We start from the raw sequence: 115343 nt of genomic DNA, 5'->3' as shown, positions 1-115343 counted from the left end.
CAAAAGAAGACTTTACGCTCAGGGGATAAATGTCGTTGCTGTAACTCTTTATTCAGCGCCACCGTATGTGAATCCACCACTGCGCGTGTCAAACTGACCGAAGAGATCACTTTTTTAGGATCAATCGGTGTCACTGGTTGCCAAGTTTGGAACACTGGGGTTTTACCCACCAAGCTCGGCTCAATGGAGTTCAGCCACACGGTAAATTGCTGACGGGTAAATTTACGATCCATCATATAACTTAGTACAGACCAATCTTTGCGCTTCGGCGGCATCACGGTTTGATCGGTGTGAATCACCAACTGACCTTGCTCAAATTTAAATTTCTTTAAGAGCTCAATATCATCAGCAAACTGGGTTGGATCTAAAAATTCTTCCGTTTTGGTGGTTGGTGTCGCAACAACCACGCGATCGAATAGATGATGTGCTCCGGCCTCAGTTTCCACCAAGACTTTATCGTCTTGCTCGTGCACTTTGGTAATTGCCGTACCACTTTGAATATTTAAACCTTCAATCAGTTTATCAACCAACGCAGGTGTACCGCCTTGGATACGCAGCAAGGCATCACCATTGGTCAATTGACGCAAGAAAATCAACAGCGGTTTCGCAGGCCATTCGCCAATCGTTTTCGGATTACAGGTGCAAATGGTATACAACACAGGCATGACCGCACCATGCCAAAATACTTCTTCAATTTCATTTTTATTAATGAATTCAGCAAGCGTAATGTCCTGATTTTTTGATTTAAAAAATCGAGTGATCGCGGCTTTAAGTTGCAACATTCCTTTGACTAAACGCCAGCCATATTGTTGTAAGCCTTTACGGTTATTAATAATTGGGAAATTACCAATACGGCTACGACTAGTGGTCAACCACGTTTCTGTACGATCTTCAAAGAGCCAACTGCATGCCATATAGGTACGGACTGGGAAAGTTTTAATCCCTAAATGGGTCGCCAAACTTAAGGTATTTTTCCAGAGGTGTGGATTCATCACACGCAAAGGGGCATCGATTAAGCCGCCTTCAAACTCAGTGCTGTGGCTATCCATACCACGACCAGGCAGAGCTTCGAAAATTGTAATGTTATGCCCTGCGTCTTTAAGAATTCTTGCGGTAGCCAGCCCAGCCATGCCACTACCGATGACTGCAATTTCCAATTTTCTTTTCCATCTATAAAACACAGTTTAAAAGTATGACTGATCAGAAGTTAAAAATAGCTATTAAAAAATACCAGATTCGCATTTTTTGTATGGATTTCAGTACAGCGGTTTTTAAGTTAAATTTACAAATATTTACAGTCAAAAAGCACACAATTTAAGCTTTGTTTTTTAAACATATTTTTCTTTAAAATTTTAATTACCCCATAAAACCAAACAATTAAATTAACCATTTTTATAACTTTCGGTTTACTTTAAAGCCAAGTCTCGCTAAGATGCGCCACATAAGAAAGTGATAAATTCATCACAATTTATAAAAAGTAAAATGATATTTAAATCATGACAACTATAAATACTACAGCGCTTAATAAAAAAGCCTCTGACTATTCAGAGGCTTTTTTTTCGGCTATTTCAACGACATGATTTTCGCTTAAGCTTCATGCGCCAGCGCAATTTCACCAAATTTTCCGTTATTGAAATCATCAAAGGCTTGAATGATTTCAGCTTTGCTATTCATCACAAATGGGCCATAACCTTGAATCGGCTCATTTAGTGGCTCACCGCTAAGTAACAGAAATTGTGTGTCCTGCAACGCTTGTAGCTGAATGGCGATATCGTCTTTGGCAAACATGACCATCGAACTGTCTTGAACTTTATGGCTTTCATTCACCACAACCTCACCCTTCAAGACCACCAAAATGGTGTTATGCCCTTCAGGTACATGTAAGGTGGTTTCATATTGAGCTTTTAACTCACCATCCCAGACATTCACTGGACTAAAGGTCTGTGCTGGCCCAAGGTGACCACCCATTTCACCGGCAATCACCCGAATATGGCCTGCACCTTCATCCATGTCTATGCGTGGAATATCTTGGCGCGTGATCGCTTGATAACGAGGCTGAGTCATTTTGTCTTTTGCCGGTAAATTCACCCACAATTGAACCATCTCAAAAAGACCACCTGCTTGAGCAAATTCAGGCGAATGAAATTCTTCATGTACCAAACCCGAACCTGCGGTCATCCATTGCACATCACCCGTTTGAATTGTGCCGCCACCACCACTTGAGTCTTTATGAGTCACTTCACCGCTGTAGGCGATAGTCACAGTTTCAAAACCACGATGTGGATGTGAACCCACGCCATGCTGTGCAGTGGTGGGATCGAACTGATAAGGTGCCGCATAATCCAAAAGCAAAAATGGGCTAATGGCCTGACCTAGACGATCATAGGAGAATAAGCTTTTGACTGGAAAACCATCACCCACCCAATGCATTTGCTGATTACGATAAACACCAATTACTTTTTTCATTTCTTAGCTCCTATATTCATACGATAGGATGAACATAGCGCTTATTTTAAGCTTTGAAATACTTGCTGACCATCATCCAAATAGCATTATATATCTCAAATATAGAACAATAATCAGTAATACAATCTAAAATTTACTCAAAAACAAGCATTGATTTGAAAAATATAGGGGTTTGAGTCATATTCAACAATGAATTATCCCAATATTATGATTGTTTTTCTCATTTAAACCCATTCCATTATCCCATTTTTATAGCTATGCTAAATCGAGTTAACACGCAGACTTCATCTGATCCTGCGTACTTGCAAACAGGAAAGAGGACAATAAAATGGGCAAACCTTACGTTCGTTTAGACAAAGACAATGCCGCGGTACTTTTAGTTGACCATCAAACAGGTCTACTTTCATTGGTTCGCGATATTGATCCAGATAAATTTAAAAATAATGTGCTCGCACTTGCTGCAGCTGCTAAATATTTTAATCTTCCAACAATTCTCACCACCAGTTTTGAACAAGGTCCAAACGGGCCATTGGTTCCAGAACTCAAAGAAATGTTCCCTGACGCACCTTATATTGCACGACCAGGCCAAATTAATGCTTGGGATAATGAAGATTTTGTGAAAGCAGTCAAAGCAACCGGCAAAAAACAATTGATTATTGCCGGTGTAGTGACTGAGGTTTGTGTGGCATTCCCAACCTTGTCTGCTTTAGAAGAAGACTTTGACGTCTTTGTGGTGACCGATGCTTCAGGTACTTTCAACCATTTAACCCGCGACTCAGCGTGGGAACGTATGACGCAAGCGGGTGCACAGCTCATGACGTGGTTTGGTACCGCGTGTGAATTACACCGTGACTGGCGTAATGATATTGAAGGTTTAGGTGCGCTTTTCGGCAACCATATTCCAGACTACCGTAACCTCATCAACAGCTATACGCAAAATACTGAAAAGAAATAATCCTCCAGTAGTAAAAAGCGGCTTCGAGCCGCTTTTTTTATACCTGATGTATAAATTGACGTATGATAATTGGAATTGAAATAATTTTTCACTGCATAAGGTGATCCATGCATTCATTTGATGACTATTACTACTTTTATTTGGTGGTGAAACATGGCGGTTTTAGCGCTGCAAGTGAAGCATCGAATATTACAAAATCAAAATTAAGCCGACGCATTTTAGATCTCGAAGCCAAATATAATGTCACCCTTATTCAGCGTTCTACCCGACACTTTAAGGTCACGACATTAGGCCAAGAATTGTATGAAGAATGCATAAAAGTGATCGAACAAGTCGAATGTGCGCATCAGGTACTCCTGAAGCAAAAAAGTGAACTTGAAGGCTTGGTTAAAATTAGCTGTCCACCGGTCATGATGAAACATCAAATTCGCCCCTTGTTAAATCAGTTTTTAAAAGATCATCCCAAAGTTCAGGTCGAACTCGAGCTGTCTAGCCGCCGTGTGGATGTCTTACATGACGACATTGATTTGGCGATTCGCACCAATTTTAGTAAGAATGAAGACTCGAGCATTATTGTACGTGACGTGATTAAAACCGTGCATTGCTTAGTGATTAGTCCTGAACTTTTACAAGGACGCGAGTTAAAGCATATTACCGAATTGACAGAATTTCCGAGTATCGTTTTGGGCACACAGAAAAACCGCTATCAATGGCATTTGCATCATACGGGACAGCAAGAACAGATTGAAATTGCCTTACAGCCTCGGATTAAAAGCAATGACTTAGCCGGTGCTTATTATGCAGCACTCGATGGTTTAGGCATTGCAGACTTACCCTATTTAACCGTGCAAGCAGATATTGAGGCAGGTCGTTTAATTCACCTCTTCCCCGAATGGTGCTCAAATGTCGGTACGGTGCAATTGGTATATGCTTCGCGCAAAGGTCAACGCCTAGTCATGGAAAGATTAATTGACTATTTAGTCGATGGAGTTCGTGGCTATGCTCCAGAACATGATGGCTATTTAGTCTAATGATCTAAACCACAAAAAAGCCAGAACTGAGTTCTGGCTTTTTTAAATCTACGGTTGGATCACCAAATTAGATTTTACCCACTAGGTCGATCGATGGTGCAAGCGTCGCTTCACCTTCTTTCCATTTTGCAGGACATACTTCACCTGGGTGTGCATGTACATATTGAGCAGCTTTTACTTTACGCATCAATTCAGAAGCATCACGACCAATACCACCTGCATTGATTTCAACGATTTGGATTTTACCTTCAGGGTCAATTACGAAAGTACCACGGTCAGCAAGACCATCCGCTTCAATTAAAACATCAAAGTTTTTCGCAAGTGTCCAAGTTGGATCGCCAACCATTGGGTATTCGATTTTCTTAATTTCTTCAGAAGAATCGTGCCAAGCTTTATGCGTGAAGTGTGTATCAGTAGATACTGAATAAATTTCTACGCCCATTTTTTTGAATTCAGCATAGTGATCAGCAAGATCGCCTAATTCTGTTGGACATACAAAAGTAAAGTCAGCAGGATAGAAAAACACCACAGACCATTTACCGTAGAAGTCTTTTTCTGAAACTTCAATAAATTGACCGTCTTGGTAAGCGGTAGCGTTAAATGGTTTTACTTCAGTATTAATTAAACTCATTTGATATTCCTCTAACTCATTTCAGGGATTGCTTATCTGTTGAAGCTAGAATACGACTTATCAAATCATAGGTAAAACCGAACTTTTTTATAAAAACTATCGGATTTTTAGATTTATTATTTAAATCAATCTTTACCTTTCCATCGTACAAAGCAATCAATTTCAATGAGAGCAAGGCTTTATATCCATACAGAGGGCCTGCCAAGCAGCCTGTATAAACTGTTGTTTATAGTGTGATGGTGGCGTTTTGACTTTATGCGATAACCATGCCCGACAATAATTTTCCGTTGCCCCTAAGACCAAAGACATCATTAATTCTTTGGGTAAATGCTCGATCAAATGCCAATCGGATTGTGCGGTCAACCAATCCAGCAGCGCGGTATTGCGTTGTAGATTATGTTGTTTTAACTCGGCTTGTAGCGTTTCCTTACGCATACTAAACCCTGCAGCATATAAGAATTCTGCAAAATCAGGATAGGCTTCGACCCAGTCTATATACGAGCACAAAATGGCTTGAATGCCTTCCTGCAGCGATTGGGCCTGTGTCAAGGCGTCTGCCCTTTTCGCAAATTGATCTTGCAACGCCGCAAAATACAATGCTGCTACTAAACCATCTTTATTTTTAAAATGATGGTAAATCGCACCAACACTGGTCTCTGCACGGTCTCGTACATGTTCAATGGTCGTCGTTTCAATCCCTTGCTCTAAAAAACACGCGAGGGCTTCTCCTAAGATCTGCCTTTTAAGTTCCGCTCTGCGACCGCTGTAAATTCGTTGCAATAATGCTTGATTTGACGACATTGATACTTTCCTTTGCTCGGGTCATTTTAAAACAATGTTGGCTTTTTTTAATAGCTGTGACGTCATTTACGCCATTAACAGAATATTATTCCGTATTAGAATTATATTCTGAATAATGAAGAATAATTAAGCATGAGCCAAGCATTAAAATTATGGAAGACCTTCCAAAACAAACCCGCAGGGAAATGGACTTTTTCTAAATTGCTGTGTTTGAATGCACCGTATTTCAGCAGTATTTCGCCTGTTTTTGATGAATTAAAGCCCCAATACTGTGAACTACATATGAAAAAACAGCGCAGTGTGCTGAATCATATTGGCACTGTCCACGCGATTGCCATGTGTAATATGGCTGAATTGGCTGGCGGTACCATGACCGATGTGACCGTTCCGAGCAGCCATCGTTGGATTCCCAAAGGCATGACTGTGGAATATTTGAAAAAAGCCGATACAGATTTAACGGCCATTGCCACGCCTGTCGATGCTAATTTTACGTGGAATGCAGGGAGTGATTATTTGGTGAATGTCGTGGTGAACAACACGCGTAATGAAGCCGTTTTTAAAGCCGTAATTACCATGTGGGTTTCTGAAAAAAAATAAGTCGTCGACTCAATTGCAAAATGAAACTGATCTTTCAAGATGAGACCTACGAAAAAAACCCTCAAGATTGAGGGCTTTTTTTGATGATGATCTACCGTTTTAAACGCTGTGTTTAAGGTTCATTAAAACGGTAAGTCGTCATCTAAATCTGCTGCTGCAGGAGCCGGTGTCGGTGCAGGCTGTTGTTTTGGCGCAAAACCACCTGGGTTGTTATTGCCATAGCTATTGCCTTGAGCCGGTTGGTTATTGCCATAACCGCCTTGGTTTGAGCTATTACCGTAGCCACCTTGGTTTTGGTTATTGTTATAACCACCTTGTTGATTATTAAAACGAGGCTGACCAAAATCACCGCCTTGACCTTGTTCGCCTTGTTGGCGATTATTGTCAAGCATTTGCATTTGTTCACCACGAATTTCAGTCGTGTAACGCTCTTGACCGCCTTGATCTGTCCACTGACGAGTACGTAATGAACCTTCAATATAAACTTTAGAACCTTTGCGCAAATATTGCTGTGCAATTTCACCTAAGCGGTTATGTAACACAATACGGTGCCATTCTGTTTGCTCTTTACGTTCACCTGTATTTTTATCTGTCCATGAATCACTCGTTGCAATTGAGAACTGAGTGAGAGAACCACCATTTGGGAAAGTTTTTGTTTCAGGGTCACGACCCAAAGTACCAACTAAAATGACCTTATTTACACCACGCATCAGACGTATTCTTCCTATTTGTTTCTATTATTTACTTTATAAGAGTTATGGTTAAATGGCTACCTCTTTCCCTAACAAGTGCGTTAAATGTTGTCGCGCAGATTCATCCATCTGCTGCTTATCCACTTTTACATAAGCCACTTGCTGGTCAGACATCACCACAACTTCTTCAATACCACGAATTGCTAAAAGCTGAGAAGTCCATTCATCCGTTTCTTTATCTTCAGGCAAACTGAAAACCATAGACGATAAATAACGCGGCTGAGCCAACCCAAAACTAATGATCAACCATAAAATGGCTAGCCCTGTCAGGATGCCCCATCCCATTGCCGTATCATTTAGCAACAGAAGTTGCCCACCAATCATACCACCAAAAAATGCCCCCAGAAACTGACTGCTGGCGTTCACCCCCATGGCAGTCGCTTTGGATTGAATTGGAGCTGCTTTCGATAACCATGACGGTAATAATGCCTCCATCACATTAAATGCGATAAAGAATAAACCTAAGCCTGTCAGCAAAATATATTTTGATTCGAAACCAAAAATTAAGATGCCCAATCCTAAAATAATGCCACCAATGGCGGTCAAGAAAATGCCGCGCATTTTGCGATATTTTTCCGCCAAAATAATACTTGGAAAGGCAAAAAACAGGCTCACGACCAAAAGCGGCAAATACACCAGACCATGCGAATGCAAGGGAATATTGGCAAAGTCAATCAACTGAGACGGCACATAGATAAACATCGCTGTGAGCAGTAAATGCAATGAAAAGACTGAAACGTGCAACCGATTTAGATCAGGCATTTTCAGTACTTGCTTTAACTGCGTCAGATAACCTTGTTGAAAATTTTTATGATGACGCGTTACTTTCGGTACCAATAACAACATCGCAATCGCGGCAAGTCCCATGATGGTGGTCACCCAAAATAAACCCGAGATGCCGACTAAACCTGTGAGCCAAGGCCCAAGGCTGAACGCGACCACAAAGGACAAACCGATACTCATCCCCATCATGGCCATGGCTTTAGTACGCTGTTCTTCACGTGTGACATCGGCTAACAAAGCCATCACTACGGCAGATACAGCACCACCACCGGCAATCGCACGCCCGATAATTACGCCATAGATGCTATCGGACATCGCCGCAATTGCACCGCCTAAAGCAAACAACAGCAGCCCGATCACCACCAACGGTTTACGGCTATAACGGTCTGCAATCAAACTAAACGGAATCTGTAAAATCGCTTGGGTCAACCCATAGACACCCACCGCTAAACCAATGAGTGCCGGTGTTGCCCCTGCATATTGCTGACCTGCCACAGAGAAAACAGGAATAATCATGAACAGCCCCAGCATACGTAAGGCGAAAATACTACTCAAAGCAAAAGTTGAGCGTCGTTCAAGAGCATTCATCATAGCTGGTTAAAAATTCATTAATCTTGGAATGGGATTATAGGACATTCAGCTTAAAGCGAAGCAGGATTTTTATTGATTTTAAATATCCTGATGATTGGACAAATAAAAAGCGCAGCTGACGCTGCGCTTTTTGGGAGATTTTAGGCAAATTTAAATTAGCCTAGATTTTCTTGACGCTTTTTATATTGAATTGAGGCAATCACAGCCCAAACAATAAATGCCACACCAATTAGACCCGTTACCACTTCAGGGACATGAAGACCTGTGCCACTCGCCAACATAATGAAGGCCAAAGCACCAATCGCATAATGCGCACCATGTTCAAGGAAGATATAAGCATCTAAGGTGCCTTTATCCACTAAGTAAATGGTCATTGAACGCACGAACATAGCACCAATAGCAAGACCGAGCATAATGATTACGACATCAGAGGTAATCGCAAATGCACCAATCACACCATCAAAACTGAATGAGGCATCGAGTACTTCAAGGTAAAGGAAACCACCAAAACCTGCTTTGATCACGCCTGTCGGTACGCCATTTGCGTCATGTCCAACCGCATTACCGTTTTCATCAACTTCAGGTTCACCACCCAATAAATGACTCAGTACTTGGACACCGATATACACCACGATCCCCCAGATACCCGCCATCACTACCGCTAGACGAGAGGCTTCGGCCACGTTTGCTGCCATTACCAATAACGCAATTAGGGCAATAAACACGGACATCGCAGGAACGTTTGCAAGATTGGCCAAACGGCGCTCTAGCCAACGGAACCAATGGGTATCTTTCCCTTCATCTAAGAAGAAGTTCAGGAATACCAACAATAAGAAAGCACCACCAAAGGCCGCAATTTCTGCATGATGTGCCATCAATTTTGCAGAGTATTCAATTGGATTATTCAATGCCAATTGCACCACTTCCATAGCGCCCATGTCAGCCGTTACAGCAACAATGACGATTGGGAAAATCAAACGCATACCGAATACAGCAATCACGATCCCGACGGTTAAGAAAATCATTTTCCAGAAATGATCCCAACCACGGAGTACCGATGCATTCACTACAGCGTTATCAAATGACAATGATACTTCCATCACTGCCAAAATTGCAGTGATGGTCAGTGCTGTCAGCATGGCTTGCACACCTGCATTTGGGCCATGATTCAGACCCCAATATGCAGAAATGGCAAGACACACGATCGTAAAGACGATTGAGAAACCAAAATGTTTCATCATGATAGATCGACCTATTCATTCAATAAGATTTCAAAATGAGGGAATACCCAGTTTGAAGCTAAGTTTATGGCGCAATTATGCAGCTTTTCAGGATTGAAACCAAAAATTATTCGTTACATTTTGAATAAACACTCTAAGATGGAGGCTCTCAATTACATCGCATCATGGTGTAGACCCGTCTTTCATTTTTAACGACAGGAATGTTCAATGCGTTTTTCTGAAGAAGTTTGGCAACGTAATACCGCGTTATATCAGCAGATTCTCCATCTACCGTTTAATCAGGAATTGGCTCAGGGCAGCTTAAGCCGCGATGCCTTTTGCCACTATGTCATTCAGGATGCCCATTATTTATTGGCCTATGGTCGTGCGCTTGCAGTGTGTGCAGCCAAGGCGTTTGATGCCGACGATGTGATTCAGTTTTCTGAAGCGGCAAAAATTGCCATCGTGGTGGAACGAAGTCTGCACAATGACTTTATGCAAGGTTTCAACATCAGCAAAGAACAGTTTGAAAATACTCCACTGACCCTTGCCTGCCATCATTACACTTCATTTCTAACAGCGACAGCATGGTCAGAAAGTTACCCTGTGGTCCTTGCCTCACTCCTGCCTTGCTTTTGGATCTATGCTGAAGTCGGCAAAGCCATTGTCAGCCAATCTGTACCGAATAACCCTTACCAAGCATGGATCGACACCTACTCAGGTGAAGACTTCAATACTGCTGTGCAAAACGTGATTCAAACTATTGATCGAGTGGCGGCTCGCTGCGATGCAGATACACGTGAAAAAATGCATGCGGCTTATACGAACGGTGCAAAATTAGAATGGATGTTCTGGGACAGCGCGTATCAACAGCGCACATGGCCTGTAGAATAAACCTTTGATTTAAACTGTATAAAAAATTAAGGATCTAAAATTGCTTTTAGATCCTTTTTTAATACGGTTGGATTCGTTTTTTAAAATGATCCTGCACGATCATTTCAGGCATTAGCGTTTAAAACGATACCATCCGAGGAAAATCCCCATCGCGATAATCACCAAAAAAATCGCCAAACGTGCTTCACGCAATTCACTGCGCGCTGCTTTGCGTTCCTGCATTTCTTCTGAATGAAATTGTGATTTGATCATCGGATCAAGTTGAGCAATGGCCAATAAATCTTTGGGCTTTTCACCTTTGCCTAAAATGAAATACAGCCCTTTCACCTGCATTTCATTGAGTTTTCCCAGTTCAATATTCAGTTGAGTAGCTTGTGCATTATAGTCAGGCACCCAATCTTCTACGCGGGCATATACATGGGCACGACTAATATCAAAGATTGATACATCCTGCACTTTCTTGCCAGTTTGATCTTCCAGTTGTTCACTCAAATCGGAGAATTGGGACAGTACATAGTCTTTTTTCTGTGCCAACTGTACACCATCAAAAGCATACTCTTGTGTTTTTTGTGCAGGATTATTTTTCAACAATAAACCTTGCGGAACGACTTTAAAGTCCAGAACAGTATTGTCAGGGACTTGGTTGGTTTGCAGTACCATATAGACCACAGACCATAGCTGTTCATTTTGCCCGACCGCAGGCACGCTCACGCTATAACGCTGCTCGGCTACCGGGTCAATAAACTGTTCAAACGCGAGGATTTGACTGTCTTCAGCCCACAGGATTTGGCTTAAAAACATGAGGCAGATGATCACCCAAAATTGTTTTAACATTATTTGCTCTTATCATGATTATTTTCTATTCTGGCAGAATTATAATTATTTATTCAAATACTTACATTCAAAATCACATATTTAATGATTGGAAATTCATCATAATTTTAGCCAAATCTATAGTTTTATAAATGATCTAGAACCCATAAAAAATTGATCTAAATCAGCATCGATATGGGCTTTTGATGCTTACTGAAAACTATGCCATGCATAAATCAAAACAGCCGCAGCAAGCACCCAACTCAACGTTGCTACACTCAAACATGCCGTTAAACTCACACGTGTTGCGAGCAGGTACACCATCAATAAATAAATGAAATATGGGATGAGAGACCAGAGTCCAAACAGTGCAGTTTTTTGTAATGCGGCTGCACCCTGATCATTTGCCACAATGACATGAGCAATCAACGCAAAAGTCGGAAACAATGGAACCAAACCTGCAATATAAAACGCCTTACTTTTAGACAGCAAAGCAATTAATACCACAACAAAGGCACCCATTAAGCTTTTGAGAAATAAGGACAACATGGCATTCTATAGTTTCGAGAAAACTGCATTTTACGCCTTTTCTGCGATAGTCCTGAGATTTTCCAATGGATTGTTATGCGCATGACACAGGAGATTTAAACGATGAACTCAAAACAGTCACAGCGCTTTTATATTTATGCACCTTTACACCACAGGCTAGATGTAAAGCGCGCCTTTTGTTGCTCAGCCATTTGCTTAAACTGCGCTTGAACTTTTAAATCTTCAGCACTCATCAGATGTTGATTGTTTTCAACAATTGCCAAAACCAAATCAAACTGTTGAGGAATTTTTTCGCAAGCCAGCTGCTTTTTTTCAGCTTCTGTTTTGGCTTGACCTAATTTCGCAATATACAGATCAATTTTTTCACTTTCGGTATTCAGCGCCAAAGTTGCTTGTTCTAAGCTGTCATATTTTTGCGCTTTCGGTGTGTGGTTCGGGGTACATGCACTCAAAAACACACTACACATCAATAAACCCATCACACCTAATGTTGGATTGAGATGAAGTTGCCATTTCATGTTAAAAGTCCTAGATTGCTGATTTGCGGATGTTTTAGGGCATCGGCACAGACAGCTATATTTTGATTCGGCCATTTTTCTCACAAAGTCACGCATAAATCTAGGTTTAAATTACACTTGAACATTTTTCATGCGCTATCATATATAGGTTTTTCGATGAATATTTTAGGACCCCTTGCATGAGCCAAAGCCATATCCGTATTCGAGGCGCACGTACCCATAACTTAAAAAATGTGTCACTCGATATTCCACGCGACAAGTTTGTGGTCATTACGGGTCTTTCTGGTTCAGGGAAGTCCTCTTTGGCTTTTGATACCTTGTATGCTGAAGGTCAACGTCGCTATGTTGAGTCCTTATCTGCCTATGCACGCCAATTCCTTTCGCAAATGGAAAAGCCCGAAGTTGACTCGATTGAAGGCTTGAGTCCTGCGATTGCCATCGAACAAAAATCAACGAGCCACAACCCACGCTCAACAGTGGGAACAATCACCGAAATTTACGACTATTTACGTCTACTCTATGCCCGTGTCGGCACGCCGTATTGTCCTGAACATGATCTCCCGATGGTGGCTCAGACTGTGTCTGAAATGGTTGATACCGTCAAAGGTCTAGAAGAAGGTACGGCGCTTATGTTGCTTGCCCCTGTGGTCCGTGACCGTAAGGGTGAATACACCAACTTATTTGAACAATTACAAGGTCAGGGTTTTGTCCGTGCCCGTGTCGATGGTGAAGTCATTGATATCGACACACCACCCGAATTAGACAAAAAGAAAAAGCACACCATTGAAGTGGTCGTTGACCGTTTTAAAGTACGTGATGATCTTGGTAACCGGATTGCAGAAAGTTTTGAAACGGCTTTACGCATGGGCGGCGACATTGCCATTTTGTCGTGGATGAAAGGCGAACAAGAAGACCGCGTATTTTCAGCCAAACACTCCTGCCCTGAATGTGAGCGTGCCGTAGGTGAACTCGAACCGCGACTATTTTCCTTCAATAATCCATTCGGTGCATGCCCTGTTTGTGATGGTTTAGGCACACGCAGCCATTTTAGTGCTGACAAATTGATTCCTAATAATGAAGTTTCGATTAGCCAAGGGGCGATTCGCGGTTGGGACCGTCAACGTCCGTATTACTACAGCATGATCCAAAAAGTTGCCGATCATTTTGGCTATTCTTTGGAAACCCCATGGAATGAACTGGATGCCGAGACCAAAAAGAAATTCCTTTATGGTACAGGCAAGGAAAAAGTTGACCTCAGTTATATTGATGAACGTGGTCGTTCGCACAAACGTGTGCAAGCCTTTGAAGGGATTCTACCTCACCTAGAGCGTCGCTACCGTGAAACGGAGTCGAACTATGTGCGTGAGGATTTAGCACAGTATTTATCCAATGCTGCATGTGATGCTTGCGGTGGCTCACGTCTCAATGAAATTTCACGTCATGTCCGAGTTAAAGATAAAACCATCGCGCAAATCACCAAGATGTCGATCGGCGATGCTGAAAGCTATTATCAAGATCTCAACTTAAGCGGTGCTAAAGGCGAAATTGCCGACAAGATTTTCAAAGAAATCCGTGAACGTTTGCACTTCCTCGTCTCTGTGGGTTTGAATTATTTAAGTTTATCGCGCTCGGCAGAAACACTGTCGGGTGGTGAAGCACAGCGTATCCGTCTGGCTTCACAAATTGGTGCGGGCCTCATGGGCGTGATGTACGTGCTGGATGAACCCTCTATTGGTTTGCATCAGCGTGATAATGACCGCCTATTGGAAACCCTAGTACGTTTGCGTGACTTAGGTAATACCGTATTAGTTGTAGAACATGATGAAGATGCGATCCGTGCCGCCGACCATATTATTGATATTGGCCCCGGTGCAGGTGTGCATGGCGGTCATGTGATTGCCGAAGGGACGTATGATGAAATTTTGGCAAATCCAGATTCATTAACTGGTCAATATCTATCAGGAAAGCTCAGTATTGATGTGCCGAAAACACGCACACAACCGCCAAAACCTGAAGAGCAAATTAAGTTAATGGGCGCTGCGGGTCATAACCTAAAAAATGTCGACCTGACCATTCCTTTAGGTGTGATGACCTGTGTAACGGGTGTGTCGGGTTCAGGCAAATCGACCCTGATTAACCGGACATTATTGCCGCTTGCAGCAACTCAATTGAACGGGGCAACCACACTGACTGCGGAAAAATTTGACTCGATTGATGGCTTACAGTTCCTCGATAAAGTCGTTGATATTGACCAAAGCCCAATTGGTCGTACACCACGTTCAAACCCTGCAACTTACACTGGTTTGTTTACCCCTATTCGTGAACTTTTTGCGCAAACCCCTGAAGCTAAAGCACGTGGTTATGCTGCAGGTCGTTTCTCGTTTAATGTGAAAGGCGGTCGCTGTGAAGCCTGCGAAGGCGACGGTATGATTAAGGTCGCAATGCACTTCTTACCTGATATGTATGTGCCTTGTGATGCCTGCCACGGCAAGCGCTATAACCGCGAAACGTTAGAAGTTGGTTATAAAGGTCGTAACATTTCAGATGTCTTAGAAATGACGGTTGAAGATGCAATGCATTTCTTTGACGCTATTCCTGTGATCCACCGTCGTTTGGAAACCTTGAACCAAGTTGGCTTGGGTTATATCCGTTTAGGTCAATCTGCAACCACACTTTCTGGTGGTGAAGCGCAGCGTGTGAAATTGGCACGTGAGTTGGCGAAGCGCGATACAGGCAAAACCTTGTATGTGCTTGATGAACCAACAACTGGTCTACACTTCCATGATATTGCCAAATTGCTCGACATCCTGCATGAACTACGTAATAAGGGCAATACCATCGTGGTGATTGAGCATAATTTGGATGTGATTAAAACTGCCGATTGGATTGTGGACTTAGGCCCTGAAGGTGGTGCAGGTGGCGGTATGATTATTGCCGAAGGTACACCTGAGCAGGTAGCTAAGAATAAAGTATCGCATACAGCGAAATTTTTAAAGCCGATGTTGAAATAATTTAGAAAGGGCTTATAAGAGCCCTTTTTTTATTTGTCTACTCGTGAAATTAAAAATTTTAAATAATTGTCGCTAAAGACAGATGATCCTTTTTTATCTTCTAAAATTTCTTTAAAAAGAACCTTTAGGTTTAAATGGAATTTTTCAACCAAAGCCATTATAGGTATATTTGAAAATCTATCATCTTTAAAATAATCTATTTCAATAAATTGCTTCAAGTCTTCTTTATTTAAGTGCTTTATCACACTTTCATGCTCTTCAGAATACTGTTGCAAAACAAACAAAGCGAATATCGAATCCTTGGTAGACGGTAATCCAACAAATGGATTTTTTTCAAAAAAATCTTCTATATAATTCCTAAACCGATGCTCACCTTGTCCAAGAGCATTTATCCCTCTAAATGCTTTTCTATCCTGTTTTAGCTGTTGAGCAATCCATTCTTTTATCAGTATCTCCAATTCTTTAGACTTATCAATAGCCCCTAGATTTTCTAAAATAGTTATAGCAAAATCTAAATTTCCCAAACCCTGTAATCCAATATTCTGTTTACTTGAGTCAAAAAATCTTTGTATAAAGGTTTCATCAGCCGTGCAATTCCATAGCTCCTGATAAAGCTCCATAAATTGATTCTGCATAATTAATTTATTTTCTGCAATTAGATCAGAAGAAACTAACTCCCTCACAGAGTTACTATTAAATCTTTCAGTCTGTTGAAACTCATTAATAAACTTTTCCAACCAAAGATCAGATTTTGTAAATAAATAAGATACTCTTTTTAATGCTTCATAAGTTGTTTTTCTTACCTCACTCCAATCATCCCTACTCTTTTCACTAATATATTTTGAGTCACCCCATTCAAATTCAAACTTTGGAAAATCATCGATCAAATACCCCTGTAAAATTCGAACTAAAATTATCTCTTTCGTTGTAGTTGCAACTTCTTCATGTAGTTGTTCTAGAAAATGCTTATACAGTTTTATTACTTTTTGAAAAAATCTAAAATTATGAATTTCCAACTCATCTGCAAATTTCACCATCAATTCAACCAAAGGGGCATCTATATCTTTTGTATTAGCACGAATCAAAGACTCAACAGACGTAATTTTTATAGTTTCATCTATCAATTTTTCTTTATATTCAGCATATTTTTCTTTGTTCTTCTCTTCAGTTTTTGACTCATCTAAAATTAAAATGACCTGACAATTCTTTTCCAATTTAAGTTGATTCGCTAAGCCCATAACATCTTTTATATCAAGCTTATTCGACATACGCTCAAAATCATCGAAGCAAATAACAGCATCTTTAACTTGATTGAACATCAAACTATCAAAAACTTTGGCCGAGGCACTAATACCAAATTGTGAAATTTTCGTATCTTTCAAAATTGATGGTAAGCCTCTAATCCATCTAGGTATTTCAATTGCTGAATGATTATTTTCTATATTGCTATAAATATGGGTTTTTAAATCACTTAATGACTCTAAACCAAATAATGAAACATATATGTATTTATTTTTAAATTTATAATTCTCTCGAAACTTATTCCAAAAGAAAGTTTTACCTACTCCCCAACAACCTGTAATCGCAATTGCGATCCCATTATTATTATTTGTTCTAAAAATTTCTTCTAAACGTTGTTCTTGAGACTGGTTCATTTTCTTGAAATATTAATAACTTGTATCCTTTATATCTACAAAAAACCATAAATTCAATCACATGATGGCGAAATGAATGTCGCCTGTTTGACTGGGGCAGCACGGATGTGCCCTCAGTCAAACAAAAGCATTTTGCTTACTTTTGTGCTTTCAAAAGTAAGATAAATCCTACGCAATGGAAGCTAAAACCTAATGCAAAGCGAGGACGTGCCAATTCAAAATTCAAAATTCAAAATTCAAAATTCAAAATTCAAAATTCAAAATTCAAAATTCAAAAAATTAACGTAAATAATGAAACACACCCAACTTATCCAACACATCCAACGTCAACTGCTTACGCTCCGCCACATCATCCCCTGCAGCCATCTGCAAATTCAAACTAAACGCCGTGATCTTGCCATGACCATCATCTACCCAACCGGTATACCACCCAACTTGCGGCTCTACATCCATACCCCAACCACTCTTGGCATATAACTTCGCATCCCCACGGCTTTCAATATAAAGCATATCTTTGACTTGCTTTTGTACCGCGACATCAAACGGTAATTTCTCTGTCGCAAGCTGATACGCAAATTTGACTTCTTGTTCAGGCGTAATCTTTAACGGCCCAACCAACCAAAAATTATCCACCTGTTTGCCAATATTGGCATTGCCAAAACCGACCCGTTTGACTTCTTGTTGCATTAACGCCAAACCTATTCGCCTTGCCAGTTCCTGATATACAGGAACTGCAGATGCTTGCATGGCTTCACCCAAAGTCAGGTCTTTTTCCCATGAGGGGAAAGCACGTTTTTCACCTTTCCATTTAAAAACTTCATTGGCTGTCGCCTTCTGATGCTGCAAACCAATTAATGCATTTAACATTTTAAAAGTAGATGCGGGAATGTATTCGGTGTGGGCGCGCTGTAAGTCATTGCCATAATGGCTCAAACGCTGACCATCAAATGTGACAAATACCGCCTGTGTCTGTGCTTGATTAAATAAAGACGTAATCTCTCTCACCCGTGAATTTACTAAATTGGCTTGAGCCGTTTGTTTTAAGTGTTGAGATGAATCCAACATGCCTTCATTTGTTGTACATGCTGACAAACTCAGGACAGTCATCAACGATAGATATATTTTTTTCATTGCACTATTTTTATGGCGTTTAAAGTCCACAGTATAAGATGAAGTTCAAACCTGAATTGTGTACTTTTCAACAGTCTTGTATCTGTTGCAAACTTAGCATATCGACTATTTATTTTTAAACAAAACATCCTTATGATGACGCCTATCGTGGACTCAACAACGAATAATTTTTTAAATATAAAAGCATACTAACAATGAATAAATTTATCTTAAGTTTCAGCCTCTTATTATGTCCAATATATAGCTTTGCCAATGGCTATCTAAACGAATACATGGTGCTGTTTGTCTCACAAGAAGACCCCGATCTTAGCCCATGGAAAGATAAGCCGCAATGTAAAGCCCTCAGTACCCCGACTCAACACAAAGGAATCTTTGAAAATCAATATGTCTATGCCAATGGCAATGCCCTGACCACCATCTTTCTGAGCAACAGCAAAATTAAAAATGGTGAATGTGAACATCTCATTCACTTTCCAGATGGTATTCAAGGCTCAGGCGTATTTGAAAGTTTCTTCCCCAACGGCAAATCCCGTAGCCGCATTGCCTATAAAAATGGGGAGTACGAAGGCAAACTCGAGTTTTGGTTTGCTAATGGGATAAAAGAGCAAGAAAGTAGCATCATCAATGGTGAATCTCAGGGGGATTACAAAATTTGGCATCCGAATGGGCAACTGGCTTTTTCTCAAAATTATAAAAATGGTATCGAGCATGGTCTGCGCCAACGCTGGTATAGCGATGGTAAACCGTGGACCTATGCCAATTTTCAAAACAATAAATTGATTGGCGAGCTGAAAATGTGGTTTGAAAACGGCAAACTAGAACGCCAAGGTTATTATCGTAATGGCGTTCGTCATAACAGTTATAAAATTTGGTATGACAATGGGCAACCTGAAGCGGTGCTTCAGTACGATTTAGGCAAAATTACCCAAGCCCAGTGTTGGAATGTAGATGGTAGTCAAATGAACCAACAAGCCTGCAATAAATTATATAAAGATGAAGATTAATTCATTTGTCTGGCTAACTTTATGAATCTGCCAAGCTGCGTTTAGACTGAAACACGATCACGCCCCGCAGCTTTGGCTTTAAATAATGCTTGGTCTGCTCGCTCTAATAAATCGATCCAGTTTTCGGCCCCCACTGCCACACCAATACTCACCGTCACAATGAGATCGGCTTCGTCCTCTGCCAAATTAAAATTCACATTCTGAATATCGTGCCGTATAGTTTCGGCAATGTTTTGGGCTTTGAGCATATTAATCCCCTCGATCAGGACTAAAAACTCATCTCCACCATATCGCACCACCAAGTCGGATGAACGAATATGTTTTCGTAATTGATTGGCAACATGTTGAATCACCAAATCGCCGACAATATGCCCATAGCGATCATTCACCTGTTTAAAGTGATCAATATCAATCACGATCAGCGCTGTATGTAAAAAGCCTGAATTTTGGCTGTCGCGAAATTTAATATATTCATCTAAGGCAAAACGATTGGCGACATTGGTGAGTGAGTCAGTATTGGCAATATGTTTAAGCTGAAATTCAAAGGCATCACGCTGTTCCAACATGTTTTCAATATGCTGAATGGCATCAAATAAACTGAGATAACCTACTTTGGCAGGTTCAATCACGCCTTGATCCATTTGTCGGTGCCGAGCCAGTTTAAATAACTGATTACGAGCACGAATTAAAGGTTCAAACACCCATTTCTTGGCATAGAACATCGTTAATAATGCAGTCAGTAATGACACGAGCGAGACAAAAAGCGTGAAAATCAATTTATTTCGCGCTTCACGTTGTTCATCCGCAGCTACTTTGAGACTGTAATCTAAAATATAACTTTGCAATTCCACTACTGTGACAAATTTATTGACCATTGCATCAGTGAGCTGGGTGCCATCCATGTGATAACGCTGATGTTGAAGACTTTTTTGAGTCAAACCATCAATAATTGGCAAACCTTTATCTAAAAATTCCGTCCGTACCGCATGATGTAACTGTTTAAACTCGGGAGTTTTGTCATGTTCAGACTGCACGACATTGATCAATTCCCATAGATAGCGTGTTTGACGCTGGGTTTGTAAACTCCGCGCTAAATTTTGCTCTGGAATTTCCTGTTGAAATGATACCGCAGCCATAATATTTGATGCGACTCTTCCCGCCTGATCACGTAATTCTGCCAGTAATAAAATCAGCGTGTAATAATTCGATACACGAGTATCTTTACCATGAGAATGATTGACCAATTTCTGCATGGCAATATAGCTTTGATCCCAAGCTTGGAACATCGCCAAAATGGCATGATCCAATTTTTTAGCTTCACGTTGTTGTGTCGGCAGCGCAATATATTGATCGACCGTTTTGCGACCCTGCAACAAATATGGATATAAATTGGACTCTAACTGCTGGGCGATCGGTGCAAAGCCCGTTTCTTTTAAAACTTTCAGTGTATCTTGATATTGCCGATCAACGCCTTGACGATATTCAGCCAACTCAATAATTTTTTGCTCGCGCTGTTCACCTTGACTCGACATTGCACTGTTAGCTGGCGCACGTTCACGGGAAATTTGGTTGGTTAAATCTGCCACCATTTTCAGCATCTGAATTTCTTTCAGCGCTTCGGCACTTTTGAGGTAATGTTGATTGCTGCTCACAATCAATGGAACACTGATAAATACGATGGACAAGACGATTACTAGCATCGCAAGTTGCAAGCGCTTACTAATATGCTCTGTTCGTAATGTTTCCATCTATTTTATGCCCCACACTTGTTGCATACCCCAACCCACTTCTCAACTAAACGCGGGAATATTTAAATTAATGACCAATAATTTATTAATTTGTAAAGTGAACATTTATAGCTCTAAATTCTATATAAATGTGCTTAGTCTGTCACATTTTTATCACTTTAGAACGAGATAATTTGCTAAAAAACAGCAGCATATTTTAAAGCGAAATATTTTTTATTAACTTGTTTAAATAAATATTTACAATTGCAATAAATTGGTGCAGAATGCACCGTATTAGGGCACACTAGATTTCTTCCTCAGCAGAATATTTTAGTTTCCCGAAAATTTTGGCTAAAAAATCCTGATTTTCCTTGAAAATCAGGATTTTTTTTGTCTATATCACTTTAATTGAAAGATAAATAGAATTATTAACGCACCATAAAAGTGCATTTATTTCTACGAGATATTTGCTCTATATTTTATCTTTAATATAAATTTGCATTTTTGAATAAAAAAAAGCCCAACCTTGGGGAAAGCTGGGCGAATAAAAAACAATAATGGAGAATCAGGGTCAAAGTCACACTTTTAAACCGTGTGACGACTCGATTGGCAAATTATGAATCAAATAAAACCTGATGTAAAGCCAAGTATTTCACTAGGATATTAAAAATATCACAAAGACACATATTTAAGTGACATATCCCTCAAACTTAAAACAAAAATGTCTATTTAATATACAAATAAGTGGTTTTAGCCCAACAATTCAACAGTCAAAGTCCCGATTTATTACCTCAAATGCGTGAAAAGCGTTAGAATTTACCCACTACAATAAATGTTATTTTGAATTAAAATAACAATAATAATTGTTATTTTAGATTGAAAAGTTGTGTATTTTTTCAAGTGTATTTTTTTAATTAAGAATTTAATCAAACTTACTTAATTGTTCTCAATGATTTTTTTTCAGTGACTTATTAGTTAGAGTAAAAACTGAATTTCTTATTATGAAATAAAGATCTGAGTCAGAGACTGAATAATAACCTTTAGGATCATTGACTTAATATATTGTTACAATACAATGCTCAATGTTTAATCCATTTGTAACAACTGGTAGAAAATCATGAAAAAACTCGGTTTAGCCACTGCTTTATTATTAGCCATGACCGGTGCTCAAGCTTACCAATTTGAAGTTCAAGGCCAAGCAGAATATATCGACACAACTGCAAATGACAAAGATTTCATTGGTGGTGTTCAAGGTACTTACTACTTCAAAAATGTTGACTCTACAAAAGGTCCTTTAGCAGAAGCTGCATTCTTAAACCAAGCTTCTAACGTATCTGTTGCTTACAACTACGGTGAAGTTGGTTCACAAGGTGTTGACGTAGTTGCTCATAACTTTGGTGCTAAAGCTGAAGCTTATGTTCCAACTAAAGTTGTTCCTGTATATGCAAGCGCGTCTTACAGCCACACTATCCTTGACAGCAAAAATGCAAACAACACTGATGACAACGGCGACCGTTATGCATTAGAAGTTGGTGCGCTTCCAACTCAAAACTTCTTAGTTGCTGTTGGTTACACTAGCGTTGCTGACCAAGCTGCTGTTGACGCGTTCAACGTTATGGGTAATGGTGTTGCTAAAGCTGTTGCTGAAGCTGCGACTATCGATCAAGACCAAGACGCAATCACTGCACGTGCTAAATATGTTGGCGCAATCGACGACACTAACATGGCAATTGGTTTCGAATCAGGCATCATCTACGGTGATGACACTGCTTACCAATTCAAAACTGATCTTTTCGTAACCCCTAAATTAAGCGTTGGTGCTTCTTACGCTGAATCTAGCTTTGCTGGTACTCCAGACTCAGCTTGGGGCGCGAACGTAAACTACTTCATCACTCCTGCTGTTGCAGTTGGTGCTAGCTATGTAAATGCTAATGCTGAAGAAGTTGCGCTTGACACTCAAACTGTTGGCGTAAACGCTAAATTCCGTTTCTAATTCATATTAGATACTGAATACCAAAAAGGACGCATTTGCGTCCTTTTTTTATTCTGCCATTATTTGTCTTTGGGTTCATGGCGTTCCGGTAAATGGGCAATATATTGCAAAGCAATTAAGCGTGAAACGATGAGAGCCAAATACATCACTCCACAAAACATTTGAAGCATAGCCAACACCCGTGCAGGCGCGCTCACTGGCATGAGATCTGACAAACCCGTGGCAGACTGCAAACTAAAACTTAAAAATAATAAATCTAACCACGACTGCATACCCGGCTCTGCAGGATTTACAAAACTATCCGGATAAATCAGCTGACAAATACTATAGAGAAAAGCAAAACCCCATGCGATGAGGGTAAATACTGCCCCTGCTGCAAAAAGTTCATCTTTGGTTAAATAACGATCGGCAAACATATAGCGTAATAAGCCATAGGCTGCACTAAAATATGCGCATGCTTCAAAACCATGCGCAATAATTTGAATATTGGGATGATTTACACCGAGCATAATCAAAGTAGAAAACAATACGGCGCAGCCAACAAAACTCAGTCCTAGAATCGTAAACATTGGAGTTTGGCGAATCACTTTGGCAATGATCAATAGTACCGACACCCCAAGTACCCAAATTAGCGCACGAAAAGACAGACTTTCTCGGGTAATCGCGGTTAAAACCAAGATCAGAAACTGCACCAGTAACAGCCATGCTGAGGGTAAAAGTCTAAAGCTTTTCCAAAAATCTACAAAACCTTGCATTATTTTCAATCTCTATATTTTTTTCATGCGCTGAAATGATCGATCTGAAGCATCATCAACTGATTGATTTTAAATTAGCACGAAGTGAGTTTTTTTTAATGCAAAAATTTGTTGATCTTAATCTGAAAAAGCATCCATATGAGCACTGTTCTAGCTGGGTTTCTTATTACCAAAGAGGTTCAAAAAAACTACTGTAAGTTTCAGTTTTCAGGCACATATTCAAAGGAATCTCCTGCGTGGTAGATTTCATTATGAAAAAACATCTCGTATTTGCACCCCTCTGTCTGCTCATGCTCTCTGCCTGTACACAAAACAGTCCGCTCCTCAAAGGCCATGAAAATTATGTGGGGACTTGGCAAAACAACCACAGTGATTTAGTGATCAAATCGTCGGGCGAAGTGACGTATTACCATCAAGAACATACTGAAAAAAGTATTGCCAACCAAACCTTCAGTGGTGCTGAACAGTCGCGAATAAAAGCCCATTTGAGCAGTTTTGGTGATCAGAGCTTTAGCATCGGTCAGGATGATTTCTCTCAACAATTCACCATTCAGCGCTCGCCTTATCAAGATGATCAAGGCCATTGGAAAATGTCGATCAATGGAGAAAATTATACACGCAAATAGGACAGAGATTTGTCTACAAACCTCTGTTTCATATCATTCGCTCAAATATAAAAAAAGCCCCTTATTAGGGGCTTTTTAGGCGATTCAGATTAGTGATCTGAAGCACCAGAGATACCAATACCAGTTTGTGAACGTACATACTGTGCATCGAATGCTTTACGCTCAGCTTGTGCTTGTGCTGAATTATCAGTTACAGAGAACAACCAGCAGCAGATGAATGCCAATGGCATTGCAAAGATAGCAGGACCATTGAATGGGTTAATTGGTGTTTCAGAGATTGCGAATGTATCTACCCAAACTGCTTTAGACAATACAATTAGAATCACGGCAGTTGCTAGACCAACCACACCACCAATCACCGCACCACGCGTCGTTAAACCTTTCCAGAACATCGACAATACAAGCACTGGGAAGTTTGCACACGCTGCTACAGAGAATGCAAGACCTACCATGAATGCAACGTTTTGTTTCTCGAACAAGATACCTAAAATCATTGCGAAGATCGCAAGACCTAAAGTCGCGATTTTAGACATACGAAGTTCAGATTCAGGTGTAGTTTGACCTTTCTTGAATACGTTTGCATACAAGTCATGTGAAATTGCTGAAGCACCAGACAATGTTAGACCTGCAACTACTGCAAGAATCGTTGCGAATGCTACCGCTGAAATAAAGCCCATGAACAAGTCACCGCCCAATGCATCAGACAAGTGAACCGCTGCCATGTTGTTACCACCAACAAGTTCTAACTTGCCAGTTACCGCCATTTTCGCTACATCAAGAAATTGTGGGTTGTTCGATACATAAAGGATCGCACCAAAACCGATGATGAAAGTTAAAAGGTAGAAGTAACCAATAAAACCTGTAGCAACAACTACTGATTTACGTGCTTCTTTTGCATCTTTTACAGTAAAGAAACGCATCAAAATGTGTGGAAGACCTGCTGTACCGAACATCAATGCAAGACCTAGAGAGATCGCATCAATTGGGTTGGCTGCAAGTTTACCTGGACCCATAATGTTTGCAGCTTCAGCTAAAGATACGTCATGTACTTTAGAGAAAACTTGGATCGATTGAGTGAACATTTCAGAGAAGCTGAAGCCCACGCCTTTCATGACCATGAATGCCATGAAGCTTGCGCCAGAAAGTAGCATCACTGCTTTAATGATCTGTACCCAAGTTGTTGCCAACATACCACCGAAGATTACATAAGCCATCATCAGTAGACCAACGATCACAACCGCAATGTTGTAGTTCAAACCGAATAGTAGTTTAATCAATTGACCTGCACCCACCATCTGTGCAATCAGGTAGAACGCTACAACCACAAGTGAGCTTACTGCTGCAAGGGTACGGACAGGTTTTTCAGCTAGACGGAATGACACCACGTCAGATAAGTTAAACTTACCTAAGTTACGCAGACGCTCAGCCACTAAGAACAATACGATTGGCCAACCCACCATAAAGCCCAATGAATACAGCAAGCCGTCAAAGCCTGAACTGAATACCATTGCGGAAATACCGAGAAACGATGCTGCTGACATGTAGTCACCGGCAATCGCTAAACCATTTTGGAAACCCGAAATACCACCACCGGCAGTATAGAAGTCTGCAGTGTTAGTGGTTTGCTTCGCTGCCCATTTGGTAATAAACAAAGTCAAGCCAACAAAAATTGCGAACATGATAATCGCATGCCAGTTGGTCGCTTGTTGCTGTGCTTCACCTAAATCTGGTCCAGCCATTGCCATGCTTGACATGAGCAGAGCAGGAGCCGCTAATACTATTGCTTTCAATGAATTCCATTTCATCTTAGTGCGGTCCTTTTTCTTGAGTAATTGCTTCTACTTCACGCATTGCTTCTGCGTTTAATGCATCCAACTTGTTGTTTGCAATATACGAATAAACACCACACAGTAAGAATGACAATACGATAATGCTTAGACCTAATGGCATACCAATCGTGGTCACACCACCACTCACGGATTGCATCAAGAACTCTTTGTTATAGCCCACAAGGAGCATAAAGCCGACATAGACCACCAACATGATGATCGTCAAAGTCCAGCTCAACTTACTTTTACGGCTGACCATTTCCTTAAATTTTGGATTCTGTAGAATTTGTTCTACCTGTCTCTCATCCATAATATTCTCCTTACGCCGAACCTTGGCGCGCAATTTTCTAATTCGAATTATTTCGAAGCTAAACTTACCAATGTTCCTTATCTCTTGTAATTTAGACTTTGGTCGTTAAATTTTGAGCAATAACCTCCCTAAGCCTATGGATGCGTTATCATTAAGCGAGAATTAATATGCTGCAGGCTTTATGAATAGTTGGCTTATCGTCGGGGTATTAGCCCTTTACATCGCATTACTCTTTGTATGTGCATTCTTTGGTGAAAAGCATGCCAGCAGGCTCAGTACTCGCGGCAGAATGCTTCTCTTTAGCCTAACTTTAGGGGTTTACTGTTCATCTTGGACATTTTATGGCGCAACAGGTGCCGCCGTTCGTGAGGGCATTATTTTCCTGCCAATCTATCTGGGGCCACTGCTATTTGTTGCGCTCGGCTATGATATTTGGCGACGTTTAGGGCGTGTCCGTCAGCATCATGCCATTTCATCGATTGCCGACTTTGTAGCAGCACGATATGGTAAAAGTGGCCCCTTAGCATCACTGGTCACGATCCTTGCCGTAATTGCCATTATTCCCTATTTAGCCTTGCAGCTACGTGCGATTGCCTTAAGTGCAACAGTCATTTTAGAACCGACCGCTGGTCTGACAGGTACCACCAATAGTGTGCTGTTTTTGACCGGTGTATTGGCGATTTTGGCGATGATGTTTGGGACACGACAGATTGCCAATACTGAACAGCACGGCGGCTTAATGTTGGCTGTGGCATTTGAGTCTTTCGTCAAGCTGTTTGCACTACTTGCAGTCGCATTTTTCTTTGTTTTTGAATCACCTGAAAACATGGCGCAAATCAGCCATGATATTAGCAGTACATTTAAAGATGTCCAGCTCAAAGGTGTGCCAGAAAGCTTTTGGATTCAAACATTATTGGCTGCTTTAGCGATTATTTGTCTACCACGTCAGTTCCATGTCGCGGTGGTTGAACTGCGAGATGAAAAGCATATTCGTGGTGCTCGTCGTTGGTTTGCCATTTATCTGATTTTAACCATTATCGCGATCATCCCGATTGCCAGTTGGGCGCTGCATGCAGCACCTGCCTACTTGGCAATCCCCGATGTTGCTGTGCTCTCACTGCCTTTAAGTTATAACCAAGACTGGTTGACTTTACTTGCCTTTCTCGGTGGTTTTTCTGCTTCGACAGGCATGCTGTTGGTATCGTCAGTGGCCTTGTCGATTATGCTCAGTAATGACTTGATCATGCCTGCACTGTGGCGTACACGCTTATTGTCACGTCATGACAAACGCCTACCACTCGTACTGAAATTCACTCGTCGTGTGTGTATTTTAGCGGTCATGTTATTGGGCTTCTTGTTCTTCCATTTCTTCAATGACATTGACCAATTATCGGTATTTGGCCTATTGGCCTTCAGTGCTGTGGCTCAGTTTGCACCGGCGCTAATTGGTGGTTTGTATTGGCGTGGCGGAAGTAAACAAGGCGTATATGCGGGTCTGTTGGTCGGTTTTGGCATGTGGGCTTATACCCTGTTATTACCAACCGTATTGCGTAGCTTACCTGAACAATTTAAAACATTTACCGAAAATCTTTTAAGTCAGGGTCCGCTAGGCTTGAGTTGGTTACGTCCTGAAGCACTTTTAGGGTTTGAATCTTTCGATCCACTTACCCATGGCGTAGTTTGGGCACTCGGTTTAAATATCACCCTCTATATTTGGATTTCCCGCGTCTTCCGTCCAAGTGTTGCCGAGCAAATTCAGGCCGAAAGTTTCTTTTATTATGAAACCAAGCCGCTCCCTGCTCAAAGTACATCAAACGACATCAGCTATATTCACCATGATGTGGCGCGTCTAAAAGTAGGTGATTTGATTACCTTGGCAAAACGTATTACCGGTGAAGGTCCAACCATGCGTGCCTTCAACCAGTTCTGCGCACAAAACAATGTCGTTTTAAATGAAAATAGCAGCGCCAACGGCATGTGGTGGCGTTTTACCGAACAGTATCTTGCAGGCACCATCGGTGCGGCATCTGCCCGTACCTTACTCACCACAGCCATGGTTAATAATGGTTTAGCACTCGGTCAGGTCGCCAATATTCTTGACCAAGCCTCACAGTGGCAGCGCTTTAACCAAAACCTGATCATGACCATGATCGACCATATGACTCAAGGTGTGTCCGTGGTTGATGAAAATATGTGTTTGGTGGCATGGAACAATCAATACCTCAAACTGTTTGATTATCCAAAAGACATTGTCTATGTCGGTTGCCCAATTTCAGACTTGATTCGTTATAACGCTGAACGCGGCGAATGTGGTCCCGGTTCAGTCGAAGAACATGTGCGTAAACGCATGCATTGGATGCAAGTCGGCAGCGCACACGAATTTGAACGAATTCGTAAAGATGGTCGTGTAATTCAGATGCGCGGCAACCCAATCGAAGGCGGTGGTTTCGTCACGACCTTTGCCGATATTACCGCATTCCGTGAAAATGAAGCCTTGCTTGAAGGGCGTGTGCAAGATCGTACCCAACAGTTGGCAGATGCCCTGTCTGAACAACAATTGGCACGTGAGCAAGCCGATAAAGCCAATATGTCGAAAAGCCGCTTTATTGCTGCTGCAAGCCATGACTTATTGCAACCGATGCATGCTGCGCGTCTGTTTAGTACCGCCCTCGAGCAAAGCGTACAAAATGACGATGATCGTAAAACGCTTCAGCAACTTGATCGTGCGCTGCATGGTGCGGAAAGTATGCTCTCTGCCCTCTTGGACATTGCTCGACTCGAAGGCGGAACGATCCAACCGAAACGTCAGCCTTATCCACTACATGACTTACTCAGCGATCTTGAACTGCAATTTAAATCGATTGCAGCACAGCGTAATATCAAACTGACCGTACATGATGCTCAGTTCTGGATTGACACCGACCCACAGTGGATTCGTCGTATTATTCAAAACTTCGTCAGCAATGCCCTACGCTATACAGCGCGTGGTCGTGTTGTGGTGGGTGTGCTACGTTCAGCACGTCCGGGGCATATTCGTATTGGCGTTTGGGATACAGGTCCTGGGATCGCGGAAGAACAGCGCATTAAGTTGTTCCAAGAGTTCGAACGCTGTGGACACACCTCTCCTTGGGGCGAACAGGGTCTAGGTTTAGGTTTAGCCATCGTGCAAAGGATGACCAGCCTACTCGACTATCCTGTGCATGTGTTCTCAGAACTTGGTCATGGTTCATGCTTTATGATTGAAGTCCCTGTAGTCGCTGCGCCAAAAGTGGTCGCTGCACCGACTCAAGCCGTTCCGCTGAAAACCAAAGCCTATAAGATTCTGTGCTTAGACAATGATGACACGATTTTAGAAGGTATGTCGACCTTACTGACCAAATGGGGCTATCAAGTCTTTAAGGCCACTGAACCTGAACAGGCCATGGAGTTAATTCAACAAGAAAATATTCAAGTTTGGTTGGTTGACCAACACTTAAATAATAATAAGATCGGTCTCGACTTTATTTTAGATAACCGTCAGGAAAATGTCCCTGTGGCGCTGATTACCGCAGATTCTGATCCTGAACTACCGCAACGTCTAAAAGAGTTAAACATCGTCTTACTGAAAAAACCGTTGAAACCGGCTTCACTCCGTTCATGGTTATCTGGTTTGAAGATTTCAAATCAGTAGCGCTGTTACAGGACATCTCTCTGTGAAAAATAGCCCATTTCATTCACATGAAATGGGCTTTTGTTTACCTTACTTTTACTTAAACTTACCTAACTGGCAAAAAAATTTGTCTCAGCGGCAAGATCATTCAAAATAGCCCCGATATTTCGTCTATTTATTAGCCATAAATATCAAATTTTGATTGCCTATGGCAAAAGATATCGAATACATGAGTGAACACTTGTACACTTAGTTACAATTAAAAATATATTTGATTTAAATCAGATTTTTACAAGCAAAAATAAAAACTAAAACTTTAGTCTTATATTTAGCTGCCGCCGTTCGTTTTAAAAATATTTATAAGAAGTTGATCAGTTTCAAGCCAATTCAAGAAGCGTCATAACTCAACACTTGAGAAGCTGATCTCCCCCGCATATTAGGAGTGATCTTGTGAATATTTCAGAAACAATGCCGCATGGTTTTGATCAAAATCTACAGTTTCATCGTCAGTATGGTGCCAATGCCATTTTGCCAGAGATCGACTGGCGTCAATTATTTAAGTTCAGCAAATTAAGTGATGTGCAAGTCGAAGCGTTGGAAACACTCTATCGCAGTGCCGTTCCTCTTGCGTTACAGGTATTTGACGAACTGAATTTTGATGTCTTTGCACCGAATGCTTACAAACCCCAAGGCCTTGGCTTATTCGATCGACTGGCAGAACAAGAAGATCTACTGCTGCAAAATTTAGAAGCAGAATCCAATAGCTTAGGTTTGGACACCCGTCATCAGATTTGGAGCATGCTACTGCGTGGTGGTGCGGTTTTGGTATTTAAAGCGTGGCTTGGTAAAGTCAAAACCGACCAAAACCAGCTGGATAAAACACAGTTTGATGAATTATCCGATTTACTGTTTATTAAAACAGCACCATTTGAATTGGCTCAACGTTTAAATGTCGATGCCAACTCCAAGCAAGACCATATCTTCCTGATGTATGACAATGATGTCTATCTGGACCGTTTTAACAGTTTAGAGACTGCAGCCCTATTTGTGGATTTGGGCGTTTATGATGCGGCTTTCCTGAGTTTACGTGATGACCGTGTCGCGGATTATCTCAAAGCGCGCGGCTATGTGACCGATGAACAAATTGATGAATTGCAATGTGCGCTCAACCCTTTGTACTGTACCGATCTGACGCCTAAGCAAGACTATATTGCTTAAGTTGAAGTGGTTTGTTTAAGTCATTGTTAAGTTGCATTGCTCTATTGCTTTTAAACCGCATGTAAAGACCTAACAGCATTTACACCGAAATGATCCAGCGCCAGCATTAGCGCTTAAACAGCATAAAAAAGACCTCCAGCGTGGAGGTCTTTTTTTTTTTTGAAAAAATCCTTAAATTTTCTTTTCTTCAATATTCAGTGCATTAATAGCCAATACAGCTTGAGTTCGGTTTTGTACGCCCAACTTACGGAAAATCGCCGTTACATGCGCTTTGATGGTTGCTTCAGACACATCCAACTCATAGGCAATTTGTTTATTCAACAAACCTTCCGCCACCATCATTAACACGCGAAATTGTTGCGGTGTTAATGACTGGATACGCTCCGCCAATGCAGTTTCATCAGCAGCACGTGGGTCAAAGTTCATGTTGGCAGGTAAATTTGGTGGCAACCAAATCTCGCCTTCTAAGACTTGACGAATCGCTTCACCAATGTGACTTGGATGCGCAGATTTTGGAATATAACCCATCGCACCATGTGCAATCGCACGTTGGATAATAGACGCTTCTTCATGCGCAGAGACCACAATGATTGGAATCGATGGATATTGTGCGCGTATATGCACCAAGGCAGAAAAGCCTGAAGCACCTGGCAAGTTTAAATCCAATAACACAAGATCAGGCTCAGGGCCATTTTCAAGACGTTCATAGCATTCATTGACTGCTGCAGTCTCATGAATTTGCGCCTGAGGCAAACTATAACGAACCGCCTGAATTAAAGCATGACGAAACAGCGGGTGATCATCAACGATTAAAATATTCATAAGCAACGTGAGAGATCTTGTGCACAATGACCCTATTCTAACCACACATGCTATGTGAAGGATATGCAAGAACTTATTTTTTTGCATTTAAAATGTAGATTTTCACCTAAAATGCGTCTTTTTTTCGCATTTTCTATAAATCTTTAAATCTAATCATATTTTCATATAAATTTTATCAACACAGTAAAAATGCTTATATCTAAGCATTATATGTTGAAATATCAACAGTTTAAAATTTGAAATTTCACGAATCTTGTGGTTTTTCCAACATATCTAAAAATCAGATAACTTTTCTGATTTTCGTTATTTTACAGTGATCCACCCATCGGGATTAATAAAAGGCATTCCGAGAAACCACACTTTTAGGTTTAAAAAATGTCTCAAGTTAATCTACAAAAACCCCTGAATATTGTTGCTGTATCAGGTGGCCTAAACAATCCATCTAAAACCGAAGCTTTGGTACAAGCTATTGTTGATGAGCTCGGTGATGCGACTCCAATCAATGTGCATTTTATTAAGTTTAGCGAAATTGGCAATTTATTAGGTGGTGCGATTTACCGTAACCAATTGCCACAACGTGTACAAGATGACCTTGCTGCCGTTGAAGCTGCTGATGCACTGATTGTTGGAACGCCAGTTTACCGTGCTTCATTTACAGGTCTGTTTAAACACTTCTTTGACTTTGTCGAACAAACTGCATTAGTCGATGTTCCTGTCTTGCTTGCAGCTTCGGGTGGTTCTGAACGCCATGCTTTAGTGCTTGAACATCAATTGCGTCCATTGTTCAGTTTCTTCCAAGCGCAAACATTACCAATCGGAGTCTATGCAACAGACCGTGATTTCACCCCTGAATACACCATTCATAGTGAATTACTCCGTGACCGCATTACTTTAGCTGTAGCACGTGCGCTGCCGATTTTGGAATGGGCTCCAGCCAAAGGTCAGCGTGCTGAAGTGGTGAAAGCCAAGTCTCAACAAGCCAACCAAAACTTGGGCATTAATAAACAAATCGAGCAAGAAGAAGTCCTTCCTTCTGCAGCTGTTCCAAGTTTGGATGCCGCTGAAGCTCGACTGCATAGTAAAAAGCCAAAAACGCAAGTGGCCTAAACACCACAGCATAACAATTCGATCCCGAGGGTTTGCAAAATGTCAGTACAAGAAAAAAACATTACATTTGCGTACTGGGTACCAAACGTGAGTGGTGGTTTGGTGGTCAGTAATATTGAACAGCGTACCGATTGGAGCTATGACTATAACGTGCGTTTGGCACAAGCTGCAGAAAAAAGTGGCTTTGATTATGCGCTGACTCAAATTCGTTTTACCGCAGGCTATAACGCGGAAAATCAACACGAATCGGTGAGTTTCAGCCATGGAATTTTGGCCAAAACTGAAAAACTCAAAGTCATTGCAGCGATTTTACCCGGCCCTTGGAAACCGGCTCTGGCTGCAAAACAATTGGCGACCATCGATCATCTTACCAATGGCCGTATTGCAATCAATGTTGTAAGTGGTTGGTTCCGTGGAGAGTTTGATGCGATTGGTGAAGAATGGCCCGAGCATGATCAACGCTATGCGCGCTCTGAAGAGTTCATTCGTAGCCTAAAAGGCGTTTGGACGCAGGATAACTTTAGTTTTGATGGTAAATACTATCAATTTAAAGACTACACTCTATCTCCAAAACCGGTGCAAAAACCGCATATCGAGATCTTCCAAGGTGGCAGTTCACGTGCAGCACGTGACATGGCATCACGTGTTTCCGATTGGTACTTCACCAACGGCAATACTCCTGCTGAGTTGAAAAAGCAGATCGATGATATTCGTGAAAAAGCCAAAGCCAATAACCATCAGGTCAAAATCGGGGTGAATGCCTTCATCATTGCCCGAGATACTGAGGAAGAAGCCCAAGCGGTGCTTCAAGCTATTATCGACAATGCCAATACCGAAGCGGTCAATGCCTTTGGCGATGCAACTCGTGAAGCAGGTGCATCCACCAAAGAAGGCGAAGGTAACTGGGCAAAATCTACTTTTAAAGATTTGGTTCAATACAACGACGGTTTTAAAACCAATCTGATTGGCACGCCACAACAAATTGCCGAACGCATTGTGGAACTCAAAAGTGTAGGTGTCGATTTGGTTCTCTCAGGTTTTCTCCACTTCATTGAAGAAGTGGAATACTTTGGCGAAAAAGTGTTGCCACTGGTTCGTGAACTGGAAGCTCAACAGCAGCAAGTTGTGCAGGCTAAATCAGCATAATTGTTGATGCAGTCACAGCTCATGTAATCAGCATAATAATCACAACCGGCTCACTTCACTTTCCTCCCCTAAGGCTCGGCTTAGGGGATTTTTTATCTCGAGTCCAATTTAAAGACATGCTCTGATTCTATAAAATGAGCGGATCTGTAAACAAAGAAAAAGCCCGACATCCTGTCGGGCTTTTTCTATATGGATACTTAAGCATGACTCCTGTCTTGCTTCACAGTCCTGATGGTGAACACTTTGTTATTGTTTTATGTTCCGGAACGTCCTGTTCCTGTATAAGTTCATCTTAGGTAAAATTTAAAAGTGCGCCTAGCGTCAAAAACTTCGTTGCTTGTACGCTTAAGCTGACAGCATTGTGCGCAATCGGTTAACTTAAACCATAGATATTATATGGTTTTTTATAGAAATCGATTTTTTAGATAATTTCATTACCACTAGATACCCCCGTAATTCCAGTGATATTTCCAACACAAACGAGGCAATAAACATGCAACTGGTTTGGTTTCGACAAGATTTAAGACGACATGACCATAGCGCACTGTGGCAGGCGACACAGTCTGGTCCAACGATTGCCTTTATTGCGCTTTCTCCTGAACAATGGGCAAGGCATGACGATGCCCCCATTAAAATCCATCGCTATCTTGCCCAACTGGAACTTTTGCGACAGCAATTGGCTGAGCTAAATATTCCACTGATTATTCAGCATATTCCCCATTGGTCAGACATCGCCACTGAGCTATTAACCCTATGTACTCAGCTCAATATACACACTGTTCATGCACATATTGAACATGGTGTGAATGAGCTTAAACGAGATTGCGAAGTACAACAGTTATTAGAACAGCAACACATCTCTGTTGAGCTGTACCATGACCGCACCCTGTTTCCTGTTGGCAGTATTCGCAATCAATCTGGACATCCTTATCAAGTTTTCGGTGCATTTAAGAAAAATTGCTACGAAAAATTGAGCATCAGTTTGCCTACTTGTTATCCCGCTATTGAAGCCCAAGCGGCTCTCGCCTCGCATCCGCTGTGGCAAAATCAATTTGATTTACGTCCTTTTTATCCCACATCGCTGTTAGCTGCTCAAATCGAGCTTTGGCCGATTGGAGAAGATCACGCACTACAGTGCTTAGATGAATTTATTGAACAACATCTGCATCGTTATGCTGATGATCGGGACTTTCCTGCGCTCAATGGAACCAGTCGAATTGGCATGTATTTAAACTTGGGCATCTTGTCTATTCGCCAATGTCTGCAAGCCCTGTTTCGTGAACAAGGCGGCTATTTCCAGATCGACCACAGAGGACAACAAACTTGGCTCGATGAGCTGCTTTGGCGTGAATTTTACCAGCACATTTTATTTGACTACCCGCAAGTTTCTCAGCACCAGCCGTTTCAAACCAAAACCTTAAAAATAAAATGGCGCCATGCACCACAAGACTTTGCTGCGTGGCAATACGGCCAGACGGGCATTCCGATCATCGATGCAGGGATGCGTCAACTACTGGCTACGGGTTGGATGCATAATCGGGTGCGGATGATTTGTGCCATGTTCCTCAGTAAGAATCTACTGATCGATTGGCGGTTGGGGGAACAATGGTTTATGCAGCACCTTGTCGATGGCGACTTAGCGGCCAATAATGGCGGTTGGCAATGGTGCGCCTCGACGGGTACAGATGCTGTACCTTATTTTCGGATTTTTAACCCGATCAGCCAATCTCAGAAATTTGATCCGAACGGGGATTATTTACGTCAATGGCTACCTGAACTGGCAGATTTGGATGCCAAACAAATTCACCAACCCTTTGCCAAAAATCCTCAACTGGAATTGAATTACCCTCAACCGATCGTCGATATAAAGCAGTCTCGCTTAACTGCAATTGAAACATTCCGAGCATTGTAGATATTGCCAAGATCGAACTGCGACAGATCAAAACGCCGTACTGAAATGATCACTGTAAAGCATAGCCGAGCGTTCGTTTTGTCCCTACAATATAGAAAACGCAAATCATTTTAGAGACGCTCCTATGTATACAGGCATCGTGCAAGGTTTAGAAAAAGTCTTAGACATTCGTCAAGGCAATGGCTTCACAACCTTAGTGATTTCAAATCATCAAAATTTTTTTCATGATGTCTTTATCGGGGCAAGTGTAGCGATTAATGGCGTGTGTTTAACGGCCACACATATTGATTTGGCAGCCAACCAAGTGCATTTTGATGTCTCTGATTTGACCAATCAACTCACCACGTTAAAAGCACTCAAGGCCGGTGATGAGGTCAATGTCGAACGCTCAGCCAAAGTTGGGGCAGAAAATGGTGGTCATAATCTGTATGGTCATATCGAAGGCACAGCCACGATCAAAAACTTAGAGCATCGCGGGGAAACCTTTCATCTCGATATTCACATTCCGGCAGGCAATATTAAATATTTCTTTCTCAAAGGTTTTATTGGGCTCAATGGTTGTAGTTTGACTGTGAACCGTGTTGATCGTACCAGCAGTGAAATTTCAATCGATCTTATTCCTGAAACACTGCGCCTCACTACATGGAAAGATGTCCAAGTCGGTGATGCCGTGAATTATGAGATTGATCAAACAACGCGAACCTTAGTCGATACCTTAGAAAATATTCATCAGCGTTAAATCGACTGACAGCACATTGCAAAAAAGCCTCCAAAACGGAGGCTTTTTATTGGCTCATGTGCAATATACGTTTAAGAATAAAAACTTGGATCTGGCACTTTCGCTGTGAGCACCCATTCACCGACCTCCTGATATTTATAATCAATCGGATCGTGTAAGGTTTGGGTACGTACATTGCGCCAGAAGCGATCTAAATTTAGTTTGGCCGTTGTGGCACGTGCGCCCATCACTTGGAAAATATTTTGCGTAATGTATAGCGAGCTATTGGTGGCTGCGATTTTGGCAGTTGCAATCGCAATAGAGACTTCTCCACGTTGTTCCGCCGTCAAAGCTTCACCAATCTCCCAAGCCCATTGCAAACGCTGAACCGCTTTATCTGCCAATAAACGTACACTTTCTAATTGCACATAAAACTCAGCAAAATGCTTTTGAATAAATGGGTCATTCACTGCATTTTCAACCAATGATTTTGACCATGCTTTTTGGTTTTGAACCGTCTGTTTTGCTGTTTCAAAAGCCCCTTCTGCCACCCCTAAAAACATATGCACAAAGATCAACTGTGCAATCAACGGACGTAAGCTTGAATACGGTGTACTCAAAGGCCCCGGGTTCAGTAGTAATTCATCTTTGGAAATTTTAACTTGTTCAAAATGGCTACTTCCACTGTCGGTTTGACGTTGTCCCATATTGTCCCAATCGCCGAGAAAACTGACGCCTTCACGTGCTGTAGGAATCACCCCGATCAATAATTTTCCATCTTCATTGAAGCCAGAACACAGCAAAATGTCTGAGTCCATGGAACCCGAACAAAAACTTTTATCGCCATGAAACACATATTCATGTTCAGACAGTTGCGTCGCTGTAGTACGGCGGTCTAAAGGGTTTAGTGTGTTGCCCCAAAATAAATGCTCACGTGCAGTCTGTTCAAACCACGGGCCATATTGCTCTGGCTGCGCGAACAACTGTACCGTTGCAATTAATAAATGATGGAAACCATAAACATGCGCCAATGAGCTATCCACTTGAGCAATGGTTTGAATGGTTTTAAAAATCGTCTGCCAATCTGCACCCTGTCCACCGTATTGCTGTCCAATGGACAATGCAAGTAAACCACTTTGACGAATCAAATCACGTTCAGCTTTGGGATTTCCCCCCTGCTTATCACGCTGAGCAGCCGTCGTGGCAAATTCTGCCGCCAGTTTTTGGGCAATATCGATCGGATCTTGAGTCAATGGAGTTGAAGCATTCATATGTCTGTCTGATTATTCTGTTACAGTTTTAGCTTAACAAAGTAGAGGCATTCAGCTTATCTCAATGCCTGCAGTCTATATCTGTAAAATCTATATCTCATGAAATCTAAGTCACCAAGATTCAGGCGACTTATAATTTGATCATTTTATACGTCGTATTTAGGATGGATAAAATGCATCATGAACGCCCCTTCATCCTAATCAACTTTTATAGGAGAAAGGACGTTCATTATTGCTTTAATAATCCTTCATATAAGCCATAGTGAACTTTCATCAGAACGTGATCACTCACGCTCAAATGGTTCTTATGACTTCGGATAAACCGTAGCAATCAAATGTTCAACCACTTGAGGTTCTGCCAAGGTCGAGGTATCACCTAAAGAGTCCAATTCATTGGCCGCAATTTTTCTTAAAATACGGCGCATGATTTTACCAGAACGGGTTTTCGGTAAGGCCGGCGCCCAATGCAATGCATCTGGCGTTGCCACTGGTCCAAGGACTTTGCGTACCCAAGCCACCAGTTCCTGACGTAACTCCTCCGTCTCTGCTGTCCCTGCTTGTAAGGTCACAAAGGCGCAAATCCCTTGCCCTTTAATATCATGCGGCATACCCACCACTGCAGACTCTGCCACAGCATCATGTGCAACCAGCGCACTTTCAATTTCAGCCGTTCCCAATCGATGCCCTGAAACGTTCAAGACGTCATCCACACGACCCGTAATCCAATAATAGCCAGACTCGTCACGACGTGCGCCATCACCTGTAAAATACGTCCCCGGATAAGTGGAGAAATAGGCTTCAATAAAGCGCTCAGGATCACCCCAAATGGTTCGCATTTGTCCCGGCCAAGAATCCTTAATCACCAAGTTACCTTCTACGGCGCCTTCAAGCTCATTGCCTTCAGCATCGACAATCGCAGGTTGTACACCAAAGAATGGACGCGTCGCTGAACCCGGTTTTAAATCGGTTGCTCCCGGCAATGGCGTAATCATGAAACCACCCGTCTCTGTTTGCCACCATGTATCCACCACTGGGCAGCGGCTTTCACCTACCACGGTGTAGTACCAATTCCATGCCTCTGGGTTAATGGGTTCACCCACCGAACCTAGTAAACGCAGACTACTGCGGTCACTTTCTCGGACAAAGGCATCCCCTTCTCGCATCATGGCGCGAATTGCAGTCGGTGCCGTATATAAAATAGTGACGTTATGTTTATCAACAATATGTCCGGTCCGAGCCCAACTTGGATATTGTGGTACACCTTCAAACATCACGGTCGTGGTGCCATTCGACAATGGCCCATACAACACATAAGAGTGTCCCGTAATCCAACCAACATCGGCAGTACACCAAAACACATCATCTTGTTTTAAGTCAAAAACTTCACGGAAAGTACAATTCACATAGGTTAAATAGCCGCCTGTGGTATGCAATACACCTTTCGGTTTTCCAGTTGAACCTGATGTATACAAAATAAACAGCGGATCCTCGGCATTCATAGGTTCAGGTGGACAAATATCATTGACCGACATGATTTCCATGTGATACCACAGGTCACGCTCAGGCTTCATTTCAATCGGGTTACCTGTACGGTGTACCACAATGACATTTTGAACCGAAGATGTCCCTTCGAAGTCGAGTGCAAGATCGACATTTTCTTTGAGTGGAATGGGCTTGCCACCACGCATCCCACAATCCGCAGTAATCACGACTTTCGCCTGACTGTCATCGATACGACTTGCCAATGAGTCTGGTGAGAACCCGCCAAAAACCACGCAGTGTACTGCTCCAATTCGGGTACAGGCCAACATCGCAATAGCCGCTTCTGGCACCATTGGCATATACAGCACCACACGGTCGCCTTTGCCCACGCCATGTTTTTTCAGCACATTGGCAAAACGGCAGGTTTCATCATGCAGTTCTTCAAAAGAAATAATTTTATGCCGTGAAGGATGATCACCTTCCCAAATAATGGCCGGTTTATGTGGATGTTCTTTTAAATGTCGATCGAGACAGTTGGCACTGACATTCAATTCACCGTCAGCAAACCACTCGATCTTAAAATCATCTTGCTTAAAATTTGTATTTTTAACTTGGGTAAACGGTTTGATCCAATCGATCTTTTGCGCTTGCTCCGCCCAAAACTCATCTGGTTGTTCAATTGATTTTTGATAACGCTCAAAGTACTCCGACTCATTGATGCGCGCGGTTTTTTTGAAACTTTCAGGTACTGGATAGATCTCTTTCATATTGTATTTTCCTTGATCTGATTCATCTCATCACGAGATGCCATGCCACATTTCTACTTTTATAATTCCTGCATCACAGCAGTATGACGATTAATTTTTAATCGCAGCAATCATGCTTTGGTCGTATTATTCTTTCCCATTTAAAGCACATCTATAAGCAAAATTTCAACAAAAACATGTTTTAATTCAGTATCTGACCAGTTCAATTAAACCTATACTGCAAAGGTAATTTTACTCAGCACTCCGCTTTTTTATTCTTTCATATACGTTGAGTTGATCCGATCATGAACACCAATGACTCTTCTTTCTTTTCCCGTCAGACGACCACTACATCGGATAATCCCCTGAAACCTGATGGACGTTTTGGTCGACTGAGCATGATTGGTTGGTATGGCTTTCTCAATATCATCAGCTTTTTTGCCATAATCGCTTTAAGCCTTGCCGTGGGTATTTTTAACATCAATACCATGGCGTTAAATGAGCAATTTGTTGGCATATTCACCGGGGTATCTGGCCTCGCCTATTTGGCAATTATTATTCTCTATATCTATTTCTATTGTGTCTTTGTCGTGCGTCGGCTGCATGACCTCAATAAAGCCGGTTGGTTGCTACTATTATTATTTATCCCCATGATCAATCTTTTCTTTATCCTGTATTTATTATTGGCCTCAGGCACACCGACCGTAAATCAATACGGCGCGCCACGCCCTGCTGCCGTTTGGGAAAAAATTCTGGCATGGTTGATGATTTTAATCAGTGTCTTGTCGCTCTTGGCTACAGGTAGCATCACCTCGTATATGATGGGTAGCGGTGAAATTGAATCGCCGACAGAAATCATTCAACAAGGTACTGAATATTTCTAAGCCACTGACCGAATCTGAGCCTGTCTGAATTTTGATACATCTGTTCACAAGCCTGTAAATGAGGGTTATTTTCGCCACTAATTTCAGGCAAAATAGCGAAAAATCGGAACATTTGGAAAACTCGTGGCTGAAAAAGAAAATGCCTTGAGTGATGTCACTCAAGGCACGACTCAACTTTTGCAAGAGGCAACAGAAAAAACCGCACAAACCGTGCTGGAACATACCTCTAAATATAATGACGCATACTCAACGATCGATAAATTTGTCGATGGATTTTGGGAACGCCTGCCATATATTTGTATCGCATTAATTGTTTTTACGATCTTCTATCTACTGTCTAAACTCTTTAGATTCTTTGTTCGTAAAGCGCTCACTGACCGTTCTTACTCAAAACAAAATCTAGTTTTAGTACTGAACCGTGTGGGTAGCTCAGCCATTATGTTCTTCGGTTTCCTAATTGCAATGGTCATTGCGATTCCTGGGTTCACACCGGGTCAGCTCATGAGTGCATTGGGGATTGGTTCGGTCGCAATCGGTTTCGCGTTTAAAGATATTTTCCAGAACTTACTGTCGGGTATTTTGATTCTCCTCGGTGAACCGTTTAAAATCGGTGACGATATTATTGTGTCAGGAATGGAAGGTACGGTTGAAGATATTCAGATCCGTGCAACCTTCCTACGTTCTCCAGATGGTCGTCGTATCGTGATTCCAAACGCGACTGTTTACACCAGTGCGGTAACGGTGAATACCGCTTATCAACGTCGTCGTTGTGAATTTGTGGTTGGTATTGGTTATGAAGATGATATTCAAAAAGCTAAAAACATTGTTTTGGCTATTTTGGACAAAGATCCAACCATCTTGAGCCAGCCTGCATTTACCGTAAACGTAAATGCTTTGGCTGATTTCTCGGTCAATCTGAATGTCCGTTGGTGGGTAGATACCACTGAAACCACTACTGCGAACTCAATCAGTGAAGTGCAAGAACACGTTATCCAAGCATTCAATCAAAATGGTATTTCAATTCCTTACCCTGTACAGGAAGTTAAAGTTTACCGTGGTGATCAAGCTGAGACAGAAGCGTCAACAGCTAAATAATCGCCCTAAAACGTACGGAATCACAGTTTCTGTCCGGATAATTCGGTTGCCTAAGCTGACTGCTTGGCAACCGTTTTTTATGAGCAAATCGACCTCATAAGGGATAAATCCACCTTCAGGTCCAATAATGATCGTACATCCATGTTGAATCCCTGCAGGCATCACATCTTCGACATAAGGGTGCGCCACATAAGCGGGATAGTCCGATGAAATCATGCTCGGTAAAACATCCTCCACAAAGGGTTTAAAGCGTTTATACAGTTCAATTTTGGGCGCAATGGTGTCACCAGCCTGCTCCAAACCTAAGGTCACATAGTGATCGAGCTGCTGTAAAAATGGGGTCTGCCAATAGCTTTTATCCACGCGATAACTGTGCAGCAAAATGATTTTTTCTACGCCTAAGGTGACGGCATCCATGATCAGACGGCGCAACACTTTCGGACGAGGCATTGCCACAATTAAAGTCACCGGATGCTTTGCTGGTACTTCTTCTTCTTGTAAGGGTTTAAGTTGAATGCCGTGATCCGCAATACTGACGATTTGGGTTAAATAACGCTTTCCTTCCCGAATCCCGACTTTGAGGGTATCGCCCACCTGTACATCAACATGGGTTTTTAAATGCTCAATTTGGCGTTTAGCACTGATACTCCACAGTTCAGATTCAGTTTGACGTGGGTCAAGCAGGACGATGTTCATAAAAATTCTCTTACCCAGTTCAATTGGATACGCGAAAACGTCATCCACAACTGTTCGAGGCAACACTCAATAGAATCACTCAAATTTCAGCGATTATTTGTTAGACATAAAAAATCGACGCGTTTTGTCGTGAGCTGCATTGCACCGCAAGATGGCTTCCTTGCGAAGCTTCGCATCTCATTTTACCTAATGAGAAACAACGTTTCGTAAGAGTACCTCTAACCGAAGGCTAACCCCTTTCTTCAAATCTTAAATGTAAGACTCTGTCGAGCCTATTCATTTATCTATTTAAAGCATCAACCAATTTAAATCATGGTTGAAAAATCAAAGGTACTGATCAATCACCTGAATATGCTTTTGCAGCGACCCGGTATTCTTTTGCATAATCAGCTGAGCTGCATCATTTAAAGCCTGAGCTTTCGCAGTATTTTGAATGATGTCAACCAATGCACTGGCCGCCTGCTCAAAATCCCGCACAACCACAACCGCATGGGCCGCTAAAAATTCATCCACAATGGTTTGAAAATTAAAATAATGCTGACCTAATACTGTCGGGACATGTAACGTGATGGGCTCCAAAATATTATGTCCACCGCCCGGTTCATTGAGCGATCCACCCACAAAACACGCCTGACTCATTGCCAGCCAAAGCCATAATTCACCCATACTATCCGCCAAATATACCTGCGTTTCAGGCTGAATTGTTTGGTTTAAACTGCGGCGCTGTGTGCGTAAATTTAGTTTCTGCGCTTCTACAAAAACCTCATCAAAGCGTTCAGGATGACGTGGTACAACTATACATAACAGCTCAGGCTGTTGTTGCAAAATCGGCTGCAGTGCCGCGAGCAGTTTTTGTTCTTCGGGTGCATGCGTACTGGCAATGGTGATGATTTTACGATCTTGCAAAGCCCAATCTTGACGCAACTGCGCTGCTTGTTGCACAAAGCTATCGGGCGCATGAATATCAAATTTGATACTTCCCACGACCTGACTGGTATGCGGATTTGCACCCAACTCAATAAATCGCGCTAAAGTTGCCTGATCTTGCGCCAATAATTGTTTCAAACTCTTTAGCATCGGCTGCGTCAAACTCGGGACTTTGCCATAACCTTTCGCCGATTTTTCAGATAATCTGGCATTAATTAATAAACACGGAACGTTGGCCTGATCGGCTTCAATCATCAAATTTGGCCAGAGTTCAGTTTCGACCAGAGCCAACATTTTCGGTTGATATTTTTCGATAAAACGGCGGACTAATTTTTTTTGATCTGCTGGCAGATACACGGCCTGAAATAGCGATTCATATGGTGCTTTTAAAAATAATTGTTTCGCACGCGCTTGTCCGGTTTTGGTGGTATTGGTGACTAAGACCGGATGACCTGCTTTGAGATAATGTTCAATCAGCGGCTGTGCAGCGTTGGTTTCTCCTACGGAAACCACATGAAACCAAATTGCATTGCGGTTTTTAACCGGCTGAAATGGCCCAAAGCGCTCAAGACACTCTTGCTGATATAGTTGGAGATCTTCAGCACGTTTTTTGAGGCGCCATTGATATAGCGGCTTAATCAGTGCCAAAGCTGCGTTATACCAAAAAGGAGTAGTCAAATTATTACGCTCAAAAACGGTTTGAATCGGCAGAATATATCAGAGCATTATCCACATGTTAATGGATAATGCGTATTCAAGTGTCGATTAATAGGTTGAACGACCTGAACCAAATTTATTTTTCATGCTTGGATAATCAATATAGCCTTCGGCAACATCTGTTCCAATCATGTTTTCCAACTGCAATTCATTCAATGCAGCATTCGCCATTAAACGTTCAAACAAATCTGGATTGGCAATATAAGCTTTACCAAAAGACACCGCATCGGCTTTACCTGAGGCTAATAAATCTACAGCATCTTCACGGCTTAAACGCATATTGGCAATATATGGCACACCATTTGAGCGCTGTTTCAGATAATCACTAATACTGTCATCCGCCAGATATTCACGGGTAAAGAAAAATGCAATCTTCCTCTGCCCCAACTGCTCTAAGGCATAGCCAAAGGTTTCACGTGGATCATGATCGCCCATGTCGTGTTCATCACCACGCGGCGCAAGATGCACACCTACACGACCTGCCCCCCACACGTCAATCAGCGCATCCACCACTTCAAGCAATAAACGTGCGCGGTTTTCTACAGAACCACCATACTCATCTTCACGTAAATTGGTTTTGCTTTGTAGGAATTGATCGATCAAATAACCATTGGCCGCATGCAATTCCACACCATCAAAGCCGGCTTCTTTGGCTTTGATCGCAGACTGTTTGTATTGCTCAACAATGCTTTTGATTTCTGCAATCTCTAATGGACGTGGCACGACATATTCGCGTTTTGGGCGAAGCAGACTGACATAACCCGCCTGTTGTACCGCACTGGCAGAAACTGGTGTATCACCATTCAAAAGATCGGGATGTGAGACACGTCCGACATGCCACAATTGTGCCACAATTAAACCTTGCTGTTCATGTACGGCTTGGGTCACCAATTTCCAGCCCTGAACTTGAGCATCGGTAAATAAACCCGGCGTCTGCAAATAGCCATTAGCTGCTTCTGAAATGACTGTTGCTTCTGAAATGATTAATCCAGCACTTGCACGCTGTGCATAATATTCAGCCATCATCGGCGTTGGAACACGGTCAATGGTTGCACGACTACGGGTTAGTGGCGCCATTACAACGCGATTTTTGAGGTGTAAATCACCCAAAATGAGAGGAGTATTAAGTTCAGCCATATATGTCTCGCCTGACACTTCAAATGCGAAAAATGATTTAAAGTGAGCTCTGCAGATAATCAATATATTGCTGAATGAGTTCTTCATTGCGTGAAAAATACGACCATTGACCATATTTCTCGGCTTGAATTAAGCCCGCCTGTTGTAACACAGACAAATGATTAGACATCGTAGACTGCGAAACATTACCGAGTTTTTCGATATTGCCAGCGCATACACCACGATTAAAGCCGCCACATTGTTCTTCTGACAAAAATTGTTCAGGTGTTTTTAACCATTCCAAGATTTGACGTCGAGTCGGATTGGCAAGTGCTTTAAAAATTAAATCAATATCCATAATTTAAACGGGTTTAATTAAATAAAAATTTGGACAACAAAGTTCTATTCAGCATCTTGAATACACTATATCGTATTTTTTCGATTTTTATATCGATTTTTTTAGATATATTGATCAAGAACAGATAGAACCTTGTTTTCTATATAAATTTAAATTACAAACCTTGTTTGAGGCTGGCTTCAATAAACTTATCTAAATCACCATCAAGTACTGCGCCGGTGTTTGAACTTTCCACACTGGTACGTAAGTCTTTAATACGCGAGTCATCTAAAACGTATGAGCGAATTTGGCTGCCCCAACCGATATCTGACTTGGTATCTTCCAACGCTTGTGCCGCATCATTACGTTTTTGCATTTCAAGTTCGTACAATTTTGCACGTAACTGTTTCCATGCATGGTCACGGTTGGCGTGCTGTGAACGTTGGTTCTGACATGCCACCACAATCCCTGTTGGAGCGTGAGTTAAACGTACCGCAGAGTCTGTTTTGTTAATGTGCTGACCACCCGCACCAGATGCACGATAGGTATCAGTACGAACATCAGCTGGATTGATTTCAATTTCAATATTGTCATCAATTTCAGGGGATACAAAAACCGCTGAGAATGAAGTATGGCGACGATTACCCGAGTCAAAAGGTGACTTACGGACTAAACGGTGTACGCCAGATTCTGTACGTAACCAACCATATGCATACTCACCTTCTACACGGATCGTTGCAGACTTGATCCCTGCCACATCACCATCAGACTCTTCCATCACTTCTGCTTTAAAGCCATGACGTTCAATCCAACGTAGATACATGCGCAGTAACATGGATGCCCAGTCCTGTGCTTCAGTACCACCTGAACCCGCTTGAATTTCGACATAGCATGGGTTCGGGTCCATCGGATTACTGAACATACGACGGAATTCTAATTTCGCAAGTTCTGCTTCCGCTGAAGTTAACTCTGCTTGCACATCCGCAAGTAAGCTTTCTTCTTCTGCTTCAACCGCAAGATCCAACATCGCTTGGGCATCTTCTAGCTGAGTTGAAAGCCCTTCGAGCACGTTAATGACGTTTTCGAGTTCACCTTTTTCTTTTGCCATTGCTTGTGCACGGCTTTGATCATTCCAAATTGCTGGGTCTTCCAGCTCACGTAGAACCTCTTCTAAACGCTCTTTTTTCAGATCGTAGTCAAAGATACCCCCGTAATGTTTGACCACGGTCGTTTAAGTCTTTTAGCTGTAATAGATACGGATTAATTTCCACGTGAATTACTCTCAATCAAAAAATTTGGCTTAAATAGCCGCCTATTATATCACAGAGCATTTGCACAGTTTTAACCAGATTGATCATCCAAATCATTGACTTCAATGCACATAATATGAACAATACGCTCGCGTTACTATTTATTACATTTTATTTACAACAATAATGTTTCGAGGGTTTTATGAAAAAGACATTACTTGCACTAGGGTTAGCTGTTATCACTTCATCAACTTTTGCTTATGATGGTCAAGTTGATGGCGGTTTTACTTATACAGATTGGGACAATGACATCGTAGATTCAAACGGATTGTTCAACTTACAAGGCACGTTATATTTAGACTCAGTAAACCCTAAAAATGGCCCATTAAACGAAGCTGCATTTTTAGGTCATAACAGCAATATTTATGCTAAATATAGCTATCAATATTTAGATACAAAAACAGTTGATGTATCAGATTATTTTCCTGTTTCAGGTCCGCTTGCAGGCAAAGCAGAATATGACAGCCACCATATTTCATTAGGTGCTGAATACTTCTTTGAACAATTCTACTTTAATGGTGAATTAGGCTACAAAGAAGAAAAAGCTGAAGTAAAAGTTGCTGGTATTTCAGCAAGCGAGGACTATGATTCAACAACATACCGCGCATTAGTAGGTTATTTACCTGTCTCTAACCTTTTACTTGCTGTTGGTATTGATGGCTATCAAGGCGACAATGATGAAGACGAAGACAACCGTTTTGCTGTTAAAGCAAAATATGTTGCGCCGTTGAACAATGGTCAATACATCAACCTAGAAGCAGATGGCGCTTTTGGTGATTTAGACTCTGTTACGATTGGCGCAGACTACTACTTCGATCAAGCATTTAGCGTAGGTGCATCTTACAATATCGAAGATGATGGTGATGTAGACACTGATTACTTCGCTATTCGTTCAAAATATTTCCTTAACCCGAACCTAGCAATCGGTGGTCAAGTTGGTTTTGGTGATGACGTTCAAGCGTTCAACATCAATGCAACTTTCCGTTTCTAATTTCGTTTGAATTAGAAGTTTGCATTAAAAAAGCACCTCAAATTTGAGGTGCTTTTTTCTTTTGGATGTAATATTTACTTTAAAAAAAGTCCAGTTGTTGACCAAATAGTCTACAAATTCATAATATCTACACAGTTTTAATAAAACAAAACATTAATAATAATTATATATTTTTCAATATCTTAAATTATTAAAATTACATAAAATTACCGAATACACAGTTCTGCAACTTTGCAGCGATTGACCATCTTTAAAAATTCTCTAGACTAAAACTTGTAACAAAAAATGTATTAAATTTAGCCAAACAATTTAGAGGGGTAGTTTCCATGAAAAAACTCGCAATTGCTTCAGCACTTCTTTCTGCACTTGCTATTACAGGTACAGCTCATGCTTATCAAGCAGAAGTGGGCGCTTCAGCTGGTTACATCGACCCAGATAATGGAAGCTCTGGCAGTGAATTTGGTGTAAACGGTACTTATTACTTCAACCCTGTTCAAACTCGTAACGCTCCTCTTGCAGAAGCTGCATTCTTAAACCGTGCAAGTAACGTAAATGCACATGCAACTTTCGCTGACCGTGGCGATGTTGACGACAATACTTATGGCGTAGGTATCGAATACTTCGTACCAAACTCAGATTTCTATGTATCTGGTGATGTAAGCCGTAATAATGTCGAAGTTGACACTGCATTCGGCACAGTAGACAACGATACAACTTATTATGCAGCTGAAGTGGGTTACCTTCCTGCACCTGGTTTCTTAGTTGCTGCCGGTCTAAAAGGTTGGGACAATGACGATGACGACGGTGTAGATCCAACACTTCGTGCAAAATATGTCACTACACTAAGCAATGGTAAAGACATCAACCTTGAAGCGGGTGCAGCATTCGGTGATCTAGATGAATTCAATCTAGCAGCGGATTACTTCATCGACAAAACATTCAGTGTTGGTGCTGACTACTACAACAACGATGTCACTGATCGTAACGAAGTAGGGATCAATGCACGTAAATTCTTCAACCAACAAGTGAGCCTTGAAGGTCGTGTTGGTTTCGGTGAAGTTGGCAACAATGACTACAATTCATTTGGTGTAGCAGCGAAATACCGCTTCTAATCCATTGAAGTCAAAACCATAAAAAAACCGCTCTTCTGAGCGGTTTTTTTATTTGCCTGTAAAAATAGAATTTATTGAGCCAAGTGTAGAACTCTCAATTGAACACTGACATTTCCTCTAAATTCATTTTTATCGAGTTCGTAGACCAAGCGGATTTTATCTTGTATAGGATTAAATTCATATTTTTCTGCCGCATTAAATGCAATTGCGTCCGCCATTAAGCCATTATCTAAAGCAAGTTTTAATTTCAGATGCACATCTTTCAACCAACGATAATCTAAAACTTTAAATAGGCCTTCATAGACCGGTGCAGGGAATTTTTGTCCCCATGGACTTAAATTTTGCAAAAGATCGACGGTTTCGACATTAATGGCCGAATCGGGCAATTCGCCATCTGTCCAAATAGTGGCCTGAAATAAATTTTCATCTTGCGCAGCGATGAGTGCTTCAAAAGCGGTTTTAAATTCAGAAAAATGCTGCTTTTGAATGGTTAGTCCTGCCGCAGCAGCATGCCCGCCAAAATGACTCACCAAATGCGGATGTAATTCAGCAATACGCTCAATACTGTCTCGAATATGAATACCTTCGATCGAACGCGCAGAGCCTTTAATATGTACGCCATCCTCATCTGCGGCAAAGACGATTGCAGGTCTATGGAATTGTTCTTTTAAACGCCCTGCAACAATCCCAATCACCCCTTGATGCCAATGCTGTTCAAACATGATCAAGGCTGCAGGTAAGTTATCCTGATCAAGCTGAATATGTTCTAACTCAGCCAGAGCTTCCTGTTTAATCTGCCCTTCGACTTGGCGTCTTTCAATATTGAGTTGATTCAACTGCTGCGCAATCGGATAAGCCGTACTTAAATCTGCCGCAATCAGACACTCAATCCCAATATCCATAGTCTCCATACGCCCAGCTGCATTGAGTCGTGGGCCGACCACAAAGCCCAAGTCCTGTGCTTTTAACTGTGCAGGATCACGACCGGCAATATCCAATAATGCACTGATTCCTGGACGACATAATCCTTGCTGTATCCGCTTCAAACCAGCATCGATCAAAATCCGATTATTCAGATCTAGACTTGCAACATCAGCATAAGTACCTAAGGCCACCAAATCCAAATATTGGCTGAGGTTGGCTGTGGATTTAGCATTTTTTTTGCGCATACTGGCCAAATTTGCCAACACATAAAATGCAACACCTACGCCAGCCAAGGCTTTACTTGGAAATTCACATCCCAATTGATTGGGATTTACCACCGCTTCTGCTTGTGGTGTTTCCTTTGTGGTCAGGTGATGGTCGGTAATGATCACCTGCATACCATGCGCCTGTGCCTGTGCTACACCAGCATGGCTCGAAATACCATTATCGACTGTAATCAACACATCTGGAGTAAAGCTCACGAAGGCCAAATCAGCAATGGCAGGTGTCAGACCATAACCATATTTGAAACGATCTGGAACCAGATATTCAACATCCGCGCCCATATCACGTAGTGCCAAGACCATCAATGCAGTACTGGTCGCACCGTCGGCATCATAATCACCAACAATGACGATTTTCTTTTGAGTATCAATTGCTTGATCGATTATTTCAATCGCTTGCTCTAAACCCTTTAAGTTTGGCGCATGTAAGTGCTTAAGCTTCAATTCCAGCTCTTGTGCGGAAGAAACCCCGCGACGTGCCAATAAGTCAGCAATAAACGGGGCAACGCCCTGAATATCTTCAGGGCGCGTCAAATAGGGTCTTTGTTGAATTAAAAGTTTAGACATTTATGGCATCAGTCGCTGTAAAACCCATTGACCATCCTGTAATTTATAACTCAAGCGGTCATGTAAACGATTCGGACGGCCTTGCCAAAATTCATAATAATCCGGAACTAAACGATAGCCACCCCAAAACTCAGGTTTCGCCAATACGTCTTTGCTTTCCACTTGATCATGCAAATTTTGGAAACGCTGTTGTAATTCTTCACGACTAGCGATAACACCACTTTGTGGAGTACTAATGTGCGCTGCGATTTGGCTATCACGCGGTCGTTTATGGTAATAATCCGTAGATTCTTCTAGAGATATCTTTTCCACACGACCACTGACCCGAATTTGACGTTCCTGCTCTTGCCAATAAAACAATAATTCTGCATAAGGATTATCGAGCAGATCATTGCCCTTTTGACTGTCATAGTTGGTGTAGAAGTCATAACCTGCATGGGTCGCACCGCGCAACAAGACCGTCCGCACGTGCGGACGACCTTGGGCATTTGCCGTAGCCAAAGACATAGCATAGGGTTCATGCAGTTGTGCTGCTAAGGCATGGTTAAACCATAATAAAAACTGCTCATGTGGATCACGGTTCACCTGATCTTCATGCAACTCACCTTTTTGATAAGTTAAACGCAGTTCACTTAAGTCCTTAATCACATCATTCATGCAATTTCCCCTCTTGATTTAAGCTGCATTGGCACGAACAGCATCGGCCAAATGATTTGCTAACGCTGTGACTTCTTCAAGGTCATTACCTTCAACCATGACACGAATGACCGGCTCTGTGCCTGATTTACGAATCAAGATGCGACCACGCCCTTTAAGCTGAGCTTCAGCTTTTTCAAACTCGCTCACCAGTGCAGGTACAGTGTAGGGATCAAACATCGCAGCCAAGCGAACATTCACCAAGACATTTGGTAATAACTCAAACCCTTCCACCAATTCATGCAAAGCTTTACCTTGCTCAACCATCACCGTTAACACCTGAAGTGAAGCAATGATCGCATCACCTGTGGTGCTCTTGTCCAAAGTCAGAATATGACCTGATGGCTCACCGCCCGTTACCCAACCCTTTTCTTCTAGGCCTTGTAATACATAGCGGTCACCAACTTTGGCACGAAGCAACGGCACATTGGCTTGATCTAAAGCAATTTCAAGCGCCATATTACTCATCACAGTACCCACGATACCGGCAGGCTTTTGACTCGCTTGAGTGGCTAAAATATACAGAATATGGTCACCAGTAATTTGCTGACCGTTTTTATCCACCATAATCACACGGTCGGCATCACCATCAAAAGCGATCCCTAAATCTGCCTGATGTTCAACCACTGCTTTTTGTAAAAACTCAGGATGTGTCGAACCACAGTCTTTATTGATGTTTAAACCATCCGGTTCGTTAAACAGCGCAATCACTTTTGCACCGAGTTCACGATACACCGAAGGGCCGACGCTATAGGCTGCACCATTGGCACAGTCCACCACAATTTTTAAGCCTGTCAGGTCAAAATGGTACGGGAAGGTTGATTTACAAAACTCGATATAACGACCATTGGCATCTTTTACACGCACACTTTTACCTAAGTTTGCAGGGTCTTCGATCACCAAGTCATTTTCAAGTTCTTTGTTAATGGCTTCTTGAATTTCATCCGGCAATTTTTTACCTTCGCTCGAGAAGAACTTAATACCATTGTCAAAATACGGATTATGCGACGCCGAGATCACGATGCCTAAGCTGGCATGTAATGCACGGGTTAAATGGGCAATTGCGGGTGTAGGTAATGGACCCAACAAATGAACATAAACACCTGCTGCGTTTAAACCGGCTTGTAATGCTGACTCTAAAATATAGCCCGATAATCGGGTATCTTTACCTAGTACAACGATGGGCTTTGCTTTTTTACTGTATTGTTTTAATACTTTACCTGCGGCAAATCCTAGTTTTAATGCAAATTCAGGGGTAATAGGCAATTCACCGAATTTGCCACGAATGCCATCTGTACCAAAATAACTCATGTTGTACTCACTTCTTAATGGTGATCTTAATCATCACTTTTTACTGCAAATACTTTACACCAAAAACAAAAAGGCCGTCATATTAATGACGGCCTTTTCGGCTAAAAGCTACTAAATATCAACCAACACGGTAGTTTGGTGCTTCTTTAGTAATAGTCACGTCATGTACGTGAGATTCAGACATACCTGCCGCAGTAATTTTGACAAACTGTGCATTTTTACGTAAGTCATCGATCACCGCAGAACCGGTATAACCCATAGATGAACGTAAACCACCCATCATTTGATGAACGATGTTACCCATTGGGCCTTTGTAAGGTACGCGACCCTCAATACCTTCTGGTACAAGTTTTTCAGCGCCTGCTTTTGAGTCTTGGAAATAACGGTCAGCAGAACCTGTTGCACCTGCCATCGCACCCAATGAACCCATACCACGATAGGCTTTGTAGTAACGACCTTGGAAGAATTCAACTTCGCCCGGTGCTTCTTCTGTACCCGCCATCAATGAACCTACCATGATGGTACTCGCGCCTGCACCAATCGCTTTTGCCATATCACCAGAGAAACGGATACCACCGTCTGCGATCAATGGAATTTGATCTTTTAGTGCATTGGCAACGCTGTCAATCGCAGAGATTTGCGGCATACCAATACCAGCCACAATACGTGTAGTACAGATTGAACCCGGGCCAATACCCACTTTCACTGCATCTGCGCCAGCATCTAATAATGCAAGAGCTGCATCACCAGTCGCGATGTTACCGCCAATCACTTGAACTTGTGGATAGTTGGCTTTAACCCAACGTACACGTTCAATTACACCTGCAGAGTGACCATGTGCTGTATCAACAACAATCGCATCAACACCCGCTTCCACCAATGCTTCTACACGGCTTGGTGTTTCTGCACCTGTACCAACTGCAGCACCAACGCGTAAACGACCTAAGTCATCTTTGCAGCTGTTTGGATAGTTTTCAGCTTTACGGAAATCAGTAACCGTGATTAAACCTTTCAGTTCGTTGTTGTCATTTACAACAAGGACTTTTTCAATACGGTGCTTTTGAAGTAATGCTTGGATGTTTTCTTTTGATTCGTTTTCACGAACAGTCACCAAACGATCATGACCTGTCATGATGTTACTAACAGGTTGCTCAAGATTGGTTTCAAAACGAGTGTCACGACCAGTAACAATACCCACCACTTGACCGTCTTTCACCACTGGTACACCGCTGATGTTATTTGCTTGAGTTAAAGCAATCAGCTCACGTACAGTCGTTTCTGGTGTAACGGTAATTGGGTCTTTCACCATACCTGCTTCAAATTTTTTCACGCGGCGAACTTCTGCAGCTTGTGCAGCAATATCCATGTTTTTATGCAGGATACCGATACCACCGTTTTGCGCCATTGCAATCGCCATACGTGATTCAGTCACAGTATCCATTGCAGCAGAAACAAGTGGAATATTCAAATTGATGCCACGTGTGAAACGTGTCTTAAGAGAGACATCTTTTGGGAGAACAGTAGAATAGGCAGGGAGTAATAAGACATCATCAAAGGTTAGGGCTTCTTGAACGATGGTCAACATAACAGTCTCGCTGGTAATTTCCGTGAGCCATTATATACAAATTTCCGTTCAATTTTCATTTTAATTGCGGCAATTCTTTACGGAGTTTTCAATATTAACCAGCGAATATGCTGTTTTCAGCAAGAATACTCTGGGGGTTGGTCAGCATCCAGTGCAATACAGGCAGAATCCGAAGATTCTACCTCTTAGATTTCAATAAATTTATTCTGGAAATAAAGCCTTAACTGACTTGATCGAAATCTTCGTCATTTTCAGCGTCATGCAGTGGAATACTGATCAATGGAATCATTTGATGCGCGATGCGTGCTTTATTACATTGCTCATCGGCGATTTGAACTTCTTTACAAGATGAACTACGTGCCTCATACATGTTACAACTCACCTGTTTGCCTACTTCTCCACCCAAAGCAATACAACGTGGATTTGCCTGATTCGTACCCACCATACATGAATACACCGATGTCACAGGTTCCGTATAATGTTCAGGCATATTTAGCCCTTCTGCCCAATAAAAAGAAACGCGATAGTGAGCACAACATGCTCCACAGGTTAAACATGCATCCTGAGTCGGTATTTGAGACAACATTTTTATCTATTCTCGTCATCTAAAAGCTTATTTTATGGACGAAAAATATTAAAAAATGTTATCTGCAAACTCAATTATTTTTTGAAATTTTCAAGTGATTATACTGGGCAAGTAAAGACTGTTTCATCCATTAAATCGACACCACACTGCAAGGTTTCGATCCAATCTAAGAATTGATTGATCTGTTCTTTACCAATAAATGGCGTGCCGTGCTGCGGTACGATCATTTCCACATCCATCGTCCGTACCATGTTGACCCAAAGACGGATCACTTTGTTTGAACACATGTAGCGCTGATGGAAGCCTTTCATTTTAGGAATATGAGCGGCAAAATTTTCTAAAGGTTTAGAGGCATCATCCACCATAGATGCGCCCATATCCCCTGAGAATAAAATTTTGGCAATCGGGTCATAAAATTGGAAGTTACCAACTGAATGTAGGAAGTGTGCAGGAACAGCCACCAAATGACTGTTGCCTAATGGAATCACCTGACCATGATCTGGCAGTTCGATCAGACGATCCAACCAGTTGCCTTTCATGCGGTCACTCATGAATGCAGAGTTTAAATGTGGTAAGAAACGCGCCCACAGTTTAGATGCCACCACTTTGGCGTCGGTATAAACCAACCAACGTGGCATCGAGGTAATAATGTCTGGGTCCTGATGCGAGGCCATCACATAGTCAAGATTAGTCAAACGGGTATATTTATTCAGTTCCATAGTCAGTGGGACATAGGTCAAGTCACCACCCGGATCGAGCACCGCTGCGCGCTCATTATCCAAAATCAGGAACTGGTTCGCCTGTACGCCCTCGCCTTTTACCAAACTGGTAAAGCTAATACATTTATGCTTTCCATCATCATAAAGTACCTGTGATGTTGTGCGTTCGAAAGCCATTCCCATTCCCCAAATTTTTTATCAAAAAATATATATTCTATAGGTGAATAACATATATTTATTTAGGGAAACTTACAATAAATATTCAGTCAATATTATCTGAAATATCAGTGAATTGGGTCTCATTTATTGGCAAATAATCCTGAGTTTTTAACTCAGGATTTCATGTATTTTTAATATGGTGAGATTAGTATTTAAAATAAATAGTGTTGTGCCAACGCAGCCAAACCAATCACCAAGAATACTAGGGCGCCAATTTTATGAATCAGTGAAATCGGTAGTTTTTCAGCTAGTTTGTTGCCAATAAATACCGCAGGCGCATTAACCAACATGATGCCTAATGTCGTCCCCAAAGTCACCCAGCCAATACTGTCAAAGCGTGCAGCCAGTGCAACAGTGGCAATTTGGGTTTTATCTCCAATTTCAGCCAAGAAGAACAAAACGAAAGTGGCGCCGAAAACCCCATATTTTTGCCACTTATTGATATTTTCAGATTCATCATCCAATTGATCGGGGATCAACATCCACACCGCCATAGCAATAAAGCCCAGAGAAACGATCCACAATAAAACGGTTGGACTTAAAACAGTGGTAATCCATTGACCCAACACAGCAGAAACCCCGTGGTTCACCACAGTCGCGAGGAAAATTGCAATTAAGATCGGAACGGGTTTACGAAAACGTGCAGCAAGCAGTAAGGCAAGTAATTGTGTTTTATCGCCCATTTCTGACAGGGCAACAACAGCAAGGGAAATGAAGAAAGCGGTTAACATGGTGCATTTCTCTGGCTAGCAATAACATATACCGATGACTTATCCCTCCTGCTAGCCAATGTGCAGAGTGATAAATCAAAGGTCTTGCCAACAAAAGAAAGCTACGAAGAGCTCATTTGGTTCTTTGCTATGATGACCATGCTCGTTTTAGAGCAAATATGTTGACCATCACCTTTTTACTTTGCGTAAAAAGCGGCTACTCCCCAATGAAGTAATGCTATTCTAGCGAGGAATGCATATTTTCGCAATTTTAATTTTCGATGACTCAATTTGATATGCAAAACAATAATCAAAAATTTCAAGAATTTATTCAACACTATATGCATGTGCAAGATGTATTAATCATTGCAGGCGGCCCGTCTCAGCTCAATTTCGACTTAACCACCATTCAGCCCTCAAAAAAGCTGCTGATCATTTGCTGTAATCAAAGTTTTCTTCAACTTCCTCAGGCTCAAATTGCCCATCATTCAGACTATGCATGGTGGTTGCAGTATCACCCCATGCTTAATGCATCCTTTCAAGGTGACATCATTAGCGGATGTGGTTTAGGTCACAACCGTCCTTATCCTGAACATGAAGTTCTTGGCCTCAAGACCGTGCGAATCGACACTCAGGCAGAGTTATTTCATTCACCGTACTTTGTTTATGGTAATAATTGCGGCCTTCAAGCCTATTCACTCGCACATCTCTTTCAACCGCAGCGTATTTGGCTGATGGGCTATGACTTCCAGCACAAACAGGGCCAAACACATGCGTATCAACATCAACATGTGCAAGAACTGGGGCATTATGAAAAGTTTTGGGGTTTATTTTTAAAAGACTTCCAACGCTTTGAACATTTACGACATAAGCTTTGGTCGACGGCGCACCCACATCGTACGCTTCCACTCACCTATAACCTCAATGCAAACTCAGCATTAAAGCTCTACCCCTCACCCATTGAACTTCCTGATTGGCTTTGTCAGTCCACCACCACGCCATAAAAAAACCCTGCCAAAGCAGGGTTCATTTTGAAACTTAAACAGGTCAGATCAGATCAATAAAGTTCGGATATCTTTGAGCAGCTTCGTCAGTTTATTGGCAAAACGTGCAGCATCTGCTCCATTAATTACACGGTGATCGTATGACAATGACAGCGGCAGCATCAAACGTGGATCAAAGCTTTCACCATTCCATACTGGCTGCATGGTTGCAGGTGAAATACCCAAAATCGCCACCTGTGGCCAGTTGACCAACGGTGTAAATGCCGTGCCACCAATTGAACCCAGACTGGTAATGGTAAAGTTCGCACCTTGTAGGTCTTTCGGCGACAGTTTTTTGTCACGTGCTTTTTGACTCAGCTCACCCAGCTCAATTGCAATCTGCTTAATCGATTTTTGATCTGGATTACGCAGTACAGGCACGGTCAAACCATCAGGCGTTGCCACTGCAATCCCCATATGGATTTCATTACGTAGCAATACTGACTTGCCATCATCAGACAAATGACCTGCAAATTCACGCTCTTCTTTCAACAAATAAGCCACTGCTTTGATGATGAAAGCCATAATGGTTAAGCCAATACCTTCTTTCTTAAAGTTAGCTTTTAAATCATTACGCCAAGCTTCAAGATCAGTAATATCCGCTGCATCGAACTGCGTCACTTGCGGGATAAAGTTGTTTAAAGACAATTGCGGAATCGACACTTGTTGTAAACGTGTCAAAACTTTCTCTTCGACACCACCAAAAGCATCGAAGCTTGGCAATTTCGGCAAGCCTGAAACCTGTGCCACAGCTTGCGCTGCAGGTGCAACTTGCGGAGTGGTCAAACGGGTTTTTACATAAGCGAATAAATCTTCTTTCATTAAACGCTCATGCGGGCCAGATGCTTTGACTTCTGCCAAAACCACACCTAATTCACGTGCAAGCTTACGAACGGCCGGACCTGCATACACTTTGGCATTGGCAGCATTTTGCTCTTTGGTGAGCTTATCTGCGCCTTGTGGTTGCGGTCCTGCTGCTTCAACTTTGCTTTCAGCTTTAGGTGCAACTGTCGCAGGCTGTGCTACAGCTGGTGCAGGTTTCGCTGCTGGCGCTGGTGCAGGTGCTGCAACAGCTTGACCTTCGGCTTCAATCGTCACTAAAGCGACGCCTTCAGAGACACTTTGCCCTAACTGAACATGAATCGCGGTGATTTTACCAGCGGTAGAGCTTGGCACTTCTACCGTTGCTTTGTCTGATTCCACCACGATGATGCTTTGGTCTTTTTCAACCACATCACCCACAGCGACTAAAATTTCAGCCACTGCTGCTTTATCAACACCTAAATCAGGCACTGCAATTTCAACAGGTCCAGACGCTGCAGCCGTAGACGGCACTGGTGTTGCTTCTGCAACAACAGGTGCAGCAACAGGCTGTGCAGTTTCTTGCACAGCAGCCGATTCAACCGCAGCAGATGAAGCCGCCGTTTTCACCGTTAAAATCACTACACCTTCTTTCACTACATCGCCAGCACTGATTGTGATCGATTCAACACGGCCTGATACAGTACTTGGGACTTCGACTGTCGCTTTGTCTGATTCCACCACGATAATACTTTGATCGACATCAATCTCATCACCAACAGAGACCAAAATCTCACTTACCGTAGCTTTTTCTACGCCAATATCAGGAACTTGCACATCGATACTTTGCGACTGAGTAGCATTGGCTGCAACAGGTGCTGCTGCAGCTTGTTCTGCTTCCACAACCGGAGTTGGTTCTACTGCTTGGTCTTCAGTTGCATTTTGTACTGGCTCAGCGGTAGCAGTACTTTGACCTTCTGATTCCAACTCGATCAGCACAGCACCTTCAGCAACACTGTCACCCAGATTAACTGCAATGCTTTTCACCACGCCTGCCGAAGTGCTGGGCACTTCAACAGAGGCTTTGTCAGACTCTAACAACACAATGCTGTCATCAACGCTAATGGTGTCGCCGACTTTCACTAAAATCTCAGCGACCGTTGCTTTATCTACACCAATATCAGGAGTCGTAATTTGCATGATTAGTTCTCCTCTTTGTAGTCAGCCACAGCATGCAGTTCCGGCGTTTCCTGCGGAGCCCATGCCACTGGACGGTCAGTATCTAGTTCAAAGCTTGAGATGGCATCTTTAACCAAACGTGCATCAACTTCGCCTTCATCCGCGAGTTTTTTCAATGTTGCTACCACAATATGTGCGGCATCGACACCAAAGTAGCTACGTAAGTTGCCACGTGTATCTGAACGACCATAACCATCTGTACCTAATGCAACGAATGGACGATTGTCTGGAAGATAGGCACGGATTTGTTCGCTATATGCACGCATGTGGTCAGTTGCCGATACCACAATACCGTCTTTTTCACGAAGCAATTGAGAGACCCAAGCTTCTTTCGTATCTTCAGCCAATGGATGTAAGCGGTTGTATTCTTCACACGCCATACCATCACGAGCTAATTCGTTAAAGCTAGTGACGCTCCACACGTTTGAATGAATTTGATATTCATCACGAAGGATTTTCGCTGCTTTGATTACTTCGCGCAGAATCACACCTGAACCCATCAACTGAACCGTTGCTTTCTCATCTTCTTCGAAGAGATACATACCACGTTTAATGCCTTCTTCAGCACCTTCAGGAATAGCTGGATGTTCGTAGTTTTCATTCATTACTGTTAAGTAGTAGAACACACGCTCTTGGTTCACGTACATGCGTTTTAAACCATCATGTACGATTACTGCCAACTCATAACCAAAACATGGGTCATAAGAAATACAGTTTGGAATCGTATTTGCCAAGATATGTGAATGACCATCTTGGTGCTGTAAACCTTCACCATTCAGTGTTGTACGACCCGCAGTTGCACCGAGCAAGAAGCCTTGCGCCTGCGCATCACCTGCAGCCCATGCAATATCACCAATACGTTGGAAACCAAACATCGAGTAGTACATATACATCGGAATCATTGGCAAGTTATTGGTTGAATAACTGGTTCCTAACGCAGCCCAAGCACTCATCGCACCCGCTTCGTTAATCCCTTCTTGTAACATGTGACCATCTTTAGCTTCACGGTAATGCATCAACTGTTCTTGGTCTTCAGGGGTATATTTTTGACCATGCGCAGCATAGATCCCCAACTGACGGAACATACCTTCCAAACCGAAAGTACGCGCTTCATCTGGCACAATTGGTACGACACGATCTTTAATGGCTTTTTCTTTCAATAATGATGAAATCAAACGTACCATCAACATGGTCGTCGATTGCTCTTTACCGCCACTGCCTTTGAGTACCGCATCAAACACAGACAATTCAGGAATCGCCAGCTGCTCGCTTTCTTTACGACGTGCAGGTAAATAACCACCCAATGCCTCACGACGTGCTTTCATGTATTTAATTTCAGGTGAATTTTCACTTGGACGGTAGAATGGCACTTCTTCAAGCTGTTCATCGGTAAATGGCAAGTTGAAACGGTTACGCACGTATTTCAACGACTCAAGCTGCATTTTCTTGATTTGATGCGTCTTATTGACTGCTTCAATCTCTTCCGACAAACCATAACCTTTGACTGTTTTTGCCAAGATAACTGTTGGCTGACCCGTTTCCTTCATCGCTTCGGCATAAGCCGCATACACTTTGAATGGGTCATGACCACCACGGTTCAGGTTATCAATATCTTCATCGCTTAAGTTGCGCACCAACTCTTCAGCTTCAGGATACTTACCAAAGAAATGTGCACGCGTATACGCACCGCCTTTCACTTGATAGCGTTGGAAGTCACCATCGACCGCTTCTTCCATCACCGCTTTTAAGGCACCTGAATCATCTTTTGCCAGTAGCGGATCCCAATGACGACCCCATACCACTTTAATTACCCGCCAGCCTGCACCACGGAACAATGATTCAAGTTCTTGAATAATTTTACCGTTACCACGAACTGGGCCATCTAGACGCTGTAAGTTACAGTTCACGACCCAAATTAGGTTGTCGAGCTTTTCACGACCTGCAAGTGAAATGGCACCTGTACTTTCAGGTTCATCCATTTCACCATCACCGAGGTAAGCCCAAACTTTACGGTTTTCTTCTTTGATCAGGCCACGGTTCATCAAGTACTTTTGAATGTGTGCTTGATAGATCGACATGATTGGACCTAGACCCATCGATACAGTTGGGAACTGCCAATAATCTGGCATCAAGTACGGATGTGGGTATGAAGGCAAACCTTTACCGCCGACTTCACGACGGAAATTATTTAAGTGTTCTTCAGTCAAACGACCTTCTAAGAACGAACGTGCATAGATACCTGGCGCACAGTGACCTTGATAATAGATCATGTCACCGCCAAAGCTGTCGCTATTGGCACGGAAGAAGTGGTTAAAGCCCACGTCATATAAAGTTGCAGATGATGCAAAACTTGCCAAGTGACCACCTAAGTCATCACCTGTTTTATTGGCACGCAGTACCATCGCTAAGGCATTCCAGCGGATCAACGCACGAATACGGCGCTCCATATCCGAATCACCTGGCATAGGTGGCTGTTCTTCAACTGAAATGGTATTTAAGTAAGGAGTATTTAGTCGCTGAATGGGAACGTGCTTAGCAATCGCTTGTTGATAGAGTTTTTCAAGCAAAAATGCAGCGCGGTCAGTTCCCATGTGCTGTAAAACTGAATCAAATGCGTCCTGCCATTCTTGGGTTTCTTGCGCATCTGTATCGCCATAAAACGCCATACTTCACCTATCCTATGTGCTAAATATATGGCTCTATTAGTACCATATTTTGGCTAAGCTCAGTTATCGCCACAAATGAATACGAAATAGCTCTGTTATTTATTTACTAAATACTCATTGATTAACAATTACACAAATTTACATTTTTGGGTCAATTTTCGCCATTTTTCATACAGACAATATTTTTTAAAATGATAATTTTATAGTTATTAGCGATAAATAAAAAAGCCATTGTCTGTAGAGGTTCAGACAATGGCTTCGTATATAGATGTTATATGTGCTTATGGCAACATCGCTAAATACGTTGATGGGTTTTTACGTTGACCATCTTTCACTACTTCGTAATGTAAATGTGGGCCAGTACAACGACCAGTACAACCAACGTTAGCAATATGCTCACCCGCAGCAACACGGTCGCCTACACGTGCAATTAAGCGTGATGCATGTGCATAACGTGTCAGGTAACCATTACCATGGTTGATTTCAACATATTGGCCATAACCTGTGCCCCAGCCTGATTTGGTTACAATGCCTGGACCCGTTGCATAAATAGGTGTACCACTTGCCGCAGAAAGATCTAAACCTGAATGATTTTCTGCACGGCCACCCATGGTACGGCCACCATAATTTGAGCTCACGCGCTTCATGTCTGGAAGTGGGTGGGCAATTAACCATGAATATGGATTATTTGAACTTGCTGAATAGTTTTGAGAGGAATTGCTTGAACCGTATTTTTTTGCGATTGTCGCATTGTTGAGTTCAATTGATTTTTCACGAATTTGAACATTCAACTTCGTTTCCGCTGGAACATCAATATCATTGCTTTCAGAGTAAGCACCTTGAGACAAAGTGCGAGTTAACTGTTCAATACGATCTGATGAGTCTGCTTGATTTAATTCAACTAAATCTGCAAAAGCGACTGAAGCGGCCGAAGCTGCCAATGAAAACGCCAATAAAATACGTCGTAAATGCATAAAAAACCTCTATAAACTGTTCTCTTTTGTTCCTTGTGTGATTTCGTCCTTGATATCAGCCAAAAGGAGCGCATAAGATTAAGACATAAACATGTAGGAAATATGTATGTCAGAACCTGTCAACGTCTTTCAACCAACAAGAAAACACATAAAAACAGGAAACTTGTCGTTTCTCTCAACGCAAGTTGCTGCATGGCAGAAACTTACGAAAATTGTTCAACCGCTATTGCCCCAACCGGATCAATGGCAAGTTGTTTGTTATATAAATGGTGTACTTATATTAACTGGAGAAAATCAGGCACTGATTAGTCAGTTGGCCTATTTGCAAAAGCAATATATTGCACAATTATCACAAATATACGAATTCAAGGATTTACACAAGATTCAAGTTCGTCTGAGAACTCCGTCTCCAACGCCCCACTCCCCTGAAAAAATTTCAAGAACCCTCAGTACAGAAACTCAGGATTTACTCCGTAATGCTGCTGACTTTGTGAGCGACCCTAAGCTTAGCCAAGCAATGCTGCGTTTGGCAAGCAATAAAAAGTAACCACCGAGTTGTAACAGATAAATTTGAATATTCAGAATGTGACAGACTTAACACTTACAATTGATACAATATAACATCACTATTATAAGACAATGACTTATGTCACATTCACATAACTAATTGGGCAATCTTTAATGTCATCAAATGTTACAATTTCATAGCTATCTGGATCACTTTTGACATTGCGTAATAACTGATTATTTAATGCATGACCTGACTTATAGGCATCATATTTCGCAATAATTTGATGACCAAGCAAATATAAATCACCCACAGCATCTAATATTTTGTGACGAACAAACTCATCCGAGAAGCGTAAACCCTCTTCATTGACCACACCATTTTCATCTACGCCAATGGCATTTTCGAGACTCGCCCCCAAAGCCAAATTATTGGCTTTGAGATAATCCAAATCTTTCATAAAGCCAAAAGTCCGCGCTTCACTGACTTCATAGACAAATGTTTCGGTTGAAAAGTCGATGGTTGCCGACTGAAATTCTTTCTTAAATGCAGGATGGTCAAAATCAATCGTAAAATTTAATTGGAAACCGTCATGCGGTTGAAAGGCAGCACGTTTATCATCGATCAGTGCTTCGACAGGTTTGCGTATTTTTATGAATTTTTTAGGTGCATTTTGTTCTTGTAGTTCACCTTGCATAAGCAAATAAATGAACGGGCCGGCACTCCCATCCATAATGGGCACTTCAGACGCCGACACTTCCACGATCAGGTTATCAATCCCTAAACCAGCAATCGCACTCATAATGTGCTCAATTGTGCCCACCTTGGCATTTTCTTGCACCAAGTTAGAACACATGAATGCTTCTTGAATCAGCATAGCATCGGCTGGAATATCAATCGGTGGATTTAAGTCGATACGACGAAACACAATCCCCCCATCGGCATGATGTGGCACAAAGTTAATCATCACTTTTTGCCCACTATGCAGTCCGATGCCACTCGCTTTCACGATGCGTTTCAGGGTACGTTGTTTCAACATGTGTCTTCTATCATCAGTTCACAAAACCGCTATACGTTAGCATATTTAGCCATTGATAAAAAACAAAAAGGTAGCTGATCAGCTACCTTTTGTAATCAATAGACACTTAAGTCATTGAATTTATGTTATTTACGTTGCTGATTTTTCAAATAGTCTTGAATACTCATTGGCGTAGGGCGTGAATTGGATGCTGACGCCGCTGCTGCAGCTGGAGCTGCTGCTTCATTGTGCTGACGTTGAATCGCTGGCACATCATCTTCATCTACAGGTACTTGTGCAGAAGCGACTGTACGCGTTGCTTGTGCGACAGGGCGTTTCACTGGCTCAGCAGAATCGGCAGAATTACGAGTTAAACCCGTTGCGATCACCGTTACGCTAATTTCATCACGTGCATCTGGATCAAATACCGTACCGTAGAACACTTGACCTTCATCAAGATCCACAATTTGGTTCACCACATCAGTGATTTCTTCAATTTCACCGAAGGTTACGTCATCGCCACCTGTAACGTTAATCAAAATGCCTTTTGCATTCATGATGGTCACGTTATCTAACAATGGGCTACGGATCGCTTGTTCAGCAGCTTGACGCGCACGGTTTTCACCACGACCAGAACCTGCACCCATCATTGCATAACCACGTGTACTCATCGCAGTCTTCAAATCGGCGAAGTCAAGGTTGATATGACCTGGACGCACGACAAGATCAAAGATACTACGTACAGCATTTAACAGTACGTCGTCTGCTTTTTTGTAAGCATCTTTCATTGAAATATCGCGGAATACTTTAAGTAAACGTTGGTTCGGAATAATAATCAGAGAATCAACATGTTGCTCAAGTGCTTCAATACCTTTCTCAGCAGACTGCTGACGACGTTTACCTTCAAAGTTAAACGGAGTCGTCACCACACCTACAGTTAAGATACCCATTTCTTTGGCAATTTCAGCAACAACCGGCGCAGCACCTGTACCTGTGCCACCGCCCATACCTGCAGTCACGAACACCATGTCCGTACCTTCAAGGTGTTGGCGAATCAACTCACGGCTTTCTTCAGCAGCAGTTTGACCCACTTGTGGATTTGCACCTGCACCCAAACCACGCGTACTTTGCTCGCCGAGTTGGATTTTAAATTGTGCATTCATGCGATCGAGTGCTTGTTTGTCTGTATTGGCACAAACAAATTTTACACCTTCGATATCTGATTCCAACATATGTTGCACAGCGTTGCCGCCAGCACCACCTACACCGAATACTGTGAAACGGGCTTGACCGTTGCTGTCGCTTTGATCATCTTCTAAAAATTCAAATGAGGCCATGCCTAAAAAATTCCTAATCCATAATTGGCAGACACTTCAGCCCGTATACTGCCTTGATCTTAATAAAAATTGTTTTTTAGAATGCTGTCCAAGTTCCAGCTTGTCAAGTACAAGCAATAATCCGTACAACTTCCCAACAATATTCCCAAATATTTCAACTTAAAAGATCGACTTCAAGGTGTCATTGAAGCCCGACCATGCACGTTTTACCCGATTTAATACTGAAAGTTTTTCCGTATCTTCTGGCTCAACGATCGTATCTTGTGTTTCACTTTGACTGAAAATTAACAGACCTGCGGCAGTCGCGTATTGTGAACGACGTAAAGCGGCTTGCTGTTGATCATCAGCATACACTTGCATAGGTGGATTACCTAAATGTGCAGAAACACCTAACATCCGACGCGCAAATGTCACCATTCCTTCAATTTGGCAGGCATCACCTGTGAGTACAACACCATGGTATAAACCATGAATCGCACCATGATCCACCAACTCATTACGCACTTGATTAAAGATTTCTTCATAGCGCGCAATAATGATTTCGGTCAGTTCAATACGGCTAATGGTTTGTGGACCATCAATACCTTGGAACTGAATCATACTTTCAGGTTTAACCACTTTCAGATCAACACAACCATACAACAGCTTAATACGTTCAGCTTCTTCTGTTGTGGTTTGCAATACAGCAGCAATATCACGCGTTACATGCTCACCGCCACGTTGCAAAGTGTGTGTCATCGCCAAGCGACCATCTAAATACACCGCAATATTGGTCGTACCAGCACCAATATCAACCAAGCACACACCATATTCTTTTTCATCTTTAAGCAAACTAGCTTCAGCAGTTGCTAATGATGAAATGACCATGCGTTCAACACCAATATTGGCACCTTTTAATGCACGATCCAAATTCTGCATGGTGCTGATGGGCAACATCATCAAATGATAATGCCCTGTCATACTCCGTGCTGACATGCGAATCGGGTTTAACACCCATTCAGGTTCATCATCTAGTTCAAAACCTAAAGGTACAGCACTCACCAAATAATGGTCAGATGTTAAATGACTGGCTTTGGCCAGTTCTAAAGCACGCACCACTTCATTGGTGGTAATCGCATGGTCATTATTTTCAATTGGAGTACGACCAGAGGCATAAAAACTTTTTAGTTCAGCACTGGGAATGGAAATCCACGCAGAATGTACACGACATTCCGCCATATCTTCCGCTTCCTGCACTGCATTTTTAATTGCGGTAACAACTTTATCGAGACTGACAATTTTCCCTTTATTCATGCCGCGGTTACGAGCGGTCGCCATCCCTACCACTTGGATATTGTCTGGCGCGTGTACCTTACCAATCAAAACTGAAACTTTGTGTGTCCCAATGTCAATCGCAACAACCGAGGGAACAGCTTCATTCATTATTTACTACTACCATTCACATGTTTGTTTAATTTATGGCTTAAAGCCTCTACTTATAAAGCCGATCATTATGGCTTTACAGGCGCTGCATTCGCAATGCCTATGTCATCACTGGTTACAACAAACTGACCATTTACCGACTTTGCTGGCACAGAGTTTTTCCATTGAATCGCTAAACCATTTCGGTAGCGCAAATCGATGGCAGAAATTCGTGGCCAAACAGGTTTTAAGTCACTGTGTGCGAGATAACTTAAACGCTGCAACTTACTCATGGTCTGATCCTGATCGACAATCACGCGTAAGCCTGAATCAAACTGCATAAACCAAGTCATTCGTTCGGTTAAATATAATTCTTTTAAACGAATGCCTACAGGTATAAATAATTGATTAATTTCATTATAGCGACGCATCATCATTTTGGACTGACTCGTCGGCCCATGCAATAACGGCAAATTCTGATGATTGGTCGGGGTTAATTCGGCAAATACATCACCACTGTCGCTTAACAGTCGCCCAGTACCCCAACGTGCAATCGCTTGACGCGGCATCACCCGTACACGAATTGCATTTGGCCAAGCACGCGATACCACCACGCGATCGACCCAAGAGATTTCTAAAGTACGGTCACGAATGACACGTAAATCAGAGGTAAAATAGTTTTCAGTCATCATCGGTGAAACGTATGACATGACTTGTTGTTTTTCTTGGGCGCTCCGCACACCCACCACATCAAGTTCAGCCACACGTGCATCCGTCATGACTTTATATAGCCCCCAAATTCCGGCAATCAAAACCACACATGCAATAAACAACAACAGCCATCCACCCACATTGGTAAGCTTTTCCTTACGTGTCGGTGGTTTGTCATGTATCGATGTCGTTGCTGCACGTTTACGGCGCATAGACGCAGGAAGTTGAGCCATAATTTAGTGTGCCGCACCTGTTAAGGTTTGTTCCAAAATTGCAACACAAAGATCTTCAAAACTATAACCTACAGCATTAGCAGCTTTTGGCACTAGAGAATGACTGGTCATCCCCGGAACAGTATTTACCTCAAGTAACCAAAAGTTTCCTTCTGCATCCTGCATCGCGTCAATACGCCCCCAACCACTCGCACCTACCGCTTGGAAAGCGCGTAAAGATAAAGCTTGTAGACGCTTTTCTTCATCTTCAGTTAAGCCACATGGAATACCATATTGCACATCGTTACGGTTATATTTCGCTTCGTAATCGTAAAAAGCCACATCTGCAGGCGGTTCTAAACGAATCACCGGTAAAGCCTGACCATTTAAAATCACAATGGTAAATTCACGTCCGGTAATCCATTTTTCAGCCATCACGACTGCATCATGCTGGGTCGCTTTTGCAATTGCGGTTGCAAAGTCTTCAATTTTTTCAACTTTGCTCATACCAATGCTTGAACCTTCATGCACGGGCTTGATGATAAATGGCAAACCAATTGAATCTACAATTTCTTGTAAATCTGAATCTTTACTGACAATACGATATGGTGCTGTCGGTAGTTCTGAACCTTGCCAAACTTGTTTAGTTTTGACTTTATCCATACCAATCGCCGAGCCTTGAACGCCCGTTCCAGTGTACGGAATGTTTAACCATTCCAAAGTACCCTGAATTTGACCATCTTCACCACCACGGCCATGAAGTACGATAAATGCACGGTCATAAGCCACCAACTCAGTCACACTGCGTTGCTGCGGATCGAATGCTTCGGCATTTACACCCGAATGCACCAATGCTTCAAGTACAGCTTTACCACTATCGAGAGAAACCTCACGTTCGGCAGATTTCCCACCTAATAACACGGCAACTTTGCCGAATTTTGAAGCATTTGACACGTTTATATCCTTAAACTTTTATCTACGGTCTAAACAAACTTTGGATCACCAAGCGGTGATCATTTTACATAGAGATTGTTTTGAGCAAGTTCGATTGAGATTGCTCCAACATTACCTGCGCCCTGTGTTAATAACAAGTCATTTGCTTGTAACACTTTTTTCATTACTGCTTGTAAGTTGCCTTCTACTGGATCGATAAGAATCGGCTCAACTTCACCACGTAGACGAATGCTTCGAGCCAATGCACGACTATCCGCACCCACAATTGGTTTTTCACCCGCAGGATAAACTTCCAATAACAAGAGTTGATCAACTTGTGACAAGACATCGACGAAGTCATCAAAACAGTCACGCGTACGGCTAAAACGGTGCGGTTGGAACATCATCACCAAACGACGATCTGGATGACTTGCACGTGCCGCTTTAATGGTCGCTTCGACTTCTTTTGGATGGTGACCATAGTCATCGACCAATTTCACCAAGCCATCTTCAACTTCAAATTCGCCTTGTACTTGGAAACGACGACCTACGCCACTGAAGCTTTCTAAGGCACGCGCAATCGCAGCATCAGAAACGCCTTCATCCGTTGCAATACCAATCGCTGCCAAAGCATTTAAGATGTTATGAAGACCCGGCAAGTTAATGGTTAAACGTAACGGCTCACGGTCTTTACGCAATACGGTAAAGTGTGATTGCATGCCTTCTTGAGCCACATCAACAGCACGAATGTCATTGTCTTCATTGAAACCATACGTCACGACAGGACGACCAATACGCGGCATAATTTCACGGATGTTGGCATCATCACCACACATCACAGCTAAACCGTAAAATGGAAGGCGCTGTAAGAATTGTACGAAGGTATCTTTCAATACATCGAAACTACCGCCATAGGTATCCATATGGTCAGCATCGATATTGGTGACAATCGTTGCCATCGGCTGTAAATGCAGGAATGACGCATCTGATTCGTCTGCTTCAGCCACGATATAACGGCTTGCACCCAATGCAGCATTCACACCTGTACGATTTAACAAACCACCAATGACATAAGTTGGGTCCAGATTTTCTTCTGCCAACATGCAGGTCACAAGACTGGTAGTCGTGGTTTTACCATGCGTCCCCGCAACGGCAATACCATGACGGTAACGCATTAATTCACCCAACATTTCTGCACGACGCACGACAGGTGTACGGGTTTCAATCGCCGCTTTCACTTCCGGGTTTTCAGAATCAATGGCTGTTGATACCACGATTACATTAGCGCCTTGAATATTTTCAGCAGCATGACCAATGAAAACTTGAATGCCATTTTCTTCAAGCTGAGCCGTGGTTTTCGACGCTTTAATATCTGAACCTGAAACTTTATAGCCTTGGTTTTTCAATACTTCGGCAATACCGCACATGCCCGCACCACCAATCCCAATAAAATGGATGTGTTTAATACGGCGCATTTCTGGCACTTTAATGAGCTTTTTCGCTTGATCGGCAGGCGTTGATGGAGACATAGATTACTCGAATTTTACAAATCTTGAATTAAACCAACCACGTGCTGTGTCGCATCGGGTTGTGCCTGTTGTCGAGCCTTAACCGCCATTTCCATAAGTCGTTGGCGATTCATCAGCGGCTTCAACAACGCTGTTAAACTTTCTGCGGTCATGTCCGCTTGTGGGCAAATTTTTGCAGCATTGATATTGGCCAAGAACCCTGCATTTGCAGTTTGATGGTCATCCACTGCACTTGGCAGAGGAACAAAGACGGCTGCTACACCCGCTGTCGCAATTTCAGTGACGGTTAGTGCACCAGCACGGCAGATAATCAAATCCGCTGCAGAATAGGCTGCTGCCATATCTTCAATAAACGGCTGAACGTCAACTTGCATATGTTCAGGTGCATTTGCATAACGAGCCAATGTGCTTTCAGCATTATTTTGACCACACTGGTGATATACACTCAGGGGCTGTTCTAATTGCTGTAAGGCAGCTGGCACACATTCATTTAAGGCACGTGCACCCAATGAGCCGCCCACAATTAAAACCCGTAATGGCAAACCAGCTTTTTCACGCTCTTGGTAACGCCATGACGGATTTAAAATTTCTGTAATTTCCTTACGTACAGGATTACCTGTGGTTACGATTTTATCTTGTGCAGGAAAGGTATTTGGAAATGCCTGACAGACAATTTTAGCCACACGTGACAACTGCGTATTGGTAAAACCTGCTACAGCATTTTGTTCATGGATAATGACTGGTATGCCCAATGCACGAGCTGCCAAGCCACCTGGCCCAGCCACGTAACCCCCAAAGCCTGCAACTGCATCAACTTTGAGTTGTTTCATATAACGCATGGCACTCAAAGTAGCTTTGAGAATTTTAAACGGTGCCATCAGCTTACGCACGACTCCATTGCCGCGTACGCCTTGGATATCAATTTGATAAATTGGAATATTATGATTTTTAAGCAGGCGATTTTCCATGCCTGTTGGCGTTGCGAGCCAAGAAACTTCACAGCCTTGTTGTTGCAACTCTTTGGCAACAGCGAGCGCTGGAAAGACGTGACCACCGGTTCCGGCAGCCATCATCATGACATGTTTCGGCTTTACTTGCGTTACTTCGGTCACTGTCTAATTCTTCATTTCTAAAAAGAGGCTAATGATATTCGATTTTAAGCAAACAATTGTAATCACAAACGCATGACCGTGAAAGGTAATTTACTTTTTTTCAACAGGCGTATGATTGTTTTTTTCTACTATTTTAAAAGTTTAAACTAGTTTTATTATTAATCTATGAGAATTGAAAAAAAATCAGACAATTTTTCACTTTAATTGCATTCACTTACAGTTTTTTGCTTTTTAAGCTCCCCTCCCCTTAGCGCAGGACAAAAAAAGAGCCCTTGAAGGACTCTTTTAAATCTAGTGCAAAATTAAGCTTTTAAACCTGCCTCAAGGACATCAAATAAATCATCGGCAATCGAGGTGCCAAATTGCGCATCAATTTCACGTACGCAAGTTGGACTGGTGACATTAATTTCAGTCACGTAATTACCAATCACATCCAGACCAACAAAGACTAAACCTTTTTCACGAAGGAATGGCCCAACTTTGGCTGCAATGGCTTTATCATTTTCGGTCAATGGACGCGCCTCGCCCAAACCACCTGCCGCCAAGTTACCACGCACTTCACCATTTTGCGGAATACGCGCCAAACAATACGGTACGGGTTCGCCATTGATCATCAAGATGCGCTTGTCGCCATCCACAATTTCGGGGATGTATCGCTGCGCCATAATCGGCTGTGTGCCGTTATTGGTCAGGATTTCAATAGTTGAACCAATGTTTACGCCATCTTGGTATAAACGGAAAATGCCCATACCGCCCATACCATCTAGAGGTTTTACAATCACATCACCATGTTCTTGTAAAAACTCACGAATTAAGCTCTGTTGTGAGGTGACTAACGTCGGCACTTGCAGCTCAGGGAATTGGGTCGCAAATAGCTTTTCATTACAGTCACGCAGGCTTTGCGGCTTGTTAATAATCCACGCACCTTCGCGTTCAGCCTGTTCCAAAATATAGGTGGTGTAGACAAAGTTCATATCAAACGGCGGATCTTTACGCATCAAAACTACGTCATAAGCAGCAATTGATTCTTTTTGTTTTTCGCCGAGTTCAAAATAGTGATTGTAGTCTTCAAAAACTTTTAGCGGTGAAATCAAACCAAAGGCTTTGCCGTGATCGATATATAAATCTTGCTGTAATGCATAGCCTAGCTCATGTCCACGACGTGCTGCTGCCCATAGCATCGCCATTGAGGTATCTTTTTTTAGGTTTACATTTTCGATGGGATCCATCACAACAAGTACACGCATTATTCAGTGCTCTGTTCATTATTAATTTATGAATGAGTATAGCCGAGATTTTTCTTTTGTTTATTCTGATTTTGCATGTGTATGTATGGATTCGTGTGATGCATGCAATATTTAAAAACATTTCTATCATCCACCTTATCTCAATAATGGAAATAAGCTTTAATAATATCATTTGATAGGTCTGTATAAATAAATACAAAAGCATTGCTACCTGTTTAATTACTTCCAAATATACTTAGCCCTATTTTTGGTTAAAAAATACGTGATTTTTTATTTTTTTTAGCTATTGTGTTAATTATTGTAAATAAAAAATAGAATTCATTGATGATCAACATTGAGCAGATGGCTATCATTCTTGATGCTTTACCAGACCCTGCATTTGTCATATCACGTAGTGGAAAATACGTTGCAGTTTTTGGCGGGCGCGATAATCGTTATTACCACGATGGTTCCGGTCTTGTTGGTACCTATATTTCAGATGTGATCAAGCCAGATAAAGCCAACTTTTTTATGCAATTGATCGACCAAGCTCTAGCGTCAGGAAATCTACTCATCGAAGAGTACGAATTGAGCAATAGGGATGTAAAAGGTCTGCCCGATTATGGTCCTGAAGAGTCCATTTGGTTTGAGGTGCGCATCCAATCCCTCAGTTTTTCGGTAGATGAAGAAGACGTTGTACTTTGGGTCGCAAGTAATATTTCAGCGCGTCACAACTTGGAAATCAAGCTGAAGGAACTCAGCCATACAGATCAGTTAACCGGTCTTTTCAACCGAAGAAAATTAGAGCATGACTTAGCATTACATTATGAGTCATACCTACGGCATTCCATACAGACCTCGATCTTGATGTTAGATCTTGATAACCTCAAAAAAATCAACGACAGCAAAGGTCATCATGTTGGTGATGAAGCAATCCGAGCAGTCGCAGATATTCTTCGTTTAACGCTGCGCAAGACCGATTGCGCCTGCCGCTTAGGTGGAGATGAGTTTGTGGTCGCCTTGCCCAACACGGGCTGCGATCAGGCCATTCAGTTTGCCAAACGGATTCATGAACATTCCAGAAAAGAATTAAGTCGGTTTTCAATAGATAACGCGCATGTCACCGTGAGCATAGGAGTGACAACCATCATGCCTGAAGATTGTACCTACGAAGATACAATTAAACGTGCTGATCTAGCGCTGTATAAAGCCAAACATGGCGGGAAAAATAGAATTGTCGCGGCCTAAGCGTGCGGCAGAAATAAACCAAATTTCACAGTTTATTTAGCAATTTGATATTCAAACCGTTGTAATTGTTCAAGATGAACTCTTTTCCCTTTTTCAGCATCATTTTAATTTAGATAGGTTTTTGATATGCAGCAAGCCATTGTTGATTTTGCCTTGGATGATGAAAATCATTGGTATGCCATTTTAGCTTGTGGCCATACACAGCATGTCCGACATGATCCTCCATGGCAAAACCGTCCTTGGGTTATCACTGAGCAAGGACGGAAAGAAAAGTTAGGGGTAATGTTGGAATGTAAGAAGTGTGATGAAGAGAGTTTCGTATAAGAGATTTTATGTTAAACAGCCCTCAATTAAGGACTGTTTTTTAGGTCAAATTGCTAATTCGCTATGACTGCCTAATCTGACTAATTTTAAAATTAGCAGTTCACCTTCTTCTGTTTTCTTATAGATTAAAACAAGATCAGGCTTGATATGGCAATCACGATGACCCACCCAATTGCTGACCAAAGCATGGTCACGATACTTTTCAGGTAGAGGTTCATCGGCTTGTAGTAACTCTAAAACTGTTTGTAGTTCAGCATCTACTGTATTTCGATGTTGCCCTTTTTTCTCACGTTTATAGTCTTTCTTAAATGCAGAGGTGTACTTAATCGTCCGCATTAAGATCAGCCATCAGATCTTTTACAGAAGTGAAGCTCTTTGCTTTGCTTAGATCTTCTTCCATCGCTGCAATAGTTTCAGCACTGGGTTGCCAAATTTCAAAAGGTAGAGCCTTTTCTTTCGCTACTTTGGTCAACAACAAACGGACTGCATCTGAGACAGTTAAGCCCATTGATGCGAGAACTTCCGTTGCTTCATGCTTAATATTTTCATTAATACGAGTAGTCACTAAGGCATTTGAAGCCATGTTAAGCTCCTATGATTAACATTGTTAATCATACTATATTCTTAGATGAAAAAAAATTCAATTCGTATAACAGCCATTATGTTAAATAGGAACCTTAGAACAATAGAAAATTATAATTTCATTGCCATAAGGAAGAATATACTTACAATCCTACGTTCGTTTGTAAAGCAATTTGCTGTGAAGCTAATTCAAGTGCTTTAGATTTCCCTAATGGTTTAATATCAGTGCCTTCAGCATATATAAAATCTACCTTATCAATACCAATTAATCCTAATACTGCTATTAAATATGCTGTAACAGCATCTGTTGGAAGATCTTGATGAAAACCACCACGTGAACTAAAGATAATTGATTTAACACCTTTAATTAATCCTACGGGTGCGGTTTCTGTATATTGAAAAGTTACTCGTGCTCGTGCAATTAAGTCGAACCAGTTTTTTAATTGGGTTGGTACATTTAAGTTATACATTGGTGCTGCAATCAATAATAGATCACAATCTTTCAGCTCTTGAATAAATTGATCAGAGAGAGCTACTGCTGCTTTTACCTCAGGTTTTTCATTCGCCTCTCCACGTAAGGCATTAAATATCTCTAAGTTTAATACTGGTAAGTTCATAGCTCCTAGATCATGTTCAATTATTTGGTCAACATAACCACTTTGCTTACGTCTATATAAATATTTATTAATGAGCTGATTACTTAGAGATTTTTCCTGCATAAAACTAGATTTGATAACTAAAATTCTGTTCATAGTAAGGTTCCTAATATGAATTTTAATTAGATTATCATTGATAAATTGGATACAAAAGTGATAATAAATCAACTCATTGATTCCCAATTGGAACTAATATGCGTGTTAATGATCTGAAAAGTTTGATGGCATTTATTAGTGTTGTTGAACAAGGAAGTTTTACTAAAGCATCAGAAAAATTACATCTGACTCGTTCCGCTGTCAGTAAGATGATTTCAAAGCTTGAGGTACAGCTCGGAGTAGTACTTTTTAACAGAGATACACGTCATTTAGCTCTCACAGAAGAAGGTAGTATTTTCTATGAACATAGCCAGCGGGCTGTACAAGAATTATTAATAGCTGAGACATTATTTGAAAGTAATAATCAAAATATTCAGGGAATGATACGTATCTCTATGCCTGTATTATTTGGACAAAAGTTCATAGTTCCGATATTAAGAGACTTAGCAGATGAACATCAAAATTTGAATATGGTTCTTTCTTTTAATGATCGTTATATTGATTTAATTGAAGATAATTATGACCTAGTGATAAGAATTGGTAATTTAGAAGATAATAGTCAATTAATGGTTAAAAAGATTTCTGAGCATACAATGTGGCTCTGTGCCACACCTGAATATTTAAAAAGATACCAGGTTCCTGAGAGCATCAAAGATTTAGATAACCATCAGACTATTGGATATTTGAAAAATGGGCAGCTTGAAAAGTGGATATTTCAAAGTTCTCATCATAAAACTATGAAATATTTGCCAAAAAATAAAGTTCAAATGGATGACATAAAAAGCATATTAGATTATGTACTAATGCATGGAGGAATTGGTTGGTTACCTTCCTGGTTGATTCAAGAATATATACAAAGTGGTCAATTAATACACCTACTTACTAACTATTCAAGTACTAACTATCCTATTCAAATTGTATGGAAAAGATCAAATTTCTTACCAATACGTGTTCGTACTACCATTGATAAAATAGCTTCATCAATACAAAAAGATAGCGTCATTAAATAAGATTTATAAGAGAGGAATTCTAAATTGATAGTAATACAAAATCTTTCTAGTTTAATTTTTAAACACGGATTTATTAAGCTTTCCTAAAATTAACATAATACGCGCTATACGAAATGCTTTTTTATTCCTTAAAAATCATAGTGTTATATGATAGAGAAAAACCCAATCATCTCGGGTTGGCTTTTTTAATGATTTTTCACGTTTCATGAATACCAACCAATCAATTTTTCCACATTTTTGATTAGCTAAATTCAACAATCCTAATCTCAAAACTACACAAAAAAAGGAAGCTTCCGCTTCCTTTTTTATAACCTTAAAATCTAAAAAATCTTAGATCCCATACTTCACACGGTACGCTTCCATTTTCGCTAAAGCTTCAGTTTCGCCTTTTGCATCTAAGAAAGTCATTAAATCTTTCATAGTGATTAAAGCATGTACAGGAATTTCTAACTCTTTTTGTACTTCTTGAATCGCAGACAAATCGCCCTGACCTTTTTCTTGACGGTCTAGCGCCACCAATACGCCCGCAATTTGTGCACCGGCATTTTTCAGAATAGTCACTACTTCACGAATCGCTGTACCCGCAGTGATCACATCATCAATAATCCAGACTTTTTTACCTTCAACAGACGCACCAACCAATACACCGCCTTCGCCATGGTCTTTCGCTTCTTTACGGTTAAAGCCCCAAGGTACGCTCACACCATGGTTCTGTGACAGTGCGACAGCCGTTGCTGCTACAAATGGAATACCTTTATAAGCTGGACCAAAGACCACTTCCACATTATCGCATTCTGTTAATTTAGCTGCATAGCCAGAAGCCAATAATGATAAGGCCTCGCCATCGTTTAGTAGACCTGCATTAAAAAAATAAGGACTCACACGACCCGATTTTAAAGTAAACTCACCAAATTTAAGCACACCACGTGATAATGCGAGTTCGATAAAAGCTTGTGGATTAAATGCCGCTTGCGCTGTCATGAGGTGCTCCATTTTTTTAAGTTTGAGGTTAAACCTGAGCATGATACCAAAGAGTAGCTATCCAAGTGATCAAAAAATTTTACGTGTCGTTTCAATTAATGTGAATGGCCTGCGTTCCGCTGAAAAAAAAGGTATTTTTGACTGGATGGCAACTTCAGATGCCGATGTCATCTGCATGCAAGAAAGCCGCATTACCCATGAACAATGGACCGATAAATTTAAACCCGAAGGTTGGTTTACACACCTTTTCCCTGCAGAACGCCCAGGCTATGCCGGTACTGCGATTTATAGCCGCCTACCTTTTGTTTCAGTGACAGATGGTTTAGGTTTTGAATTGGCAGACACTCAAGGCCGCTTTATTTCTGCTGAGTTCGATTTAGGACTTGGACAAACTGCACATATTTGCTCGCTCTACCTGCCTTCTGGTTCATCGGGTGAAGAAGCTCAGGCGCGCAAAGACCTATTTTTAGGCGAATATCAACAAATTTTGAAGCAATGGCGTGCTGAAAATAAGTCAGTGATTGTTTGCGGTGACTACAACATCGTGCATAAACGTATTGATATTAAAAATTGGTCTGGGAACCAAAAGGCTTCAGGCTGCTTACCACATGAACGTGCATGGCTCGATCATATTTATGATGAGCTTGGCTATGTCGACACCTTCCGTGAGGTACGTAAAGAAGCCGAGCTTTACTCTTGGTGGTCTAACCGAGGACAAGCGCGTGCCAAAAATGTGGGTTGGCGTATCGACTACCATGCATGTTCACCAGACTGGAAAGAACGTACAGTCAATGCTTGGATATTTAAAGATGAATGGTTTAGCGACCACGCCCCTGTGATTATTGATTATAAAATTTAAGCTTCCAACAATTAATTGAGTGAACGATTGTTTACTCAATTAGAGCTTATTTCTCACATTACATGACGAATTTGTGGATTTATCTCATAACTTGAACATAGCATTATGGTCGCACGGCAAAGGGACATGTCAGGATGACATAAAAGGATTGGACGCCGAAGGAAGTATAAAAACAAACTAAATGATTTAGCTTGTTTTCAAGGATGTGACAATGGACGTTGGATTGAGACCCGCATGATCAGGATGATTAAATGCGGGTTTTCTCTTATCTAGTCCCCACATCTATAGACTCAAACATCCCCCAAATAAAACAGCTAAAAATTCGATCTGCACAGCATTTTCTTATTCTCGCTTTCTTTCTACTTTTGACTGTGCAACCTTAAGCTGAATTTTCTTGTTATTGCATCGCTTTCTTTTCTGAGCATCGTTTTGTTCTGTAGGCTATTCTAAAAGACCAAAATGTCGTTTTGATGACAATACCCAATATTTATTACATGCGACTTTTACAGCAAAACATTTATTTCTCAATCCACATCCAGATCGAGCTTTGAGCATTGATGAATTAGCCTGTAGGATAATGCTGAATTGTATTTTTATCTTATTGTTTGAATAATTGAGGACACCTGTTCATGCTTAAAATTTATGGCATCAAAAACTGTAATACCATGAAAAAAGCTTTCGACTTGCTCAACGAATTAGGCCTAAGCTACGAATTTCATGACTATAAAAAACAAGCGATTGATGCTGAAACCGTAAAAAAATGGCTTAATGCCAAAGGCGCTGATGTGATTCTTAACAAAAAAGGCACAACATGGAAAAAACTCAGTGAAGAAGAGCAACAGACAGCGTTAGCCAGTGAAGAAAATTTGATTCAATGTTTAATAGCGCATAGCAGCATGATTAAACGTCCTGTACTCGATACAGGTAGCGATTTATTGATTGGCTTTGATGAAAGCGCTTACCGTGCATTGAAATAAATTTTTTTATCACACTCATGCACGGCTCTAGTTCAATTATGGCTGAAAATAGGCTATAAAAAAGCCTGACATTGTCAGGCTTTTTGTTTGAATCATGTCAAATTAGTTGGCACGAATCCATGTTTGATTACGACCTAAAGCAGCAACGCCAATAAAGCCGCGAAGCTCTAGTTTTTTGCCACCATCAGCCAATTGACCTTTTAACTTGTAAGTTTTACCTGATTGAGGATCCAAAATTGAACCATCTTCATAGCTTGTACCACCTACATTTTTAAGACCTGTCACAATACGTAAGCCTTTTAATGATTTATTGTGATATGGGCCTTCACATTTTTTACAAGCGTTCTCTTCACCTGGTGTCAAAACTGACTGAATGCTCGCAGAAAGCGTACCATTTTTTTGCTCAGTGAATTTTACAATCGCTTTTGGCTGCTTGGTTTTATCATCAATGGTTTTCCAAGTTGTACCATTTAGCGGATCTGCAGCATTTGCAAATGCGGCTAAACTCATCAATCCTAATGCTAGTGCAATTTTTTTCATTTTTGTTTATTTCCCTGGTCTGATATAGACGACATTAGTATCCAAAAGTCACAACAATTTATCAATTTTTGTATGTGACCGTTTAGTGTAACCTTGTAATTTGTGTTGGTAAATATGCTCACACGATTCCAAAAATAGAAAAAGATGGAAAGACAATGAAGATATCGCCACTGACGAAACAACTGATTACAGAAAGCATTTTAAAAACCACAATTCGTGGGCCGAGCCAATTCAATTTACCGCCCAATACTTTAAGGTTTGCTTTGGAACAAATGTGTCGTGCATTTCCCCAAAACCCCGATGTACAAATTCGTCCTATTCGCTTAGCCGGCTTAAAAGCCGAAGAAATCAAACCTCAACAGGCATCGACCCAACTCATTTTTCATATTCATGGGGGCGCATTTTTCTTGGGTTCGATGAACACGCATCGGGCGTTTCTGACTCAAGTTGCTGCGCGCACGCAAATGCAAGTGTTACATTTGAATTATCCTTTATCCCCAGAAGCACAGTTCCCTGAAGCACTCGATGCCCTTTTTGATGTGTATGCAGTGTTATTAGATCAAGGGGTTCAAGCCAAAGATATTATTTTGTCAGGCGACTCTTGTGGTGCAAACTTGGCGCTTGCCTTAGCCCTTAAAATTCAACAGGACCAACTTCCACAAGTCAGTGGTTTGGTGTTGATGTCACCGTTTTTAGACCTGACGCTGAGCAGTGAGTCTTTGCGTTATAACCGTAAGCATGATGCGCTGTTAAGCATAGAAGCCCTTGAAACAGGCATTGATTATTATGTACCCCGCTCGGTCGATCGAGCTGATCCATTGGTCTCGCCTTTTTTTGCAGAGCTCAAAGGACTACCTCCGATTCATATTCAAGTGGGTTCTAAAGAAATTTTATTGGATGATGCGCAGCGTTTTAAAGTCAAAGCAGAAGAAGCCGGCCTAGATGTCGAATTCAAGTTATACACTGGCATGTGGCATAACTTCCAAATGTTTAGCCCATGGTTTGAAGAAGGACAGCGTGCGCTGAGTGATTTAGCCGATTTTGCACACCGACTAGATCAGGATTAATCGCTGAAAAATAATCCCTGAAATGGATCAAAGTCACCATAAAAAAAGGTCAGCAGATGCTGACCTAAGAGGGAAATGTCAATCTGTTAAATGGCTTGAATTTGAGCCTGAGCTGTCGCCATTGCCTGTGCTTTCATATCTGGTCCCATATTGACACCTTCGGCACGAATCACATCAATATCGCTGACACCTGTGAAATTAAACACGGCTTTTAATAAACCTTCTTGATAATCTACAGGGCTGTTATCGCCATACACACCGCCACGACTGCTGGCAATATAGACTTTTTTGTCACCTGCCAAACCCACTGGACCTTGTTCTGTATATTTAAAGGTACGACCTGCAACACTGATACGGTCAATCCATGCTTTCAAAGTTGATGGCAAACCGAAGTTATACATAGCAGCACCAACCACAACCACATCGGCATCTAAATACTGTTGTAACAACTGCTCGCCTAAAGCCGATTGTTCTGCATTTTGACCCATCAAAATTTCACTGCTGAGATGTGGAATCTGCTGTACTGCTAAATCGAGATGCTGAACCTGTGCCGCATCACCATGTTTTTGCTGTAGCTGTTGTACAATTTCAGCGCTAAGTTGACGCGAAACTGAAGCGTCGCCCATGATGCTTGAATCAATATGCAAAATTTTCATGACTAAAACCTAAAGCTGTTGTTATTAACTTGAGCCTAGTGTAATCACTTTTCATAAATAGAATAATCCCGTTCCTTATGACAGTATGTTTTATTTTTAGAACAATCTTTTTAAACTCGTAAAAAATTTAAAATTACTGAGCGGTTCTTGACCGTTATCAAGTGTAAATTTTCATGCTAATGTAAGCCTATAAAATGATATCTATATAAACTTTAAGAAAAAAACTGATAACTCGAACAGGGCAATGACACAGGATGACGGTTAAATCAAGCATACGTGACATGATCCTTCGCAATAGAATCGCCCAGTATTTACTGGAAGATGAAGTGGTCATGAATTGGAGCATCCTGAAAAAGTGTATGCTCATGCTGATGCTTGGCTCAGCCATTCATCTGCTTTGGATTATTTGGAAATTATATATTTCTTTTACACCTGAACTTTGGCAGTGGGTTAACCTTGAACTCATCCACTCTCAATTGTGGACCAACATTGTCTTTTTTAGCTTAATGGTGCTATTGATTTGGCCTTGCTATGCTGGAAAAGAAAACCCAAAAATTCAGCTTGTTTTACCTTATCTTTCGGTCGGCTTATTCGTCATTTCTTTATGTCGTGATGGTTATTTAATTGGTGTCATGAGCCCAGCCACCATGATCTCCTATGTGAGCCTAGTGACCGTTGGATTAGTGCTATTTACACGAAAAATCGTCTATAGCATGCTGATTCCAGCCACGATTTTTTTATCTATTTGCATGTATTTAAGTATTCGCGGCATTATTCCCTATGCCCCGATTTTTCAACCTCATGCCTATGGCTATCAAAATAGTTTTTGGCTCTTCTCAATGATCTTTTTCATTGTTCCTATTTTATTAACCTGTCTGGCTTTATTTGAAATCTTACTGAGCCAATGGCGTCACCGTGAGCATTTGATTCAAAAACTCAGTCAAGTCGACCCACTGACCAATTTATTTAATCGACGCAGTATCAATCAGTGTTTGGAACAGCTCGATAGTGCTAAAACAGATACATATGCACTGGTCTTGTTGGACTTAGACCATTTTAAACGCATCAATGATGAATACGGACACGATAAAGGCGATGAAACCTTGATTCTCGTCAGCCAAGTATTAAACCAACATTTACGCGGTAGTGATGTGGTTGGACGTTTTGGCGGGGAAGAGTTTATTTTGGTGTTAAAAAATTCTAACTTAGAACAAGCGATTTTCATTGCAGAGCGCTGTCGAAAAGCCATTGAACAGCTTGAAATTTGGGGGCATGACGGTCAGTCAATTCATGTGACAGCTAGTTTTGGCATTGCAATTTCTACGCCTGAATTAGTACCACAACAATTACTGACCCATGCAGATCAAGCGCTATATGCAGCTAAAGCTGGTGGTCGTAACATGGTCATGGCCTACACCGAACAACAAAGCTTTAGCCATTTGGTTTAAAACTTTTATCTAGGTCAGACGTGGCGTTGAGCTTTTAACGTGGATACTGTTCCATACGACGGACTGGCTGTTCCAGTTGAGCAGCCGTGATCCATTCCACCACAGAAGGATGCTGCAAAATCTTTTGCATATAACGCTGTGTGTTGTCACTCACAGGTAGCTGGAAGGTCTGTAAACGTGTCACCACGGGTGCAAAAAATGCATCGGCAATACTAAATTCACCGCATAGAAAGCCATCCACCGCAGCACGATTCGACCAAATCTGTTCGATTCGCGCTACTTCAGCACGTAATTCAGCATGTTCAGACCATAATCTCTGACCATGACGACCATAATCCGCCTGCAGATTCATACTGCATAAGCTACGCAATTGCATAAAACTACTGTGCATTTCCGCGCAAATACTACGTGCCCATGCACGTTGTGTAGCATCTTTTGGCCACAACGGGAGTTCTTGAAACTGCTCTGCCAAATATTCACAAATCGCCAATGAGTCCCAAATCATCACACCGTCATGTTGCAGTAGGGGCACTTTGCCATTGGCATGTAGGGCTAACATTTGTTGCTTGAATGCTCCGCCATCTGCTTCTTCAGAAAACGGAATCAAGATCTCTTGAATCGGTAAATTAAACGCGTGTAACACCAACCACGGTCGCATAGACCACGTCGAATAGTTTTTATTGGCAATATATAATTGCATCATTTTTATTCTCCACGCGATTTAAATTTTTCCAATTGCGCTAGCAATTCTTTCTCGCTAAATGCGCCCGTCAAGCGTAGTCCACGTATCTCTTGATGCGCTGTATCTAAAAATAAATAGGTCGGTGGCCCTAAAATATCCCATTGATTAAGCAGTACTTGATGGGTTGCATCATACTGACTCAAATCCAACTTAATTAAATAATACGGTGCCAAAGCCTGTTGTACTGCTGCCGATTTTAAAACTTTATGTTCAATCGGCTGACAGGCCACACACCAATCGGCATAGACATCAATAATCGCGGATTGACCTTGGGGAATTTCACTTAATAAACGTTGAAACTCTTCTGCTGTATGTGCCACATGCCAAGCACTTTGTTTTTGATTTTCTTCGACTAAAAAACGTTGGCTGTGTTGATATTGACTGTACACAATATAAGGTACAGCTGCACAGAACACCAAGATATACAACCATTTGAGCTGAGTACTGCGCCATAAAATGCGCCAAAGCACATAAGCGCTAAACACCAGCCCCAGAGCAAGGGATAACCACTGTAACCAAGCTTCACTGATCAATGGTCGAATAAAATACAAAGCCAATGCCAACATGATGAAAGCAAAAAGCACCTTGATTTGATTCATCCACAATCCCGCTTTAGGCAATACCCGTGAGCCAAGGACACTGGCCAACAATAGCGGGGTTCCCATGCCAAAGCCGAGGGTGAATAACAATAACGCACCTTGCCACTGACTTTGGGTTTGGGAAATGAATAATAATGCACCTGCCAACGGTGCTGTCATACAAGGACCGACTAGCAATGCTGAAATCATCCCCATGACTCCAGCGCCAACGAGACTACCGCCCTTTTGCATCGACTGCGCTTGGTCTAAGCGATTGACCCAACTGCGTGGCAATTTCAGTTCAAATAAACCAAATAAATTCAGGGCAAAAACTACAAAGAGCACGCTAAAGGCAATTAAAGTCGAGGGTTGTTGCAACCAACGCTGGAAATTCAAACCTGCAGACGATGCCACCAAGCCGAGAATGGCATACACCATCGCCATACTGGTGACAAAAGTCAGTGCAATCATCCATGCTTTTAAACCTCGGCTGTCGCGGACAATCAGTGAGGTTAAAATCGGCAGCATTGGCAATGAACATGGGGTAAAAGCCAGCAAAAAACCCAGTCCAAAAAACAGTAAAAGTCCATAAAATATAGAGCTTTGTGCTAATTTTTCAGACCACATTTGGTCACTTGCGGTATAGCGTTCAGAAGCCAATGCAGCATTCTCTGCCCGCTGCTGATCTAAACGATTCGCCATAGGCTGTTCGGCAGTATGTTCTGCTGCAAAGTCGAGTAAACGTTTGCTTGGAGTGGCTAGATTTTGCTGTGTGACTAAACCAGAAGCATCCGTTTTAAAGCTGATACTCTGTGGTGGATAACACACTCGATCCTTGGCACAGCCTTGCCAACTGACTTGATAGGTCTGCAGTTTTTGAGTCGGAATTTTAAAACTCAACTGTTGGTAATACACCTGCGTATGACCATAGTTATCATCTTTCAAATCCTCAGCAGCAGGCAAATCCAAAGCTAAAACTTGATTGCCCTGCATCACCTCTATTTTGTGCTGATACAGATAATAATGCGCTGGAATATCCCAACTCAGCTCCGCCTGATCTGCACGATCGGAGACGACCGAGAAAGGAAAAGCATCTTCAGCTGAAAGTAATGCATCCTGAGCAGAGACGCCCATACTGAACGACAGCACAGCCGCTGCCGCAACATAAGTCCATTGTTTCATTCAGCTGAATTCATCCTCAGTCTGTATTTATACGTTTTAAAATTTAGGGTTCTTTTAGAACAGGTAAGATACGCCTAAACCTGACTGATAATTTTTATGACCGCCCGTGAGTTCTAGACCGACGCTCGCATCCAACTGCATACGATCCGAAACGGCATACGTCAAACCTGATGCTAATGACACTTCCTGATCGGTACTCTCTGCTTTGCGATAAACCAGCTCAGAAAAACCCGATAAATTACCGGCTATTTGATATTCCATTCCCGGAATAGCACTCACAGCCCAATCACCATCTTGAACTTCATAACGCATGGTCATTGAAGTCCCAATTGTATCGCTATAATCATAAGCCACGGCTGAAGTCAGACTATAAATGTCATCTTCAGCACTAAAGCCTTGATTGCCTGTCGCAATAATCGCTTCAGCAAGAATGGCCATCGATAATTTCTCATCATTCAAATCAATGGCTTTTTTCAGGCCAATGCTGACATCACCCAAACCATCTTCTTCAACTGAGCGACCCGCAACTTTGGTTTTAGACCATGCAGGACCTTGCCAACCCAATTGCAATTCCAAATCTTTTGCCAAACCAGTACGGAATAACATGTCTGCATTTAAAGTGGTGTTTTTTACTTTTTCACCATTGTCATCACGACTTTCACTATAGCTCGCTGCTGGCAAACTTTGTTCCCATGCCAAACGACCTACAGGGGTAATGCCTGTGCCCATACCCGCGCCCGGACGGTCAAATGAAAAATCCGCCGCAAATGCAGACAGGCTCAAACTGGATAATGTTGCAATGCTTAAAACTTTAAATACAGTCATGTTTTTACTCACAATTATGCTAATTCTTTGGTCATTTTTGCGCCATGGCTACGCAAAAGCTCCAAGGTTTGTTTTTCTTCTTCCAATGCTTCCGACCAATTTACCGCGTCAAAATCACAGTCAAAAAATAATTCGCTAATCGACGACAAAATGGTTAAACCATCGCTATCAATCATATTTGGATTCACTTTTTCATCCAATAAGCGCTGTACCGCAGGGACACATGCTGCACTCGCGGCGTCCCATAATGGACCATAAATTTCTTCAGCATCCCATAAATGCACATTGGCTTTGGCTTGAATCAGCGCTTCCAAGATTTGCATATGTACGTCTAAATGTTGTGTTTTCTGTTCAGCTGTTAAGGGTTGACCTGCTTCATACGCTTCGCAAACCATTTCCCACCATTTAAACAAACCATCAGACCATACAGAAACCGCAGGTCCTTTTTCAAAGTCGATAAAATTTGGATTTAGACCATCTGCCAACAGGCGTTGCACCTGTGCAAGATCTTGTTCTTCTAACGCTTGCACAAAAAGCTGTTGTTGCGCTGTTAACATCGGGAAAGCTCACTTCAATTTATTTTGATCTATTATGCCGAATAAAGCTGCGTTTGTTTGAATTTCATGTAAAACAAAATACAAAACACACAAAAAAAGCCCCACAGGGCTTTTTTAAATTTTGAGACTTATTCGTCATCTACGCTGTCATCTGCTTCAGCAAAAGCAGGTTGTGTACTGCGTGGGTTCTCTTTCTTTTCGAACACATGTTCAAGACTACGTTTAAGTCGATCAATTGCACCGTGAATAGCTGTATCTACATTATGACCACGATGGTTGACCACGACAGGCTTCAAACCAGCAGGACGCGCTTCAATCATACATTTAATGTCGTCGCTACCGCCTTTGTCCCCATTTTCATCACTTAAATGCACCGAAAAGTGAGTAATGCGTTCACTATGGCGCTGAAATTCTTCATTAAGTTCTGCACGAACGTATGTAATTAATCGATCACTATTAGGAATGTTTTTATCTGTACGGATTTCTATGTTCATAATATCATCCTCATATCTATCTGTAATATCTATAAATATTTGTGCAAAACTTATTATCTTGGCACGTTACATTTGCTGTAAATGTTACAGCAATGACCATCTTCAACTTTGTATGGAACGTCGTCCTCCACATTGAATGATGAACACTTTAGAGTCTGCAGATCCGTGTCCTTATACTTCGAATATCGGTCTTAAGTTAGAATTTTGCAAGTGCTATTTTGATATTTTTTTAATATCCATACAAAAAGTAAGACTTTATTGTAGATTTGCATTGTTTTAATTGATTTGGGTCATATTTTTGTGCATTTCGTCGACGCCCACCTTCTATTTGCACAATTCCATTCAAACTCAAAATCTCGCTTTTACCGTCATCGATCATTCACAGCGTATTTCCCCTTCAAATTACAAAACAATTTTGCCGTTGAGTAAAATTTGGCTTTATTTTTGCTTAATAATCTGTATGCTTTCAGTGCTTCTCGGGGGAGATATTTTTTAATGAAACTTACACAAATCGTTGCATCATGTGCATTAGCATCTGCTGCTGCTTTCACTCAAGCTTCACCTATCGTATGGCAAGATTTCAGCTTAACTGGCCTATATGGTGAAAATTATGTTGTGCCTTTTGATGGTGACAACAATGAACAGAAAACGATCACAGCTGAATATGCCGCTAAACTGAAATATTCAGATGTATTCTTCTTCGTTGACCAAGCTTGGGACAAAGATGATGAAGCATCGACTTACCTTGAGCTTGCACCGCGCCTTAGCTTAGGCGAAGTTTCTGGTAAAGACCTTTCTATGGGGCCGATCAAAGACGTTCTGATTGCAACGACTTGGGAACATAATGCCGGCTACGACAAAAATTCTGAGTTTAATAACTTCTTGTATGGTATTGGCTTTGCTTTAGACATTCCATATACACAGTATGCAAACATCAACTTCTATAAAGCCGATAATGATTCTAAATCAGCCGGTACTAAAGATGATTATCAAATGACGATCACTTATGCTGTGCCATTTAAAATTGGCTCTGAAGATTTTCTAGTAGATGCTTTCCTTGACTGGTCAACAGCTGAAAAAGGGGCGCAAGCTAGTGAATTAAACTGGACAAGCCAATATAAATGGAATATAGGTAAGCATATCTCTCCTAAGACTAAGCTCTACGTAGGTGTTGAACACTCGGTTTGGAACAACAAATATGGCCTGAAAGGTCAGGACCAAAACGATGTCAGCGCTTTGGTGAAATACCACTTCTAAGTTCGACTCAGAACGCGATGAAGAAAAAAGCAAGGTTCATCACCTTGCTTTTTTTATGCCTAAGTTTTTAAATTGACTTTATTTTTATCAGAAATTTGCGCATGTCTTTTCTCATTCGACCTGCAACTCCACAAGACTTAGCGGCCATTCTCGCAATCTATAATCATGAAGTTCTCAACGGCTTTGCGACATGGAATGATCAAGCTTACACTCTTGACTCTTTTCAACAGAAATTGCAGGATTTCCAAAAGCAAAATTTTCCTTTTGTGGTGATTGAAGATCAGGATCAACAGCAAATCGCCGGTTATGCTGACTATGGTTCTTTCCGCCATTTTGCTGGCTATCGACATACTGTTGAGCATTCTGTCTATATTGACCCAAACTATGCTCGACAGGGTCTTGGTCAGCAATTATTAGAGCACCTAATTCAGCATGCAAAAAGCCAAAGTATGCATGTCATGATCGCTGGCATTGATCACGGCAATAGCGCCTCGATTGCCCTGCACAAAAAATTAGGCTTTAAGCAAACAGGTTATATGCCCGAAGTGGGACAAAAGTTTGGTGAATGGCGTGATCTGGTCCTGATGCAACTTCAGTTATAGCCCGTATTGAGCTGTGTTTATGGTAATTTATCCAAACGAATACCATCTTGTATCACACTCAGCACCGATAAATTATGACGCACCGCATCACGATAAAGATCTTGTAACTGTAAAAAAAGTAGTTTTAATTCGGCCAATTTAAGCTCTTGCTCAGGTGCGGTTTCTGCAATCGTGACCAAATAACGTTTTTTGATTTCATCCACGCTTAACTGTTGTAATGCCTGATGGATTTCTGCAACGCGAACTACAGTATTGTAATGCACTGCAAGGCTCAGTCCCGGTCGTCGCTCTGACAAAGGATGTTCTGCCTGAATGGCATAACTCAGTGCCGCAACTGAATCACTGTTCACGCTTAATAATGGATTCAACTCTTGCCACGCTTCCCCTAAAAAAAAGGAGTGTTGTACAAAAGGTGAATCCAAGACATCTTGAGGGGTTTCTGCTTCTAAAATCAGTGTTTCCAAATCATTCGGTGGGATCAAATATAATATCGCGTCCATATTCTTATCTTCTTGTTATGTCGTACATTTAGATTAATGTAATCCACACAAAAATAAAGCAGATATTTTGTATATTCGACTGCAGTTGATCGAATACTGATGGATGCCCATTCGCCCTTTACCAAAGTTTCAGTACTGCACTTAGCATCACTGAAGCACGACATGCTGAAGCTTCAAATGACGATACTGAGAACAACTTAAGCTTATGGTTTAAAACAAAAAAAATTTATGCCACTCGTTTTTTTGATGCCATTTCCATGACCAGCAACGATTTTTTGAGCGTAGTAAATTGAATGAAAAGAGTAACGAGCTTGATTGATACAAGCCCGCCACACATCGCAGTCAACTAAATATTAAATCGCCACCAATTCCCGAATGCCTTTTTCAGGCATTTCACTACCGACACCTTGTGCAATCACTTGCCCCCGCGCCATCACGGTATATTCATCTGCCAGTTCTTCTGCAAAATCATAAAACTGTTCAACCAAAACAATCGCCATTTCTCCGCCATCGGCTAACTGACGAATCACACGGCCAATGTCTTTAATAATCGACGGCTGAATGCCTTCGGTCGGTTCATCTAAAATCAATACCCGTGGTTCGGAAGCGAGCGCACGGGCAATCGCCAATTGTTGCTGCTGACCACCAGATAAATCTCCACCTCGACGATGTTTCATTTCATCCAATACGGGGAAAATCTCATAGAGATGTTCTGGCACTTTTCGGGTTTTAGCGCCTTTAAATTTTGCCATCCCAATCAAAATATTTTCTTCAACGGTCAAGGTTGAAAAAATGTCCCGTCCTTGCGGTACATAAGCCAAGCCTTCACGTACACGTTGCTCTGGACTCAGTTTAGAAATGTCTTTGCCATCCAGTAAGATCTGCCCAGACTTGATCGGTAAAATGCCCATTAAACATTTTAAGAGGGTGGTTTTACCCACACCATTTCGCCCGAGCACCACTGAACATGCCCCCACGGGAGCGGCAAATGTCACATCTCTTAAAATATGACTGCCACCATAAAACTGATTGACGTCTTTGACTTCTAACATGGTCTGCTCCTTAACGTCCGAGATATTTTTCAATGACATCTTCATTGGCTTGGACTTCGGCCAATGTACCCTCTGCCAAAATCGCACCTTGCGCCAACACGGTGACTTTTTCACTGATGGTGTCAATAAAGCTCATGTCATGTTCAACCACAACAAGGGTATGGTTCTTTTTCAACTCTAAACACAGCTCTGCGGTACGCTCTGTTTCAGCATCGGTCATTCCTGCTACAGGTTCATCCAGCAAAATCAATTTTGGACGCTGCATTAGTAGCATGCCTATTTCTAACCACTGCTTTTGACCATGTGACAACAGCCCTGCCGGTTTATGGATCAATTCTTCTAAGCGGATTTGTGCTAAAGATTCGTCCAAGGCGTTTTGCGCATCTGGATCGAGTTTGCTGAAAAAACTCTTTTTCACCCGTTTATCTTTCGGCGCTGCCAATAACAGGTTTTCCATCACGGTAAAATTTTCAAATACAGTAGGCTTTTGAAACTTACGACCGATCCCAGCTTCTGCAATTTGCTCTGTACTCATTTTTGCCAAATCATAGGTTTGCCCGAAAAAAGCCGAACCTTCTGTTGGGCGAGTTTTACCGGTAATCACATCCATCAGCGTGGTTTTTCCTGCACCATTGGGACCAATGATGCAGCGCAGCTCACCTTCTTTGATATATAACGACAAATCATTTAATGCACGGAAAGAATCAAACCAAACGCTGACTTTTTCCAAATACAGGGCAATCCCGTGACTGAAGTCCGCACCCTGCTCCTTCGGTCGTCCATAACCTTCAACAGCATGACCGCCATGCGGTTGAACCCATTGATCATTCATTCGCTGCGCTCCTTTTTAAACCGCTCTAATAGCCCAATCAAACCTTTTGGCAGGAATATCGTTACCACAATAAACAGCGCACCTAAAATCAATAACCATGCCTCTGGATAAGCCACCGTAAAATAGGTCTTCACCCCATTGATTAAACCTACACCCAAAATTGGGCCAATCAGCGTACCGCGTCCCCCTGCAGCCACCCACACCGCCATTTCAATCGAATTGACAGGGTTCATTTCACTCGGGTTAATAATACCGACTTGAGGGACATACAGAGCGCCTGCAATCCCTGCGATCACAGCGGACAAGACCCATGCAGAGAGCTTGTACCATAAGGTGCGATAACCTAAATATTGCAAACGGTTTTCACTGTCACGAATTGCACCAAGTACGCGACCATAGGGTTTATTCATCAGGTGACGTAAACCGACAAAACAGATAAGCAAAGTCAGTGCCGTGAGGAAACACAAGGTTGCACGCATTGGTGCAGAGGTAATATCCATACCTAAGATGGTTTTAAAACCGGTAAAGCCGTTGTTACCGCCAAAGCCTGTTTCATTGCGGAAAAACAGTAGCGCCGCAGCAAAGGTCATGGCTTGGGTAATAATTGAAAAATACACGCCTTTAATTTTTGAGCGGAAGGCAAAGAAGCCAAAAATGAAGGCAATCAATCCCGGAACTAAAACCACCAAAGCCAATGCCCACACGATATGTTCAGTACCCATCCAGTACCACGGTAGCTCAGTCCAACTCAAAAAGCGCATAAAGTCGGGTAAGCCATCGCCTGCCGCTTCACGCATGAGATACATGCCAAAGGCATAGCCGCCCAAGGCAAAGTACAAACCATGCCCCAAGCTTAAAATGCCGGCATAGCCCCAAACCAAATCTAAGGCCAATGCCACCAAGGCGAGACACATAATCTTGCCAATGAGCGTGACCCAATACGCTGATAAATGCAGTTCTGAATCGGCTGGCAATACATGTAGCCAAGGCAAAATCAGCAAAATGGCAAAGCACACGGCAATCGCCATACCACTATAGGGTTTATCTGATAATAACGAAGTGATTTTCATGCGCTTACTCCACAAAACGGCCTTTGATGGCAAACAAACCTTGTGGACGTTTTTGAATAAACAAAATCACAAGAACCAGTAGAATAATTTTCGCTAAGACTGCACCCATGCCGATTTCCAGCACTGTGCCACTGACACCTAGACCCAAGGCAGCCAGTACTGCGCCCCATACTTGGCCAACACCACCCACCACAACCACCAAAAACGCATCAATAATATAGTTTTGTCCTAAATCAGGACCGACATTGCCGACTTGTGCTAAGGCACAACCTGCTAGACCTGCAAGCCCCGAACCTAAACCAAAAGCCATCATGTCAATGCGGCTAGAACGGATACCTACGGCCTGTGCCATTTGACGGTTTTGCGTCACGGCACGAACAAATAAACCAAAGCGGGTTTTATTCAGCAAGTAAACCAGTAATAGGAGTACCGCAACGGTAAAGCCAATAATGGCAATACGGTTATAAGGCAGCATCAGACTCGGTGTCACAGCAATGCCCCCTGACAGCCATGAAATATTCGACACCTCAACGTTCTGCGCACCAAAAACCATGCGCACCACTTGCATTAAAATTAAGCTCACACCAAAGGTGGCTAATAGTGTTTCCAATTGACGGCCATACAAGGGACGAATAACAGTACGTTCAATCAACATGCCGATCAAAGCACTTACAATAAATGCAGCAGGAATCGCGGCAATCAAGTACCAATCGACATAGCTACTGAGATGACTCTTAAACAGGCTTTGCACCACATAAGTGGTATAGGCCCCGATCATGATCAGTTCACCATGCGCCATGTTAATCACGCCTAGCAGACCATACGTAATGGCTAAGCCCAACGCCGCCAGTAGTAAAATACTGGCCGTGCTGAGACCTGAAAAGACATGTCCAGTCCATTCACTGGCTTGAATCCGAGTTTTAATATTGCTCTTGGCTTCTGTCAGTGCGGCTTTTAACTCAGGATGCAGGTTGGCTTGTTGTAATTCCTGTTCCACCATCGCCAACACATCAGGACGGTTAGAATCTTGCAGCACTTTGGCCGCCTGTATTTTTTGTAAAACATCGGGATTTTGATAGTCCAAGCGTGCTTTGAGCTGCGCTAAACGGGCTTTAACTTTGTTATTTTTTTCATTTAAATACAATTGATTAATATTTTTAACATCCAACTCAGCCAAGTTATTTTCTAAAATATCAATTGCATCCAAACGTTGGTTTAAATCATCCGATTGCAGCTTTTCTTTCGCTTGCGCAAACGTTAAGGCTTTACGAAGGGTATTCACCAAGGTGACTTGAGATAAATCGGCAGGCCAATCCGTCACGGTTTGCAAATCAGGATAGCTCAATAATTTTTCGTCAGTTTCTAAAATATAGGTTTGACCGCTTTGACCACTATATAACTGGTCTTTTTCGACCAATGCGGCCAACTGATCTAAGGATTCAATATCGCCCGGCCATTGATTGAGTAAGCTGCGGCGCTCGGTAAAACTCCCGCGAACAAATTGCTGAATGGCGTCACCTTGCTGCACAGATTGCACCGTAGGCACGACATTCGCTGCAGTTTCTGCATGCACGATTTGCAGACAGAATAATTGGCTCAGGAATAGAAAAAGGATCGGGAAATTGCGTAATTTTTTCATCTTATAAGCATCCCTATTGAGTAATAGAACAACCCCATCTAGGGATCACATCAAAACATGCCCACTACACAATGGCAGTAGGCATTTGGATTGAATTATTTCGGGATGTACGGGCTCCATGGCTCTGCAGCAATGGTTTTTGCGGTTTTGTGCACCACATCAAACTGACCATCGGCACGGATCTGACCAATCATGACTGGTTTATGCAAATGATGGTTCGACGCATCCATTTGCAAGGTATAGCCCGATGGCGCTTTAAATTCTTGGCCGGCCATAGCTTCACGCACTTTATTGACATCTGTGCTTCCAGCTTTTTCTACCGCTTGTTTCCACATATTGATGCCGACATAGGTAGCCTCCATCGGGTCATTGGTCACAAATTTATCGGCATTTGGCAGTTTGTATTCCACGGCATACTGCTTCATTTTATTGGTGAATTCAGTATTCACTGGATTTTTCACCGACATGAAGTAGTTCCACGACGCCAAGTGTCCGACCAGCGGCTTGGTGTCGATACCGCGTAATTCCTCTTCACCTACAGAGAACGCCATCACTGGAATGTCCGCAGCTTTGATGCCTTGGTTGCCCAATTCACGATAGAACGGCACATTTGAATCGCCGTTAATGGTCGAGATCACAGCAGTCTTTTTCCCTGCCGCAAACTTCTTCACATTGCCCACAATGGTTTGATAGTTGCTATGACCAAATGGCGTGTATTCTTCCATGATGTCTGCATCGGCAATGCCTTTTGACTTCAAGAATGCACGTAATATTTTGTTGGTAGTGCGTGGGTAAACATAGTCTGTGCCCAACAGTACAAAGCGTTCTGCCTTACCACCCTCTTCACTCATCAGATATTCGACAGCAGGAATCGCTTGCTGATTCGGTGCTGCACCTGTGTAGAAAATATTTTTAGATTGTTCCTGACCTTCATACTGAACAGGGTAGAACAATAAGCCATTTAATTCTTCAACCACGGGTAAAACCGACTTACGAGATACCGACGTCCAGCAACCAAAAATCACGGCTACTTTGTCTTGGGTAATCAACTGACGGGTTTTTTCCGCAAATAATGGCCAGTCCGATGCCGGATCCACCACCACAGGTTCTAGTTTTTTGCCCAATACCCCGCCATTGGCATTAATTTCATTAATCGCCATCAAGGCCGTATCTTTTAGAGAAGTTTCTGAGATCGCCATCGTGCCTGACAGCGAATGTAAGATCCCGACTTTAATAGTATCGCCACTTGCTGCAGCGGCTTTTGGTTCTGATGTAGCGCTTTCTGTTTTTTCTTCTGCAGGTTTTGAACAGCCCGTTAAAGCAATCGCCCCAGTCATCGTTGCCGCTAAAATACTTTTAGCAAATACATTGCGTTGAAACATTATTCACACTCCCAACCTAAGCTTGTAATTCACATTTTTAAAATGCATTTGTTGTCTTTCATCACAACAGAGCAATTCAATAACTGTGCCAAGCCTTATTTTTTATTTTGATTGAGTGCTTTTATTTATTTTTAAATGTTATTTTTCACATAGTTACAATCATAAAATTTGCTTTTAATTTTTTATGGGTCAATTCAAAAATCGTAAAATCACCGCAAAGATGCATACAAACTTGTATCCAACATTTGACCTATAATTGAACAATTTTGCGACGTTTTTCAAAAAACACGGTGTTTTAGCACACAAATCATGCAGCTTTTCCTAAATTTGAAGCAAAAAAAAACCACTTGCGTGGTTTTTTCCTTGTTGCAATTTTAAACCGCTAAATCGGCCAAATTACCCTTCTGTTCCAACCAATGCTTACGGTCTGAAGAGCGCTTCTTCGCCAATAATTTGTCGAGTAAACCTGAAGTAAACTGTACGTCATCCAAGTCTAGTTGCACCAAACGACGTGTATCGGGATCCATAGTCGTTTCACGCAGCTGACTCGCGTTCATCTCGCCCAATCCTTTAAATCGAGTGATTTGAGGATTTTTGGTTTTACATTTCTTTAAGATGCTTTCTAGTTCATCTTCATCCAAGGCATAGTGCACATCTTTATTGTCATCGATACGGAACAGCGGTGGCATCGCCACAAACAGATGTCCTTCCTCAACCAAAGTATGGAAATGTTTGACGAACAGTGCGCAGAGTAAAGTCGCAATGTGCAAACCATCCGAGTCGGCATCGGCCAAGATACAAATCTTGCCATAACGTAGTTCTGACAAATCATCACTGCCCGGATCTACACCAATCGCAATCGCAATATCATGTACTTCTTGCGATGCTAAAACTTCATCAGAAGACACTTCCCAAGTATTTAAAATCTTACCGCGGATCGGCATGATCGCTTGGAAGTTCTTATCACGTGCTTGCTTAGCAGAACCACCTGCAGAATCCCCTTCCACAATAAACAGTTCTGATTCTTCGAGGGTATGCCCCACACAGTCAGCCAATTTACCTGGTAAAGCTGGACCTGAAACGATTTTCTTACGTTCAACTTTTTTCGCAGCTTTTAAACGGCGACCGGCCTTGGCAATCACCATTTCAGCCAGTTGCATAGCAATATCGGAGTTTTGATTCAGCCACAGTGTAAAGGCATCTTTGGCAATATTTAACACCACACTAGAGGCTTCACGGCTTGAAAGTCGTTCTTTAGTTTGACCCGAAAATTGTGGCTCTTGGAATTTTAAAGACAGAATAAAGTTGACACCATCCCACACATCTTCGGCAGACAGCTTCATATTACGCGGCAACAAGTTACGTAATTCACAGAACTCACGAATCGCATCTGTCACACCCGAACGTAAACCGTTGACATGTGTACCGCCTTGCGCAGTTGGAATCAAATTGACATAACTTTCTTGAATCTGTTCGCCGCCTTCAACGTTCCAGCAAATGGCAAATTCAGCACTAGCACGTTCAGCTTCACCAGTCGCCACAAATGCAGGAACAGGAACGATGTCACGGTCTTGTAGCTCATCCATCAAATAGTCGACCAGACCATTTTCAAATTGCCATTCGATCTTTTCGTTGTTGATTTGATCGATATAAATAATCTGCAAGCCTGCCGCCAAAACAGCCTTGGCTTTTAAGTTGTGTTTTAAGGCTTTCAGCGCAAATTTAGGCGAATCAAAATATTTGGCTTCAGGCCAAAAATGCACGGTAGTACCCGTTGCACGTTTAGCGCATTTACCTTCCAACACCTCAAGCGGTGCCACAGGAACGCCATGTTCAAAGGCCATTTTATATAGATTGCCTTGACGCTGAACTTCCACTTCAACACGATCTGACAGTGCGTTCACCACCGAAATACCCACACCGTGTAAACCACCTGAAAATTGGTAGTTATCGGTACTGAACTTACCACCGGCATGTAATTTGGTCAGAATAATTTCAATCCCGCTTTGGCCATACTCAGGATGAATATCAACAGGCATACCGCGTCCATTGTCTTCTACCGACAAAGAACCATCTTTATAAACCGTCACAGTAATTTTGTTGGCATGACCTGCAAGCGCTTCATCGACGGAGTTATCTATCACTTCCTGTGCCAAATGGTTTGGTCGTGTAGTGTCTGTATACATACCCGGACGACGACGTACCGGATCTAGGCCAGATAAAACTTCAAGTGATTGAGCCGTATATTGCGTCACGTTGCAAAATTCCCTGCTTTTTTGGTTAAAACATTTCTTCAAGCGCTACAGTATATGCTTTTTTATTAAAATGCATATCTCTTGCGATCAGCCGCCATTTTCTTAAACAATTTAAACGTCAAATGATGTCGTAACTGCCCATTTTTTGTATGTTGGATCTAACTTTTCAGCATTTGTATTGGATCATTTTATTTAGGCATATTTTTGACAGCATCAGATAAAAACTGCAAGAGCATCGGTATTTTTTCTGCAAAATCATCCATGCCATGTGTTCCACCCACCTCAGTGATCAGCATAGCCGTGCCGGCTTGAACCGCACTATAAAAACCAGCAGCATCACGATAATCCAAGGTTTCATCACCTTGTTGGAGCAAGACCAACAGTTGATCTGCATTTTCAACCTTAGATATAGCCAAAGCCTGCATTTGATTGAGCTGTGCATCATCCAAGCACCACGTTTCAGTCACCTGATAAGGCAATGCCGTCTCGCCAAATAAATCACGAAATAATTGCCATGGATAGACCGCAGGATTGATGAGCACCGCAGGAATGTGATGGCGTGCCATCAACTGCGTCGCATAAAAACCACCTAAACTACTCCCCACTAAAACCACATCATCCAAACCTTCAATCAGCTCTGACATCTGCTGCATTACCTGTAGCGGTGGCATATTCAAATCTGGCAAATGCACTTGCACACCATTTAAGTCTGCACAATAGTGCCGCAATATCTGCCCTTTCACTGAATTTGAGTTACTTTGAAAACCATGCAAATACACAATATTCATCATTTTGATTCCAAATTGATCTTTAAATTGCTTTAAAAGTGGCATATAAGTGCTAACTGCGTCACATTTTATAAATTTGAATTTTTAGTAAAATTGTCAGACAAAAGGCATTCACCGACAGGTCTGTTATCGGTATTGTAAAAGCTGTTCGTGAGAATTTTATAAAATAAACAATGAAACTTCAGGCTATTCCAGTAATAAATACAATCGAGGGATAGCATTGAATGTAAGGATAGGAACATTATGCCTAGCTTAACACCATTGCATGAAACCTATTGTAAATGGGACCGCACGCCACCCAGTCAAGCAGATGTGCTGGAAGGTTTGGCACAACTCGTGACAATGCGTTTTAGTGATGTCGTGCATGACTTGATCAAAAACATTCAACGTGAAATTTTAATCAGTATTTTTGGAATGAGCGAACAAGGCTCGAAAGCCTTTCATAAGCAGCCGACCATTGCACGGATTTACGAATTTTCTTACAACACTTTTTTCAATTATGGCAATTATTTACTTGCACCAACGCTGCGTAGCATTATTGAAAAATTCCCACGCTTACACGACAAACCCCTCACGCCGTCTTTACACTTTTTAGTGGGCGCGCTGAATGGGGTCTTGGGCGACTATTTACTGAAATATCACAACCCGATGGCTTTACCGATGGTGGTTTACGACCATTATGGTGCGGTACAAAAAGGTGAATTAACTGGTCGTATTACCCTGCTGATTCATGGGCTGTGCATGAATCATCTGTCATGGTCGACAGCCAAATATGGCGGCATTGGTGAAAAATTACTGTCTCAACGTGACCACAACACCATGCTGTATTTAAATTACAACACGGGTCGTCGTATCTCGACTAATGGTCGCAGCCTTGCCAATACATTAGAAGATTTGGTCCGTCGTAACCCGGGTATTACCAGTATCGACTTAATTGGTCATAGTATGGGAGGCTTAGTGTCCCGTAGTGCCATTTTTTATGGCAAACAAAACATGTATCAATGGATTCATCAAGTTGAAAATCTAGTCTGCTTGGGCTCACCACATCATGGTGCGGTACTTGAACGTGTCGGATTTCATCTGCAAGATCAATTGGGGCGTTTCCCCTTGGTCAAAATCGTGGGCCACGTGGTGAATATCCGCAGTAACGGCATTTTAGATTTGCGCTATGGCAGCGTGCGTGATGATGATTGGGAACATAATGATGTCCGTATTGGACTCATGGACGACAACCGTAAACCAGCCCCGATTCCATCGCATATCAATACCTACCTCGTGGCAGGGACCATCGAATATGAACATCGTCGCAATAAAACGCGACATGTGATTGGAGATTACTTGGTCAGTGTGAAAAGTGCGTTAGGAGAACACCCAAACCCACGCTACCAATTAAAAGTACCTGACTCACATAAAGCAATATTTTATGGCCTGAACCATTTTGAAATTCAGCATCATCCGCAAGTGGCTGAGCAAATCGTGCATTGGTTCTATCCAAATAATGACGATAAAGCTTGTGACCACATTTATGAATTTATGATGGACTTGGAAAGTATGGAAGGCATTGCCCTAACCTAAGGTAAAATTTCCACCATGTGTATGCGTAAAAAAGCCCTCAACTGAGGGCTTTTTTATGTATCACTAAATTAAAATTTATCACGTAAACGTGGCACTGGTCTGCTTGGGTATTTACGTAATAACTGCCAAAGGCTAAGCAAAGTTAAGACCGCAAAAAACACCAATGACCAAACCGGTAATGATTGTCCCAAGAAGGTCCAATCTACTTTGGCACACTCACCTGAGCCAGTCAGTACTTGCTCAAAGACCGATTTTAACGGCAGCGTTTCTACCCAATAATCCAGTCCCGGGCCACAGCTAGGTACTTTGTCTGGCGGTAAGTTTTGCAGCCAAATATGACGCGCAGCCACCCCAGCAGACCAAAGAATTGATAGTGTCCCCAACAATGCGTAAATGCGTTTACCCCAATTCGATGCTGGATTGTGAATCAACGCAATCAATGAAATGATGCCGAGTCCAATCAAACCAATACGTTGGAATACGCATAATGGACAAGGTTCTAAGCCTTGTACATGTTCTAAAAACAGCGCAAAAGACATACCGATCACGCTGGCTAAAAACAACAAACCACTCACGAAGCGGAAACTCCATTTCATGGTAAATCCTCTTAAAATTTTTTATCTAAAGTTTTTCAAATATTCTTCAAAACTCAAGGTGCAGTCTTGCTCAAGTTGAGCCTGTTTTTCTAAAGACTGCTCAGCAGCTTGTGCAAAATATGCTGCAGTTTCAGGGCTCAAAACATGCTGCTCATACACTTCAGCATGTTGTAAGGCCATAAAGCTACCAAAGCCCCAAGTTCCACCTTGTTCTAAAGTATCGCTAATCATACGTGCCGACAATGTTTCATCGACTTCATCGATGCGTGATTGCATCACAGCCATTGCCTGAGTGTAAATATCTGTATTGTAAGAATCATCCAGCAATTCAGCCAACGGTTGCATCGCTGCAACATGTGTACGACACCATGTTTCAATTGGAATCGCTTGGCCTTGCTGTAAAATCACTGCGTTTGGCGCACGGCCACGGTTTACTACTTCAGCCTGATTTTTCTCAATTTCATTTTGTTCGGCATCTAACAATGCTGGGCTGTCTTGCAATAAACAGTATAAAGCCACCACTTCGAGCAAGCCTGCCGTGTCTTCATTGATCCCAATTGGGCTATAAGGATTGACGTCTACTGCGCGTAATTCTACATAACCCACACCACGATTTTGCAGGGCTTCAGATGGTGTTTCACCATCCTGTGGCACTTGTTTCGGACGAACCAAACTGTAGTATTCATTTTCAATTTGCAACACGTGGTCATTAATTTGAATCGGTTCACCCTGTTCATCATTTAAACCTAAATGACTAAATGCGGCATACGGGGTATGCACCGCTTTTTGCAAACCTTCCAAATATGCCTGAATGTCGTTGTAGTGAATCCCTAACTGTTTTTGTGCCGAATTTTGATAACCAAAATTTCCCATACGCAGTGCCGTTGCATAAGGTAAAAATAACGTGCCTTTTAAGAGCGGTAACAGCTGATGTTCACGTCCGATCATAAAACATTTACACACCGACGGACTCGCCCCAACCAAAAACATCACCAATGGCGTTAAACGAATAAAATTACGGATCAGGCCAAAATAACGATGACTGCGATAATCCTGTAAGCTCAATGCTTTAAGGGCTTCGTCAGTTTCGTGCTGTTGCAGTGCTTCAAAGAAATGATCTGAGAAAGATAAATTATAATGTACCCCTGAAATGGTCTGCATACGGCGACCATAGCGCACCCCTAAACCACGACGATACAAGGTTTTAAAGCGCCCAATATTCGAGCTGCCATATTGCGCTAAACGAATACTGTCTTCGTCTTTATCCAACATGCATGGCATCGACAACGGCCAAAGTTTTTCACCATGTTCCAAATGCGTATGCGCAACAGCATGAATATCTTGCAGATAGTTCAACGCCTCTGTAATAGTTTCTTTTGGCGGCGTGATAAATTCCATCAAAGCTTCAGAATAGTCTGTCGTAATATGCGGATGAGTCAATGCCGCACCCAAGGCTTGGGGATGGTCGGCCTGAGACAAGAAACCGTTGCTTTGCATACGTAAGCTTTCACGCTCAATACCGCGCAACATTCCTTTAATCAGCGAAGAATCTACCCAAGTCGGTAAAATGTCTTGAGAGGTCGATTCGGGTTGACTCATTGCTATCTCGCTTAAATGGAAGAAACTACTAAAATAAAATCATCAGTTTATATCAGTATAACGCGATTTGAAGTGGGCATATGACCCACTGTATAGTTTTGAGACAAACCGTGATTTTATTTTGGCAATTTTTTATCACAAACTTACTCTATATGACATTTGAAATTTGTGATTTTATAAACAAATATATGCTAATAATGCTTAAAACTTATGAATTATCAAGATATTCTCGAATTTTGGTTTAACCCAGAAAATCAGCCCAATTGGTTCGCTAAAAGCAATAATTTTGATGTTTTAATCGAAAAAAAGTTTAAAGACATCCATCAAGCGGCCAGTCAAGCAGAACTGTGGCAATGGCGCACCACAGCCGAAGGTCGATTGGCTGAAATTATTGTTTTAGATCAATTTTCTCGAAATTTATTCCGTGACTCTGGCTTGGCTTTTGCCCAAGATGCACTGGCTTTGGCGCTTGCACAAGAAGCTATTGCGCAGGGTTTAGATCTACAATTAAGCCCTCAACAGCGCTCATTTTTATATATGCCCTTTATGCATAGCGAATCGACAAAAATCCATCAAAGCGCGTTAAAATTATTTGAGCAACTGGGCAATCCGATCAACTTAGAATTTGAAAAAAAGCATAAAGTGATTATCGATCGATTTGGACGTTACCCTCATCGCAATGCGGTATTGGGCAGAACATCTACAGCAGAGGAATTGGAATTTTTAACCCAGCCCAATTCTAGCTTTTAATTGACGGCTTTTGGCCAGTATCTCCCCTTGCCATGAACCGACTAAACAGGAGTATGCGCATGAACAAACTCATTATCGCAGCAGCCATAACCGCAGCACTGGGCTTCACCGGCTGCGCAAGCACCCCATCGAAGCCTTTAACCTTCGAACAATTGGGTCGTTATGCTGCAACGCCATTAAATGCTCAAAGCTATCGTATTAGCTTTCAAGCTAGACCCAATATGAGCTATGGTACTGCCGAAGAAATTACCTTGGTTAAAGCCGCTCAAACCACCCTACACAATGGCTTTCAATATTTTAAAGTCATGGATGACCCGAGTAATCGGAGTCAAAAACCGCCGCGCCAAGCGGTGATTTACCCAGACCCAATGCCTTATCCATATGGCTATTACCGTCGCCATCCTGGTTTTTGGCCAGGCCCGTTTTATGACGTTCCACAGGTGGTCACACTCGATCCAACTCAAGTTTCCTACAGTATTACTTGCTATAAAGATCGTGCCAAAGCCCCTCAGGATGCCTTTGATGCTCGCTTGATTTTGCAATCACTCGGGGCTAAATATGGTTTAGACAGCCAAGGAAATCCTTTGCCTGTAGCCGCTGAGCCTACCACCAAATAAGTCAACCCATAGAGACCCGATCATTGATGAACCCAACTGAACAGCCTGCTGTTTCACCTAGTCTGCAACGCAGTAAACGCTTCGCCACCATTGCTTTGGTGGTGGCGGTGCTGGCGTGGATTGCATTGATGATCGCAGCTAAATTGCTGCCCGAATACGTCTGGCTCATTCATATTTTAATGCTTTCAGCAGAAGCTGGCGTGGTTGGTGGTTTGGCAGACTGGTATGCGATAACCGTTTTATTTCGCAATCCCTTTGGTCGTATTCCGATTCCTAAATTTTTACGTGACCACACAGAAATTATTCCTCGTAATAAAGCACGCATTGCCGAGTCAATGGGCCGCTTTGTTCAGGAGAATTTTCTTTCACCACAAGTGGTTGAAAAAAGCTTAGCGGAGACGGATCTCTCTCTTGCCGTCGGGAAATGGTTGGCCAATCCGCACAATAATGCGCAAGTGACCCAAGTCATTCAGCAAACGGTACCGAAAATTTTCGAATTTGTCGGTCAGGAACAAATTGGACAATTTATCCAAAATAACAGCGTGCAATGGGTACGCAATACGCAAGTCAACCATCTTGCCAGTGAAATGCTGCGAGCAGTTTTAGAAAATGATTTCCATCAAGATGTCCTGCAACGTGGATTAGATTTAGCCCATGACTGGATGTTACAGCACCCTGAACAAACCCGTGATTTATCACGTCAGTTGTTTAAAGAACTCGGGGTTTGGAAGCTCGCCAAAGGTGCAAGCTGGATTGGTATTGATGTACAGCAGCGCACCATTGATTCACTGGTCAGTCGTGTCGAGTCCATGCTTGCTGACCATGAACATCCGTGGCGCCGTAAAATCGAAGACATGGCACAGCAGCTTATGCAGCAACTGGCGGACAATCAGAGTGTTGCCAGCCAACGTTTGAATAGCACCAAGGACGCTTTATTAGACAGCCCACAAATGCTTAACTTTTTAAGCGGCGCTGTTGTGATTTTATGTGATGCGATTAAATCTGATCTACAAAAGCCGGACTCAGGTATTGCACAAAACCTACGTGTCGCCATTCAACAAGTGGGCGAAAATATTGTCTCTAATGTCGCTGTACGCCAATTGCTGAATGAAAAAATGAGTGATATTGCCATCAATCTCTCCGATCAATATAGCGAAAAAGTTATTCGGTTTATCAGTGAACGTATACATGAATGGGACTCACGTGAAATGATCGATAAGATCGAAAACGAAGTCGGTGGCGACTTGCATATGATTCGAGTCAATGGTGTCGTGGTCGGTGGTTTTATTGGCCTCGCACTGGGGATTATTCGTGCCTGTGTAGAATGGCTGCTTTAGCCGCCTGCAGCAGTCCTCCTCAAAGGAGATTGGCCTCAGGTTTGAGCTTTATGCGTAGAACCGTTAAACTTTGCCGATCCGAAAATTTAATAGAACAATAAAATCTATGCATTTACCTGCCATCTATACACTACCATTCATTCTAATCATCAGTAGCTTAAGCGCTTGCCAGACCATTTCCAAAACCAGTAGCACAGTCAGCGACAAAGTGATGGGCATGCTCGGTAAAGAAAAAGCCCCTGAAATCGATAAAAAAGGCACTGTCGATATCAGCAAAAGTACCCAACAACAGTTAGAAACTCTGCTGACCAATATGCCGAAAAATCAGTGGGTCTATATTGAAAATGATCAACAAGGCACATCTACCCTCAAAAATAAATCGGCAGACAATTTCACCTTGAGCCTCAAATTGAATTGCAAAATCAGCACTCAGCGCCCAACTTTCAGTATAAGCAACGCGGATGGCCAAGAGATCCTAAAAGCACATGATACAAATGTGGGGCAAATTCAAATTCTGCTCGACAATAAAAACTTTGGAAATCCGTTTGAGACAGCCCATCAGCAAAAGTTCCAAAGCTTTAAAACCGCTGTCGCTCAGGCCAAAGTCATTAAAGTGTTTAATTCCTCAAAACTCTATACCTTCCAAAACAACAAAGCCGAGTTACTCTCTAAAGCAGTGAGTTGTCGCGATAGCCTATAAATATTTAAAGCGAAATGCAGTAAGTCACCGTTTGACTCAGCTGTGACTTACATGCAGGCTTATTTTGCAGGTGGCTGTGGCCCTGACATATCAACCAGCAGGCCTGTAAACTTTCGAACAAATGGCAATAAAATCAGTACAATGGGAAAAGCAATTGCCCATGAAATCATCCAATTATGCAGCCATAGAGTCACAAATCCCTCAAACCAGCCTAAATTTCTGAGCATATTAATAAACGAAATAATACCGCTCATGAGACAGGATAAAATAAACGGCACGATAATCAGCGCCCAGCGTGCAGCTAACTTCGGCACATTGCCAAAAATTTTAGGGGTGGGTTGTGACATGTCCATATACTCAAGCAGTGATCCTGAATCGCTAAACTACTTATATCGTTTTACTTCGATATAAGCAATGCTTCACTTTTATCGAATATTTTTTATTCGCAACAAATGGGTTCACCTAAAGAGCCTGAAATTTGCTATATTTACCGTTTTTCTGCGACATTTATTTTTCGACTGATTATGAATACGGCAATACAAGCAGCGCTCGATCATGCAGTGCAATCCCTTCAAGCTGAAGGTGTACTCCCAACTGACTGGAACAATACTAGCAATTTGACCCGAACCAAAGACCGAAGCCACGGTGACTTTGCGTCAAACATTGCCATGATTGCCTCTAAAGCTGCAGGTATGAAGCCGCGTGATTTAGCCGAAAAAATTCTGGCAAATCTTCCAGAAGTCGCAGATATCAGCAAAGCAGAAATTGCAGGTCCTGGCTTTATTAACTTCTTTTTAAATGCTGACCAACGTTTTGCTGTCTTAGACCAAATTCAAGCTCAGAAAGATCAGTTCGGTCGCACTCAGGCCAATGCTGAAAAACGTGTTCAAGTGGAATTCGTTTCAGCCAACCCAACGTCTAGCCTACACGTTGGTCATGGTCGTGGCGCAGCTTACGGTATGACCGTTGCCAATCTTCTTGAAGCAACAGGTGCCAAAGTTGACCGTGAATACTATGTCAACGATGCTGGCCGTCAAATGGATATCTTGGCGACATCGACTTACTTGCGTTATTTAGAATTGACCGGTCAACAACTGGTCTTCCCTAAAAATGCATATCAAGGCGACTACGTTAAAGAAATCGCTCAAAGCATTATCGACAAAGATGGCGATGCTTATGTACGCCCTGTTGCCGACATCTACAAAGATGTTCCAGAAGATGTGCAATATGCCGCTGAACTCGATAGCGAAGGCAATAAAGTCGTTGTTTCAGGCGATAAAGAAAAACACATTGATGGCCTAATTCATAATTCACAAAACCATTTGGCTGCGGGTTACCGTGTGTTCCATCAAGCTGCGCTGAAAGCCATTCTCGATGACATTAAAGATGACCTCGGTGAATTTGGCGTGACTTTCAATCAATGGTTCAGCGAAGCAACCTTGACTGAAAAAATTGATGAAGCATTACAAATGCTCGATCAACGTGGTTTCTTATACGAAAAAGATGGCAACATCTGGTTCAAATCAACTGAATTTGGTGATGAAAAAGACCGTGTAGTGAAACGTCGTAATGGTCAGACTACATACTTCGCATCTGACATTGCTTATCACTTAAATAAACTACAACGCGGCTATACCGATATCGTGGATATCTGGGGTTCAGACCACCACGGTTATATCGCACGTGTGAAAGCAGCGATTGATGCGCTTGGCTATGATTCTAAAAAATTGACCGTACTTTTGGTTCAATTTGTGAGCCTATGGCGTGGCGGCGAGATGGTTCAAATGTCATCTCGTTCAGGTCAATTCGTGACATTACGTGACTTACGTAAAGAAGTGGGCAACGATGCTGCTCGTTTCTACTACGTCATGCGTAAATCAGAACAACACATTGACTTCGACTTAGACCTTGCTGTGTCTCAAAGCAAAGACAATGCGGTGTACTACATCCAATACGCACACGCACGTATCTGCCGTATGCTAGAAAAAGCGGATGCGACTGACGTTCAATTCTCTGCTGAAGCTGCACGTCAATTTGCAGCAAAACTTGAGTTAGAAGCTGAAACTGAAGTTCTTGCTAAACTTGCGGCTTATCCTGAAATTGTAGTTCGTGCAGCAAACAGCTATGAACCACACCAAGTGGGTAACTACTTGAAAGAATTGGCGGCGTTGTTCCATGGTTGGTACAACGAAAATAAAGTCTTGGGTGATGACGCAGAACTGACTCAAGCGCGCTTATTACTGTCTGTAAACGTAAAACAAGTTTTACGCAATGGTCTTAAATTATTGGGTGTGAGTGCGCCTGAATCAATGTAAGCCATTCTTAGCATACGTTAGAATCCGTCCATGTATGAAATTATACATTGACGCCTATACAGGCTCTTTATGAGCCTGTATTTTCATGGATATTCAGTCATCTTTTAATGAAAAATTGAAGATGTTGAAATTGTGAAAATTAAACATAAACAGCATGACAGTCATGTAATATATAATAATCAGAACTTGGTTTTGGGTCAGTTCCCACTAGGTTCGTAACAATTACAATTAAAGAGGTTTCCTCGTGTTTGGAAAAACGCAACGCGGTGTATCAGAGCGGCCAAATCAGCCTAAAAAACCATTGATTCCTGCATGGTTAGGTACACTTGTGATCATTCTAATCGTGTTGAGTTTCTTGGTGGCCTTGATGTTATGGAAGCCATGGGAGCCGGTAAAACCGAAAGGTCAAATTACCTCTGAACACTACCAAGAAGAAACCAATAAAGATTACCGTTTTTATGATCTGTTGCCTCAGCAACAAGTCACCCCGATTCCAGATCAAGCTGTGCCTGAAACCGATACCAAAGAAACCGTGGTGATCGTTGAAGCACCTGAAACGGCTACCACTACACCAACTGAGCCGGATATTGAAGCCACAGAAACAACACCAGCTGCTGCCAGCTATATTTTACAAGTGCGTAGCTATGATGACCCTGACCAAGCCGATGCCCGTCGTGCAGAAATTATTTTAAATGGCTTATCTGCCGATGTGATCCAAAGTAATGAAAATGGCAAAGTTTGGTATCGCGTCGTGTCTGGCCCCTATGATTCACAAGAAGCTGCTGTGATTGCACAACAAACTTTACGTCATAGCAGTATCGACTCGATCGTCGTAAAACGCTAAATTTTGAATTTAAAAAAAGCGCCTGATGGCGCTTTTTTTTATTCATTCCTTTAATAAAGGGAGGTTAGAAGGGATTCTTTTTTGAATACATCCGCTTAGCTCAAAAACCTCTCCCTAACCCTCTCCTAAAGGGACAGGGAATTCATTAAATGGTATGCCCTATAGCTTCGCCCATCACCACAGACGAGTTGGCTTTAAAGGTCGCATCCCATTGCATTTTGTTTTCTTCAAACAACACTACCGCTGTTGAACCTAAATAAAAACGGCCCAATTCTGCACCTTTTTCTAAGAATAAATCGTGTTGATTGAGTTCCAAACGCCCTGTAGGTTTAACTTTACCTGTAGCCACGGTTTCAATACCTGCCACGATCATTGCGCCCACCAATACAACCGCCATACGACCGACTTCTGTATCAAATAAGCAGACCATGCGTTCATTACGAGCAAATAAACCCGGAATATTTTCAGCAGTGGTTTGGTTTACAGAGAATAATTCACCCGGTACATACAAAGTTTCTGTCAATGTTCCTGCAAATGGCATATGTACACGGTGGTAGTCTTTTGGTGACAAATAAACCGTAGCAAACTGCCCATTTTTAAACGGCTCTGCCAATTGTGGATCAGCAATCAGGTTTTCAACGGTGAACTTCTGCCCTTTGGCCTGAAATACGTCACCATTTTCAATTTTACCTAGTTGTGAAATCGCACCATCTGCAGGTGAAACAACACTGGATGGATCAGCATCGACTGCACGCACGCCTTCTTTTAAAGAACGAGTGAAAAATTCATTGAATGATTTAAATTTCAGGGCATTACTTTGCTCAGCAATCGACATGTCGATGCCATACTGTGCTTTAAATGCTGTAATCACAGCATTTTTCACCACAGGGTTTTCACTCGCAGCCAATTTACCGACGATACGTGATAATTTGTGCTGTGGAACAACACGCTGAGCTTGAATAAAAATTTGTTTTTTTAACTGAGATGTAAGGCTCAAGACGGCAACTCTCCGGTGATCACAGGACTATCGAGTCGGTTGCCCCACTCGCTCCACGCACCATCATAAGCTCGAATATTCCAACCGAGTAAACGTCCCAGTATATAAGCTAGGCCCGACCGATGATGGGACTGACAATATACCACCACAGGTTCGTTTAAATTGAATCCCAATTGTTCTAAGCGTTGTTGTGTGCGTTCTAAAGGATGCAATTTTAAATGATTTTCTCGGTTAAGGGCAGTACTCCATTCGAAATGTCGTGCTCCCGGAATGTGACCGCCGCGTCGCGCTGCTAAACGTAAGCCTGTATATTCATCTTCGGTACGGCAGTCCCATACTTGGATCTGCTCCTGCTGTACACGAGCCAATAGCTCATCATAGTTTGTTTGATACTGAGCACGTGCCTCTGCACTTACTTCAACCAATGGGCTCACGGGTTCAAATTGCTCAATTTCAGACGAGGTCGGTAAGCCTGCCCCAAGCCAAGCATGGATGCCACCATTGAGGAGACTGGTATTTTCAAAACCGAGGCAATGTAAGTTCCAAATCAGTCGGCCTGCCCATGCCCCACCTTCATCGTCATACACTACTACATGATGTTCTGGACTGATATTCAGATAGCTGATGAGCTGTTCTAAACCGGCTTGGTCAGGTAAAAGCCCCATCGCTTGTTCTTCTTGGCGCACTAACAGTTTCGGCTGCACATGCAGTGCATGTGGAATATGCAATTGGTCATAAACCGAACGACGACTCAAATCGACGATCCGTAGTTTTTCATTACCAAGATGTGGAACCAATTCTTCCGCTTCAATCAGCAGACCAAAATTCAATGTAGATGCTGTCATCGTTGTTCGTGTTGTATTTTGTGCGATTAAATTCGATCTTAGCATAAGTCATTTTCACTATTATTCTGAATTTTTGCATTGCTTTAGCAATATTTTAGATATAAAAAAGCCGAATCATTGATTCGGCTTTTTTAGTTTTATCTAATGCTGTGTTTAAGCGCTAACTTCAGAGATGTCAAACACCTGACGTAGATACGCTAAGAAAGTATCATTATCCGTCATGGTTTTACCCGGACTGTCGGAAATTTTTGCCACAGATTGACCATTACATTCAACCAACTTCAGCACGATATTCAGTGCAGTTTGTCCCAGATCATTGGTCAAGTTGGTGCCAATACCAAAACTCACTTGGAAACGGTCTTTAAAGTAATTGTGTAAATCCCAAGCTTTTTCAATGTTCAAGCCATCACTAAAAGTCAGCATTTTGGTTTTACTGTCAATTTTAAGCTTTTTGTAATGTGCATAGGCTTTATCGCCCCATTCATACGGGTCGCCACTGTCATGACGTAAACCGTCGAATAGTTTGGCAAAGTACAAATCGAAGTCACGTAGGAACGCATCCATACCGACAACGTCCGTTAAGGCTATTCCTAAGTCACCGCGGTATTCCTGCACCCATGTTTCTAGCGCAGACTTCTGGAAGTTACGTAGACGAACATCAAGCGCTTGGAATGCTTGTAGGAACTCATGCGCCATCGTACCAATTGGAGTAATGTTCAAGTCTTTGGCAATCAGAACATTACTTGTACCGCGGAAAATATACGGTGAAGCCTGATTTAATTCTTCAATTACATGCTTTTGCCATGCATAACTATAACGACGACGCGTGCCAAAATCAGAGACCAAGAATGGTGGATCATTTGGATTTTGCCGTGCTTCATACTGCTTCAGCAAGGCAATCTTATGTTGCAATCGGCGCTCACCTTCGGCTAAAACTTCGGGTGTACGAATACGTTGGAAATATAATTCATTGACGATGGCTAAAACAAAGATTTCAAACATCATCGCTTGAACCATTGGGCCTTCTACCCAAATGTCGAGTCGACCTTCATCATCAATACCCGCTTTAATAAAACGGCGTTTAAGCTGAAATAATTCAAGATAATCAACAAAATCGCTTTTAATAAAACGTAAACTGCGTAAATACTGCAATTCATCTTCTTTAAACTTCAACTGACAAAGCATGTCGAGCTGCATGTTTAAATCATCCAAAATTTCAACCAGTGGATAGGCTGTATCATCCAAGTTACGGCAACGAAAGTGATACACACTATGGGTTTGCGGAAATTTGTGTAACACCACCTGAAGCATGGTGAATTTATACAGATCTGTGTCTAATAAGGATTGGATGATTGGAGACATAAAGACTTTCAGTTTTTATCAACTCTTTGCATTAAAGCATACTTTATTGATAAAAAGCCGATTGATTTAGTGGAATAACTTATAAATCACCGCGATTCATCGACTTTTTTCAATTTTTTTGCTGAAGCTGAGCGCGATCAAGCTCACTATTTTTTGAGTAACTGTCGATATTTTTCTTCTTGACCAAATTCACGCGCAAACTGTTCTGCAGTCTTTTGCCCCATTTTTTTGACATTTGCATCGCAATCCACTTGGCGTAATTGCTTTGCAATCGCCCATTCTAATTTAAACATGGCACCCATCAATGCGGTGTTGCCTTTATTGTCACGTGCGCAGCGGTCTGCACCTTGTTCTAGCAAACGAGTCACAATATTTTGATGACCATAATAGGTCGCCATCATCAGTGGCGTAAAACCCGAAGCATTGCGCACATCGAACGGAAAACCGTGCTTAAGAAATTCATTGATGACTTCTTCATTGCCAGTTTTGGCTGCGGCAAAGAAGATTGCGATCAATTCCTGTTGTGAGGTCATCTGATCGCTTGCAGTTGCTTTAGCGGGGGAGATATCTTCCGCGATTGCCACGTTTGCGAATGCGGAACCAAACGCTAGAAGACTGGCTAAAGTCAAATGTTGCATAACTTTCATGATGAACTCCAACAGAAATCGAATGTAGAATTGAATTAGAAATAATTCATTTCATAAAAATGAATATTTAAGGAGTGCCTATGAAACTCCCCCTAGGGTGCAGGAAAGGTATGGAGCTTCATAGGACTTTTTTGAGGTAACGTTCTAGACCCTAGTTACCAATCCTTCAGACTGATCGAAATTAGTCTTTCAGTTGTGCTGCTTTAGCTTTTACAGTTGCAAGGTTACCGTTTACTGCTTTAGTCATACGTGTACCGTAGTCTGCATCTGCTTTATAGAAGTAAGACAACATGATGTGTTTCGTTTCCGAATCTTTCACGTTGCCAAGATCCGCAGCCAAGTTCATGATTAAATCGTCTTTTTCTTTAGCAGAGTATGAACGGTAAAGCTCACCCGCTTGCTTGAAGTTTTGCTCTTTCACGCCTTTTTGCTGAACTGTGCCAGAAAGCGGCGTTTCAACCGCACGCGCTTTCTCAGTGGCAGCTTTAGGCACTTTACGGCTTGGCTCGTAGTTCACGTCAGAATCACGCTCGCTAACATTCATGTAGCCATCTTGGTTGTTGTTGTTAACAGCAACAAGCGGACGGTTGACTGGAATTTGCTGGTGGTTCGCGCCTAAACGGTACATTTGAGTATCTGAGTAAGAGAAGATACGACCTTGTAATAGACGGTCTTCTGAAGGCTCGATACCTGGAACTAAGTTACCTGGAGCCAATGCCACTTGTTCAGTTTCATTGAAGAAGTTTTTCGG

General features: G+C 42.0%; 105 protein-coding genes and 1 riboswitch (2 of these 106 cut by a window edge). Of the genes, 36 read left to right on the top strand and 69 right to left on the bottom strand.

The window, feature by feature from the left end:
- Window positions 1-1157 carry the 5' portion of an FAD-dependent oxidoreductase gene (locus FTT99_RS05985; RefSeq protein ID WP_180035457.1) on the bottom strand. 142 nt of this gene lie to the left of the window's left edge, so only the first 1157 of its 1299 coding nucleotides appear in the window; it begins with the start codon at window positions 1155-1157; the stop codon falls past the left edge of the window.
- Window positions 1158-1587: 430 nt separating this feature from the next.
- A complete protein-coding gene (locus FTT99_RS05980; RefSeq protein ID WP_078190517.1) occupies window positions 1588-2466 on the bottom strand; it encodes a pirin family protein in 879 nt (292 codons plus the stop codon).
- 328 nt (window positions 2467-2794) lie between these two features.
- On the opposite strand from FTT99_RS05980, the gene ycaC reads away from it, so the two are divergent.
- Together ycaC and FTT99_RS05970 are read left to right on the top strand one after the other, a co-directional pair.
- Window positions 2795-3421 carry an isochorismate family cysteine hydrolase YcaC gene (ycaC, locus tag FTT99_RS05975; protein WP_078193174.1) on the top strand — a complete coding sequence of 209 codons (627 nt, stop codon included), beginning with the start codon at window positions 2795-2797 and terminating at the stop codon, window positions 3419-3421.
- 107 nt (window positions 3422-3528) lie between these two features.
- The gene (locus tag FTT99_RS05970; protein WP_180077962.1) at window positions 3529-4452 is read left to right on the top strand and encodes a LysR substrate-binding domain-containing protein; all 924 of its coding nucleotides are present in this window, start codon (window positions 3529-3531) and stop codon (window positions 4450-4452) included.
- Window positions 4453-4519: 67 nt separating this feature from the next.
- Here FTT99_RS05970 and ahpC read toward each other — a convergent pair whose 3' ends face one another.
- Together ahpC and FTT99_RS05960 are read right to left on the bottom strand one after the other, a co-directional pair.
- The gene (gene ahpC, locus FTT99_RS05965) at window positions 4520-5083 is read right to left on the bottom strand and encodes an alkyl hydroperoxide reductase subunit C (protein ID WP_078190520.1); all 564 of its coding nucleotides are present in this window, start codon (window positions 5081-5083) and stop codon (window positions 4520-4522) included.
- 162 nt (window positions 5084-5245) lie between these two features.
- On the bottom strand, window positions 5246-5884 hold the full coding sequence (locus FTT99_RS05960; RefSeq protein ID WP_180088777.1) for a TetR/AcrR family transcriptional regulator: 639 nt from the start codon (window positions 5882-5884) through the stop codon (window positions 5246-5248).
- 132 nt (window positions 5885-6016) lie between these two features.
- Here FTT99_RS05960 and FTT99_RS05955 point away from each other — a divergent pair, with 132 nt between their 5' ends.
- Complete coding sequence (locus FTT99_RS05955) at window positions 6017-6481, top strand: hotdog fold domain-containing protein (RefSeq protein WP_180130478.1); 465 nt, start codon at window positions 6017-6019, stop codon at window positions 6479-6481.
- A 122-nt stretch (window positions 6482-6603) separates the two neighbouring features.
- Here FTT99_RS05955 and ssb read toward each other — a convergent pair whose 3' ends face one another.
- The 3 genes from ssb to FTT99_RS05940 all read right to left on the bottom strand — a co-directional run bounded on the left by ssb (window position 6604) and on the right by FTT99_RS05940 (window position 9848).
- Window positions 6604-7191: a single-stranded DNA-binding protein gene (gene ssb / locus FTT99_RS05950; RefSeq protein ID WP_078193176.1), complete on the bottom strand. Its 588-nt coding sequence runs from the start codon at window positions 7189-7191 to the stop codon at window positions 6604-6606.
- 51 nt (window positions 7192-7242) lie between these two features.
- Window positions 7243-8607, bottom strand: coding sequence for an MFS transporter (locus FTT99_RS05945; protein WP_111884498.1), 1365 nt, complete (start codon window positions 8605-8607; stop codon window positions 7243-7245).
- A gap of 155 nt (window positions 8608-8762) precedes the next feature.
- Window positions 8763-9848, bottom strand: a complete 1086-nt coding sequence (locus tag FTT99_RS05940) for a DUF475 domain-containing protein (protein ID WP_180035454.1) — start codon at window positions 9846-9848, stop codon at window positions 8763-8765.
- Between the two features lie 207 nt (window positions 9849-10055).
- On the opposite strand from FTT99_RS05940, the gene tenA reads away from it, so the two are divergent.
- Complete coding sequence (tenA, locus tag FTT99_RS05935; RefSeq protein WP_078193179.1) at window positions 10056-10721, top strand: thiaminase II; 666 nt, start codon at window positions 10056-10058, stop codon at window positions 10719-10721.
- Between the two features lie 111 nt (window positions 10722-10832).
- On the opposite strand, the gene FTT99_RS05930 is transcribed toward tenA, so the two are convergent.
- The 3 genes from FTT99_RS05930 to FTT99_RS05920 form a co-directional block, all read right to left on the bottom strand.
- Window positions 10833-11555: a hypothetical protein gene (locus tag FTT99_RS05930; RefSeq protein ID WP_180130480.1), complete on the bottom strand. Its 723-nt coding sequence runs from the start codon at window positions 11553-11555 to the stop codon at window positions 10833-10835.
- Between the two features lie 189 nt (window positions 11556-11744).
- A complete protein-coding gene (locus FTT99_RS05925; protein ID WP_180121009.1) occupies window positions 11745-12083 on the bottom strand; it encodes a GlpM family protein in 339 nt (112 codons plus the stop codon).
- Between the two features lie 134 nt (window positions 12084-12217).
- Window positions 12218-12601: a hypothetical protein gene (locus FTT99_RS05920; RefSeq protein WP_180127372.1), complete on the bottom strand. Its 384-nt coding sequence runs from the start codon at window positions 12599-12601 to the stop codon at window positions 12218-12220.
- 179 nt (window positions 12602-12780) lie between these two features.
- Between FTT99_RS05920 and uvrA the strand changes: the two genes are divergently transcribed.
- Complete coding sequence (uvrA, locus tag FTT99_RS05915) at window positions 12781-15612, top strand: excinuclease ABC subunit UvrA (protein WP_180130482.1); 2832 nt, start codon at window positions 12781-12783, stop codon at window positions 15610-15612.
- Window positions 15613-15641: 29 nt separating this feature from the next.
- Here uvrA and FTT99_RS05910 read toward each other — a convergent pair whose 3' ends face one another.
- Both FTT99_RS05910 and blaOXA read right to left on the bottom strand, forming a co-directional pair.
- Window positions 15642-17267: a P-loop NTPase fold protein gene (locus tag FTT99_RS05910; RefSeq protein WP_180130484.1), complete on the bottom strand. Its 1626-nt coding sequence runs from the start codon at window positions 17265-17267 to the stop codon at window positions 15642-15644.
- 279 nt (window positions 17268-17546) lie between these two features.
- Window positions 17547-18398 carry a class D beta-lactamase gene (gene blaOXA / locus FTT99_RS05905; protein WP_257227491.1) on the bottom strand — a complete coding sequence of 284 codons (852 nt, stop codon included), beginning with the start codon at window positions 18396-18398 and terminating at the stop codon, window positions 17547-17549.
- A 194-nt stretch (window positions 18399-18592) separates the two neighbouring features.
- Between blaOXA and FTT99_RS05900 the strand changes: the two genes are divergently transcribed.
- Complete coding sequence (locus FTT99_RS05900) at window positions 18593-19402, top strand: toxin-antitoxin system YwqK family antitoxin (RefSeq protein WP_180130486.1); 810 nt, start codon at window positions 18593-18595, stop codon at window positions 19400-19402.
- 41 nt (window positions 19403-19443) lie between these two features.
- Here the strand turns inward: FTT99_RS05900 and FTT99_RS05895 are convergent, their stop codons facing one another.
- Entirely contained in the window at window positions 19444-21150 is a 1707-nt protein-coding gene (locus FTT99_RS05895) for a diguanylate cyclase (RefSeq protein ID WP_180130488.1), read from the bottom strand.
- 1096 nt (window positions 21151-22246) lie between these two features.
- Here FTT99_RS05895 and omp33-36 point away from each other — a divergent pair.
- Window positions 22247-23122, top strand: coding sequence for a porin Omp33-36 (gene omp33-36 / locus FTT99_RS05890; RefSeq protein WP_180131151.1), 876 nt, complete (start codon window positions 22247-22249; stop codon window positions 23120-23122).
- Between the two features lie 59 nt (window positions 23123-23181).
- Here omp33-36 and FTT99_RS05885 read toward each other — a convergent pair whose 3' ends face one another.
- On the bottom strand, window positions 23182-23877 hold the full coding sequence (locus tag FTT99_RS05885; RefSeq protein ID WP_180008803.1) for an ion channel: 696 nt from the start codon (window positions 23875-23877) through the stop codon (window positions 23182-23184).
- A gap of 251 nt (window positions 23878-24128) precedes the next feature.
- Here FTT99_RS05885 and FTT99_RS05880 point away from each other — a divergent pair, with 251 nt between their 5' ends.
- Window positions 24129-24503, top strand: a complete 375-nt coding sequence (locus FTT99_RS05880) for a hypothetical protein (protein ID WP_180131154.1) — start codon at window positions 24129-24131, stop codon at window positions 24501-24503.
- 89 nt (window positions 24504-24592) lie between these two features.
- On the opposite strand, the gene FTT99_RS05875 is transcribed toward FTT99_RS05880, so the two are convergent.
- Both FTT99_RS05875 and FTT99_RS05870 read right to left on the bottom strand, forming a co-directional pair.
- Complete coding sequence (locus FTT99_RS05875; RefSeq protein ID WP_111884487.1) at window positions 24593-26308, bottom strand: cation acetate symporter; 1716 nt, start codon at window positions 26306-26308, stop codon at window positions 24593-24595.
- Window position 26309: 1 nt separating this feature from the next.
- Window positions 26310-26642 (bottom strand): DUF485 domain-containing protein, encoded by a 333-nt coding sequence (locus FTT99_RS05870; protein ID WP_078193192.1) that lies wholly within the window; start codon window positions 26640-26642, stop codon window positions 26310-26312.
- Window positions 26643-26823: 181 nt separating this feature from the next.
- Here FTT99_RS05870 and FTT99_RS05865 point away from each other — a divergent pair, with 181 nt between their 5' ends.
- Both FTT99_RS05865 and FTT99_RS05860 read left to right on the top strand, forming a co-directional pair.
- A complete protein-coding gene (locus FTT99_RS05865; RefSeq protein WP_180078601.1) occupies window positions 26824-30312 on the top strand; it encodes a PAS domain-containing hybrid sensor histidine kinase/response regulator in 3489 nt (1162 codons plus the stop codon).
- 429 nt (window positions 30313-30741) lie between these two features.
- Window positions 30742-31509, top strand: coding sequence for a hypothetical protein (locus tag FTT99_RS05860; protein ID WP_180078599.1), 768 nt, complete (start codon window positions 30742-30744; stop codon window positions 31507-31509).
- Between the two features lie 171 nt (window positions 31510-31680).
- Here FTT99_RS05860 and FTT99_RS05855 read toward each other — a convergent pair whose 3' ends face one another.
- The gene (locus tag FTT99_RS05855; RefSeq protein WP_078190543.1) at window positions 31681-32331 is read right to left on the bottom strand and encodes a response regulator transcription factor; all 651 of its coding nucleotides are present in this window, start codon (window positions 32329-32331) and stop codon (window positions 31681-31683) included.
- Between the two features lie 375 nt (window positions 32332-32706).
- Here FTT99_RS05855 and msuE point away from each other — a divergent pair, with 375 nt between their 5' ends.
- The 4 genes from msuE to FTT99_RS05835 all read left to right on the top strand — a co-directional run bounded on the left by msuE (window position 32707) and on the right by FTT99_RS05835 (window position 37235).
- Complete coding sequence (gene msuE, locus FTT99_RS05850) at window positions 32707-33438, top strand: FMN reductase (protein WP_078190544.1); 732 nt, start codon at window positions 32707-32709, stop codon at window positions 33436-33438.
- Between the two features lie 39 nt (window positions 33439-33477).
- A complete protein-coding gene (gene sfnG, locus FTT99_RS05845; RefSeq protein WP_180131156.1) occupies window positions 33478-34584 on the top strand; it encodes a dimethylsulfone monooxygenase SfnG in 1107 nt (368 codons plus the stop codon).
- A 493-nt stretch (window positions 34585-35077) separates the two neighbouring features.
- Window positions 35078-36496 carry a deoxyribodipyrimidine photo-lyase gene (locus FTT99_RS05840; RefSeq protein ID WP_180131158.1) on the top strand — a complete coding sequence of 473 codons (1419 nt, stop codon included), beginning with the start codon at window positions 35078-35080 and terminating at the stop codon, window positions 36494-36496.
- Between the two features lie 124 nt (window positions 36497-36620).
- On the top strand, window positions 36621-37235 hold the full coding sequence (locus tag FTT99_RS05835; protein WP_180131161.1) for a riboflavin synthase subunit alpha: 615 nt from the start codon (window positions 36621-36623) through the stop codon (window positions 37233-37235).
- Window positions 37236-37306: 71 nt separating this feature from the next.
- Here the strand turns inward: FTT99_RS05835 and FTT99_RS05830 are convergent, their stop codons facing one another.
- Together FTT99_RS05830 and acs are read right to left on the bottom strand one after the other, a co-directional pair.
- Window positions 37307-38485 (bottom strand): acyl-CoA dehydrogenase family protein, encoded by a 1179-nt coding sequence (locus FTT99_RS05830; protein WP_180131165.1) that lies wholly within the window; start codon window positions 38483-38485, stop codon window positions 37307-37309.
- 305 nt (window positions 38486-38790) lie between these two features.
- Window positions 38791-40734, bottom strand: coding sequence for an acetate--CoA ligase (acs, locus tag FTT99_RS05825; protein ID WP_180131167.1), 1944 nt, complete (start codon window positions 40732-40734; stop codon window positions 38791-38793).
- Window positions 40735-41018: 284 nt separating this feature from the next.
- Here acs and FTT99_RS05820 point away from each other — a divergent pair, with 284 nt between their 5' ends.
- Complete coding sequence (locus FTT99_RS05820) at window positions 41019-41597, top strand: DUF805 domain-containing protein (protein ID WP_180131170.1); 579 nt, start codon at window positions 41019-41021, stop codon at window positions 41595-41597.
- A gap of 123 nt (window positions 41598-41720) precedes the next feature.
- On the top strand, window positions 41721-42692 hold the full coding sequence (locus tag FTT99_RS05815; protein WP_078193200.1) for a mechanosensitive ion channel family protein: 972 nt from the start codon (window positions 41721-41723) through the stop codon (window positions 42690-42692).
- Here FTT99_RS05815 and FTT99_RS05810 read toward each other — a convergent pair.
- From FTT99_RS05810 to prfB, 5 genes are all read right to left on the bottom strand, one after another.
- Window positions 42678-43388 carry a 16S rRNA (uracil(1498)-N(3))-methyltransferase gene (locus FTT99_RS05810; RefSeq protein WP_180108850.1) on the bottom strand — a complete coding sequence of 237 codons (711 nt, stop codon included), beginning with the start codon at window positions 43386-43388 and terminating at the stop codon, window positions 42678-42680. The two genes, FTT99_RS05815 and FTT99_RS05810, sit on opposite strands and share 15 nt — an antisense overlap.
- A gap of 324 nt (window positions 43389-43712) precedes the next feature.
- The gene (locus FTT99_RS05805; RefSeq protein WP_180121042.1) at window positions 43713-44993 is read right to left on the bottom strand and encodes a 3-deoxy-D-manno-octulosonic acid transferase; all 1281 of its coding nucleotides are present in this window, start codon (window positions 44991-44993) and stop codon (window positions 43713-43715) included.
- A gap of 87 nt (window positions 44994-45080) precedes the next feature.
- A complete protein-coding gene (locus FTT99_RS05800) occupies window positions 45081-46169 on the bottom strand; it encodes an alkene reductase (RefSeq protein WP_078193202.1) in 1089 nt (362 codons plus the stop codon).
- Between the two features lie 37 nt (window positions 46170-46206).
- On the bottom strand, window positions 46207-46506 hold the full coding sequence (locus FTT99_RS05795; protein WP_180131173.1) for a helix-turn-helix transcriptional regulator: 300 nt from the start codon (window positions 46504-46506) through the stop codon (window positions 46207-46209).
- 154 nt (window positions 46507-46660) lie between these two features.
- A protein-coding gene (prfB, locus tag FTT99_RS05790; protein ID WP_111884474.1) for a peptide chain release factor 2 occupies window positions 46661-47756 on the bottom strand; the annotation gives its coding sequence in 2 pieces (ribosomal slippage) (window positions 46661-47683 and window positions 47685-47756; 1095 coding nt in all).
- Between the two features lie 181 nt (window positions 47757-47937).
- Here prfB and FTT99_RS05785 point away from each other — a divergent pair.
- Complete coding sequence (locus FTT99_RS05785) at window positions 47938-48786, top strand: putative porin (protein WP_180131176.1); 849 nt, start codon at window positions 47938-47940, stop codon at window positions 48784-48786.
- A 326-nt stretch (window positions 48787-49112) separates the two neighbouring features.
- On the top strand, window positions 49113-49898 hold the full coding sequence (locus FTT99_RS05780; protein ID WP_180131179.1) for a putative porin: 786 nt from the start codon (window positions 49113-49115) through the stop codon (window positions 49896-49898).
- Between the two features lie 71 nt (window positions 49899-49969).
- Here the strand turns inward: FTT99_RS05780 and recJ are convergent, their stop codons facing one another.
- The 7 genes from recJ to FTT99_RS05745 all read right to left on the bottom strand — a co-directional run bounded on the left by recJ (window position 49970) and on the right by FTT99_RS05745 (window position 57520).
- Entirely contained in the window at window positions 49970-51673 is a 1704-nt protein-coding gene (gene recJ / locus FTT99_RS05775) for a single-stranded-DNA-specific exonuclease RecJ (RefSeq protein WP_180131182.1), read from the bottom strand.
- Window positions 51674-52330 carry a pyridoxamine 5'-phosphate oxidase gene (gene pdxH, locus FTT99_RS05770; protein ID WP_180084432.1) on the bottom strand — a complete coding sequence of 219 codons (657 nt, stop codon included), beginning with the start codon at window positions 52328-52330 and terminating at the stop codon, window positions 51674-51676.
- 18 nt (window positions 52331-52348) lie between these two features.
- Window positions 52349-53680 carry a phosphoglucosamine mutase gene (gene glmM / locus FTT99_RS05765; RefSeq protein ID WP_180131185.1) on the bottom strand — a complete coding sequence of 444 codons (1332 nt, stop codon included), beginning with the start codon at window positions 53678-53680 and terminating at the stop codon, window positions 52349-52351.
- Window positions 53681-53798: 118 nt separating this feature from the next.
- Window positions 53799-55265, bottom strand: coding sequence for an IMP dehydrogenase (gene guaB / locus FTT99_RS05760; RefSeq protein ID WP_078190562.1), 1467 nt, complete (start codon window positions 55263-55265; stop codon window positions 53799-53801).
- Between the two features lie 220 nt (window positions 55266-55485).
- Complete coding sequence (locus FTT99_RS05755; RefSeq protein WP_078193208.1) at window positions 55486-55851, bottom strand: YkgJ family cysteine cluster protein; 366 nt, start codon at window positions 55849-55851, stop codon at window positions 55486-55488.
- Between the two features lie 98 nt (window positions 55852-55949).
- Window positions 55950-56747 carry an MBL fold metallo-hydrolase gene (locus tag FTT99_RS05750; RefSeq protein WP_078190564.1) on the bottom strand — a complete coding sequence of 266 codons (798 nt, stop codon included), beginning with the start codon at window positions 56745-56747 and terminating at the stop codon, window positions 55950-55952.
- 194 nt (window positions 56748-56941) lie between these two features.
- Complete coding sequence (locus FTT99_RS05745; RefSeq protein ID WP_180131187.1) at window positions 56942-57520, bottom strand: TMEM165/GDT1 family protein; 579 nt, start codon at window positions 57518-57520, stop codon at window positions 56942-56944.
- Between the two features lie 74 nt (window positions 57521-57594).
- Window positions 57595-57737: riboswitch (yybP-ykoY riboswitch) on the bottom strand.
- Between the two features lie 58 nt (window positions 57738-57795).
- On the opposite strand from FTT99_RS05745, the gene FTT99_RS05740 reads away from it, so the two are divergent.
- Window positions 57796-58503: a methyltransferase type 11 gene (locus tag FTT99_RS05740; protein WP_180131190.1), complete on the top strand. Its 708-nt coding sequence runs from the start codon at window positions 57796-57798 to the stop codon at window positions 58501-58503.
- 48 nt (window positions 58504-58551) lie between these two features.
- Here FTT99_RS05740 and FTT99_RS05735 read toward each other — a convergent pair whose 3' ends face one another.
- From FTT99_RS05735 to FTT99_RS05725, 3 genes are all read right to left on the bottom strand, one after another.
- Window positions 58552-60543, bottom strand: coding sequence for a 2-oxo acid dehydrogenase subunit E2 (locus FTT99_RS05735; protein WP_180161305.1), 1992 nt, complete (start codon window positions 60541-60543; stop codon window positions 58552-58554).
- A gap of 2 nt (window positions 60544-60545) precedes the next feature.
- Window positions 60546-63248, bottom strand: a complete 2703-nt coding sequence (gene aceE / locus FTT99_RS05730; RefSeq protein ID WP_180022342.1) for a pyruvate dehydrogenase (acetyl-transferring), homodimeric type — start codon at window positions 63246-63248, stop codon at window positions 60546-60548.
- A gap of 281 nt (window positions 63249-63529) precedes the next feature.
- The gene (locus FTT99_RS05725; protein ID WP_180059327.1) at window positions 63530-64222 is read right to left on the bottom strand and encodes a M23 family metallopeptidase; all 693 of its coding nucleotides are present in this window, start codon (window positions 64220-64222) and stop codon (window positions 63530-63532) included.
- 106 nt (window positions 64223-64328) lie between these two features.
- Between FTT99_RS05725 and FTT99_RS05720 the strand changes: the two genes are divergently transcribed.
- Window positions 64329-64769, top strand: coding sequence for a DciA family protein (locus FTT99_RS05720; RefSeq protein WP_180054185.1), 441 nt, complete (start codon window positions 64329-64331; stop codon window positions 64767-64769).
- 97 nt (window positions 64770-64866) lie between these two features.
- Here FTT99_RS05720 and lpxC read toward each other — a convergent pair whose 3' ends face one another.
- The 8 genes from lpxC to gshB form a co-directional block, all read right to left on the bottom strand.
- Complete coding sequence (lpxC, locus tag FTT99_RS05715) at window positions 64867-65769, bottom strand: UDP-3-O-acyl-N-acetylglucosamine deacetylase (protein WP_180054184.1); 903 nt, start codon at window positions 65767-65769, stop codon at window positions 64867-64869.
- Window positions 65770-65894: 125 nt separating this feature from the next.
- Entirely contained in the window at window positions 65895-67085 is a 1191-nt protein-coding gene (gene ftsZ, locus FTT99_RS05710) for a cell division protein FtsZ (RefSeq protein WP_078193216.1), read from the bottom strand.
- A gap of 159 nt (window positions 67086-67244) precedes the next feature.
- Window positions 67245-68507 (bottom strand): cell division protein FtsA, encoded by a 1263-nt coding sequence (gene ftsA, locus FTT99_RS05705; protein ID WP_111884462.1) that lies wholly within the window; start codon window positions 68505-68507, stop codon window positions 67245-67247.
- A 68-nt stretch (window positions 68508-68575) separates the two neighbouring features.
- A complete protein-coding gene (locus FTT99_RS05700) occupies window positions 68576-69430 on the bottom strand; it encodes a cell division protein FtsQ/DivIB (RefSeq protein ID WP_180008770.1) in 855 nt (284 codons plus the stop codon).
- A gap of 3 nt (window positions 69431-69433) precedes the next feature.
- Window positions 69434-70363 (bottom strand): D-alanine--D-alanine ligase, encoded by a 930-nt coding sequence (locus tag FTT99_RS05695; protein ID WP_180131195.1) that lies wholly within the window; start codon window positions 70361-70363, stop codon window positions 69434-69436.
- 59 nt (window positions 70364-70422) lie between these two features.
- The gene (murC, locus tag FTT99_RS05690; protein WP_078190576.1) at window positions 70423-71871 is read right to left on the bottom strand and encodes a UDP-N-acetylmuramate--L-alanine ligase; all 1449 of its coding nucleotides are present in this window, start codon (window positions 71869-71871) and stop codon (window positions 70423-70425) included.
- Window positions 71872-71885: 14 nt separating this feature from the next.
- The gene (gene murG / locus FTT99_RS05685; RefSeq protein WP_078190577.1) at window positions 71886-72983 is read right to left on the bottom strand and encodes an undecaprenyldiphospho-muramoylpentapeptide beta-N-acetylglucosaminyltransferase; all 1098 of its coding nucleotides are present in this window, start codon (window positions 72981-72983) and stop codon (window positions 71886-71888) included.
- A 302-nt stretch (window positions 72984-73285) separates the two neighbouring features.
- Window positions 73286-74230, bottom strand: coding sequence for a glutathione synthase (gene gshB / locus FTT99_RS05680; RefSeq protein WP_180131198.1), 945 nt, complete (start codon window positions 74228-74230; stop codon window positions 73286-73288).
- A gap of 324 nt (window positions 74231-74554) precedes the next feature.
- Here gshB and FTT99_RS05675 point away from each other — a divergent pair, with 324 nt between their 5' ends.
- Window positions 74555-75457, top strand: coding sequence for a GGDEF domain-containing protein (locus FTT99_RS05675; RefSeq protein ID WP_180131200.1), 903 nt, complete (start codon window positions 74555-74557; stop codon window positions 75455-75457).
- Between the two features lie 126 nt (window positions 75458-75583).
- Complete coding sequence (locus tag FTT99_RS05670; protein WP_180024624.1) at window positions 75584-75781, top strand: DUF3565 domain-containing protein; 198 nt, start codon at window positions 75584-75586, stop codon at window positions 75779-75781.
- A gap of 45 nt (window positions 75782-75826) precedes the next feature.
- Here the strand turns inward: FTT99_RS05670 and FTT99_RS05665 are convergent, their stop codons facing one another.
- The 3 genes from FTT99_RS05665 to FTT99_RS05655 all read right to left on the bottom strand — a co-directional run bounded on the left by FTT99_RS05665 (window position 75827) and on the right by FTT99_RS05655 (window position 77115).
- On the bottom strand, window positions 75827-76117 hold the full coding sequence (locus tag FTT99_RS05665; RefSeq protein WP_168370260.1) for a type II toxin-antitoxin system YafQ family toxin: 291 nt from the start codon (window positions 76115-76117) through the stop codon (window positions 75827-75829).
- Window positions 76104-76364 (bottom strand): type II toxin-antitoxin system RelB/DinJ family antitoxin, encoded by a 261-nt coding sequence (locus FTT99_RS05660; protein WP_168370261.1) that lies wholly within the window; start codon window positions 76362-76364, stop codon window positions 76104-76106. The genes FTT99_RS05665 and FTT99_RS05660 overlap by 14 nt, the downstream gene beginning before the upstream one ends.
- Window positions 76365-76506: 142 nt before the next feature.
- Window positions 76507-77115 (bottom strand): FMN-dependent NADH-azoreductase, encoded by a 609-nt coding sequence (locus FTT99_RS05655; RefSeq protein WP_078194113.1) that lies wholly within the window; start codon window positions 77113-77115, stop codon window positions 76507-76509.
- A 98-nt stretch (window positions 77116-77213) separates the two neighbouring features.
- Here FTT99_RS05655 and FTT99_RS05650 point away from each other — a divergent pair, with 98 nt between their 5' ends.
- Window positions 77214-78125: a LysR family transcriptional regulator gene (locus tag FTT99_RS05650; RefSeq protein ID WP_180161303.1), complete on the top strand. Its 912-nt coding sequence runs from the start codon at window positions 77214-77216 to the stop codon at window positions 78123-78125.
- 330 nt (window positions 78126-78455) lie between these two features.
- On the opposite strand, the gene pyrE is transcribed toward FTT99_RS05650, so the two are convergent.
- Window positions 78456-79106 carry an orotate phosphoribosyltransferase gene (gene pyrE, locus FTT99_RS05645; protein WP_078193224.1) on the bottom strand — a complete coding sequence of 217 codons (651 nt, stop codon included), beginning with the start codon at window positions 79104-79106 and terminating at the stop codon, window positions 78456-78458.
- 40 nt (window positions 79107-79146) lie between these two features.
- Here pyrE and FTT99_RS05640 point away from each other — a divergent pair, with 40 nt between their 5' ends.
- Window positions 79147-79965: an exodeoxyribonuclease III gene (locus FTT99_RS05640; protein ID WP_078193225.1), complete on the top strand. Its 819-nt coding sequence runs from the start codon at window positions 79147-79149 to the stop codon at window positions 79963-79965.
- Between the two features lie 629 nt (window positions 79966-80594).
- Complete coding sequence (locus FTT99_RS05635; protein WP_180078557.1) at window positions 80595-80942, top strand: Spx/MgsR family RNA polymerase-binding regulatory protein; 348 nt, start codon at window positions 80595-80597, stop codon at window positions 80940-80942.
- 102 nt (window positions 80943-81044) lie between these two features.
- Here FTT99_RS05635 and FTT99_RS05630 read toward each other — a convergent pair whose 3' ends face one another.
- Window positions 81045-81482, bottom strand: a complete 438-nt coding sequence (locus tag FTT99_RS05630) for a DUF2147 domain-containing protein (protein WP_078193227.1) — start codon at window positions 81480-81482, stop codon at window positions 81045-81047.
- Between the two features lie 155 nt (window positions 81483-81637).
- Between FTT99_RS05630 and FTT99_RS05625 the strand changes: the two genes are divergently transcribed.
- Window positions 81638-82549 carry an alpha/beta hydrolase gene (locus FTT99_RS05625; protein ID WP_180161301.1) on the top strand — a complete coding sequence of 304 codons (912 nt, stop codon included), beginning with the start codon at window positions 81638-81640 and terminating at the stop codon, window positions 82547-82549.
- Window positions 82550-82635: 86 nt separating this feature from the next.
- On the opposite strand, the gene FTT99_RS05620 is transcribed toward FTT99_RS05625, so the two are convergent.
- Window positions 82636-83205: an FMN-dependent NADH-azoreductase gene (locus tag FTT99_RS05620; RefSeq protein ID WP_078190588.1), complete on the bottom strand. Its 570-nt coding sequence runs from the start codon at window positions 83203-83205 to the stop codon at window positions 82636-82638.
- A 281-nt stretch (window positions 83206-83486) separates the two neighbouring features.
- Between FTT99_RS05620 and FTT99_RS05615 the strand changes: the two genes are divergently transcribed.
- Window positions 83487-84653 (top strand): GGDEF domain-containing protein, encoded by a 1167-nt coding sequence (locus tag FTT99_RS05615; protein ID WP_257230540.1) that lies wholly within the window; start codon window positions 83487-83489, stop codon window positions 84651-84653.
- A gap of 34 nt (window positions 84654-84687) precedes the next feature.
- Here FTT99_RS05615 and FTT99_RS05610 read toward each other — a convergent pair whose 3' ends face one another.
- From FTT99_RS05610 to FTT99_RS05590, 5 genes are all read right to left on the bottom strand, one after another.
- A complete protein-coding gene (locus tag FTT99_RS05610; RefSeq protein WP_180130586.1) occupies window positions 84688-85356 on the bottom strand; it encodes a glutathione S-transferase family protein in 669 nt (222 codons plus the stop codon).
- Window positions 85357-85358: 2 nt separating this feature from the next.
- The gene (dsbD, locus tag FTT99_RS05605) at window positions 85359-87155 is read right to left on the bottom strand and encodes a protein-disulfide reductase DsbD (RefSeq protein WP_180130583.1); all 1797 of its coding nucleotides are present in this window, start codon (window positions 87153-87155) and stop codon (window positions 85359-85361) included.
- A gap of 54 nt (window positions 87156-87209) precedes the next feature.
- Window positions 87210-87980 (bottom strand): transporter, encoded by a 771-nt coding sequence (locus tag FTT99_RS05600; RefSeq protein ID WP_180130581.1) that lies wholly within the window; start codon window positions 87978-87980, stop codon window positions 87210-87212.
- 14 nt (window positions 87981-87994) lie between these two features.
- Window positions 87995-88537 carry an ankyrin repeat domain-containing protein gene (locus tag FTT99_RS05595; RefSeq protein ID WP_078190592.1) on the bottom strand — a complete coding sequence of 181 codons (543 nt, stop codon included), beginning with the start codon at window positions 88535-88537 and terminating at the stop codon, window positions 87995-87997.
- Window positions 88538-88665: 128 nt separating this feature from the next.
- Window positions 88666-89031, bottom strand: coding sequence for an HPF/RaiA family ribosome-associated protein (locus tag FTT99_RS05590; protein WP_111885127.1), 366 nt, complete (start codon window positions 89029-89031; stop codon window positions 88666-88668).
- A 495-nt stretch (window positions 89032-89526) separates the two neighbouring features.
- On the opposite strand from FTT99_RS05590, the gene FTT99_RS05585 reads away from it, so the two are divergent.
- Window positions 89527-90288 carry an outer membrane protein OmpK gene (locus FTT99_RS05585; RefSeq protein WP_168379688.1) on the top strand — a complete coding sequence of 254 codons (762 nt, stop codon included), beginning with the start codon at window positions 89527-89529 and terminating at the stop codon, window positions 90286-90288.
- A gap of 101 nt (window positions 90289-90389) precedes the next feature.
- On the top strand, window positions 90390-90890 hold the full coding sequence (locus FTT99_RS05580; protein ID WP_180059748.1) for a GNAT family N-acetyltransferase: 501 nt from the start codon (window positions 90390-90392) through the stop codon (window positions 90888-90890).
- 17 nt (window positions 90891-90907) lie between these two features.
- On the opposite strand, the gene FTT99_RS05575 is transcribed toward FTT99_RS05580, so the two are convergent.
- The 8 genes from FTT99_RS05575 to FTT99_RS05540 all read right to left on the bottom strand — a co-directional run bounded on the left by FTT99_RS05575 (window position 90908) and on the right by FTT99_RS05540 (window position 100408).
- A complete protein-coding gene (locus FTT99_RS05575; RefSeq protein WP_168379686.1) occupies window positions 90908-91390 on the bottom strand; it encodes a DUF1877 family protein in 483 nt (160 codons plus the stop codon).
- 353 nt (window positions 91391-91743) lie between these two features.
- On the bottom strand, window positions 91744-92442 hold the full coding sequence (urtE, locus tag FTT99_RS05570; RefSeq protein WP_068532840.1) for an urea ABC transporter ATP-binding subunit UrtE: 699 nt from the start codon (window positions 92440-92442) through the stop codon (window positions 91744-91746).
- Window positions 92443-92452: 10 nt separating this feature from the next.
- Window positions 92453-93274 (bottom strand): urea ABC transporter ATP-binding protein UrtD, encoded by an 822-nt coding sequence (urtD, locus tag FTT99_RS05565; RefSeq protein ID WP_111885123.1) that lies wholly within the window; start codon window positions 93272-93274, stop codon window positions 92453-92455.
- A complete protein-coding gene (gene urtC, locus FTT99_RS05560) occupies window positions 93271-94344 on the bottom strand; it encodes an urea ABC transporter permease subunit UrtC (protein ID WP_180059747.1) in 1074 nt (357 codons plus the stop codon). The genes urtD and urtC overlap by 4 nt, the downstream gene beginning before the upstream one ends.
- Before the next feature lie 4 nt (window positions 94345-94348).
- Window positions 94349-95983 (bottom strand): urea ABC transporter permease subunit UrtB, encoded by a 1635-nt coding sequence (gene urtB, locus FTT99_RS05555; RefSeq protein ID WP_180059746.1) that lies wholly within the window; start codon window positions 95981-95983, stop codon window positions 94349-94351.
- Between the two features lie 95 nt (window positions 95984-96078).
- Window positions 96079-97365, bottom strand: coding sequence for an urea ABC transporter substrate-binding protein (gene urtA / locus FTT99_RS05550; protein ID WP_180049711.1), 1287 nt, complete (start codon window positions 97363-97365; stop codon window positions 96079-96081).
- Between the two features lie 374 nt (window positions 97366-97739).
- Window positions 97740-99620 (bottom strand): DNA topoisomerase IV subunit B, encoded by a 1881-nt coding sequence (gene parE, locus FTT99_RS05545; RefSeq protein WP_180130571.1) that lies wholly within the window; start codon window positions 99618-99620, stop codon window positions 97740-97742.
- Between the two features lie 188 nt (window positions 99621-99808).
- Complete coding sequence (locus FTT99_RS05540; RefSeq protein WP_180041431.1) at window positions 99809-100408, bottom strand: YqiA/YcfP family alpha/beta fold hydrolase; 600 nt, start codon at window positions 100406-100408, stop codon at window positions 99809-99811.
- Between the two features lie 243 nt (window positions 100409-100651).
- On the opposite strand from FTT99_RS05540, the gene FTT99_RS05535 reads away from it, so the two are divergent.
- Entirely contained in the window at window positions 100652-101983 is a 1332-nt protein-coding gene (locus FTT99_RS05535; RefSeq protein WP_180130569.1) for an alpha/beta hydrolase, read from the top strand.
- A gap of 68 nt (window positions 101984-102051) precedes the next feature.
- Here the strand turns inward: FTT99_RS05535 and FTT99_RS05530 are convergent, their stop codons facing one another.
- Together FTT99_RS05530 and gshA are read right to left on the bottom strand one after the other, a co-directional pair.
- Window positions 102052-102579, bottom strand: a complete 528-nt coding sequence (locus tag FTT99_RS05530) for a disulfide bond formation protein B (RefSeq protein ID WP_180073350.1) — start codon at window positions 102577-102579, stop codon at window positions 102052-102054.
- 21 nt (window positions 102580-102600) lie between these two features.
- Window positions 102601-104178 (bottom strand): glutamate--cysteine ligase, encoded by a 1578-nt coding sequence (gshA, locus tag FTT99_RS05525; protein WP_180130566.1) that lies wholly within the window; start codon window positions 104176-104178, stop codon window positions 102601-102603.
- 210 nt (window positions 104179-104388) lie between these two features.
- On the opposite strand from gshA, the gene FTT99_RS05520 reads away from it, so the two are divergent.
- From FTT99_RS05520 to FTT99_RS05505, 4 genes are all read left to right on the top strand, one after another.
- Window positions 104389-104928, top strand: a complete 540-nt coding sequence (locus FTT99_RS05520) for a DUF924 family protein (protein WP_180101683.1) — start codon at window positions 104389-104391, stop codon at window positions 104926-104928.
- Between the two features lie 59 nt (window positions 104929-104987).
- A complete protein-coding gene (locus FTT99_RS05515; protein WP_180106739.1) occupies window positions 104988-105545 on the top strand; it encodes a hypothetical protein in 558 nt (185 codons plus the stop codon).
- A gap of 26 nt (window positions 105546-105571) precedes the next feature.
- A complete protein-coding gene (locus FTT99_RS05510) occupies window positions 105572-106882 on the top strand; it encodes a DUF445 domain-containing protein (protein ID WP_180161317.1) in 1311 nt (436 codons plus the stop codon).
- Window positions 106883-106988: 106 nt separating this feature from the next.
- Window positions 106989-107582: a hypothetical protein gene (locus tag FTT99_RS05505; protein ID WP_180036023.1), complete on the top strand. Its 594-nt coding sequence runs from the start codon at window positions 106989-106991 to the stop codon at window positions 107580-107582.
- Between the two features lie 59 nt (window positions 107583-107641).
- On the opposite strand, the gene FTT99_RS05500 is transcribed toward FTT99_RS05505, so the two are convergent.
- Window positions 107642-107929: a DUF2798 domain-containing protein gene (locus FTT99_RS05500; protein ID WP_373684219.1), complete on the bottom strand. Its 288-nt coding sequence runs from the start codon at window positions 107927-107929 to the stop codon at window positions 107642-107644.
- A gap of 177 nt (window positions 107930-108106) precedes the next feature.
- On the opposite strand from FTT99_RS05500, the gene argS reads away from it, so the two are divergent.
- Window positions 108107-109897 (top strand): arginine--tRNA ligase, encoded by a 1791-nt coding sequence (gene argS, locus FTT99_RS05495; RefSeq protein WP_180130557.1) that lies wholly within the window; start codon window positions 108107-108109, stop codon window positions 109895-109897.
- A 244-nt stretch (window positions 109898-110141) separates the two neighbouring features.
- A complete protein-coding gene (locus FTT99_RS05490) occupies window positions 110142-110741 on the top strand; it encodes an SPOR domain-containing protein (RefSeq protein WP_180130554.1) in 600 nt (199 codons plus the stop codon).
- 145 nt (window positions 110742-110886) lie between these two features.
- On the opposite strand, the gene asd is transcribed toward FTT99_RS05490, so the two are convergent.
- From asd to FTT99_RS05465, 5 genes are all read right to left on the bottom strand, one after another.
- Window positions 110887-111738, bottom strand: coding sequence for an archaetidylserine decarboxylase (asd, locus tag FTT99_RS05485; RefSeq protein WP_180130550.1), 852 nt, complete (start codon window positions 111736-111738; stop codon window positions 110887-110889).
- Window positions 111735-112583 (bottom strand): sulfurtransferase, encoded by an 849-nt coding sequence (locus FTT99_RS05480; RefSeq protein WP_111885136.1) that lies wholly within the window; start codon window positions 112581-112583, stop codon window positions 111735-111737. The genes asd and FTT99_RS05480 overlap by 4 nt, the downstream gene beginning before the upstream one ends.
- Window positions 112584-112736: 153 nt before the next feature.
- Window positions 112737-113945, bottom strand: a complete 1209-nt coding sequence (gene pncB, locus FTT99_RS05475) for a nicotinate phosphoribosyltransferase (protein ID WP_180130548.1) — start codon at window positions 113943-113945, stop codon at window positions 112737-112739.
- Between the two features lie 146 nt (window positions 113946-114091).
- Complete coding sequence (locus FTT99_RS05470) at window positions 114092-114592, bottom strand: ankyrin repeat domain-containing protein (RefSeq protein WP_180130547.1); 501 nt, start codon at window positions 114590-114592, stop codon at window positions 114092-114094.
- Between the two features lie 181 nt (window positions 114593-114773).
- Window positions 114774-115343 carry the final stretch of a catalase gene (locus FTT99_RS05465; RefSeq protein WP_180130545.1) on the bottom strand. 948 nt of this gene lie beyond the right edge of the window, so only the last 570 of its 1518 coding nucleotides appear in the window; its start codon lies beyond the right edge, outside the window — the gene reads right to left on this strand; the stop codon is at window positions 114774-114776.

The sequence above is a fragment of the Acinetobacter sp. YH12040 genome (assembly GCF_013420005.1).
Lineage (GTDB): Bacteria > Pseudomonadota > Gammaproteobacteria > Pseudomonadales > Moraxellaceae > Acinetobacter > Acinetobacter amyesii.
The sequence above is the reverse complement of the archived record's forward strand: the minus strand, read 5'-3'. Positions and strand labels throughout refer to the sequence as shown.

Bases quoted from the DNA above. Each gene is read 5' to 3' on its own strand.
- FTT99_RS05980 (WP_078190517.1), bottom strand. From the start codon at position 2,466: ATGAAAAAAGTAATTGGTGTTTATCGTAATCAGCAAATGCATTGGGTG.
- ycaC (WP_078193174.1), top strand. From the start codon at position 2,795: ATGGGCAAACCTTACGTTCGTTTAGACAAAGACAATGCCGCGGTACTT.
- FTT99_RS05970 (WP_180077962.1), top strand. From the start codon at position 3,529: ATGCATTCATTTGATGACTATTACTACTTTTATTTGGTGGTGAAACAT.
- ahpC (WP_078190520.1), bottom strand. From the start codon at position 5,083: ATGAGTTTAATTAATACTGAAGTAAAACCATTTAACGCTACCGCTTAC.
- FTT99_RS05960 (WP_180088777.1), bottom strand. From the start codon at position 5,884: ATGTCGTCAAATCAAGCATTATTGCAACGAATTTACAGCGGTCGCAGA.
- FTT99_RS05955 (WP_180130478.1), top strand. From the start codon at position 6,017: ATGAGCCAAGCATTAAAATTATGGAAGACCTTCCAAAACAAACCCGCA.
- ssb (WP_078193176.1), bottom strand. From the start codon at position 7,191: ATGCGTGGTGTAAATAAGGTCATTTTAGTTGGTACTTTGGGTCGTGAC.
- FTT99_RS05945 (WP_111884498.1), bottom strand. From the start codon at position 8,607: ATGATGAATGCTCTTGAACGACGCTCAACTTTTGCTTTGAGTAGTATT.
- FTT99_RS05940 (WP_180035454.1), bottom strand. From the start codon at position 9,848: ATGATGAAACATTTTGGTTTCTCAATCGTCTTTACGATCGTGTGTCTT.
- tenA (WP_078193179.1), top strand. From the start codon at position 10,056: ATGCGTTTTTCTGAAGAAGTTTGGCAACGTAATACCGCGTTATATCAG.
- FTT99_RS05930 (WP_180130480.1), bottom strand. From the start codon at position 11,555: ATGTTAAAACAATTTTGGGTGATCATCTGCCTCATGTTTTTAAGCCAA.
- FTT99_RS05925 (WP_180121009.1), bottom strand. From the start codon at position 12,083: ATGTTGTCCTTATTTCTCAAAAGCTTAATGGGTGCCTTTGTTGTGGTA.
- FTT99_RS05920 (WP_180127372.1), bottom strand. From the start codon at position 12,601: ATGAAATGGCAACTTCATCTCAATCCAACATTAGGTGTGATGGGTTTA.
- uvrA (WP_180130482.1), top strand. From the start codon at position 12,781: ATGAGCCAAAGCCATATCCGTATTCGAGGCGCACGTACCCATAACTTA.
- FTT99_RS05910 (WP_180130484.1), bottom strand. From the start codon at position 17,267: ATGAACCAGTCTCAAGAACAACGTTTAGAAGAAATTTTTAGAACAAAT.
- blaOXA (WP_257227491.1), bottom strand. From the start codon at position 18,398: ATGAAAAAAATATATCTATCGTTGATGACTGTCCTGAGTTTGTCAGCA.
- FTT99_RS05900 (WP_180130486.1), top strand. From the start codon at position 18,593: ATGAATAAATTTATCTTAAGTTTCAGCCTCTTATTATGTCCAATATAT.
- FTT99_RS05895 (WP_180130488.1), bottom strand. From the start codon at position 21,150: ATGGAAACATTACGAACAGAGCATATTAGTAAGCGCTTGCAACTTGCG.
- omp33-36 (WP_180131151.1), top strand. From the start codon at position 22,247: ATGAAAAAACTCGGTTTAGCCACTGCTTTATTATTAGCCATGACCGGT.
- FTT99_RS05885 (WP_180008803.1), bottom strand. From the start codon at position 23,877: ATGCAAGGTTTTGTAGATTTTTGGAAAAGCTTTAGACTTTTACCCTCA.
- FTT99_RS05880 (WP_180131154.1), top strand. From the start codon at position 24,129: ATGAAAAAACATCTCGTATTTGCACCCCTCTGTCTGCTCATGCTCTCT.
- FTT99_RS05875 (WP_111884487.1), bottom strand. From the start codon at position 26,308: ATGAAATGGAATTCATTGAAAGCAATAGTATTAGCGGCTCCTGCTCTG.
- FTT99_RS05870 (WP_078193192.1), bottom strand. From the start codon at position 26,642: ATGGATGAGAGACAGGTAGAACAAATTCTACAGAATCCAAAATTTAAG.
- FTT99_RS05865 (WP_180078601.1), top strand. From the start codon at position 26,824: ATGAATAGTTGGCTTATCGTCGGGGTATTAGCCCTTTACATCGCATTA.
- FTT99_RS05855 (WP_078190543.1), bottom strand. From the start codon at position 32,331: ATGAATATTTTAATCGTTGATGATCACCCGCTGTTTCGTCATGCTTTA.
- msuE (WP_078190544.1), top strand. From the start codon at position 32,707: ATGTCTCAAGTTAATCTACAAAAACCCCTGAATATTGTTGCTGTATCA.
- sfnG (WP_180131156.1), top strand. From the start codon at position 33,478: ATGTCAGTACAAGAAAAAAACATTACATTTGCGTACTGGGTACCAAAC.
- FTT99_RS05840 (WP_180131158.1), top strand. From the start codon at position 35,078: ATGCAACTGGTTTGGTTTCGACAAGATTTAAGACGACATGACCATAGC.
- FTT99_RS05835 (WP_180131161.1), top strand. From the start codon at position 36,621: ATGTATACAGGCATCGTGCAAGGTTTAGAAAAAGTCTTAGACATTCGT.
- FTT99_RS05830 (WP_180131165.1), bottom strand. From the start codon at position 38,485: ATGAATGCTTCAACTCCATTGACTCAAGATCCGATCGATATTGCCCAA.
- acs (WP_180131167.1), bottom strand. From the start codon at position 40,734: ATGAAAGAGATCTATCCAGTACCTGAAAGTTTCAAAAAAACCGCGCGC.
- FTT99_RS05820 (WP_180131170.1), top strand. From the start codon at position 41,019: ATGAACACCAATGACTCTTCTTTCTTTTCCCGTCAGACGACCACTACA.
- FTT99_RS05810 (WP_180108850.1), bottom strand. From the start codon at position 43,388: ATGAACATCGTCCTGCTTGACCCACGTCAAACTGAATCTGAACTGTGG.
- FTT99_RS05800 (WP_078193202.1), bottom strand. From the start codon at position 46,169: ATGGCTGAACTTAATACTCCTCTCATTTTGGGTGATTTACACCTCAAA.
- FTT99_RS05795 (WP_180131173.1), bottom strand. From the start codon at position 46,506: ATGGATATTGATTTAATTTTTAAAGCACTTGCCAATCCGACTCGACGT.
- FTT99_RS05785 (WP_180131176.1), top strand. From the start codon at position 47,938: ATGAAAAAGACATTACTTGCACTAGGGTTAGCTGTTATCACTTCATCA.
- FTT99_RS05780 (WP_180131179.1), top strand. From the start codon at position 49,113: ATGAAAAAACTCGCAATTGCTTCAGCACTTCTTTCTGCACTTGCTATT.
- recJ (WP_180131182.1), bottom strand. From the start codon at position 51,673: ATGTCTAAACTTTTAATTCAACAAAGACCCTATTTGACGCGCCCTGAA.
- pdxH (WP_180084432.1), bottom strand. From the start codon at position 52,330: ATGAATGATGTGATTAAGGACTTAAGTGAACTGCGTTTAACTTATCAA.
- glmM (WP_180131185.1), bottom strand. From the start codon at position 53,680: ATGAGTTATTTTGGTACAGATGGCATTCGTGGCAAATTCGGTGAATTG.
- guaB (WP_078190562.1), bottom strand. From the start codon at position 55,265: ATGTTGACCATCGTTCAAGAAGCCCTAACCTTTGATGATGTCTTATTA.
- FTT99_RS05755 (WP_078193208.1), bottom strand. From the start codon at position 55,851: ATGTTGTCTCAAATACCGACTCAGGATGCATGTTTAACCTGTGGAGCA.
- FTT99_RS05750 (WP_078190564.1), bottom strand. From the start codon at position 56,747: ATGGCTTTCGAACGCACAACATCACAGGTACTTTATGATGATGGAAAG.
- FTT99_RS05745 (WP_180131187.1), bottom strand. From the start codon at position 57,520: ATGTTAACCGCTTTCTTCATTTCCCTTGCTGTTGTTGCCCTGTCAGAA.
- FTT99_RS05740 (WP_180131190.1), top strand. From the start codon at position 57,796: ATGCAAAACAATAATCAAAAATTTCAAGAATTTATTCAACACTATATG.
- FTT99_RS05735 (WP_180161305.1), bottom strand. From the start codon at position 60,543: ATGCAAATTACGACTCCTGATATTGGTGTAGATAAAGCAACGGTCGCT.
- aceE (WP_180022342.1), bottom strand. From the start codon at position 63,248: ATGGCGTTTTATGGCGATACAGATGCGCAAGAAACCCAAGAATGGCAG.
- FTT99_RS05725 (WP_180059327.1), bottom strand. From the start codon at position 64,222: ATGCATTTACGACGTATTTTATTGGCGTTTTCATTGGCAGCTTCGGCC.
- FTT99_RS05720 (WP_180054185.1), top strand. From the start codon at position 64,329: ATGTCAGAACCTGTCAACGTCTTTCAACCAACAAGAAAACACATAAAA.
- lpxC (WP_180054184.1), bottom strand. From the start codon at position 65,769: ATGTTGAAACAACGTACCCTGAAACGCATCGTGAAAGCGAGTGGCATC.
- ftsZ (WP_078193216.1), bottom strand. From the start codon at position 67,085: ATGGCCTCATTTGAATTTTTAGAAGATGATCAAAGCGACAGCAACGGT.
- ftsA (WP_111884462.1), bottom strand. From the start codon at position 68,507: ATGAATGAAGCTGTTCCCTCGGTTGTTGCGATTGACATTGGGACACAC.
- FTT99_RS05700 (WP_180008770.1), bottom strand. From the start codon at position 69,430: ATGGCTCAACTTCCTGCGTCTATGCGCCGTAAACGTGCAGCAACGACA.
- murC (WP_078190576.1), bottom strand. From the start codon at position 71,871: ATGTCTCCATCAACGCCTGCCGATCAAGCGAAAAAGCTCATTAAAGTG.
- gshB (WP_180131198.1), bottom strand. From the start codon at position 74,230: ATGCGTGTACTTGTTGTGATGGATCCCATCGAAAATGTAAACCTAAAA.
- FTT99_RS05675 (WP_180131200.1), top strand. From the start codon at position 74,555: ATGATCAACATTGAGCAGATGGCTATCATTCTTGATGCTTTACCAGAC.
- FTT99_RS05670 (WP_180024624.1), top strand. From the start codon at position 75,584: ATGCAGCAAGCCATTGTTGATTTTGCCTTGGATGATGAAAATCATTGG.
- FTT99_RS05665 (WP_168370260.1), bottom strand. From the start codon at position 76,117: ATGCGGACGATTAAGTACACCTCTGCATTTAAGAAAGACTATAAACGT.
- FTT99_RS05660 (WP_168370261.1), bottom strand. From the start codon at position 76,364: ATGGCTTCAAATGCCTTAGTGACTACTCGTATTAATGAAAATATTAAG.
- FTT99_RS05655 (WP_078194113.1), bottom strand. From the start codon at position 77,115: ATGAACAGAATTTTAGTTATCAAATCTAGTTTTATGCAGGAAAAATCT.
- FTT99_RS05650 (WP_180161303.1), top strand. From the start codon at position 77,214: ATGCGTGTTAATGATCTGAAAAGTTTGATGGCATTTATTAGTGTTGTT.
- pyrE (WP_078193224.1), bottom strand. From the start codon at position 79,106: ATGACAGCGCAAGCGGCATTTAATCCACAAGCTTTTATCGAACTCGCA.
- FTT99_RS05640 (WP_078193225.1), top strand. From the start codon at position 79,147: ATGATACCAAAGAGTAGCTATCCAAGTGATCAAAAAATTTTACGTGTC.
- FTT99_RS05635 (WP_180078557.1), top strand. From the start codon at position 80,595: ATGCTTAAAATTTATGGCATCAAAAACTGTAATACCATGAAAAAAGCT.
- FTT99_RS05630 (WP_078193227.1), bottom strand. From the start codon at position 81,482: ATGAAAAAAATTGCACTAGCATTAGGATTGATGAGTTTAGCCGCATTT.
- FTT99_RS05625 (WP_180161301.1), top strand. From the start codon at position 81,638: ATGAAGATATCGCCACTGACGAAACAACTGATTACAGAAAGCATTTTA.
- FTT99_RS05620 (WP_078190588.1), bottom strand. From the start codon at position 83,205: ATGAAAATTTTGCATATTGATTCAAGCATCATGGGCGACGCTTCAGTT.
- FTT99_RS05615 (WP_257230540.1), top strand. From the start codon at position 83,487: ATGATCCTTCGCAATAGAATCGCCCAGTATTTACTGGAAGATGAAGTG.
- FTT99_RS05610 (WP_180130586.1), bottom strand. From the start codon at position 85,356: ATGATGCAATTATATATTGCCAATAAAAACTATTCGACGTGGTCTATG.
- dsbD (WP_180130583.1), bottom strand. From the start codon at position 87,155: ATGAAACAATGGACTTATGTTGCGGCAGCGGCTGTGCTGTCGTTCAGT.
- FTT99_RS05600 (WP_180130581.1), bottom strand. From the start codon at position 87,980: ATGACTGTATTTAAAGTTTTAAGCATTGCAACATTATCCAGTTTGAGC.
- FTT99_RS05595 (WP_078190592.1), bottom strand. From the start codon at position 88,537: ATGTTAACAGCGCAACAACAGCTTTTTGTGCAAGCGTTAGAAGAACAA.
- FTT99_RS05590 (WP_111885127.1), bottom strand. From the start codon at position 89,031: ATGAACATAGAAATCCGTACAGATAAAAACATTCCTAATAGTGATCGA.
- FTT99_RS05585 (WP_168379688.1), top strand. From the start codon at position 89,527: ATGAAACTTACACAAATCGTTGCATCATGTGCATTAGCATCTGCTGCT.
- FTT99_RS05580 (WP_180059748.1), top strand. From the start codon at position 90,390: ATGTCTTTTCTCATTCGACCTGCAACTCCACAAGACTTAGCGGCCATT.
- FTT99_RS05575 (WP_168379686.1), bottom strand. From the start codon at position 91,390: ATGGACGCGATATTATATTTGATCCCACCGAATGATTTGGAAACACTG.
- urtE (WP_068532840.1), bottom strand. From the start codon at position 92,442: ATGTTAGAAGTCAAAGACGTCAATCAGTTTTATGGTGGCAGTCATATT.
- urtD (WP_111885123.1), bottom strand. From the start codon at position 93,274: ATGAATGATCAATGGGTTCAACCGCATGGCGGTCATGCTGTTGAAGGT.
- urtC (WP_180059747.1), bottom strand. From the start codon at position 94,344: ATGAAAATCACTTCGTTATTATCAGATAAACCCTATAGTGGTATGGCG.
- urtB (WP_180059746.1), bottom strand. From the start codon at position 95,983: ATGAAAAAATTACGCAATTTCCCGATCCTTTTTCTATTCCTGAGCCAA.
- urtA (WP_180049711.1), bottom strand. From the start codon at position 97,365: ATGTTTCAACGCAATGTATTTGCTAAAAGTATTTTAGCGGCAACGATG.
- FTT99_RS05540 (WP_180041431.1), bottom strand. From the start codon at position 100,408: ATGAATATTGTGTATTTGCATGGTTTTCAAAGTAACTCAAATTCAGTG.
- FTT99_RS05535 (WP_180130569.1), top strand. From the start codon at position 100,652: ATGCCTAGCTTAACACCATTGCATGAAACCTATTGTAAATGGGACCGC.
- FTT99_RS05530 (WP_180073350.1), bottom strand. From the start codon at position 102,579: ATGAAATGGAGTTTCCGCTTCGTGAGTGGTTTGTTGTTTTTAGCCAGC.
- gshA (WP_180130566.1), bottom strand. From the start codon at position 104,178: ATGAGTCAACCCGAATCGACCTCTCAAGACATTTTACCGACTTGGGTA.
- FTT99_RS05520 (WP_180101683.1), top strand. From the start codon at position 104,389: ATGAATTATCAAGATATTCTCGAATTTTGGTTTAACCCAGAAAATCAG.
- FTT99_RS05515 (WP_180106739.1), top strand. From the start codon at position 104,988: ATGAACAAACTCATTATCGCAGCAGCCATAACCGCAGCACTGGGCTTC.
- FTT99_RS05510 (WP_180161317.1), top strand. From the start codon at position 105,572: ATGAACCCAACTGAACAGCCTGCTGTTTCACCTAGTCTGCAACGCAGT.
- FTT99_RS05505 (WP_180036023.1), top strand. From the start codon at position 106,989: ATGCATTTACCTGCCATCTATACACTACCATTCATTCTAATCATCAGT.
- FTT99_RS05500 (WP_373684219.1), bottom strand. From the start codon at position 107,929: ATGTCACAACCCACCCCTAAAATTTTTGGCAATGTGCCGAAGTTAGCT.
- argS (WP_180130557.1), top strand. From the start codon at position 108,107: ATGAATACGGCAATACAAGCAGCGCTCGATCATGCAGTGCAATCCCTT.
- FTT99_RS05480 (WP_111885136.1), bottom strand. From the start codon at position 112,583: ATGACAGCATCTACATTGAATTTTGGTCTGCTGATTGAAGCGGAAGAA.
- pncB (WP_180130548.1), bottom strand. From the start codon at position 113,945: ATGTCTCCAATCATCCAATCCTTATTAGACACAGATCTGTATAAATTC.
- FTT99_RS05470 (WP_180130547.1), bottom strand. From the start codon at position 114,592: ATGAAAGTTATGCAACATTTGACTTTAGCCAGTCTTCTAGCGTTTGGT.